Origin of the sequence: Haloplanus rubicundus (genome assembly GCF_003342675.1) — an archaeon.
Classification (GTDB): domain Archaea; phylum Halobacteriota; class Halobacteria; order Halobacteriales; family Haloferacaceae; genus Haloplanus; species Haloplanus rubicundus.
This window is the reverse complement of record NZ_CP031148.1, coordinates 2,271,723-2,380,700: the sequence shown is the minus strand read 5'-3', so window position 1 is coordinate 2,380,700 and position 108,978 is coordinate 2,271,723. Positions and strand designations below refer to the sequence as shown.

Genomic DNA, 108,978 nt, shown 5'->3' with positions numbered 1-108,978 from the left:
GACGGCCGCGGCCATCCCGCTCGGGCGGCCGGGCGGCGGCGCGGGCCGTGGCGGCGGCTCGGACCCTGACGCCGCCCCGACGCCGGGGACCGACGGCGACGGCTCCGGAGGTGCGACCGATGAGTAAGTCGATCACCCAGTCCCGGCCCGACGTGAGCGAGACGCCGCTCCGGGTCGAGGGGCTGACGAAACGCTTCGGCGGCATCACGGCCGTCGACGGCGCGAGCTTCGAGGTCGAACGCGGGACGCTCACGGGGCTGATCGGCCCGAACGGCGCCGGCAAGTCGACGACGTTCAACCTCATTACCGGCATGCTCTCGCCCGACACGGGGACGATCACCTTCGACGGCGACGACATCACCGGGCACGAACCCTACGAAATCGCCAATCGCGGGCTGGTCAGGACTTTCCAGATCGCCCGCGAACTCGGCGAGATGACCGTCCTCGAGAACATGATGCTCGCGCCGAAGGGCCAGCGTGGCGAACATCTCTGGCGGTCGGTCCTCCCCGGCGCCCGCGGGAGCGTCCGAAAGCAGGAAGCCGAACTCCTCGACCGGGTGTGGGAGACGCTTGACTTCTTCGACATCGAACACCTCGCCGAGGAGTACGCGGGCAACCTCTCTGGCGGCCAGCGCAAACTGCTGGAGATGGCACGGGCGCTCCTGACCGACCCCGACATGCTCCTCCTCGACGAACCGTTCGCCGGCGTCAACCCGACGCTGGAGAAACGGCTCCTCGAACACATCCACGAACTCCGCGATCAGGGGTACACCTTCCTCCTGGTCGAACACGACATGGATCTCATCATGAACAACTGCCGGCACGTGATCGTGATGCACCAGGGGCAGATTCTGACCGAAGGGACGCCCGCGGAGATCAAATCGAACGAGGAGGTCATCGAGGCGTATCTGGGAGGCGACGTATGAGCCTCCTGACCGTCCGCGACTTAGACGCCGGCTACGGCGACCTCCAGATCCTGAGCGGCGTCGACATGGACGTCGGCGACGAGGAGTACGTCACCATCGTCGGCCCGAACGGCGCCGGCAAGTCGACCGTGATGAAGTCCGTCTTCGGCCTCACCACCTACATGGGTGGGGAGGTGACCTTCGACGGCCGGGACATCACCGGCCGTCCCCCCGAGGAGATCATCCACGAGGGGATCGGATACGTGCCACAGTCCGACAACGTGTTCGCGTCGCTGTCGGTCCGGGAGAACCTGGAGATGGGTGCGTACATCCTCGACGACCTGCCCGAAGACCGACTCCGGGAGGTGTTCGAGCGGTTCCCGGTCCTCGAGGAGCGCCAGAGCCAGACGGCGGGGACGATGAGCGGCGGGCAACGACAGATGCTCGCCATGGGCCGGGCGCTGATGCTCGACCCCGCGCTCCTCCTGCTGGACGAACCGAGCGCCGGTCTCGCGCCCGACCTCGTCGACGAGATGTTCGACCGGATCGACGAGATCAACGACGCCGGCACGGCGATCCTGATGGTCGAGCAGAACGCGAAGGAGGCGCTCCGGCGCTGTGATCGGGGGTACGTCCTCGCGAACGGCCAGAATCGGTTCGAGGGCGACGGCCGGACGCTCCTCGACGACGAGGAGGTCCGCCAGCAGTTCCTCGGCGGTTAGGCCGACAGCGCCGTCTCGAGCACCGACGTGTACGACGACTCGCCGATGTTGAACGCCACCTGATTCGTCACGGTGCCGCCGAACTCGTCTTGGAACACTTCGGTGAAGCGATTCGAGAGTTGCTGGCCGTAGTCGTTGTTGACGTACAGCGTCGCCGCCGACGTGTTCTCGAGGCGTTCGGACGCGACCTGTGCCATCACGCGGCCCTGCAACTGGTCGGATGGTGCGGTCCGGAAGATGTAGTCGTCGTCGTCGAGGCTCGTGACCGAGAGGGCGGTACTGGACGGCGAACAGCCGACGATCTGGTTGGGGATGAACACCTCCTGTGAGACGGGGACGTTCACGCCGGAGGACGCGGAGCCACAGACGCTCGGCATCCCGGCGTTGACGAGGGCTTCCGCCGCCGTCACGCCCGCCGAGGGCGACGTCTGGGTGTCCTCGACCTGCGCGTTCACCTCCAGATCCAGATCGGAGTTGTTGACCTGCCGCGCCGGCAACTGCGCCGCCTGGATCATCGGGCCGCCGACGGACGCGAGGTCACCCGTCTCCGGCAGGAGGATGCCCACGTCGATGGTGCGGCCCATGCCGCCGGGGCCGCTGTCGGCCATCGCGCCACCACCCGACGGGTTCGCGCCCTCGAAGTTCTGCACCTCGACCTGGCTGGTCCCCTCCTGATCGGCTCCTCGGAACTCCCAGATGGCGTACGCCGCGGACGCCGGATCGCCGGCCTGGTTGAAGTTGGTCGCGCTGGAGGCGCCTTGGTAGTTGATGTCCTCGCCGTTGGCCGCCGCCTCGACGGCGTCGAGGAAGTTCTGGGGGCCGTACTCGGTGCCGCCGGGGTTGGCGATACGACGCATCTGGTCGCGGATGGCCGTCCCGTCGTTCTCGCCCGCCGCCGCGTTCGCGAGAATCTGGAGAGCGACCGAGTCGTACGACTGGGAGGTGAACACCCCTGGTTCCGCGCCGTACTGGTCCTGGAACATCGACGTGAACGCCTCCTGATTCGGCCCGCCTGCGGCGGGCGCCGTCCCGATAACGTTCTCCATGTCGTTGCCGACCTGTCCGGGCATGGCGCCGTCGCGGAGGCCGTCCGGCACGAGGATGTCGTGTTCGCCGCTCGCCATGGAGTAGTAGTCGCGGAACAGCTGGATCCCGCTCTCGGGGTAGCCGATGACGACGAGCATGTCGGGGCCACCGTCGCCGCCACCGCCGCCACCGCCACCGTCGCCACCGCCACCGTCGCCACCGTCGCCGCCACCGCCGATACAGCCCGCTAATCCGACGGCACCGGCCGTTCCGGCCCCGACGAGCAACTCGCGTCGTCCGATATCACGTACCATACAAACACGAATGGCCGCAGAATTGATAAACTCTTCCGCAAAATCGGGGTCCCGTCGGGCGTCAGCACCCTCAGACAGTACGTCGCCGCCGGCTCTCGCCGGACGGTCACGACGGGAGCTGACCCTTACGACGATTCCTGATAGAACCAGTAGCCGTTCGCCCGCATCGCCTTGCCGAGCGCGCGGTGCATCTCGACGAAGTCGCCGAACTCCTCGGCGTCGACGCCCTCGAAGATGTCCCGGAGGGAGACGACCGTCTCGTGGTCGATCCGAACGGGGTCGTCGCCGTACTGGTCGACGAAGGCCGCGACCTCGAGGGGGAAGTCCTGGTCTTCGTCGACTTTCTTGGCGATGACGGCGTGGCCGTACTTGCGGCCGCCCTCGCTGCCCTCCTCGCCGTCCGGGTCGTGTGGCCAATCCATGTCCGACCGTTAGTCGCGTGGCTCAAAGCCGTTACGTTCGAAACCGGAGAACGTCGCCGACAGCCTACAGCGGGGAGAACCGGTGTACCTCTCGGGCGTGCCGGACGAGCGCCTCCGTCGTATCGAAGGTTTCGCCGCAGCCACACCGGTGCGAAGCCGCCGTCATCGACTGGCCTGTCGACATACACGTATGGTTTGTATCCAGATGTATAACGATTATTATTGTTGTGGGCTGACGTGTGTCGCGATAACTGTTGACGTGAAGTTCCGGCAGAGACGAGCGAAGGGCGTCGGGAGACGTCGGTGGGACTCCCGCGAGCGGAGCGAGCGGGAGGTCACCGACTGATCGAGACGAGCGAAGGGCGTCGGGAGACGTCGGTGGGACTCCCGCGAGCGGAGCGAGCGGGAGGTCACCGACTGATCGAGACGAGCGAAGCGAGTCGAGAGAAGTCGGTGGGACTGGAATTCGAATCGCCAGCGGTCGCTTTTCTCTCGCTAGCGCTCGTGAAAACCGGTGGGACTGGGATTCGAACCGGAACCAGACGTGCTCGCTCGCGTCGCTCGCTGCGCGCGACTGGTCGGGCTCGAATCGCCAGTCGTACTCGTCCGTCGCGCCAGAACAGGGCGCGACGGCCATCGGTGGGACTGGGATTCGAACCACGGTCGGACGTGCTCACTCCGTTGCGCGCGCCCTCCCTGATTCGAATCCCAGCGGCCGCTCTCCGCTCACTGGCGTTCGCGGAGAAGCGGTGGGACTGGGATTCGAACCCAGGAAGCCGTGAGGCTACCTGCTTTCAAGGCAGGCGCAATAGGCCGCTCTGCCATCCCACCACGTCCCGACGTTCCGTCGCGGCGGGCTAAGGCCTGTCGGTTCGGCCGACGCTCACTGACTTACGTACCCGCCGTCGATCACCAGCGTCTCGCCGGTCACGAAGGACGCGTCGGCCGAGCAGAGCCACACCGCGGCGTCGCCGATTTCCTCGGGCTCGCCGATGCGACCCATCGGCGTCGCCTCGCTGACGCCCTCGATCATCTCCGGGTTCGCCGTCGACGCCCGTTCGACCATCGGCGTCTCGATCACCCCCGGCGAGATGGCGTTTACCCGCACGCCGTCCCGGCCGTACTCCAGCGCGGCGGTCTTGGTCAACCCGATCACGCCGTGCTTGCTCGCGACGTAGGGGCTGACGCCCTGAAAGCCGACGACGCCCGCGATGGAGGAGGTGTTCACGATGGCGCCGCCGCCGTCCTCGATCATCGCGGGGATCTCGGCCTGCAGTCCCAGAAAGACGCCCTTGAGGTTGATGTCGACGACGCGCTCCCAGTCGTCGTCCGACTGATCGACCAACGAGTCGTTGTGCCCCTCGATACCGGCGTTGTTGAACGCGAAGTCGAGACCGCCGTAGCGCTCGACGGCCGTGGCGACCATCGCCTCGACGTCGTCCCGGTCGCTCACGTCCGTCTCGACGAACGTCGCCTCGCCACCGGCCTCGTGGATCGCGTCGACGGTCTCCTCCCCGCCGGCCGCGTCCACGTCCGCCGCGACGACGCTCGCACCCTCCGCGGCGAATCGCATCGCTGCCGCCCGGCCGATACCGCTGCTCGCACCCGTTACGACCGCCACCGAATCCCGGATTCCGTTCATGGTCGGGGAAAAGTTGTCGGTCGCACTACAAAAAGACGTAGGTCGGTTGAAACTTGTGGCCGGCGGTATCAGTCCCGAACCAGCCGCGGCTCCGCCCCGTCGTAGTCGATCCGAAGGCCGAGTTCGTCGACGACGGTGGCGGTGTGGACGGGGACGATCCGTTCGGCGTCGACCCGTGCGTTCAGGAGGGGGAGCGCGTCGAGCAGATCCGACCCAGTCTCGACGACCGGCTGGACCGGCAGGAAGTCGACGTCGTGGCCCTCGTCGCGGCCCCGCGCGGTCAGCGTCTCCAGCGACGGGTCGGCGAAGGCGTCGGTGAAGTCGATCGGGTCGGTGAAGCCGGCGTAGTAGACGCGCCCCCGGGTCGAGGTGCCGAGGACGACTTCGGAGCGCCGGAGTTTCATCGCCGCGTTGTCGACGATCGGCCGCGTCAGGAAGGGGATGGTCGGTTCCACGACTGCGGCGGAGACGACACCCTCCTCGCGGAGGAGGTGAGTGACGCTGTTGCCGGCGCGGGCGGCCATATTCGAGCCGACTTGCGGTTCGAAGCGAACGTCGCCGAGGTCGTCGAGCGCCGACGCCGCCACCGCCCGCACGGCCGCCTCAGACGCCGTCTCCGTGACGTGTTCGTCGGGCAGGAGGTCGTCCGGACGGTAGTTGACGAGGAGGTCGCCGCCGGAGCGGTCGACGGCGACGAGGACGTCTTTGAGGACCGCGGCGTACCACTCCGCGGCCTCGGCCTCGGTCAGTGGGCTCGTCGCCGCGAGATCGGTCGCGACGAGCCCGTCCCGCGGGGGATCGGCCAGCACGGCGATGGTGGTCATACCTCCGGGTCGTGGCGGCGCGCCCTTGAACGCGCCGGTCCGTGTCTAGTCGTGCGCGCCGCTCCGTCCCTTCGTCTGCCGGTAGTCCCGTCCGAGCACCGACTCGGCGAAGTACTCGACGAAGGCCTCGGTTGCGGCGTCGGTCTGGTCGTCGAGGGCGCGCATCGGGACGAGTTCGAAGCCACGGCCACGGATCGTCGTCGCGTGCTGCTCCGCGGCGTCGAGTTCCGCGGGATCGCGGGTCGTGTGTTCGGTGGCGACGCCCCGGAGCGCTCGCGTCCCGACGGGGACGATGATCTCCGGGTTGATCATGCGCAGGTCGGCGGTGAGGTAGGGATCGCAGGTCGCCACCTCCTCGTCGGTCGGGCCGCGGTCCGGGTGGCGACACCGGGTGAGGTAGGTGAGATACGCCCCCTCGAGTTCGGGGCGGTCGGCGTCGGGCGGCGACGCCGAGAGGTCGAGGGCGCCGAGGATTCGCTGGAGGCGACGGCCGGCGTCGTCGCCGGTGAAGGGGACCCCGGTGCGGTCCGCACCCGGTCCCGGCCGGCCGCCGACGAACAGGAAGTCCGCGGCGACGTCGCCGTAGCCGTGGACGACGTTCGTGCGTGCGTCACAGAGATCCGAACAGTTCCGGCAGTCCTCGTCCATGCCGAACGGATTGTCGGGGGAGTCCTGTGCTGGGTTCACGTGCGCACCTCGCCCGCCGGAGACAAAAGGGGTCGGTCCTACCGGTCCGAGACGCGCCGCCGGTTGACGACGCCGACGTTGTTGGCGACGTCCTCGGTGATGACGCGGAAGGCGTCGGCGGTCGGGTTGTCGTCTTTCAGTACCATCGGCTCCTCGCCGCTCCGGATCTCGGGATCGAGGGGGACGCCGCCGAGGTAGGGGAGGTTGTTCGCCTCCGCGAGTTCGCGGCCGCCCCCGGAGCCGAAGATGTCGTGTTGGCCGCCGCAGTCGGGACAGACGAAGGAACTCATGTTTTCGACGAGGCCGAGGACGTTCGTGTCGTGGCGGCCGAACATCCGGATGCCCTTGCGGGCGTCGTCGACGGCCACCTCCTCCGGCGTCGTGACGATGACGGCACCGGCGAGCGGGAGCGTCTGGAGGATGGTCAACTGCGTATCACCCGTCCCCGGCGGCAGGTCGAGGACGAGGTAGTCGAGTTCGCCCCACTCCACGTCCTCGACGAGTTGGGTGAGGACCTGATGGACCATCGGGCCGCGCCAGATGACGGGGTCGTCCTCGCCGACCATGAACGCCATGCTGATGAGCTTCACTCCGTAGCGTTCGGGCGGAATGATGGTGTCGTCGTCCGTCGCCGTCGGCGGGTCCTGGGAATCGAGCATCCGGGGTACGTTCGGGCCGTACACGTCCGTGTCGAACAGGCCCACCTTCGCGCCGAGTTTCGACAGCCCGGCGGCGAGGTTGACCGCGACCGTCGACTTCCCGACGCCCCCCTTCCCGGAGGCGACGGCGACGACGTTTTTCACGCCCGGTAACACCTCGTCGTCGCGGATGGCGGCGGGCCGCTTGGCCGTGAGTTCGACCTCCAGGCCAGCGTCGGCCAGTACCTCCCGCACGTCCGCGGCGATGGCGCTCTCGGTCGGCGCGTAGGGCGCCCCGAGGGCGAGCGACACCTTCGCCACCCCGTCCTCGATCTCGACACCGTTGACCAGTCCGAGCGACACGATGTCGTCACCGAGATCAGGGTCCTCGACCCGGCCGAGCAACTCCCGTACGTCGGCTTCGTCCATGGCGTAGCGTGGGTGTGAGGATCGGATAAGGGTTTTGTCGTCACCCCCGCCGAACGAAACCGGCGGGGGCCACTCCGGTGTCGGAACGTAACGTCGTATGGTTACGTCGACGGGTTTCGATGACGCCAATTTAAGCGTCTCCGGACGAAGGATCGAATAGAATGCTGGAGGACGATTTCGGTCGTGAGGTGACGGGGGTTCGCGTCTCACTCACCGACCGCTGTAACTTCGACTGTGTTTACTGTCACAACGAGGGACTCGGTGACACGCGTGGGCCGATGGAGGCCCAAGACGACGAGATGTCGGCCGACGACATCGTTCGGTTCCTCGAAGTCGCCGCGGAGTTCGACGTGGACAGCGTGAAGTTCACCGGCGGCGAGCCGATGCTCCGGGACGACCTAGAGGAGATCATCCGCCGGACGCCCGACTCGATGGAGGTGTCGATGACGACCAACGGCACGTACCTCCCCGGCCGCGCGGAGGGACTCGTCGACGCCGGTCTCGAACGCGTCAACGTCTCGCAGGACGCCCTCGACCCCGAGGCGTTCGCGGAGATCACGAAGTCGGGTGCCTACGACAAGGTGATGGAGGGCGTCGAGGCGGCGCTCGACGCGGGACTCGACCCCGTCAAGCTGAACATGGTCGTCTTCGAGCACACCGCGGGCTACGTCGAGGACATGGTGGACCACGTCGCCGAGAACGACGGGCTCCAGCTCCAGCTGATCGAGTACATGCCCGAACTGACGGGGAAGCCGGAGTGGAACATCGATATCCAGCGCGTCCACGACTGGCTGGCCGACATCGCCGACGAGGTGGAGCACCGGGAGATGCACGACCGGAAACGCTACTGGGTGAGCGGGACCGACCCGGACGCCCCGGCCGCGGACCCGTCCAAACGGGGGATGGTCGAAATCGTCGACCCCGTGGAGAACCCCACGTTCTGTGCCAACTGCCACCGGGTCCGGGTCACCCACGAAGGGTATCTGAAGGGCTGTCTCAACCGCAACGACGACCTGCGGTCGATGGGCGAGATGACCAAAGACGAGATTCGCGAGACGTTCAGAGAGACCGTCGCCAACCGCGTCCCCTACTACGGCGAGTACATGGTCAAAAACGACGAGGGCGAGTGGGAGATCAACGACGAGTACATCGGCGCGCCGACGGCGTAACCGCGGTCCGAACGCCCTTCGGAATACGTCCTGCCGCTCAGATCGTGACGACACTGTCGACGAACGGCCAGTAGACGGTCCAGCTGAGGACGACCACCACCACGGCGACGGCCAGCGTGAGCAGCCCCAACCGGAACACGTCGGTCGCGTCGAGCGGACCGCGGTCGTAGGCGACCAGAACCGCGGGGTTGTTGAACGGCAGGAACGTCGCCGCCATCAGGATCGTCGTCAGCCCGAAGGAGACGTACAGCGGCGTCACGCCCGTCGTGGACAGGCCTTCGAGCACGACGGGAAAGAGCACGACGAACGAGGCCGACACCGACGAGAACGTCCCGCGCACCAGCACGGCGACGGCGAAGACGGCCGCCACGACGACGGCGTCGGGCGCTCCGGGGGGAACGACGACGCCGAACGCCTCCACCACCAGGTCGAACGCGCCGACCGTCCGCATCACGTCCAGCAGCGACAGCATGGCTCCGACGAGGAAGACGATGCCCCAGTTGATCGCGCGGACGTCCGACGCGTCGAGGACTCCGACACCCGGCAGCGAAAACAGGACGACGATCAGCACCGCCGGGACGAGCGTCGGAATCCCGACGAACGACCCGACGACCCACATGACGATGGCGCCACCGAGGCCCCCGAGCACGAGTCGCTGGTCACGACCGAGCGCTCGGAGCGTAGGGTCGTCGGCCTCGGAATCGGCGTCGGTCCCCGTCGACGCGCCCGTCGGGACCTCGCCGGACACGTTGTAGTAGAGCGCGCCGAGAACGGTACAGCAGGCGAACAGGAGCACCGTGGGCGGCGCCATGTACAGCGCCCACTCGACCCACGTCAGCGGCCGGACCGAGGCGTTGACGAGTTCCGCCGTCGCGACGGCCATGCTCCCGCCGGTCATGAGCGCGAGCGACGCCACCGGGTTCAGGTGGCCGATCACGTAGTAGGCCAGTCGGCGGAACTGGCTGTCCGCCGGGGCGCCGAACGAGGCGTTGATGCGGTCGATGATGGGCATGAACGTCACGCCGCGAGCCAGCCCGGACGGGAGGACGAACGCGAGCAGCAACACCATCACCGAGAGCCGGCGGACCGAGCGCCGCGGGGTGTCTCGGGCGGCGACCAGTCGGGCGGCCACCCAGTCGTCGAGGTCGACGTTCGCGACGCTCCGGCCGACGAGCAACAGCACGACGAAAAAGAACACGAGCGTCGAGGCGAAGCCGCTCGCGGCGTCGGCGAACGTCGGGACCGTCCCGAGGGCGTGGAGGAGTGCGACACAGAGCACGCTCGAGACGGCGTAGGGGACCGGTTTCGTGATCCAGAGCACCAGCGTCGCCGCGAACACGGCGAGGACGGTCCGGACCGTGCCGTCGACGCCGCCGACCGGCGGGCCGAGGGTGCCACCGACGAGGACGACGGCGGCCACGCCGAGTCCGACGAGTTGCGGGAGATGTTGTCGGCGGCTCACACCGTTCCCGCCCGCCCGGAGGAAGATATCGTTGCCGACTCCGGCCGGGGGCCTTTCGTGATGTTTAAGTATCGCCCCCGGGTTCTCTCGAATGCATGCTGCAGGGGCGCCCGGCCCCGAGTCCGGAAGCGCGATGATTCGGACGCCGAATCATCTGCCAGCAAATCCGAATGGATTTGCGAGGGCGACGATACAGAACGCGAGGGTTGCGGTAGCCAAGCCTGGCCCAAGGCGCAGGGTTGCTAACTCTGTGGCGTCAAGCCTCCGGGGTTCGAATCCCCGCCGCAACGCTCACACCCATACCAATGAGTGCAGAAGAACCACAGGACGGCTCCCCCGAGGACGACGAGGACCTTCGGTACTTCGTCAGAATCGGCCAGACCGACCTCGACGGGACGAAGGCCGTCGAGCGGAGCCTCACCGACATGAACGGCATCGGCAAGCGCACGGCGCGCATCGTCGCCGACGCGGCCGACGTGGATCGAACCGCCACGTTCGGGCGCCTCGACGACGACGAAATCGACCGCGTGATCGAGGTGGTGGAGCACTTCGCCGACGAAGTCCCCGAGTGGATGGTCAACCGGCGAAACGACTTCTACACCGGCGAGAGCGACCACATCGTCGGCTCGAACCTCAGTCAGACGCGCACGCAGGACATCAACCGGATGAAGATGATCGACTCCTACCGTGGCGTCCGACACAAGCGCGGACAGAAGGTGCGCGGCCAGCGGACCAAGTCCACCGGCCGTACCGAGGGCACCATCGGCGTCAACGTCGAGGCCATCAAGGAAGACATGGCCGAGGAAGCCGCCGAGGAGGAGGAAGGATAGATGACAACCGGCAAGAACACCAAGTTCTACGAGACGCCGAACCACCCGTATCAGGGCGAGCGCATCGCCGAGGAGGCCGATCTCCTCGGGCGCTACGGCCTGAAGAACAAAGAAGAGCTCTGGCGTGCCCAGTCCGAACTCCGCGAGATGCGCCGCGAGGCGCGACGACTGCTCGGCGACGCACAGGGTGACGTCGAGGCGGCCGCGGAGGCGGGCGGCGAGTTCGTCGCTCGGCTCCAGCGACTCGGCATCCTCGGCGGCGAGGACGACATCAGCGACGTGCTGTCGCTGGAAGTGACGGACCTGCTCGAACGACGGCTGCAGACGGTCGTCTACCGGAAGGGGCTGGCACACACGCCCCAGCAGGCTCGCCAGTTCGTCTCGCACGGACACGTCACGGTCGACGGCGCGCGCGTCCAGACGCCGTCGAAGAAAGTGGAGGCCGACGAGCAGGCCTCGGTCGCCTTCGACGAGACGAGTCCGCTCGCGGACGACCTCCACCCCGAACGCGCGGAGGCCCAAGAATGAGCGCCGACGAACAAGAGAGCAAGTGGGGCATCGCCCACGTCCACGCGTCGTTCAACAACACCCTCATCACGATCACGGATCAGACGGGGGCGGAGACCATCGCCAAATCGAGCGGCGGGACGGTCGTGAAACAGAACCGCGACGAGGCGTCGCCGTACGCGGCCATGCAGATGGCCGAAGTCGTCGCCGAGGAGGTCCTCGCGGCCGGTATCGAGGGCGTCCACGTTCGCGTGCGCGGTCCCGGCGGGAACGACAACAAGTCCCCCGGCCCGGGCGCGCAGGCGACGATCCGAGCGCTCGCCCGCGCCGGCCTGGAGATCGGTCGTATCGAGGACGTGACGCCGATCCCGCACGACGGCACGCGCGCGCCGAAGAACAGCCGCCTCTAACATCATGGTAGCCGACTTCGACGTCGAGTTCATCGAACGCGACGACCGGAACGCACGGTTCCTGGTCCGTGGAGCGACGCCGGCCTTCGCCAACGGCATCCGCCGGGCGATGATCGCCGACGTGCCGACGTTCTCCATCGACACCGTCCGGTTCGTCGAGAACTCGTCGGTCATGTTCGACGAGATGATCGGCCTCCGCCTGGGGCTGGTGCCGCTTTCGACCCCCCTCGACGACTTCGAGGTGGGCGACGAAGTGACGCTGGCGCTGGACGTGGAGGGCCCGGCGACGGCCTACTCGGGCGACATCGAGACGTCCGACGAGATGGTCCAGCCGGCCGACGACAACATTCCGATCATCGAACTCAAAGAGCAACAGCGGATCGAACTCGAGGCCGACGCCGTGCTGGACCGTGGCCGCGACCACGCCAAACATCAGGGCGGCGTGGCCGTCGGCTACCGACACCTCCAGCGCGTCGAGGTCGTCGACGACGCCGGAGAGTTCGACGAACAGGAGCCGAACATCCTGCGCGGGGTCATCGAGACGGAGGACGGCGAACTCGTTCCGACGAGCGAGTTCGATCACGACCTCACGAACCGATACCCCGGCAAGGAAATCGAGGTACACGACGTCCCCGACGCGTTCGTCTTCCACGTGGAGACGGACGGGTCGTTCAGCGTCGAGGAACTGGTCACGCGCGCCGTCGAATCCATCGGCGACCGCGCGGCGGAACTGGAAACGAAAGCCGCAGTTTAAGACCCCACGATGCCCCGAACCCCACCCACGCCGACGCTCGCCGCGGTCGCAAGCGACGGCGTCGGCTCGGCCCGCGACGACGCGGGGACCGAAAGTGGTTTGAAGGGGCGACGGATACTGCGCAATGCGTGCAGGGATAGCCAAGTCAGGCCAACGGCGCAGCGTTCAGGGCGCTGTCCCATAGGGGTCCGCAGGTTCAAATCCTGCTCCCTGCACTCCCTTCTGGAGGAAGACAATGAGTAAGACGAATCCGAGACTCAATAGTCTCATCGCCGAGTTGAAGGCGGTTTCGCGCGAGTCCGGCGCCGGTGTCTGGCAGGACGTCGCGGACCGCCTGGAGAAGCCACGGCGCACCCACGCGGAGGTCAACCTCGGGCAGATCGAACGATACGCCCGTGAGGACGAGACCGTCGTCGTGCCCGGCAAGGTGCTGGGCAGCGGTGTGCTCGAAAAGGAAGTTACCGTCGCGGCCGTCGACTTCTCGTCGACGGCGCGGACGAAGATCGAACAGGTCGGCGACGCCCAGCAGCTGGCACAGGTCGCCGAGAACAACCCCGAAGGGGCAAACGTCCGGGTGATTCGATGAGTCTCGCCGAATTCGACGCCGACGTGGTGGTCGACGCCCGTGACTGCATCATGGGTCGGGTCGCCAGCGAGGTGGCCCAGCGCGCCCTCGCCGGCGACCGTGTCGCCATCATCAACGCCGAGGACGCGGTCATCACCGGCAACGAGGAATCGACGATGGACACCTACCGCAAGCGCGCGGAACTCGGCTCCGACAGCGGGCCGTACTACCCCAAGCGCCCGGACCGCATCTTCAAGCGGGCCGTCCGCGGGATGGTGCCCTACAAGAGTCCGCGTGGCCGCGAGGCGTTCGAGAACGTCCGCGTCTACGTCGGCAACCCCTTCGACGAGGACGGCGAGGTGCTCGACGGGACGTCGCTGGATCGCCTCTCGAACATCAAATTCGTCTCCCTCGGAGACGTCTCCGAAGAACTGGGTGCGAACGTCACATGGTAACCAACACGAGCGGCAAGAAGAAGACGGCCGTCGCCCGCGCCACGGTGCGCGAGGGTGAGGGTCGCGTGCGCATCAACTCCCAGCCAGTCGAACTGGTCGAACCGGAGCTCTCGAAGCTGAAGATGCTGGAGCCGTTCCGCATCGCCGGCGACGACCTGCGCGACACCGTCGACATCGACGTGACCGTCTCGGGTGGCGGCTTCGCCGGACAGGCAGACGCCGTCCGGACGGCCATCGCCCGCGGGCTGGTGCAGTATCACAACGACGCCGAACTCCGCGACGCGTTCATGGAGTTCGACCGGTCGCTGCTGGTCAACGACGTCCGGCAGTCCGAACCCAAGAAGTGGGGCGGTCCCGGCGCGCGGGCCCGCTACCAGAAGTCCTACCGCTGAGGTGACCCACCCATGATGATCCCAGTCCGGTGTTTCACGTGCGGCAAGGTCATCGGCGAGCACTGGGAGGAGTACCAGGCTCGTCTCGACGCGGGGGAGGACCCCGCGGAGGTGCTCGACGACCTGGGCGTGACCCGGCACTGCTGTCGGCGGATGTTCGTCTCGCACAAGGACCTCGTGGACGTGGTCTCCCCCTACCAATGAGTCAGGGACGCTACAACCGCTACGAGAAGGCGCGTATCCTCGGGGCGCGAGCCCTGCAGGTGTCCTACGGCGCCCCGGTGCTCGTCGAGACGGACCAGAGCGAACCGATCCTCGTCGCGGCCGAGGAGTACGACGCCGGCGTGCTCCCCTTCACCGTGAGGCGGGAGGGCAAATGACGCTGATTCGCTCGGTGAGTCTGCGCCGCGTCCTCGACTCGCGCGGTAATGCGACGGTCGAGGCGGACGTGTTGACCGAGTCGGGCGGCTTCGGCCGCGCGGCCGCACCGAGCGGTGCCTCCACCGGCGAGTACGAGGCGATCGAACTGCCGACGGGCGAGGCCATCGCGGCGGCCCGTCAGCACGCCGTCCCCAGACTGGTCGGCGAAGTCCACGCGGGCAACCAGCGCGAGGTCGACGCCGCCCTCCACGCCGCGGACGGCACCGACGACTTCTCGGCAATCGGTGCCAACAGCGCCGTCGCCATCTCGATGGCGGCCGCCAAGGCCGGCGCCGACGTGCTCGGCGCGCCGCTCTATCAACACCTGGGCGGCACCTTCCGCGGCGACAACTTCCCGATTCCGCTCGGGAACGTCGTCGGCGGCGGCGAACACGCCAAGGAGGCCACCCACATTCAGGAGTTCCTCGCCGCCCCCGTGGGTGCACCGAGCGTCTCGGAGGCCGTCTTCGCCAACGCCGCGGTCCACGACCGGATCGGGGCGTTGCTGGACGAGCGCGGGGTCGCCGCGGGGAAAGGTGACGAGGGCGCGTGGGCGCCCCCCGTCGACGACGCGACGGCGTTCGAACTCGTCGCCGAGGCGACCGACGACGTGGCTGACGACGTGGGCTTCGACATCGGCATCGGCCTCGACGTGGCGGCGTCGGAGCTGTACGACGCCGCCGACGAGGTCTACCGCTACGGCGACGTCGCGCGGACGCCCGCGGAACAGGTCGACTACGTCGCCGACCTCGTTTCCGAGTACGACCTCGCGTACGTCGAGGACCCCGTCGAGGAGAACGACTTCGACGGGTTCGCCGACCTGACGGCTCGGGTCGGCGACCGGACGGTGCTCTGTGGCGACGACCTGTTCGTCACGAACGTCGACCGCCTGCAGCGCGGCATCGACGAGGGGGCGGGCAACGCCATCCTCGTCAAGCCCAACCAGATCGGGACGCTCTCCGACGCCGTGGACGCGGTGGAGCTGGCGACCCGGAACGGTCTGCAGGCCGTCGTCTCCCACCGTTCGGGCGAGACGGAGGACGCGACCATCGCACACCTCGCCGTGGCGACCGACGCTCCGTTCATCAAGACGGGGACGGTCGGCGGCGAGCGAACCGCCAAACTCAACGAACTCATCCGCATCGCGGAGGACGCTGTATGACAGACAACGACAACGAACTCGAAACCCCGGACGGTGACGAGGAGGCGGCGGCCGAGGAGGCCGCGGCCCCCGAAGACGCCGCCCCCGCGGACACTGAGGAACCGACCGCCGAGGCGGCCGACGAGGCGGCCGAGGCCGACGAAGAGGCAGCCGAAGAGGACGCCACCCCGTTCGACGACGACGTGATGCCCGACGACGAGGCGGACCTCCTCATTCCCGTGGAGGACTACCTCGGCGCCGGCGTCCACATCGGTACCCAGCAGAAGACCGAGGACATGGAGCGGTTCATCCACCGCGTCCGTGACGACGGCCTGTACGTGCTGGACGTGAGCCAGACCGACCAGCGCATCCGCACGGCCGCGGACTTCCTCGCGAACTACGCGCCCGAGCAGGTTCTCGTGACCTCCTCGCGCCAGTACGGCCGGTTCCCGGCCGAGAAGTTCGCGGAGGCCATCGGCGCCCGCGCCCGCACCGGGCGCTTCATTCCGGGCACGCTGACGAACCCGGACTACGACGGCTACATCGAGCCGGACGTGGTGGTCGTCACCGACCCCATCGGCGACTCGCAGGCGGTCAAGGAGGCCATCACGGTCGGCATCCCCGTCATCGCCATGTGCGACTCGAACAACCAGCTCAGCAACGTCGACCTCGTCATCCCGACGAACAACAAGGGTCGACGTGCCCTGTCGGTCGTCTACTGGCTGCTGGCCAACGAGACGCTCGACCGCCGCGGCGCCGAACCCGGCTACGCCCTCGACGACTTCGAGGCGGGCATCTAACGCGGCGCACGGAACTTTTCGTCTCGATCCTGACGGCGTAGCGGTGCGTCCGCGCGGAAACGTTTTCCGTCGGCCGGCACTCCACTCGGTATGCACTGCTTCCGGAGCGTCCGAACCGTCACGAGCGCGTCCGGTGACGGCCACGTCGACAGCGGGAGGCAGCGATGAACCTCTTCCGGAGCGTCCGCACCGTCACGAACGCCTCCGGCGACGGCCACGTCGACTGGCAGGCGGTCGCCGAGGCGGCCAAGGCCAGCACGGACGCCGGACGCCTCGACCTGACCGACGCCGAGCGGGCGGGCTACGCGGCCGACGTTCGGGACGCGCGGGACCGCCTCCGCTCGCTCGGCGGCGTCGCGTTCGACCTCCCGAACACGGTCGAGATTCAGAACCGCCACCACTGGATCGACGCCAACGTCGACACCTTCCGGCGCGTGATGGCGCCCGTCGAACGCGAGGCGCCGAACGCGATTTTCCCCGGCATCACCCGCGTCGTCAACACCGGTACCCTCTCCTTCATGCTCGCCTTCCTCGGCCGCAACGTCCTCGGCCAGTACGACCCGCTCCTGCTGGCGGAGGCGGCACCCGGGGACCGGGACCACGCGCTCTATTTCGTCCACCCGAACATCTCGGCCGTGGCCGAGACACTCGACGTGGAGGAGGCCCGCTTCCGCCGGTGGATCGCGTTCCACGAGGTGTCCCACGCCGCCGAGTTCGGCGCGGCCCCGTGGCTCTCCGATCATCTCGAAACCCGCCTCGAACGCGGCGTCGACGCCCTCGCGACGGGCGAGTTGGACCGCGAGGCGTTCGCCGAACTCGACACGGCGATGACGGCGGTAGAGGGGTACGCCGAACTCCTGATGGACCGGGCGTTCGACGACGACTACGCCGACCTGCGGGCGAAACTCGACGCGCGACGGCAGGGTGGCGGTCCCGTCGCCCGACTCGCTCGGCGACTGCTCGGCCTCGGCCTGAAGCGCCGGCAGTACGAACGCGGAGCGGCCTTCTTCCGCACCGTCGCCGACGAGCGGGGGTTAGAGGGGGCGAGCGCCGTGTGGGAGCGCCCGGAGAACCTCCCGACTGACGCGGAACTCGACCACCCCGAGCGGTGGCTGGCGCGGGTCTGATACGGATTACTGTAAGTCGGTACCGGTGATTCGCCGGACCGTCTCGGCGAACCACCGGTAAACAGTTACAATAAACAGTATGACACGCCCGAAGCTCAGGGCTCGGAGTCGTGCTCCTCCCGCGGACCGACGTACGTGATCTCGACGCGACGACGAAGCCGGTACAGCGTAACCAGCCCCGCTATCGAGGACCCGACCACGAGCAGCGTCTCGATCCAGCCGCTCTCGACGACCGGTCCGCGCCACTCGGCGAGATAGACCCGGGAGTACGTCCCGTCATCGGTTCGGATCGGTGTCTGGGGGACGTCCAGTCTGGTGTGGCTGGTCCCGACACCAGTCTCGGCGGCTCGGCCGATGGGTGCCGGAACCGCGTCGGGATCCCGGGACACGTCGGCCAGCGCCTCGGTCGCCGACGCCCGTCTGAGCGACAGCTCGCTCCGGTACAGGGTGCCGCTGGTGGCGACCCCGTCCGGTGCCGTTCCTCGTCGATAGACGGTGCCGTTCGCGACGACGTACGTCCGGGAGCGGTTCGCCAGCGTGACGGGTTCGTAGATCGTGCCGTCGATCTGGACGTAGTCGTATCGGTCGGGACCGACGGCGAACGTGTCCGTCCGCTCGCCGGGGGTGCTGGCGTAGATCCCCGTGAGAACGGTGTGGTTCCGGGTCAGGTGTCGCTCGAAGGCACACGCGCGGGAGGCGGTGCCCGCGCAGACGATCCTGTCACTCGGCGTCGTTCGAGGCGGAGCCTCGGACCCGTTCACGAGGGCCACGCCGCCCCCGTCGACGACGACCCGTGTCCGCTCGTACTGGTAGGTCGGGTCGTCGAGATGGAGGGCGGGAATCCAGACCGGCCCGACGAGCAGGAGGACCGCGACGAGCGCACGGAGCGCGTCGCGTCGACGCGGCGTGAGTGTCGTAGGGGACATTGCCGGACGCTGCCCCTCGGTACCGATAAGGGTTCGGTCGAGTGCGGCCGGCGGGTGGACGGTCGCCCGATGGCGCGAATCAGCGCCGGCGCTTCGCGCGCCACTGCCGCCCGACGTAGCCGAGATACGCCATCAGCGCCCCGCCGGCGAGGAGGCCGACGACGACCGCCACGAGCGCCTGCAGTGGCGTGGCGCCGGCCGCGAGGGCGACCAGTCCGCCCGAACAGCCGACGAGCGCGACGAAGCCGAGTTTGAGGCGCCGCGAGGCGACCGCTCGGTCCTCCTCGGAGAGGCTGGGCCCGACCATCAGTCGACGTATGGCGTGCTGACGTGCATGCCGACGAACAGCCACTCGGCCTCGTCGTCTTCGTCCCCCACCGCACGGCGTTCCATCGTCCCGCTCCACCGCGTGGTGAGGGCGTACTCGTGGTCGACCTCGCGGTCCGTCCACGACATGAACACCGAGTCGGAGAAGTAGGCGTAGCCGTCGCGCTCGGTGACCCGCAGGTCGTCGCTCTCGACCGTCCAGTCCTCGGTCGTCCGGGTCTGCTCGCGCAGGCCCTCGGCGATGGCGTCGTAGCCGACGAGTCGTTCGCCGACGCCGAACTTCACCACGTCCGGGCGCTCCGCGAAGTAGGGGTAGAGCGGCTCGCCCCGCCGGAGCGCCTCGTAGTAGTCGCGGATGGTTGCCGCCGCGTTCATGCGCAACCCGTCGCCCCGATAGGGGTTAACTCTTTCAACGCCGTCGTCAGCGATCGACCTCACCCATGATCGTATCGAGGCTTCCGAGCGACGCGATCAGGTCGGGGACGTACTCGCCTTCGGCCATCTCGGGGAGTGCCTGGAGGTTGGAGAACGACGGCCCACGGATCTTGAAGCGGGCCGGCTTCTCCGTGCCGTCCGCCCGAACGTAGATGCCGAGTTCGCCCTTCGCGGCCTCGACGGCGCGATACACTTCCGTGTCGTCGTCGGGTCGGATCGTCCGCGGGACGTTGCTCTGTATCGTCCGGTCGTCCTCGGGCCAGTCTTCCAGCAGGTCGACGCACTGCTCGATGATCTTCGCCGACTCCTCCATCTCCTGCAGGCGGACGAGCAACCGTGCGTAGTTGTCACAGCCGTCCGCCGTGACGACATCCCAGTCGAGTTCGTCGTAGTACCCGTAGGGGTCGTCCCGGCGGAGGTCGTAGTCGATCCCCGACCCGCGGGCCACGGGACCGGTACAGCCGTACTGTTTGGCCACCTCCGGCGACAGGACGCCCGTATCGACGGTGCGAACCTGCAGGATTTCGTTCGACGTGAGGAGGTCGTGATACTCCTCCAGCCGTTCGGGGAGGTTGTCGAGGAGCGCACGGACTCCCTCGAAGAAGTCCTCACGGGGGTCGGGGAGGTCCCAGACCACCCCGCCGAGACGGAAGTAGTTGAACATCAGACGCTGCCCGGTGAGGTCTTCGAGGATGTTCTGGACCGTCTCGCGGTCGTTGATCGCGTACATGAACGTCGCGGTGAAGTCGCCAACCACGTCGAGGGCGTAGGTCCCGACCGCGAGCAGGTGCGACAGGATTCGCGAGAGTTCCGCGCTCATCGTCCGGACGACCTGCGCGTATTCGGGCACGTCGACGTCCGCGAGATCCTCCGCGACGCGGGCGTACGCCCACTCGTTCAGCAGGCCGGCACCGCCCCAGTCCCAGCGGTCGGGGTAGGGCATGATCTGGTAGCGGTACGTGCCGGACTGTGCCATCTGCTCCTCACAGCGGTGGATGTAGCCGATATCCGGGTCGACGTCGACAACCTGTTCGCCGTCGAGGACGGTTTCGAGGTGGAGAACGCCGTGTGTCGCCGGATGGTGGGGCCCGATGTTGAGAAACATCGTCTCGCCGTGACTGTCGTCGGCGGCGACGGGATTCGCGTTCTCGTCGTAACGGACGACCTGGGGACGATTTTGGTCGTAGTCGAGCGAGAGGGGATGCCCCTGCCACGTCTCGGGGAGGAGGATGCGACGGAGGTCCGGGTGGTCGGCGTATTCGATGCCAACGAGGTCGTAGGCCTCGCGTTCGTGCCAGGCTGCCGTCTCGTAGACGGAGGTGGCGCTCTCCGACGTCGGATCGGCCTTCGGCGCCGGAACGACGACGCTCACCTCGTCGGTCGGGTCGTCGTACCGCCGGAGGTGATAGATCGTCTCGTAGCGGTCCGCGTATTCCTGTGCAGTGACGCAGGCGCAGTGATCGAATCCAGCCTCGTCGCGGAGCGTCGACAGCGCCGCCGCCACCTCGTCGGGACGGACGACGAACGCCGGGGCGTTCAGGTGGTCGTCGCGGTCGGTGGCGTACGGGGAGAGCAGGTCGGCGAGCGAGCGGTCGGTCGTCGATTCGGGTCGCGGCGGCAGTTGCTGTGCGGTCATGGGAGCGAGGGTCAGTGGGGGAGTTCCTCGTCGTCCCCGCGTCCGTAGAGCGTACGGATGCCGACGAACCGCGGGACGCGGGCGGCGTAGCGGTCGTAGGCGTCGCCGAACGCGGCGCGCAGGTGTGGCTCCTCGGCGCGGGGGAGGAGGAGCACCCAGCCGACGTGCGCGGCGGCGAGGGCCGCCACGAGCGCCGAATCGACCGCCAGCGCGAACCCACTCACGCCGACGATCATGCCCACGTACTGCGGGTTGCGGCTGTAGGCGTACGGGCCGTCGGTGTAGAGGTCACCGGTCACGCCCATCGTCTCCGCGGAGTCCATCGCCCGCGCGCTCCGGACGAAGACGGCGGTGCCGAGGAGTGCGGCGACGAGGCCGACGGACGACGCCGGGGCCGGCAGCCCCCACCCGCCGAAATCGAGGACTGCAGTGGCGAAAAGCGCCACGTCGAAGACGCCGACGAGCGTCCAGTGACAGTAGTACGCGGGCGTCCGGTCGCCCGGTGGCCACCACTCGTGGTCGGTCAGGAGCGTCCCGCAGACGATGCCGTAGACGCCCGCGGCGGCGACGAGGCCCGCCCCGAACGCGAGTTGCGTCGGTGTCATACGGGATTGCCTTCTCCGCGAGCGCCCGAGTCCGAACTGCCTCACTCCCGAGGCTTTTATTTAAGCCGTGTCAACGGCGTCCCGATGAAGTACGTGGACCTGCGAATCCACCACGAGGCGGGATCGCTCCACCCGATGCACGCCTTCGAGATGCGCCACGACGAAATCGACGGCGCGGCGCTGCTCCACTGGAACACGGTGTTCGACGAGACGAACACGATGGTGTTCCGGATTCGGGGCGATCCGGACCCGTTCCGGGCGAAACTCGACGCCCGCGAGGCGACGGTGGAATACAGCCTCACCGACGCCGAAGACGGCGTCTTCTACTGCTGTGTCCGTGACCGGGCGACCGACGCGGACCGGAACTACATCGCGGCCTTTGCCCGCGGGACGCTCGTGGTGGTACCGCCGGTCGAGTTTAACCCCGACGGGACGACGGACCTGACGCTCGTCGGGACGCCCGCGGACGTCGACGCTGCCGTCGAGGGGTTGCCCGACGGGCTCCGGGCGACGGTGCGCTCGGTCGGGCCGTACCGGCGACGGGCGGGGCCGACGACGCCTCGACTCACCGACTGCCAGCGTGCGGCCGTCGCGACCGCCGTCGACTGTGGGTACTACGACTCGCCGCGGGGCGGGACGGTCGAAGAGGTGGCCGCCACGCTGGGCGTCGCGCCGGGGACGGCCGCCGAACACCTCCGGAAGGCGGAGGCGACGGTGATGAGTCGTCTAGTAGAGTAGTTCGTCGTCGTTCTCGGCCATGTAGAGCGTGCGGGCGGCGATGTTGACGGCGTGGTCGCCCACACGTTCGAGGTCACGGATGGTGAGCAGGAGGCGGGAGACGTCCTGCATCAGCGATTTCGTCTCGGCGTCGTCCTCCTCGTCGGCGAGGTAGTCGCCCTCGATGAGGTCACGGACGACGACTTCGCTCGCGGCCTCACACATCGCGTCCACCTCGTCGTCGCGTTCGGCGACGGCGTAACACGCGTCCACGTCCTCGTCGGCGTAGGCGTTCATCGCGTCCTCGAGCATCTCGAGAGTCGTCATCCCGATGCGCTGCATGTCGACGTCGGGAAAGAGGTCACGCTCGGCGTCGAGGGTGTAGCCGCCGAGGTTGACCGCCAGGTCGCCGATGCGTTCGAGGTCCGTGATGATCTTGAACGACGCCGCGATGAACCGCAGGTCGCTCGCGACGGGCTGTTGGAGCGCGATCAGATCGACACACTCCCCTTCCAGTTCGAGATACATTTGGTTGATCTCGTCGTCACCCTCGATCACCTCCTGTGCGAGTCGTTCGTCCTTCCGTTCGAGGGCGTCGAGTCCCGTCCGGAGCCGCTCCGCGACCAGCTCGCTCATGTAGAGAACGTCGTCGCGGAGCTCCTCCAGCGACGACTGATAGTCCGTTCGCGCCATACCGTCGTCAGGATACGGTTACCCTAAAGCGTTGCCCCATGTCTACTGTTGACTATAGAGAGATCTATAGTTCCTTGCGAGGAACTCTATAGCCGCTAGCCGAACTTGCCGGTGATGTAGTCCTCGACGCGCTGACTCTCGGGGTTCTCGAAGATTTTCTCGGTGTCGTCGAACTCGACGAGTTCGCCGCCGGTGAGGAAGACGGCCGTCTTGTTGGAGATGCGCGCCGCCTGTTGCATGTTGTGGGTGACGATGACGACGGTGTACTCCTCGGCGAGTTCGGAGATGAGGTCCTCGATCTGTGAGGTGGCGACGGGGTCGAGCGCGGACGCCGGTTCGTCCATCAGGATGACCTCGGGGTCGGGGGCGATGGCGCGGGCGATACAGAGCCGCTGTTGCTGCCCGCCGGAGAGTTCCAACCCGGATTCGTCGAGGCGGTCGTTCACCTCGTCCCACAGCGCCGCCCGTTTCAGCGACTCCTCGACGATTTCGTCGTAGTCGCCCTCCTTGTTCTGGATCTTCAGGCCGTACGCGACGTTGTCGTAGATGCTCTTGGGGAAGGGGTTCGGCGACTGGAACACCATGCCGACCCGGCGGCGGAGCGCGACGGGGTCTACGTCGTCGTCGTAGACGTTCTTCCCGCGCAGGTAGAGGTCACCCTCGACGCGGGCGGCGTCGATGAGGTCGTTCATCCGGTTGATACACCGGAGGAAGGTGGACTTCCCACAGCCCGACGGCCCGATCATGGCCGTCACCTGATTCTCCGGGATTTCGAGGCTGATGTCCCGAAGCGCCTGCTCGTCGTTGTACCAGACGTCGACGTTCTCGGCGCGGACGACGGTGTTCGCCTGCATCGTCGGCCCCGACGACTCCACGCTCCCGCTCACGTCGGTTTCGACGAGCATGTCGTCGGTCGTCGGATCGTCGGTCGATTCCTCGGTCGCGTACTCCTGCTCCGGATTATCTGTCATTGGTGATCACTGGTTGTTCTGGTACTTGTTGCGCAGCACGATGGCGACGGAGTTCATGCTGAGCAGGACGATGAGCAACACGACGACGCCCGCGGGGACGGCCGCCTGGTAGAAGGGTTCGCTGGCGAAGAGGCTCGCCCAGGCGTACACCTGCAGGGGCATCGCGCTCACTTTCGAGGAGAGGGCCGTCGGCAGGGAGAAGAGGACGTTCGGCGCGCCGATCATGATGAGCGGCGCCGTCTCGCCGATGGCGCGGCCGAGCGCCAGGATCGTCCCGGTCAGAATCCCCGGGAAGGCCCGGGGGAGGACGACGTTTTTGATCGTCTGCCACCGCGTCGCGCCCATCCCGTAGGAGGCCTGTCGCATCTCGTTCGGGACGCTCCGGAGCGCCTCGCGGGCGGAGATGATGACGATGGGGAGAATGAGGAGCGCGAGCGTCGCCCCCCCGATCAACACCGTCCCGGTCGGCTGGCCGAGATAGGTGACGAACACGCCGAGGCCGAGCAGCCCGTACACGACGGAGGGGACGCCAGCGAGATTGGAGATGTTCACGTCGATGAAGCGGGTGAAGCGGTTATCCGGCGCGTACTCCTCCAGATACACCGCGGCGCCGACGCCGAGGGGAAAGGAGAGCGCGGCGACGGTGACCATCAGGAGGATGGAGCCGCCGATGGCGGGGTAGAGGCCAGCGTCGGCTGCCGTCCCGCTGTGGGCGCTGGTGAGAAAGCCCCAGTCGAGCCACGACTGCGGCCCGGCGAAGCCGAACGCCTCGACGGCGGCGGCGCCGACGAGCGCCCCGCCGAGGATCGTGGCCGCGAAGGCGAGCCCCGACCGAAGCCCCGGATTCCGGCGCACGGCGCCGACGGCGTAGCCACCCGTCGGCACCACGGCGACGGACAGCAACACCGTCGCTGGCACCGCGCCGACGGCCAGCAGCGGGCCGAGCACTTCACCGGTGCCGACGGCGACGACGCCCGCCAGAATCGCGAGGAGGGTACCCCGGCGTCCCGCCTCCGCGGCGGCGTAGCGGCCGACGACGAGCGCCACCGGCGCGCCCAGCGAGAGGGTGAGCATGATGCCGTCGGTGGGGTAGACGGGGAGGGCCTGTACGAGACCGGGGACGAGCAGCAGCGACCCGACGATGACCCCGCCCGCGCCCGCGAAGCGCGCGAGGAAGGGGAGCCGACGGTCGAACCGCTCGATCACCACGACGCCCGCGAGCGCGATGGCGAGCGCGAGGACGTAGCTGAACCACACCACCGGCGACACGATGTCGACGAAGATCATCGCCGCGCCGCCGGCGAACATCGTGCTGACCGCGAGCAGGCCGACGACGCTCGCGCCGAACCGGAACGAGGCGGCGTCGGCTCGAAGGAGATACCCACCGACGACGAGCGTCGGGACGACGAGCGTCAGGAAGAAGGTGAGATGCCAGCCGGGGTCGGCGGTCAGCGGCTGGATCGCGTCGTTGGCGACGTAGACCAAGAGCACCGCCAGCGCGACGATGCCGAACAGCGTCGCCGCGAGCAGGAGATAGCGGAAGACGGTGCCGACGGTCCGGCTGACGTGGCCGAAGTCCTCGATGACGTTCTCTCTCGTCGCCATCTCAGTACTCCTCCCGGTACCGCTGTGCGACGAGGTCGCTGATGATGTTCATGACGAGCGTGATGACGAAGAGCGTGAGGCCGATGGCGAAGAGGCTGCGGTAGGCGACGCCGCCGCCGGTGATGTCGCCGGTCAGGAGATTCACCATCGCGGCGGTCATCGGGAGCGCGCCCTCCAGATACGCGGCCGGGTTCAGCGGGTTGAGGAGGTTGGCCTGTGACCCCGCGGCGACGGTGACGGCCATCGTCTCGCCGATGGCCCGCGAGAGCGCGAGGATGAAAGAGGAGAAGATGCCGGAGAGGGAAGCGGGAACCACGATGCCGACGGAGACGTCGAACTTCGTCGCGCCCATGCCGTAGCCGGCCTGCCGGAGGGAGTCGGGGACGGCGGACATCGCGTCCTCGCTGATCGAGGCGACCATCGGGATGATCATGATGCCGACGACGATGCTCGCCGAGAGCATGTTGAAGGTGCCGAGACCGGGGATGATGGTCCGAAGCGCGGGCGTGATGTAGACGACGGCGAAGAAGCCGTAGACGACCGTCGGGACGCCGGCGAGCACTTCGAGCGCCGGCTTCAACACCTGCTGGGCGCGTGGGCTCGCGTACTCGCTGAGGTAGATAGCCGTCGCGACGCCGAGCGGGATGGCGACGACGGCCGACCCGATGGTGATGGCGAGCGTCGCCGACACCAGCGGCAGGACGCCGAACTGTTCGTTGTTGATGATCCACTCGGTCCCGGTGAGGAAGTCGACGACCGAGGCGGTCGGTCCCTCGATGCCCATCAGCGGCGCCGTGATGGTGAAGAACTTCGCCGCTTCCGTGGTCAACATCAGAATGATGCTGACGGTGGTGACGATGGACAGCACCGCACACAGGAAGAAAAACGAGCGCGTCAGAAGCTCCTGTGGTGCGTTCTCCGTTCGACGGGTGAGGTCCCGTTGTAGGTCGTCCGTACTCATCTAACGTGGGTCGATTCTTCGCTCGGTGGAAAAAGCTCTTCGTTCGGCGCCGTGAGCCATCGCCGGTGGGTCGCGACACCCCGTCGGCGAACGGCTCCGGACATCGTCTCAGCCCTGGGCGTTCTCGATGGCCGTCTCGAGGGCGTCCATCGCGGCTTGCTGGTCCTCGTCGCTCAGGGGGACGTAGCCGACTTCGTCGGCGACGATGTCCTGACTGCTGGCGTTCTCGATCCAGTAGCGCGCGAACTCGGCGACGTGGTCCTCCGCCAGCGCCTCCTGTTTGGCGTAGGTGAACAGCGGACGGGCGAGGGGCGTGTACTCGCCGGCACGCGCCGTTTCGAGCGAGGGTTCGACACAGCCGCTCCCGTCGTCGATACCGAGCGCTTTCACTCGGTCCTGGTTCTGGGAGTAGTACGCGAAGCCGAGGTAGCCGATGGCGCCCGCGGAGCCCTCGACGCCCTGGATGATCGTGCGGTCCTGCTCGGTGGCGGAGTAGTCCTGGCGGTGGCCCGGTCCCTCCTCGCCGAGAATGGCCTCGATGAAGTAGTCGTAGGTGCCGGAGGCGTCCGTCGGGCCGTAGAGTTCGAGGGGTTGATCCGGCCAGTCGGAGTTTACCTCGCTCCAGGTCTCCGGCGGTTCTTCGGCCGACCAGATCTGCTGGAGTTCCTCGACGGTCATGCAGTCGACCCAGTCGGCCTCGTTGTTGACGACTACCGTCAGCGCGTCCGTCGCGACGGTCATCTCGACCGGCGTGATACCGTTCTCGGAACACGCGTCCTCCTCCGGCGGCTGGATGGGCCGCGACGCGTTGTTGAAGTCGGTACGGCCGGGGCAGAAGTGGTTCGCGAAGCCGCCGCCCGACCCCGTGGACTGGATGTTGATGTTGACCTCGGAGTGCTCCTCCTGGAACCGTTCGGCCATCGCCGTCGCGAGCGGGAACACCGTGGAACTGCCCGCGATGTCGATGGTGCCGGAGAGTTCGCCGTCGCCCCCGTCACCGCCACCGCCGCCCCCGCTCTGGGTACAGCCGGCGAGCCCGACGGCGCCGACCGTCCCGGTCGCCGCGAGGAACTTTCGGCGCGACACGCGTCCACTCGTGGATTCCTCCGTCATCACCCGATGCTGGTCGACTGTGACGTAAGTACCCTTCTATTATAACTATATAGAAGTTGGTACGGCAACGGATAACGTGGAATTCGTGGGTGTTCGGACCGAGTGGCTGCACGAACGAATAGCGAAAAATCGGCTATTGAGCGATAGATAGGACGTATAACTGTCTCTAAGTGCGTCGTTAGATTACTACCCAGTACCGCACCGTCGACGAATCGGGGTCACACCAGACATCGAATCGGCGTGTTCGTCCACGCGTCCCCCGTGCTTCCGGCAAGGGTATATAGATATGAATGGTTTTATCTCGGCGAGTCCGTACTGTCCGCGTATGGTCGAGACCCGAAAGGTGCAGGTGACCGGTGGATCGACGTACACCGTGTCGATCCCGAAAGACTGGGCGACCGACAACGGCGTGTCGGCGGGCAGCGAGGTGGCCTTCTATCCCGAGGGGGACTCCCTCTTTCTGACGCCACGAACCGGCGACGAGCGGACGGAAGGCACGCTCGACATCGGCGAACTCGCCGGGGAGGAACTCATTCGTGCCGTCATGACGATGTACGTCAGCGGATTCGACATCATCGCACTGGAGAGCGCGCGGATCACGACCGATCAGCGCCGCACGATCAGGCAGGCCACCCAGAGCCTCGTCGGCCTCGAAGTGCTCGAGGAGACCCGTGACAGGGTGGTCATCCGGGACCTGCTCGACTCCTCCGAACTCTCGATCAACAACGCCGTCACCCGAATGCGGCTGATCGCCCTCTCGATGCTCGAGGACGCGGTGACGGCGCTGATCGACCTCGACGAGGACCTCGCGCGCGACGTGATCCAGCGGGACGACGACGTGGACCGCCTGTGGATGGTCGTTTCGCGCATCTTCCGGGCGACGCTTCGCAGCCCCCGGGCGGCCGAAGAACTCGGCGTCTCCCGCGAGGTGTGTTTCGACTACCAGTCCGCGGCCCGACAGCTCGAACGCGTCGCCGACCACGCCACGAAGATCGCCCACCTCTCGCTCAACTTCGACGAGCCGCTTCCCGAGGACGTGACCGAGGCACTCGGCGGCCTCCACGCCGACGCCGCGAACGTCATCGACGTCGCGATGGACGCGCTCTTCCTCGACGGAAGCGACGAGGCGACCCGCGAGGCGAACGAGGCCCGCGAGTCGGTGCAGGGCATCGACAGCCACGCCCGCTCCATCGACGAACTCCTCCGCGAACTCGATCCGACGCGGGCGCAACTGCTCGGTCTCGTCGTCGACTCCCTCTCCCGGAGCGCCGACTACGGCGGCAACATCGCCGAGACGGCGCTACAGAAGGCGGCGCCGACGCCGTAAGCGTCGTTAGAAAAGCCCTACTCGTCGACCAGCACCGCGTTGACCTGCCCGCTCTGTCCCGGGCGGGACGTGACGCGGGCGCGCCCCTCGCTCGTCTCGAGGATGGCGCCTTTCGTGATGATGTTCCGGCGGGCGTAGTTGGTGTTCGAGGGGTTGTCGACGACGTTCTCGATGTCGGCTTCGACCGTCTCGCCGTCGACGGCGACGTGGGCGACGTTCGTCGCGAGCGCCCGGGTCTTCGTCTCGTTGCCGCGGGCGTCGACGGTCTGGAATCGGGGTTCGCCGACCGTCGTCTCGGCCGGCTGGCGGCCGAGCTGGTACCGCTTCTTGTTTCGGAAGGGCCGGAGGCGGCCCCCAGTGCGCTTCCGCGTGGAGCGTCCCTGGTCTTTCATACCGCTATCCAGTCCAAGCAACTACTTGAATCGCTCGAAACGGAGAAGTGCGCACACGACAGGATTTAGTGGGCGGCCCGCCGGTCTGTGTGTCATGAGTCTCGAGGCTGCCGTGGCCGCGCCCTTCCGCGACCGGGGGCGCGAACGCCTCGGCGAGGGGGAGTTCGTGGTCGCGCTGTCGCTCGACCGCGACTGGTTCACGCCCGATCAGGCCAAACGCCTCGTCGACGTGGCCGCCGGCCGGGGCCTCCTCTCCCGTGAGGGCGACGATCTCGTCGCCGAGTTCGACCCCGCTGGCGTCGCCGTCCCCGACGGCTTCGTCCCCGACGAGTCCGTCCTCCGCGAGCAGTCCACCTTCGAGCGCGTTCTCTCGGCGCTGACCGACGCCGGCGTCGAGAAACAGACGGCCGTCGCCGCCATCAACGAACGCCAGCGGGAACTCGGCGTCACCATCGAGGCCGCGGCCGTCCTCTACGCCCGCGGCCGTGGCGTCGCCGTCGGCGACGTCGCCGGGCGTGCGCTGGCCGAACTCGAAGACTGATACTGCCGGCTGTAAGTCAATCAAGATGTCCGCCATCCCGGGGTTGCGGACATCTTGAAACAGTTACAGCCAACAGTATGAGTGTTGAAACCCCTCCGAACCCTACCACACCCATGGTCTCCCACGAACTCGACGACGGCGTGCGCATCGCTCAGCTCCTCGCCTCCGATCTCGTCGGCCACGAGGACGGCCTCGCGGACGTGACGGTGACCGACGCCGACCCGGACGTGGAGCCGACGCCGAACGGCGCCCGCGCCTACCGTGTTCGCGCCGCCGACCGGCCGCTCGCGGTCGTCTTCGTCCACCCCGAGCGCGCCCGGATCGTGTTCGAAGCCGGCCCGGAGGCTACCCTCGACGCCGCCCGCGACGCCGGCCTCCGCGTCCGCCCCAAAGCGACCGAGCCACCGCGGACGGTCGTCTTCGTCGAGAACGGCGCCGAGGTGAAGCGGGTCCTGCGTGTCGTCGAGGCGGCGGTGAGTGCTTAACGCGCCGCGAGAATCCGCGGTAGTTCGGCCGCGAGTTCGTCGCGTTCCACGTGGGCGAACGCGTCGGGGTCGCGGGACGGGCCGCCGGGGTAACACACCTGCACCGCGTCGATGCCGGCGGCGACCGCCCCCCCCACGTCGGCGGTCACGTCGTTGCCGACGAACACCGTCTCCGACGCGTCGGTGCCGAGTTCGGCCAGCAGCGACTCGAACGCCGCCGGTTCGGGCTTGCCGGCCGCGAGTTCGCCGGTCACGAGGGCGGCGTCGAACGCGTCGACCCACCCCAGCGCCTCGAGTTTCGAGCGCTGGGCTACCACCGGCCCGTTGGTCAGCAGGCCGAGTCGATAGCGCTCGCGGAGGTCGGCCAACATCCGCTCGACGCCCGGAACCGGTTCGAGCGCGGCGTTCACCCGGTCGCGATACGCCGCCGCCACCGCGGCCGCGTCGACGTTCTCGTCCTCGAACAGCCGCTCGAACACCGGCTCCCGGCTCCGGGCCGTCAGGTTCTCGGCGTGGGCCTGCAGATACGCCTCCCGCGAGCGCTGCGGGGCGTCGACGTCGCGGAGCGCCTCCGCCAGGAGCGTCGCTCGGTCGATCCGCGTGACCGCGAGCGTGTCGTCGAGGTCGAACGCCACCGCGGCCGTGTCCATACCGCCCCTAGTCCACCGACGAGTATGAGGGTGCCGTCTTCCGGCGGGAATCGCCGGCTCCGCCCCGCCGTCGAACGCGACGATATTTGTGCCTCCGGTCGGTTGGTGCCCTATGACACTCGATCCGGTCCACGTCGAGGAAGTCGCCGACCTCGCTGGACTGCTCGGTCGCCGCGTCGACGACGGCGACCACGACGACCTGGCGCGGACGGCGTTCGAGGAGTGGCTCGATCCCCTCCGGGTCGACGGGCGGACGGTCCTCGACCCCCTCGGGGAACGTCGCCTCCGCGCCGTCGCCGTCGACGACGTCGCCCTCGTCGACACCCCCTACCCGACCGTCCACGGCCTCGACTCGGGGACGATCAACCCGACCACGTTCAAGAACGGCCTCGTCCTCGACGTGGCTCACGCCGCGATGGCCGCCGACCCCTCCGATCTGGACCTCCATCGCGCCCGGAGTCTGGTGACGACGGTCCACGCCAACGACCCGACGCTCTCGCTCGGCACCGACTGGGTGCGCCGCGACGAGGGCTACTTCCGACGGAAGATTCTGCACGCCCCGCGCGTGAACCGCTACGCCGAGGGCGTCGTCCACGCCCTCGCGCTCTATCTCGCCGAGAGCTCTCACGCGCTCGAACACGCCGACGTCGTCTCCGACTGCCTGCTCCTCGACGGGCCCCTCTACCCGAAGGAACTCCTCAACTGGCAGGACCGGGACGCCGAACTCGGCGCGCTGACGACGGAGGCCAAACCCCGAGCCATCGTCGAGAACTACGTCCGCCTCGTCGAACGGATGCTGGACCGGGACGTGGCCCTCGGAGGTTTCGTCAAGAACCCCTCCGCGAAGCTGATCACGCGCGCCCTACGCGAGAAGGGCGTCGACGCGCCGTGGGTTGACGACACCGCGTTCTTCACGCGACTGCTCGAACCGAGCGACGACAGCGACGATACGGCAGGCCACCGCCTCACGTTTACCAACTGGTTTCGCTCCCGCGGCGGCTCGGATCGGACCCTCGCGGCCGACGGCGACGCCCTCGGCGTCGAGCGACGGCGCGACCCCGCCGACTACGAGGTCACCTTCTTCGTCGTCTACGACCCCCGCGAGGATCTGTGTTATCGCGTCGAAGCGCCGGCCGGCCTCACCCGCGACGCCGACGCGCGGGACCGCCTCACCCGGCAGATACTGCGGGACGTGGCCGTCTCGCGTGGCCCGCCGACGGTCGTCGAGCGTGCGGACGCGCTGGCACGCATCGGCGTCGACGAGAAGGCGGCGCTCCGACGGAAGTTCGAGGAGCGACTGGATTCGGCGTTCGTCCGCACGTACGACGACGTGCGGTGGGACGTGGAGTTCTGAACGCGGCGGCCTCGGTGTGGCAACGCGTCGCCAGAACGCGGAAGGCGTCGAGCGGCGAACATCGGCGGGCGGTGGCTCGGAAGAGCCGCCGGCGACGGTCGGTCCCGCGGCCCGGCTACTCTATCGGTTCCGCTTTCTCTATCTCGACGGTGACCGTCGACTCCGGGACGCCGACGCGGGCGAACTGGGTTCGGAGGTGCTCTTTCGCCGCCTCGATGGCCTGTTCGCGCGTGTCGAAGCCGCGGGGCATCGGAGACTCGAACGCGATCCGTTTCTCCTCGCCGTCGATCCGCGTGGTCGAGCCGCCGCTTTCGACCTCGTAGAACTCGTCGCAGACCCACACGTAGGCGGCGTCCTCGTCGGGCGCGCCCTGGAACGACGGCGCGCGCTCACCCCGTTCGTAAACCGTCCCGGTGAGCGTCGTGTCGCCGCCCGTACCGCGGATCAGTAGCATATCCCAGATTACGGGCGCCCGACGTAAAAGGCGTCCGTGACGGGCGACGCCGTCACCGGCCGAACGCCGCCGCCAGATCGGCCGCAATCGTCTCCCGTGCGTCCCGTGCCCGCTCCAGGTCCGGGAACGACGCGAATACGTGGACCATCCCCGGATAGTCCGCGTGGGTAACTTCGACGCCCGCCTCGCGCAGTCGGTCGGCGTACGCCGCACCTTCGTCGTGGAGCGGGTCGTAGCCCGCGGTGACGACCGTCGCCGACGGCAGCCCCGAGAGGTCGGGCGCTCGAAGCGGCGACGCGTAGGGGTTCGCGCCGTCCAGTTCGTCGTCGAGGTAGCGCGCCCAGTACCAGCGCATGCTCGCCCGCGAGAGCAGGAAGCCCTCGGCGTTCGCGTGATACGAGTCGGTGTCGAGGTCGTAATCCGTGACCGGATAGAGCAGGACCTGATGGTCGACCTCCGGCCCGTCGCGCTCGCGGGCCAAAAGCGTCACCGCGGCGGCGAGGTTCCCGCCCGCGCTGTCGCCGCCGACCGCGATTCGGTCCGGGTCGCCGCCGACCACCTCCGCGTGTTCGGCCGCCCACGCCGTCGCCGCGTAGGCGTCGCGAACGGGGATCGGGAAGCGGTGTTCCGGCGCGCGCCGGTAGTCCACCGAGACGACGACGCAGTTCGCGGCGTCGGCGAGGAGGCGACACAGGCCGTCGTGGGTGTCGAGGTCGCCGCGCACCCAGCCGCCGCCGTGGAAGTAGACGAGGACGGGACGGTCGTCGGTGCCGAGTGGCGTGTACGCTCGCACGTCGAGGGGCGCCTCCGGCCCGTCGGGGCCGGGAATCGACAGATTGCGCACCGTCAGGTCGTCGTCCGGCGGGTCGTCGCTGACCAGTAGGTCACGGAGCGCTTCCCGGGCGCCGTCGACCGACAGCGCGTGGGTCGGCGGGAGGTCGACCCGGTCGAGTATCTCTCTCGCCTCGGGGTGAAGATCGGGTGTGCGGTCGGTCACGGGGAACCACTTCCGTCGATAGCCGGCGTCATGGCCAAGCGACCGCTCCGCACGTGAATAACTGTGCGGGGTCGATCCCGGGAACGGGACGCCTCTCAGTCCTGACCGCCGCCGTTCTCGCCACTCCCCTCACCTTCCGGCGGCGAATACTGATCGGGGCAGTTCACCTCGTACGTCTTGTCCGCGCCCGCGACGCGGACGTTCGGCCCCGTCGCTTCGACGAGTTCGATCCGCAGTTCGTCGGCACCGTCTTTGGTTCCGACGCCGCTCGGGCCGTATATCTCCAGTTCGACGCTGCTTCCCGGCCCGTACGTGTCCTCGAAGACGAGGGTCGCCGTCGGGTCGTTCGGAGTTAGCTGTTTGGCGGGCGCTCCCTTCGGCGACTCGTCCGCTCTGACGCGGACGTATCCACCGAGCGCCGTGACCCGCAACTTGATGTCGTCGATGTCGGCTGCGAACTGATTGTGGAGGAACGGTTGCCCGTTGCCGACCCCGGCGCTGTTACCGGGGCCACACCGGAGATTTTCGTCGAACCCGAGATACGCCTCCTCCGGCGGAACGACGCTCACGCTCACGCTCCGCTCGGCCGACACCGAACTGTAGCTCCCGACGCCGAGCGCCATGCTGGCCGCTATACAGAGGGCGACCAGCGCGACGATGCGGCGGGTTCGCCGGCTCATCGCTCGACTTCGGGTGGCGGCCCGTCGGTTCCGAGACGCATCCCGCGGGTGTAGTAGGTGTGGATCAGCGCCATCGTGGCGATGGCGATGACGGTGAACACCGCCAGGTCCACGTCGCCCAGCCCCACGAGCAGCGGCAGGTCGAGCGCGTGGCCGAGCATCACGCCCCCGGCGAGCGCCCCGACTCCGAGGTAGTAGAGGCTCCAGGGCACGTCGTGGCCCTCCACGACTTCCAGGTAGAGGTCGACGTCGGCGGCGACGTCGGTGAGTTCCACCTCGCCGTCGCGCTGGTGGAAGATCACCAGATCCAGTTTCTCCATCTTCGGCAGGTGGAACTGCTGCAGCGACGTGTAGACGTTCTTGCGCGCGGCCGACCCCACGGCCTCGACGTCGATGCCGTCCTCCCAGGCGGCGACGTGCTCCGCGAGCGTCCCCAGGGCCGCCCGCGGACCGTTCCGCTGCAGGTAGTGAATGACGAACCGCCGTCGTCGGTTACTCAACACCTCGTATACGTCGTCTCGTGCCAAGCTCATGTCGTTCGAGTCCCCCCCAGCGAACGCGTCCGGGTCGGCCGATTCTGAACACGCCTTCGCACATAAATGACCATCATTATCAAATCGATGACTGGCTTTCAGCCCCGGCCAACGCCCCGATCAACGACCGTTCGAAGGCGGATCAACGCCACCCTGAAACCGGGATACGTGGTCGTTGAACCGGTTCTATCCCCTCGTTGTAGACGGTTCAATCGGCTTACTACAAACGGGGTAGGGGTCCAGGGGTGTGATGTGCTCCGGACGGGGCACGTGGACAACAATGCAACGGCGAAAGTTCATCGCTGGTGTGGGATCGCTGGCCGCTGGCGCGGCGGCCGTGACTGGTACTGGTGCGTTTACGAGTGTGACGGCCGAGCGGACCGTTTCTGTCAACGTCGTTACTGACAGCAACGCGTTCCTCGCACTCAGTGGGACCGACGAACGGGTTAGTCAAGATGCAAACGGCCAGCTGCAGATCGACTTTGCATCGGGTTACAACAACAACAGCACGGGTCTGAATCCGGACGCACGGACCGCGTTCCACGATCTGTTCGAGGTCCAGAACAACGGTCAGAACGATGTTGCCTTCTCCGTCGGCGTGGCGAAGAACCAGGTTGGTATCGACAATCCTCCGGCGGGAACGAGCGCTCCCTCCTCGGGCAGTCTTCCGGATCTGCTTCAGGACTACGCTGGCATCAACGTCGTGTACGCCTACGACGAAACGGATTCGGAAGGGAACGCGAATTCGACCGGCATCGGGAATCCCTCGGCGAACAAGCTCGACGCCGGTGGCCGCGTCTGGCGTACCAGTGGTCAAGAAAAGGTCCTCACGCCCGGACAGACGGCGAGCGTCGACCTCTCGATCGAAACCGGTGACAGCTTCGATCCGAGCACGCTCTCCGAGAGCGACGTGGGACTGTACGCCTTCGCCGTCGAAACCGGCGGCGAACGTGACATCACCGGATCGACTTAAACGTCACTGCTAATCCTCGCCCCCTAATATATGAGACGACGTCGGTTCCTCTTCGGGCTCGGAAGCCTCTCCCTTGCTGCCGGTGCAGTCACTGGTACGGGGGCGTTCACAAGTGCGCGTGCTGAGCGGACCGTCTCTGTCGATGTGGAGGACGACGACGATGCGTACCTCAGCCTCGATCCGTCCTCGGACCTCAGCAGGACGACTACTAGTGGCGGTCAACTCGAGTTCTATATTCCCGGTATCAAAACTCGGGCGGGAATCGGTGACACGCCCGAGGGAAACGGTGTGCAGCCGAACTCCCGATACACGTTCGGGGATCTACTCGTGATCTCCAATCAGGGGTCCGATCCAGTCGAGGTGTTTGGTAGCGGCCGAAACGTTCCGTCTGGATTCGAACGCCTCGGACTGGTCGATAGCGACCGGAACCAGTTGCTCACCTCCGAGGCGGACGCAACCGAACTCTACCCTGGTGAGTCGTTCAACGCAGGCCTCTTCATCGAAACGGGTGACGCCAACGTACAGCAGTATCAACTCGCGTTGCGGATCCGTGCAGATCCGATAACCGAACAAGCGTCTGATGCGCCGCGTGGCCCCTCTGGAATACTGGAGTAGACCGATTCCCACGGGGTGTGTCGCGCCTTCGAAGCACAACGCGTCCAGCCACCTTCGGACGACAGCTCGACGATTGCGGTCGGCTCGGCCACCGGTTTGACTGCGCAGCCTCTGCCCGCTGCGGGCTGCTTCAATCACGTTAATACAAAATACGTGTAGCCGCGTGCCCAACACGAACCCGCGGGTGCGAGTGGTCCCCCACGCACCCAACCGAACCATGTCACGACGCCGAACCGCCCTCGTCGCCCTCACGCTCGCGACGATAGCGCTCGCACTCCCCACCGTCGCAGCACCACTGACGGAACGGGCGACCGACCCCGCCTCCGCCAACGTCACCCTCACCACCGAAAACAGCGCCAACGCCGACTACGTCACCATCACCGACACCGGCACTCTCGCCCTCGATTTCACGACCTCGAACCCCGCCCTCGCTGGCGACGGTCTCAATCCCGAGGCCCGCACGTACGTCGCGGACGCCTTCCGCATCCACTACGACGGCGACGCCGCAGCGACGGTCTGGATCACGAGCGACGCCGCGGGGATCACGTTCCTCGCGGACGGCGCGCCGGTCGACGCCCACGCCGACGCCGTCACGCTGGCGCCGGACGAGTCGGTGGCCGTGGGCGTCGTCGTCGACACCGAAGGCGCCGAACCGCCCGAATCGAGCGAGTTCACCGTCCGCGCGCAGGTGGCCGATCCCGACACCGGCACCGATACGGCGACGCCCAGTCCCGAATCGGGGATCGCCGCGACCGATCCCGACGAACCGGCGACGACCCGAATCACGAGCCCGACCCCGACGAGCCGCGTCCTGACCCTCCGGGACACCACAGCCGGGCGCTCCATCACGCTCGATTTGGACCGCCTGGTCGTCGCCCGCGCCGGCGACGGCGCCCTGACGCTCGACGAACTGTCGGTCGTGAGTGACGGCGGGGACCTCGACCTCGACGTGAGCGTGACGCCGCCCGATTCGGCGGGCGCGCTCCCTGCGGACGCGGGCGTGCGTCCGCTCGGGGCCGTCCGCGTCGTGGAGCGTCGGGGGGCGGTCGAGCGAGCGACGCTCCGGTTCGCCGTCGACCGCGCGTATCTGGAGGCGGCCGGGTACGCCTCCGAGTACCTGACAGTCTACCGATACGATGGGCACGAGTGGTCCGAGCGCGGCGTCGAGGTGGTCGGCCGGACCGACGAGCGGGTGTTCCTCGAAACCGAGACGCCCGGCTTCTCGACGTTCGTCGTCGCCGCGGCGGTGCCCGACCTGCGGGTGACGAGCGCGGACCTCGGGTCGGAATCGATCACGGCCGGCGAGCGAACGACCGTGACGGCCGAGGTGACGAACGCGGGCGACGCGTCCGGGGCACGGACCATCGCCCTGACTCTCGACGGCGACCCGGTCGCGGAGCGGCGGGTCGACCTGAACCCCGGCGAATCGACGACGCTGTCGTTCCGGGTCGATCCGTCGGATGCGGGCACCTACGCGGTTCGGGTCGGGTCGGCCGACGCCGGACGGCTCGTCGTCGAGAGGCCGGAGACGAACACCGGACGCGACGCCGAGGGACCGCCGGGCGGCGCCGCGGCGTCGCCGCCCGCCACCCCGTCGACTGACGACTCGCCGGCCGGGACGCCGGCCGACGCGGAACCGCCGATCGTCGAACCGGCTGGTGGGGCGCCGACCGAGACGCTGTGGCTCGTCGCCCTCGTCGGGGTGGTGGTGGTGCTGGCGCTCGTCCGTCGGTTGCGGGAGTAGCTCCCGCCGAGCGCTACCCTGCCGACCGAGGTTTTTTGCCCCGGCTCGCGTTCGTGTGGATAGATGCCGTCGGCCCGCCGCCTCCTCACACTGGGACTCGAACTCTTCCTCGTCCTCGTGGTCGTCTCGCTCCTCGCCGGCCAGTTTCTCGGCCAGCCCGTCCTCCTCAGCTACGTCGAGACGGGGAGCATGGCGCCGACGATGGAGCCCGGCGATGGCTTCGTCGCCGTGCCGTCGGCGGTCGCTGGGGAGGTCGAGGAAGGCGACGTGATCACGTTCCGCGCCGAGGAGATTCAGGGCGGCGGTCTCACCACCCACCGCGTCGTCGGCGAGACGGAGCGGGGGTACGTAACCAGGGGCGACGCCAACCCCTTCACCGATCAGGACGGCGGCGAACCCCCGGTGAAGGAGGCCCAGATCGTCGCGAAGGCGCTGCAAGTGGGGGGCACCGTCGTCGTAATTCCGAACCTCGGGACGGTCGTCGTGGGCGTCCAGGACGTGATTTCGGGCGCCCAGCGGTGGATCGCGGCCACGCTCGGCACCCGCTCGCTGCTCGGACCGCAGGGGTTGACCTACCTCCTCCTCGCCGGATCGGCGCTCGCGTACGTCCTCGACCTCGTGCTTGGCGACGACCGGAGCAAGGGTCGGGAGCGAAGCCGGAGCCGCGACGACGGCGTCTCGACGCGGCTCGTGATGGTCGCACTCGCCCTGCTGGTCGTCTCCACCGCGACGGCGGCGATGGTCGTCCCTGCGGGCACACAGGAGTTCGGCGTCGTCAGCGCGGAGTTCGACTCGGAGCAGCCGACGACCATCCGGCAAGGTGAGTCGTCGACGGTCCCGTACGCCGTCCCCAACGCCGGGCTAGTGCCGGTCCACGTCTACTTCGACTCCAGCGACGGCGTCGCCGTCGACTCGGAGCACGTCTACGTCGGGAGTCGGGGTGAGGGGCGGGTCGATCTGACGCTCACGGCGCCGCCCGAGACGGGATACTACCGCTACTTCCTCACCGAGTACCGGTATCTCGCCGTCCTCCCGGAGCCCGTCGTCGTCGCACTCTACCGTGTCCACCCGTGGCTCCCCATCGTCGTCATCGACGCGCTGCTCGGGGGGACGATGTATCTCGTCGGGATGGCGGTGGTCGGCACCGGTCGCGTCCGCTCCCACTCTCGGGACGGTCCGTCGACGCTCCGCCGGCTGGCGAACCGGTTCGGCTGACCGTTGTCGCTTGCTCAACGTTTTTAAGTCCCCGCCGGAAACGAACCGGCCATGTCGCTGGGGGGCGATCGAGATTTGTTGGGGGTGCGCGTACGCGCGATCCTCGACGAGTGGTTCTGGGCCGTCGCACTGGTCGCCGTCGTCGTCGCCGGCGCGGGTGGATACGTCGCGTACACCGCCTACGCGGCGCCGGGAACGACCGTCGAGGAACGACAGGTGTCGAGCTGGGAGGGCAACGGCAGCTACACCACGGCGGCGACGGTGACCGAGCCGAACCCGCTCTACGCGACGGGAACCGAACTCTCGGACCGGCCGGCGTACTTCCTGACCGTCAGCCCGCGGCTCGACGGCACCTTCGCCTTCGAGTACGCGGCCAGCGGCGGTGGGAGCGTCGACGTCGCCGTCGAGCAGACGCTCGTCGTCCGGGCGGTCGAGGAGGGTGAGGACGGATCGACCGTCGAGTACTGGCGGATCGAGGAGCCGCTGGGCACGACCGACGCGAGCGGCGTGACGCCCGGCGAGCCGGTCCGGACGACGTTCTCCCGGAACGTCAGTCGGGTCGCCAACCGGGCGGCGAACGTCACCGAGCGGCTCGGCGGGACGCCGGGTTCGACCCGGATCACGGTGATCAACACGGTGGCTCTCGACGGCGAGGTCAACGGCCAGCCGGTCGAGCGGAGCGCGACGTACCGTCTCCCCGTCGGTGTCGACGGATCGACGTACGCGCCCGGCGAGACGGGTGGACAGGCGGTCACCGGCTCGACGACCGAGCGAATCACCCGCGAGCGGACGTACGGCCCGGCGTGGCGGGTCGGCGGTCCGGTCGCGTTGCTGATCGGCGTCGTCGGCCTCGCAGGCCTCACGTACGGTCGATACGACGGTCAGTTGGCCGTCTCGGTGGCCGAACGCGACCGTCTGGACTTCGAGTCGACGCGCGAGGAGTTCGACGACTGGATCACGACCGCCCGGCTCCCGTCGGCCGTCCTCGACCGCCCGCGGGTCGACGTCGACTCGCTTTCGGGGCTGGTCGACACCGCCATCGACGTCGACGCCCGCGTGTTCGAGCGGCCGGACGGAGCGGCCTTCTACGTCCCCCACGAGGGGCTGCTGTACGCGTACACGCCGCCGAGGGGCGAGGCCGTCGTGGCGGACGAGCGGGACGGGGCGTCGACGGGGCGACCCCCCGACGCCGACAGCGAGGGCGACGGCGGCGCCGACGAGTCGTAGCCCGGCGCCGAAAGCGGTTTGAGCCCATCGTCCGTGGTAGCGGACATGTCCGACCTCGGCGACTTCACCGACTTCTCCTCCGACGACACCGACGGCGAGGCCGATCCGGCGTCGTCGGACGCCAACGCCGACCCCGCTGCCGACGACTTCGAACCCTACGATGTGTCGCCCGCCGGCTCCGACCGCGGCCTCGGCTCCATCTCCGTCTCGCAGGGCCTCCGGGTGTCGGAGGACGGCGACGAGACGACGCTCGAAGCCTTCGTCACCAGCGACAACCGCGAGTCGGTGCGGCTGGGGAAGTACCTCCTCGTGCCCTATCCGGACGACGAGACGCTGTTCTGTCGCATCACGGCCCTGGAGTACGCCCAGGAGTTCGAGGCCGACGACGCGACCGAGATTCACGCCCGGCGGGCGATGCGCCGAGACGACTTCGCGGAGCGGGACTACAAGTTCGTCGCGTCGCTCGACCCCGTGGCGGTTCTGTTCTCGGAGGGCGAGGCGCAAGGCGCCTCTGATAACCGGACGAAGTCCGGTGACGGCGAGGACCTGCAACGGCGGATGGTCGACCGGGTGCCCAAGCCGGGCGCGGTGGTGCGCGAGGCGAGCGACGCCGAACAGATCAAGACGGGACTGGCCATCCCGAGCGAGGGCGTCTTCGTCGGCCACCTCTCGGTGGGCGGCGAGACGGTGCGGACCGCGGCGTCGCCGCCGACCATCGACTACCGGCTGAAAGACGACTACGCGGACGGCGACCCCCTCGTCTTCCGGCACACCCTCGTCGCCGGCGGCACGGGGTCGGGGAAGACCCACGCCTCGAAGAACGTCCTCCGGCAGTACCTCGACACCGCGTATCCGATGGACGACGGGCGCGAGGTAGCGACGGCGGTGGTCCAGTTCGACCCGCAGGACGAGTACGCCCAGATGCACGACGACAACCCCGACATGGACGACGATATCGCTCGTCGACTCGACCGGGAGGGGGTCGCCCACGGCGGTCACGACGACACCATCGCGTTCGTCCCCGAAGTCGGGGGGGCGTCGTACGACGGCGCCAACCACCGCGCCGAGCAGGTGTCCTTCACCGTCCCGTTCAGCATGGTCCGGCACCGGCCGTGGCTGGTCGCGGGCGCCCGCCTCAACGACAACCAGTATCAGGCGCTCGACTACCTGCTCGACCGATTCTTCGACGACTACGGCGACGGCGGGACGTACGACGACTTCACGACGTATCTCGACGACCCGGCGCTCCGCGAGGAACTCGACGAGTCGGGGCGGGTCCACGAGGCCACCTTCGACGCCGTGCGCCGGCGAGCGCTCGGGAGCGCCTTTCGCCGGGTCTTCGACCGGGACGCCCGCCCGGTCACCGACCTGATCCACGAACTCGTCCGTCCCGGTGGGCTGACCGTGGTGCCGACGTATCACGTCAACGACTCGCGGGCGACGGAACTGGTCGTCCTCGCCGTCGCCAGCCTGCTGGTCGACGAGAAGCTGTCGAACGACCCCACCTACGACCGCATCGAGGAGACGCCGCTGATCGTGGGGATGGACGAGGCACACAACTTCCTCACCGACGCGGAGAGCGTGCAGGCGCGGAAGGTGATCACGAAGTTCACGGAGGCGGCCAAACAGGGCCGCAAGGAACGACTCGGGCTGTTCCTCATCACGCAGGACCCACAGGACGTAGCGGAGTCGGTGTTCAAGCAGGTAAACACGAAACTCGTCCTCAACCTGGGCGACGAGGACGCGATCAAGAGCGTCAACATCCCGCCGAAGCTGGAGGACAAGGTGCCGTACATGGCGAAAGGGCAGATGGTCGTCTACTCGCCCGACAACTCCGAACCGGTGGAGGTGACGGGGTTGTCGACCTGTGTGACGCGACACGGGGAGTGAGCCGACGGATCGCTAGAGGGAGCCGCCGCTCGACCCGTCGGATCGCTGGGTTCTTGCCCGCGCTCGCGTACCCGAGGGTATGACACTGGAACCGGAGCGCCGGGCGTTTCTGGACCGACTGCTGGAGACGCCGAGTCCGTCGGGCTTCGAGACCCGCGGGCAACGCGTCTGGCTCGACTACGTGAGCGAGTTCGCCGACGACGTGTGGACCGACGACTACGGCAACGCCGTCGCGGTCCACGAGGGCGGCGAGACGGAACTCGCCCTCGCCGGCCACGCCGACGAGGTGGGGTACATCGTCCGCCGGATCGACGACGACGGCTTCGTCCGCATCGGCTCGATCGGCGGCGCGGACCGGACGGTGTCGAAGGGCCAACACGTCACCGTCCACGCCGACGACCCGGTCGCGGGCGTCGTCGGGCAGACGGCGATCCACCTGCGCGAGAAAGGCGAGGAGAGCTACGACGACGTCGAGGAGCAGTACGTCGACGTGGGGGCGGCCGACGGCGAGGAGGCCGAATCGCTGGTCTCCGTCGGCGACCCCGTCACCGTCTCGACCACCGTCGAGGACCTCCACGGCTCGCGGATTTCGGCCCGCGGGATGGACAACCGGATCGGCGTCTGGGCGGCCGCCGAGGGATTGCGCCGAGCGGTCGAGTCCGACGCCGACGCGACGGTGTACGCCGTCTCGACGATTCAGGAGGAGGTGGGCCTGCAGGGCGCGCGGATGGTGGGTGCCGACCTCGCGCCCGACGCCGTCGTTGCCGTCGACGTGACCCACGCCACCGACTCGCCGGGGATTCCGGACAAGCGGCGCGGGCCGGTCGAACTCGGCGAGGGGCCGGTCGTGACCCGCGGGAGCGCCAACCATCCCGTGCTGGTCGAGATGGCGCGCGCCGCGGCCGACGACGTGAGGGTCGACGTGCAGTTGCAGGCGGCGGGGAGTCGGACCGGCACCGACGCCGACGCCTTCTTCGTCGCGGCCGGCGGCACCCCCGCGCTGAACGTCGGCCTGCCGAACCGCTACATGCACACGCCGGTCGAAGTCGTCGACGCGAACGACCTAGACGACCTGGCGACGCTGTTGGGTGCCGTGGCGGTGCGTGCGGGGTCGACGGACTCCTTCGCGGTCGACGTCTGAACCGGATTCCGGGATCGTCAGGCGGTGCGCCGGGACTCACGGACGAACCGTTCGTGACGCACTCCGAACGCCCTGTGACCGCGCGACACACCCGTGAACCGAAAGAAAACCGTTAAAAGTCGGCCGCGGGTTTGGTTCGGTATGGCTGGAACTATCGAAGTGCTCGTTCCCGGCGGCGAGGCCACCCCTGGCCCGCCGCTCGGGCCGGAACTCGGTCCGACGCCGGTCGACGTACAGGCCGTCGTACAGCAGATCAACGACGAGACCGCCGCGTTCGACGGCATGGAAGTACCGATCACCGTCGAGTACGAGGACGACGGCTCCTTCACCATCGAGGTGGGTGTCCCGCCGACGGCCGAACTCATCAAGGACGAGGCCGGCTTCGAGACGGGGAGCGGCGAGCCCCAGGAGACGTTCGTCGCCGACCTGACCGTCGAACAGGTCAAAAAGATCGCCGAGCAGAAGCAGTCGGACCTGCTCGCGTACGACCTGAAAAACGCCGCGAAGGAGGTCGTCGGCACCTGCGTCACCCTCGGCGTCACCATCGAGGGTAACGATCCCCGGCAGTTCAAAGAGCGAATCGACGACGGCGAGTACGACGACGAGTTCGCCGAAGAAGCGGCCGCGTAAGGTCGACCGACCGATCCGCGGGTTTCTTTTCCACGTCCCTGCTACGTCCTCGGTATGAGGGATTCGCTCGCCGTCCCCGAGGACACCATCCGAACGACCGTCGGCGACCTCGCCCTACCGCGGATGGGCGTCGTCGAACAGGTCTGGGAAACCGACCCCATCCCGACCGAGGAGATCGAATCGCGCGCCGCGTCGGCGACGCACGACCTCGACTTCGACCACGTCCCCGACGGCGGCGAGGTGGCCATCGGCGCCGGCAGTCGCGGCATCGCCAACCTCGGACGCATCGTCCGCGGCGTCGTCGCCGGCGTCCGCGAACAAGGGTACGAACCGTTCGTCTTCCCGGCGATGGGGAGTCACGGCGGCGCGACCGCGGAGGGACAACGCGAGAAACTGAACACCCTCGGCGTCAGCGAGGAGACGGTCGGCTGCGAGATTCGTGCGACGATGGAGGTGGAGACGGTGGGCGAGACGCCGGAACGCGGCGTTTCGGTGTACGCCGACGCCAACGCCGTCGCCGCCGACGCCATCGTGATGGTCAACCGGATCAAACCCCACACCGACTTCAGCGGCGAGGTGGAGAGCGGCCTCTCGAAGATGCTCGTCATCGGCATGGGGAAACAGAAGGGAGCGAAGATGGCCCACGACTGGGCGGTCGACTGGAGCCTCCGGAACATGCTCCCCGAAATCGCGAGCCAGTTGCTCGACTCCCTCCCCGTCGCCGGCGGCGTCGCCATCGTCGAGGACGAACACGACGACACGACGCTGCTGGAAGGCGTCCCCGCCTCGGGCTTCCTGAAACGCGAACGGGAGTTGCTGGAGATGGCCTACGATCGGATGCCGACGCTCCCGTTCGACGAACTGGACGTGCTCGTGGTCGATCGGATCGGTAAGGACGTGAGCGGGCAGGGGATGGACACCAACGTCACCGGGCGCCGACACTTCACGATCAACGAACCCGAACCCGAGTCGCCCGAGGTGAAGCGCATCTTCCTCCGCGGGATGACCGAGAAGACGAAGGGGAACGCGATGGGGATGGGACAGGCCGACTTCGTCCACCACGACATCCTCGACGGCATCGACACGTCGAAGGCGCTGATCAACGCCATCACCGCGAGCACCGTTCGCTGTGTCCGCCTGCCTCCCGTCGTCGAGAACGACCGCGCGGGACTGCTCGGCGCCCTCGGGACCGTCGGCCCCGTCGCCGGCGACGAGGCGCGCGTCCTGCGCGTGACGGACACGATGCGCCTACAGCGGGTGTACGCTTCCGCGCCCCTGATCGAGGCGGCGCGTGATCGCGACGACCTGCGGGTGGTCGCCGAACCGGACGAACTCGCCTTCGACGACGACGGGGACTTCGCCGCGCCGTCGCCCGACGGCGGGCACGATAGTAGCGATTGAAAGTCAGTTCACAGCCGATCAGACGCCGCACTGCGATCGGTTGTGCAAACAGCTTCGACCGATACTTTAGAACGCGCGGTGATACTGGGGCGGGACCTCGACGTCGTCGAGGCGGTCCAGTTGCTTGGCCGCGTGCAGCGCGAAGTAGGGATCGCGGAGGTGTTCCCGACCCACGATGGCGAGGTCACCCCGACCGTTTCTGATCAGCGCGTCGGCCTGTTCCGGCGTCGTGATGCCGCCGACGGCGCCGACGGCGATGTCCGACTCCGTCTCCGTCTTGATCCGCCGCGCGTAGCGCTCCTGATACCCCGGGCCGGTCGAGGGGATCCGCTGCTCGGGGTGGATGCCGCCGCCGCTCACGTCCATCAGGTCGACGCCGAGGGGGGCGAGGTCGTCGGCGAGGCGGATCGAGTCCTCGACGGTCCAGGAGTCGCGGTCGGGGAGCCAGTCGGTCGCGGAGATGCGCACGAACAGGGGGTCGTCGTCGGGCCACACCTCGCGGACGGTGCTCGCGATTTCGTGGAGGAGGCGCGTGCGGCCCTCGAAGCCGCCGCCGTAGGCGTCGGTCCGGTGGTTGGTCACCGGCGAGAGGAACTCGTGGAGGAGGTAGCCGTGGGCGGCGTGAATCTCGGCCACCCGAAAGCCGGCCTCGCGGGCGCGGACGGCGGCGTCCCGGAAGGCGTCGATCACGGCCGCGACGTCGTCGGCCGTCATCTCCCGTGTGGGGACCGCCCCGGCGTCGTGGGGGTAAGGCTCGGCGGAGGGGGCGATGGTCTCCCAGCCCTCGTCGCCGGTGATCGGGTCGCCGCCCTCCCACGGGCGTTTCGTCGACGCCTTGCGCCCGGCGTGGGCCAGCTGGATGGCGGGGACGCTCCCCTGGGCACGGATCGAGTCCGTGATGTCGGCGAGGGCGTCGGCGTGGTCGTCGCTCCAGATCCCGAGGTCCTGCGGCGAGATGCGGCCGCGTGGTTCGACGGCCGTCGCCTCGGTCATGACGAGGCCGGCGCCGCCGACGGCCCGACTGACGAGGTGGGTATGGTGCCAGTCCGTCGGGAGGCCGTCGCGAGCCTCACAGGAATACTGACACATCGGCGACACCATGATACGGTTCGGGAGCTCGGTCCCGCGGAGTTCGAGCGGTGTGAACAGATCGGCTGACACACCGCCTGCTTGGATATCGAGGGCGATACGCGTGTCGAAAGCGGAACCGCGGCGGCGGGTCAGTTATTCGGAAAATATCCACAATCGTTCGTGTCGAGACCGACCAGTGCGACGAGTTTATTAGTGAGTATTGTGTATATTGGGCACAACAATGAATTACGACGCACGAACGGCACTCGCGGCGCTGGTGACGCTGTTGCTGGTGTCGGCGGCCGTCGCGACGCCGGCCGCCGCGGCGCGATACAGCGAGCATCAGGAACCCGAACTGCGGACGTCGATCAGTGGGTCGAACGTCCTCGTCCCGGGCGAGACGACGACGCTTCAGGTCGGGATTCAGAACCGCGGCACCGCCGTGACGAACGCGGAAGGTGAGGTCAGCGAACTCGCCTCGGCGTTCCGGACGGCGGGCGTGACCCCCGGCGCGGCGATGGCGACGACGGCCTCGTTCGGATCGGGATCGGCCCCCGTGACCCTCCGGTCGGGCGAGCAACCCGTCGGAACCATCTCGCCCGAGGGACAGGGGACCGCAGCGCTCGAACTCGAAGTCGCCGAGAACGCCACGCCCGGCACCTACCGAATTCCCGTCACGCTCGACTACCAGTACGTACGGGCCGTGAGCGTCGACGGCGACGAGACGTTCGTCACCCGCCGTGACGTCACCCACCGCACGCACGTGACGGTCCGAATCGAACCCACGGTCAGGCTCGGCATCGAGTCCGTCAGCGGCGAGAACCTCCACGCCAAGGAGGACGGGCGCGTCGTGGTGACCGTCCGCAACGACGGCACCGAGACGGCCACCGACGCCGAACTGCTGATCGAGGGGAGCGACCAGTTGACCCCGCGAACGAACGGCCTGTCGCTCGGCACGCTCGCCCCGGGCGAGACGGCGACGGCCGCGTTCCGCGTCGGCGTGGCCGAGACGGAGTCGACGGACACCTACGCCGTCCCCTTCCGACTGCGCTACGAGGACAGCAACGGCGTGGTCCGGGAGTCACAGGTCCGCACCGGACGGGTGACCGTCGCGGACGCGCCGACCTTCGACCTCTCGGCGACGACCACCGACCTCTACGTGGACTCGACGGGCGCCGTGACGCTGTCGGTGACGAACACCGGCGACCGCCCCGTGACGAACGCCCGCGCGCTCCTGGCGCCGATGGAGCCGTTCTCGCCGCTCTCGACGAGCGCCAGCCTCGGCACGCTCGCTCCGGGCGAGACGGCGACGGCGAAGTTCAAACTCGAGGTGGCTGACCGTGCCATCGCACAGGACTACCCCCTCGAGTTCACCGTCGCCTACGAGGACGCCTACCGCGAGACGGTCGAGAGCGACCCGCTGACCGTGCCCGTCACGGTCGGTCCCGAGATGACCGTCGACACGTCGGGGTCGCCGACGGTGGCCGCCGGGTCGACCCAGACGATCGAGGTGACCGTCACCAACACCGGCGAGGGCACGATGACCGACGCCGTCGCCCGGATCAACGCGAACACGCCGTTCGAAACCGACGACGACACGGCCTACGTCGGCGAACTCGGTCCCGGCGAGTCGACGACGGTCACCTTCACCGTGAGCGTCGACGGCGCGGCGACGCCGAAGACCTACTCGCTCGATACGACCGTCAAGTACGACAACAGCTTCGGGCGAACGGTCGTCACCGACGTGGAACCGACCGCCGTCGAAGTGACCGAGAAGCGGGGTGGACTGATCGCCTCCATCCTGCAGTTCCTGGGCCTGTAAATGTCGGATCTCGGCACTCGCGTCAGGGACGGACTGGAGACGCTGGGGCGGACGAGCGCGAGCGATCCCCGACCCGTCGTCGCCGTCGTCCTCGTACTGATCGTCCTCTCGGGGGGCATCGCCGCCACCTCGCTCCAGATGAGCATGGGGATGACCCTCTACATCGACGACGACTCCGAGACGGCGGAGGAGTGGGCGGCCCTGAAAGACGACTTCGAGACGGGCAACAACGTCTTCGTCGTCGTCGAGTCCGACCAACTGTACGACCCCGAGACGATTCGGGCCATCGACCGTCTCGACCGACGCTACACGGCGCTCGACGAGACGAACCGGGTGATCAGCCTCGCGGACCTGGTGCGGGCGGGCAACGACGGCGAGATTCCGGCGACGGAGACGGGCGTCCGCCGCGCGCTGGACCGTGCCACTGCCACCAATCCCGAGATGGCGGGGCTTCGCGCGCAGGTCGTCCCCGAAGCCGGAACGACGATCATCCTCGCCGACTACGGTGACGTCGACACCTTCGACCGGGGGCGGCTGCTCCCCGAACGCGGCTCCGACATCGTCTACCGGCAGGTGCAGGAGGAGACGGCACTGGCGGCGCTCCCCCCCGGTCTGTCGGTGACGATCACCGGCCAACCGGTCTTCGAGAACGCCGCCTTCGGGCTGATGCTCCCCGAGATGATCACGCTGTTCGCGGGCGCGTTCGCGCTCATCTTCGGCGTCGTCTACCTCGTCATGCGCTCGAAAGTCGAGCGCGGCTGGCACGTCTTCCTCCCGCTCGGCACGGCGATGACCGCGCTGATCTACATGATGGGGGCGATGGGCGTCCTCGGCTACAACTTCAACGCCATCATGCTCGGCGTCATGCCCATCGCCCTCGGCTTGGGCATCGACTACGGCCTGCAGATTCAGACGCGCTATCTCGAAGAGCGGGCGAGCGACCGCTCGCCCGTCGAGGCGGCGGGGCTGGCGACGCGGACGACGGGCCGGGCGCTCCTCATCGCGATGGGCACCACCGTCGTCGGCCTCGGATCGCTGCTCGTCTCCCAAGTTCCGCCGGTCCAGCAGTTCGGCGTCACGAGCGCCGTGAGCGTCTTCGCGAGCATGGTCCTCTCGGTGACGCTGCTGCCCGCCCTGCTGGTTCGGTTCGACGCCGGTGCGGGTGCGGACGCGAGCGGGGAGTCGGACGAGGACCGCCTCGAAGCCCTGACCGGACTGTTGACCCGCCGCGTGACCGCGGGGAAGCCGCTGGTGACGCTGCTGATCGCCTTCCTGTTGGTGTCGGGGGGCGCCTACGCCTACCCGCAGGTCGAACCCCGCCAGCAGATGATGGACTTCTGGCCCCAGAACCTCGACGCCAAGGAGGACTTGGAGCGGCTGGAGGACACCGTCGAAGGCTCGAAGGTCATCTACGTCGTCGTCGAAACCGACCAAGCGTACACCCCCGAGACGTTCCGGGAGGTGGCCACCTACCAGCGACTCATGTTGGAGAATCCGAACGTGAACGCGGTGTCGAGTCCAGTGACCGCGGTAGGGATGCAGAACGGCGGGTCGATCCCCGAGACGCAGTACGCTCTCGACGCGAGTCTTCGAGCGGCGCGCGACGACGGACCGACGGCGATCCGTGATCCCTCGGAGCACCCCAGCAAACTCCTGCTCACCTTCTACGTCGACGACGTGGAGGGCGAGCCGGTCCGGACGCTCATCGACGAGTTCGAGGGCAACGCCGACTACACGCTGACGACGGCCGACGAGGTGCGGGTGACGGGCAAGCCCGTCCTCAACCGCAACGTCATCGAGAACGTCACCGCCGGGCTGACGCCGATGACGTTGCTGAGCTTCGCGCTCGGCTTCGCCTTCCTCGCCATCGCCTTCCGGTCGGTGAAGATTTCGGCGGTCCTGATCGCCGCCGTCGCCGGCAGCGCCGCCCTGCTGGTGACCGGCGCGATGTATCTGGTCGGCATCCCGTGGAACCCCCTGACGATCACGATGTCGTCGCTGACGCTCGGCATCGGCATCGACTACGGGGTCCACGTCTTCGAGCGGTTCGAGTACGAGGTGGCCGAACGGGGGCAGTCCCGCCTCGACGCCGCGACGACGGCGGTGGCGAAGCTCTCCCGGCCGGTGATCGGGTCGAGTTTCACCACCATCTTCGGCTTCGGCGTCCTCACCGTCTCGCAGTTCCCGGTGCTCGCGAACTTCGGCGTGACGACCGTCTTCGCCATCGCGCTGTCGCTTATCGCGGCGTTCGGCATCCTGCCGGCGGCGCTGGTGACGGTGCGGTTGATCGAGCGCCACGAGTCGACCCCGACCGCCGACGTGGCGGGGAGCTAATCATGTACGACTCCATCCTGATCCCGACCGACGGCAGCGACGCCGCGAGCACTGCCGCGCGCTACGGGCTGGCGCTCGCCGAGCGATTCGACGCGACCGTTCACGTCCTCTCTATCGTCGACCCCGACCGCTTCGTCACCGACGCGGTGGGCGACGTGGACGATTTGATCCGCCGTCAGGAGAAGCGCCTCCACGAGCGAGCCCGGGCCGACGTCGACCGGGTCGCGGCGGAGAGTCCCGTCCCCGTCGAGACACACGTCGTCGAGGGGCGCCCGTCGGCGGTCCTCGCCTCGGCCATCGACGACTACGACACGGACCTCGTGGCGATGGGGACCCACGGCCGCTCGGGCGTCGACCGCTACCTGTTCGGTAGCCTCGCAGAGCGGACCCTCCGTACCGCCCACGTCCCCGTCCTGACGGTCCGCGAAGTCGAGAGCGACGCGACGGTCGACGAGATCCTGATCGCGACGGACGGGAGCGACGGGGCCGAGCGCGCGAGCGCACACGCCGTCGCCATCGCGGCGGCGAGCGGTGCTCGCCTCCACGTCCTGACCGTCGGCGACGACGACGCCCCCGCTCGATCCCTCGCGGCGCGTGCCCGCGAGGCCGGCGTCGACGCCACCGTCGCCGTTCGGACGGGGCGTCCACACGAGGCGATCCTGGACTACGCCGACGAAGCGGGGGTGGACCTGGTGACGCTCGGAAGTCACGGCCGGACGGGCGTGGAGCGTGTCCTCCTCGGAAGCGTCGCCGAACGCGTCCTGCGGGCGGCGACGACGCCCGTGCTGGTCGTCGGCCCCTAGGCGCTCGGGACGCCCCGCGTCGCCGTGGCCTTGAACGAGGCGACCACTGGCGTCCCGCGGTGGAGGTTCAGTCGCTCGACGCTCTCGGTCGTGACGAGCGCCGACAGTTCGACTTCGCCACCCACGTCGACGGTCACCAGCGCGACCGTTTCGCCGGCGTCGATGGTGAGCACCGTTCCCTGGAGACGGTTGCGGGCGCTGGTGCGGTCCGCGTCGGGCGACCGCGACGGCGACTGGAGCGTGACCGCGTCCGCTCGCAGAGTGAGACGCACCTCGTCGCCGTTCGGCGGGACGAGCGCCCGCACTGTCCCGGCCGCCGTCTCGACGGTCGCGAGTTCCCCCTCCCGCTCGACGACCCGCCCGGCGAGCACCGTCTCGGCCGTCTCGGCGACGCCGCCGAACTCCGCGCGCAGCCGGTCGTAGCGCGACAGAAGGGACCGGGCATCGTCGGTCAACCGACTCCCGCCGCCCCCCGACCCACCGCGTTTGCGTTCGACGAGGTCGCCGAACGCGCCCTCCAACTCGACGATCCGCTGTTGGGCCCGGGAGTAGGACCGACCGAGCGCCGTCGCGGCGGCGTTGATGGACCCGTGGTCGTCGATAGCCCGTAACAGTTCCACGTCGCGCGCGGCGAGTGCCACGTCGCCGTGCCCGATTCGGGCGTCGAACTCCGTCGAGAACTCCATGGACCTGATTGAGAGGCCGATATGAAAGACTTTGCCGCGGCTGTGGGGACGACGCGAAACGTCGAACGATTGCGTTACGAAAACGATACTAATTATTCAATGCGATAATAACCGAAAACTACATTATCGACATTTTCCAACATTGTTTCCATGTCGATACAACGGCGGCAGTTCATCGCGGCACTCGGTGGGGGAGCGCTCGCAGGCATCGCCGGGTGTTCCGGAACCGGTGGCGGGGGACAGAGCGAGGGGGGCAGTAGCGCCGGCGTCGCCGGCGAGACCCTCACGCTGACGACGACGACGAGCACCTACGATACGGGACTGCTCGACGAGATTCACCCCGACTTCGAGGAGATGTACGGCGTGACCGTCGACGCGGTGGCCCAGGGGACCGGCGCGGCGCTGGAATCCGCCCGGAACGGCGACTCCGACGTGGTGATGGTCCACGCCCGCGGGCTGGAAGACGAGTTCATGCGCAACGGTTACGGGATCAACCGCCGCGACCTCATGTTCAACGACTTCGTGATTGTCGGCCCGGAGAGCGATCCGGCCGGCGTTCAGGGTATGAGCTCCGCGACGGAGGCGCTCACGACCATCGCGGAGGCGGAGGCGACGTTCGTCTCCCGCGGCGACAACTCGGGAACCCACACCAAGGAGCTGAACCTCTGGGAGGCGGCCGGGACGGACCCGGGCGGCGACTGGTACCAGGAGACCGGGACCGGCATGGGCGAGGCGCTAAACGTCGCCAACCAGCAGGGCGCCTACACGCTCTCGGACCGCGGAACCTTCATCTCCCAGCGCTCGGAGATCGATCTGGTCATCCTCGTGCAGGGTCCCATCGGGGGCGGGCCGGAGATTCTCGCCAACCCGTACGGCATCATGGCGGTCAACCCCGGCGTTCACGACAACGCCAACTACGACCTCGCGATGGCCTACATCGGCTGGATCACCAGCCCCGGCGCACAGGACGCCATCTCGAACTACCAGATGAACGGCGAGCAGCTGTTCTTCCCGGAAGCGGTCTCGGAGAACCCCGACTTCCAGCAGTACGTTCCGGAAGGCTGGAGTAGCGACTCCTCCGAGTAGTGACCGTGCCACTCGAACCGGTCGCACAGCTGCTTCCGGTCGTCGTCGACTCCCCGTTTCGCGAGGGCTACGTCCGGAGCATCATCTACGTCTCGCTGTACGTCAGCGTCATCGCGGTGACGCTCAGCACGCTGTTCAGCCTCCCGGTCGCCATGGTGATGGGCTTTACCGACTTTCGGGGCAAGCAGTTCGTGAAGTCGGTGATCAACACCGGGATGGGCTTTCCGAGCGTCGTTGTCGGGCTGGTCGTCCTCTTTGCCGTGTCGAATCAGGGACCGTTGGGACCACTCGAACTCATCTTCACCAAGGAAGCGATGATCATGTCACAGTTCGTCCTCGCGACGCCGCCGATCACGGCCATCAGCCTCGCGGCTATCACGGGCGTGAACGAGAACGTCCGCGACGCGGCCCACGTCCTCGGCGGGACGAAACTCGACGTCGCGCTGGTCGTCATCAAGGAGGCCCGCTACGGCATCGCCACGGCGGTCCTCGCCGGCTTCGGCCGCGCCATCAGCGAGGTTGGGTCCGTCCTCATCGTCGGTGGCAACATCGTCAGTTCCAGCGGTATCTCGAGTACGCGGACGCTGACGACGGCCATCCAGCTGGAGGCGCGACAGGGACAGTACGACACGGCGATGGTGCTCGGGGCGGTCCTGCTCGCCATCGTGTTGACGGTCAACGCCATCGTCGTCCGCCTCGGCGACGAGGGGGTGATGCAGTGATGGTCCGGCTCTCGAACGTCTCCCACGCCTTCGGCGACGAGACGGTGGTCGATGGCCTCTCGCTCTCGATCGATCCCGGCGAGGTGGTCGCGATCATCGGCCCGTCGGGGGTCGGCAAGACGACCGTCCTCCGCGTCCTCGCCCTGTTCCTCGAACCGACCGAGGGCGCCGTCACGCTCGACGGGCAAAACGTGTGGTCGCTCTCCGAGGAGACGCGACTGGAACTTCGCCGCCGGATCGGCATGGTGTTTCAGGAGGCGAGCCTGTTCGACGCCACGGTCGAGCGAAACGTCGAGTACGGCCTCCGGGTGCGCCAGCCCTGGGGCGACCGACTCCGCGAGGAACTGTGGTCGGTCCTGGGGTCGAACGGGACGCCCGAGGCGGTCACGGAGGCACTCGAACTCGTGGGGTTGAGCGACAAACTCGGCCAGGAAGCCCGCTCGCTGTCCGGCGGCGAGGCTCAACGTGTTTCCTTCGCACGGGCGCTCGCGTACGACCCCGACTATCTCTTCCTCGACGAACCGACCTCCGACCTCGACCCGCGGAACACGGACCTCATCGAGGACGCGGTCCTCGAAGCCCGTGATCGGGGTATCGGCGTCGGCATCGCCACCCACGACATGCACCAGGCCGAACGCATCGCGGATCGGGTCGCCGTCCTCCTGGGGAACGGCATCGCGGAGTTCGGTCCGGCCGAGCAGGTGTTCGAGAATCCGACCGACGAACGGACTGCGAAGTTCGTCTCCGGCGAACTGGTGTACTGATCGGTCGCAGCGTCCAGTTCCTGCATCACCGTCCCCGTGAGTCGTTCGACCCGAGGAATCCAAAGACATTATGTCCCATAAATAATAACGCCGTTATGCTACCCATGACACAACGAGAGGAGGCGCCAGACTGGCTGCAGACACAGAAGGAACACTGGAAGCAGGTCGTTCGGGGACGCTCGCGGCGCGACGTGCTGAAGGGGCTCGGTGCGGCCGGAATGGCGGGACTCGCGGGTTGTTCCGGCGGTGGCGGTGGCGGTGGCGGAAGCGATCCGACGGCCACCGCGACGGCGACGGAGGAGTCGATGGACTCCGGTGGCGACCCGACGGCGACGGACACGGCGACCAGCACCCCCGCCGAGGTCAGCGGTTCGATGACCATCTTCCACGCCGGCAGCCTCGCGGCGGCGTTCAGCGAGGCCGAACCGACGTTCGAGGAGGAGTACGGTGTCGACGTGAACCGCGAGCCGAAGGGGTCGGTCGCCTCGACCCAGAAGATCACCCAGCAGGGCCGTCGGGCGTCCGTGCTCGGCACCTCCGACTTCCGGCTCATCCGCGACCGGATCGTCCCCGACTACGGCGACTGGTACAGCATCTTCACGACGAACTCGATGTCGATCCAGTACCGCGAGGACTCGCCGGGCGCGGACGAAATTTCGAAGGACAACTGGTGGGAGGTTCTCTCGCGCGACGACGTGACCATCGGTCACTCCGACCCCGCGGTCGACCCCGGTGGCTACCGTGCGGTCATGACCCAGCAACTCGGCGCCGAGGAGTTCGACGGCTCGTCGCTCTACGACCAGTCCACCTACGAGAAGCTCCGCGAGAACTCCACCGTGCCGACGGGAACGGAGACGAAGCTCAAGGGACAGCTGGAGTCCGGCGCTCTCGACTACGCGTTCTACTACCAGTCCATCTCCAGTACGGCCGATATGCCCTACATCGACCTCCAGCCCGAGGTCGACCTCTCGCAGGCGACGAGCAAGTACGCCAAACACTACGCGAAGGCGGAAGTCGAAACCGACAGCGGGACGTTCACCGGCGCGCCCATCGCGTACGGCATGACCGTCCCGAACGTCGCGCCCAACCCCGAGGCGGGCGCCGCGTGGATCGAGTACTTCGCGACCGACGAGGGTCGGTCCGTCCTCGAGGATCTGGGTCTCGTCCCGGTCGAACCCATCGTGGTCCCTCAGAGCGGGCAGGACGCCGTTCCGGACCGCGTGATGGACGTCGCCTCCGCTCAGAGTAACCTCGGCCCGCTCGAACTGTAACGGGGCACTCCGCTCCGACACAGCTATGTTTCTGAATGGGAATAACGATAGCAATGGCTACGAGCACTGAGACACGATTCTCGCTGGACGGGGCCGGACGGGTATCGCTGGCCGTGGCGTTCGTCGCGATACAGGGACTCGCCTTCGCGGGCGCGTACACCATCGGGCGACCGACGTGGTACGCCTTCTTCATGATCGGGAGCACTGCGGTCACGGCGTACGTACTCCGGGGCGACACCTTCGTCGTCGCCACCGCGACGATGGGGAGCATCCTGATGGTCGCGCTCGGGCTCCCGCTGTTCATGTTCGTCGCCCGCCAGCAGCCGTCCATCGTCGTCGAGAAGGCGCTCAGCTCCGACGTGCACCGGATGCTCTATCTCGGTGTCTACGGCCCGCTACTGGCGGCCATCGTCAGCCTGGCGTTCGGCGTGCCGCTCGCGCACCTGTTCTCGGAGGGGTTCGCCGGCCAACAGTTGGTTGAGAGCCTCGTCGACCTGCCGCTGGTCGTCCCCCACAGCGTCGCGGGCATCCTCATCCTCTTCGGCTTCGGACAGGGCGGCGCGTTCCCGAACGTCACCGTCCTCGGGAGCATGATCGGGATGGTCCTCGCGATGACGTTCGTGAGCGCACCCTACGCCGTCAACGCCACGCGCGAGGCGTTCGAATCGATCGACGACCGCCTCGAATACGCCTCGCGGATCCACGGCGCGAGTCGGTGGAACACGTTCCGTCGGGTGACCGCTCCCCTCGCGATTCGGGGGATGGTCACCGGCGGCGTCCTCGCGTGGGCACGCGCCGTCTCCGAGTTCGGCGCCGTCGCCGTCGTCGCCTACTCCGTCTCCTTCTTCTATCCCCCCGCCGGCGGCGAGGTGACGACACAGCACGCGCCCGTGTTCGTCTACGGGACGTACCTGCAGGGCGGACTCGCCGAAAGCGGTGCCGTCGCGTTCATCTTGCTCGGCGTCTCGGCGCTCATCTTCCTGCTCATCCGGTATCTGACGAGCGACAGCGCCACGACTGGAGGGGTCGTATGAGCCTCCGCGCCGACGTGACGGCGACGTTCACCGCCGACGGAGCGGAGTCGTTCCACGTCGACGCCGAAATCGAGGTCGAACGGGGCGAGAGCCTCGTGATCCTCGGTCCCAGCGGGAGCGGAAAGACGCTCTTTCTCGAAACGATTGCTGGCTTTCACTCCCACGATGGCCCGGTCACCCTCGACGGGGAACGGGTAAGCGACACTCCGCCGGAGAAGCGCGACTTCGGGTTCGTCTTCCAGGATTACGCGCTCTTCCCGCACATGACCGTCCGGGAGAACGTCGACTTCGGGAGCCGCTATCACGACGACACCCGCGACGGCGGCGAGTTGCTGGCGGAGCTCGGCGTCGACGACCTGACCGACCGCTACCCGCCGACCCTCTCCGGGGGCGAACAACAGCGCGTCGCGTTGGCGCGGGCGCTCGCGGTCCGTCCCGAGGTGATGCTGCTCGACGAACCGCTCGCGGCGCTGGACGTGCCGACCCGACAGTCGCTCCGTGACGACCTCGCGGACGTACTGGCGGACGCGACGGCGGTGTACGTGACCCACAACCGGACCACCGCCCGCGCCCTCGCCGACCGTATCGCCGTGATGAACGACGGGCAGGTCGTCCAGAGCGGCACGCCCGAGGAGATTTTCCACCGCCCGAACTCGCCAATGGTCGCCCGATTCACGGGGTCGAACGTGATCGACCTCGACGACGCACCCTCGATCCGCTCGGCGCTCGACGTGTCGGGCGACGACGTGGTGGCCCTCCGTCCCGAGGCAGTCGAGTTCGGTTCCGAGGGCGACGTGCGCGCCACGGTCGAACGCGTCGTCCGCGAGGACGCCAGTCACCGCGTGACGTTCGCCGTCGACGATGTCGACATCGACGCGTTCGCGGAAGACGCCCCGGCCGTTGGCGACGAGGTGTGGCTGACGCTGTCCGACGACGGGGTTCACGTCTGTCGGCCGACCGCGACGTCCGCTCCCTGAGTGGGGACTCGTCCCACGAAACGCCCGTCTTCGGCGGCGTCGCCGCCGATGCTTCGACGGACTTAAGTCCAACTTCCTCCACCTTCCGATGAGACAGGCCCACGCCTGTTTCACTGACCCGTAGGAGCATTTAGCGTACTACGGAGGTGAAAGATGGCAGATACAATAGAGGAAGCAGTCAATCGCGCACTCGACGAGGCCCCGCCGCGGAACTTCCGCGAGACGGTCGACCTCGCCGTGAATCTGCGCGACCTAGATCTCAACGACCCGTCGAATCGCGTCGACGAGAGCGTCGTCCTGCCGGCCGGTACCGGCCAGGAGACGCAGATCGTCGTCTTTGCAACCGGTGAGACCGCACTCCGTGCCGAGGAGGTGGCGGACGACGTCCTCAGCCCCGACGAACTCGAAGACCTCGGGGACGACGACGACGCCGCCAAGGACCTCGCCGACGAAACCGACTTCTTCGTCGCCGAGGCGTCGATGATGCAGGATATCGGTCGCTATCTCGGGACCGTCCTCGGGCCGCGCGGCAAGATGCCGACGCCGCTCCAGCCCGACGACGACGTCGTCGAGACGGTCAACCGAATGAAGAACACGGTCCAACTCCGGAGCCGCGACCGACGCACGTTCCATACGCGCGTCGGCGCGCAGGACATGGACGCCGAGGAGATCGCGGACAACATCGACGTGATCGTCCGTCGTCTCGAAGCCGCCCTCGAGAAGGGGCCGCTCAACATCGACTCCATCTACGTCAAGACCACCATGGGACCGTCCGTGGAGGTAGAGGCATGAGCGAGAGCGAAGCGGTCCGCAAGACCGAGACGATCCCGCAGTGGAAACAGGCGGAGGTCGACGAACTCGTCGAGTTCATCGAGTCCTACGCCAGCGTCGGCATCGTCGGCGTCGCCGGCATTCCGAGCCGACAGCTCCAGAACATGCGCCGTGACCTCCACGGCAGCGCCGAGGTGCGGATGAGCCGCAACACGCTCACCCGCCGCGCGCTGGAGGACGTCGACGACGGCCTCGAACAGCTCACGGAGTTCGTCTCCGGACAGGTCGCGCTCATCGGGACCAACGACAACCCGTTCGGACTCTACCAGCAGCTCGAGGCGTCGAAGACGCCCGCACCGATCAACGCGGGCGAAATCGCCCCCAACGACATCGTGATCCCCGAGGGCGACACCGGCATCGACCCCGGTCCGTTCGTGGGCGAACTCCAGCAGGTGGGCGCGGAAGCCCGCATCATGGACGGGTCGATCAGGGTCACCGCCGATTCGACGGTGCTCGAAACCGGCGAGGAGGTCAGCGACGAACTCGCGAACGTCCTCGGCGAACTCGGCATCGAGCCGAAGGAAGTCGGCCTCGACCTGCGCTCGGTGTACTCCGAGGGCGTCCTGTTCGAGCCCGACGAACTCGCCATCGACGTCGACGAGTACCGCGCCGACGTCGAGTCGGCCGCGGCGGCCGCGCGCAACCTCTCGGTCAACGCGGCGTACCCGACGGCCCGCACGGCGGGCACCCTGCTGGCCAAGGCGGCTGGCGAGGCCAAATCGGTCGGTCTCTTCGCCGCCATCGAGGACCCCGAACTCGTGCCGGACCTCGTGGCCAAGGCCGACGGTCAGGTCCGCGCGCTCGCGGCCCTGATCGACGACGACGAGGCGCTTCCGGAGGAACTGCGCGGCGTGGAAGCGCCCGCAGCGGCCGAGGAGACGGACGACGAATCGAGCGACGAAGACGAAGACACTCAGACGGACACCGACGAGGATACCGACGCCGACGACGCCGACGACGACGACGAAGACGACGGCGGCGACGGCGCCGAAGGCCTCGGCGCGATGTTCGGCTAATTCAGAACAATGGAATACGTTTACGCAGCACTCATCCTGAACGAGACCGGCGAAGAGATCAACGAAGACAACGTGACCGCGGTCCTCGAAGCCGCCGGCGTCGACGTGGAGCAGTCCCGCGTCAAGGCGCTGGTCGCCGCCCTCGAGGACGTCGACATCGAGGAGGCCATCGACACGGCCGCCGCCGCGCCCGCCGCGGGCGGCGCCGCTGGCGGTGCGGCCGGTGGCGACGACGACGACGACGAGGGCGACGAGGCCGCCGACGAGGCCGAGGAAGAGGAAGCCGCCGACGAAGAAGAGGACGAGGACGAAGAGGCCAGCGGCGAGGGTCTCGGCGAACTCTTCGGCTGATCGGCCCACCGCACTCTGTGCGATCCACTTTTTTGACGACACGATCCGCGTAGCGACGCGTAGGTTCAAAAGCGAGGGGGCGGCCACTCCCGCGGGATGCTCCCCGTGCCGGCCGCCACGCCCACCGTCGGGACGACGGCGCTCGCCTACGCGCTCCTCGGCGTCGCTCTCGGCACCTGTAGCGGGCTGACGCCCGGCCTCCACGCCAACAACTTCGCCCTCCTACTGGCGTCGGTCGTCCCGTCGTTGCCGGGACCGACCGTCGCCCTCGGCGCCGCGATGCTCGCCGCGGGCGTCGTCCACACCTTCCTCGACGTGGTGCCGGCGCTCACGCTCGGCGTGCCCGACCCGGCGACGGCGGCGGTCACGCTGCCGGGGCACCGTCTCGTCCTCGACGGCCGCGGCCGGGAGGCCCTCCGACTGTCGGCGCTCGGCAGCGGCCTCGCCGTCGTCGTCGCCCTCCTCGTCGCGGTTCCCGTCACCCGCGCCGTCGAGGCGTTCTACCCGACGCTCCGTCGTCACCTTCCCGTCCTCTTGGCCGCGGTGGGCGCCTTCCTCGTCGCCACCGAACCGACGTGGCGACGACGGCTCGCCGCCGTCGCGACCATCGGCGTCGCCGCGGGATTGGGGTGGCTCGTCCTCGATCTGGAGCCGACGGGACCGGTCGCGGCGGGCGGCGTCCTCGCGCCGCTGTTTGCCGGCCTGTTCGGCGCGCCGGTGTTGATCGAGGCGCTCTCGGGCGAGGGCGTCCCGCCACAGGCCGACCCGACGGTGACCCTCGATCCGCGGACGGTGCTCGGAACCGCGAGCGCCGGGGCGGGCGCGGGGGCGCTCGTCGGCTACCTCCCCGGCGTCTCCGCCGCCGTCGGGACGGTGCTCGTCCTCCCGGCCGTCCCGGGAAAGTCGGGCGCCCGGGGCTTTCTCGTCGCCTCCAGCGGCGCCAACACGGCCAACACCGTCTTCGCCCTCTTTGCCCTCCTCGCGCTCGGCACGCCCCGAACCGGCGTGATGGTCGCGATGGATCGGGCCGACACCGTCGCGTCGGCGGGCGTCCTCCTCGGAACGGTCTGTCTCGCGGCGGCCGCCGGGTTCGCGCTCGTCGTCTCGGTCGGCGACGCGTACCTCCGGACGGTCGGCCGCCTCGACTACGCGCGTGTGTGTCTCGCCACGGGCGGCTTGCTCGTCGTCCTCGCCTATCTGTTCGCGGGGAGTCTCGGTCTCGCCATCTTCGCGCTCGCGGCCGTCGTCGGCCTCCTCCCGCCCGTCCTCGGCGTGCGCCGCGTCCACCTGATGGCCGTACTCGTTCCCGCCATCGTGCTGGCGTGACGCCTGCCGCGATTCCCGGTCGGCGGGAACCGTAGGAAGTGCCGTATTCTCAGAGAGCTAACTAGTAGACGGTGAACAGCGATGAGTACACAGACACCCTCACCGGCCGACCGGAAGCGCGAGTCCGCCCTATCGGCGATTCCACCCCTCGACCGATCAGAGACCGACGGCGAGCTCCGGGTCACCCACGGGTTCCGCGGGGTCACCCCGGAACAGGCGATCCGGTATCTGGAGGCGCTCGGCGGCGAGCAGGTGGACGACCGAACCATCGAGGGACCCGGCTGGACGGCCACGCTGTCGACGACGGTCGTCCCGGTCGGCCCCTCGTACCGACTCACGGAGGTGCGGGTCGCGTGGGCCGGCGAGCCGGCGGCGGTGGAGGCAGTCGTCCTGCGGTTCAGGCTGAAGGCGTTTCGGGCGCCGGGGTAATGCACCGGCCGCCGACCTGACCCGAAAGACAACGATTAAAACCCGCGGGCGGGTTCGTACGGGTATGAGCCAGACGGAAGGAAAACAGGAGCGCCAGTGTGTCTCCTGTGGGATCAACATCTCCGGGATGAGCGCCGCCGCGTTCAAATGTCCGGACTGCGGCCAACAGATCTACCGCTGTGCGAAGTGCCGCAAGCAGAGCAACCTCTACGAGTGTCCCGACTGCGGGTTCCGGGGGCCGTAACGATGGGGAAGGTCGCCGCCAAGATGAAGGTCATGCCGCAGAGCCCGGACATCGACCTCGACGACCTGCAGGACCGACTCGAGGCGTCGCTCCCCGAGGGCGCGAAGATCAACGGCTTCGAACGCGACGAAGTCGCCTTCGGCCTCGTGGCGCTCCTGCCGACGGTCATCGTCCCCGACGACGCGGGCGGGACGGAAGCCGTCGAGGAGTCGTTCTCCGGCGTCGACGGCGTCGAGAGCGTCGCCGTCGAGAACGTCGGCCGCATCTAACAACGCACCATTTATAACCACCACGGGAGTAATCACGCACATAATGCCGAGTTCGAACGGACCGCTGAAGGGGACGCGCGGCAAGCTCTCGAACGACCCCCGAGAGCGCGGCGCCTCCCCGCCCCAGCGCGCGATTCAGGAGTACGAGACCGGTCAGAAAGTTCACCTCAAGATCGACCCCAGCGTCTCCGAGGGTCGGTTCCATCCCCGCTTCAACGGCCACACCGGCACCGTCGTCGGGACGCAGGGCCGCGCGTTCAAAGTGGAGATCAACGACGGCGGCAAGGACAAGACGCTCATCGCGCGCCCGGCACACCTCACGGCCCAGCAGTAGCGCCCGATGACCATATTCAAAGAGAAGCTCGACGAGGAGTACGTCACCGTCTCCGAGGTCAAGGAACTCCTCGCCGAGGTCGAAGCCGAGCGGGCCGCCGACGTGGACCGCGAGATGCGCTACGAGCTCGCCCGCGCCATCGAGCACGTCAACACGTTCGCCGTCCTCGACGGCGACGAATCTCGCGAACTCGCCGAGGCACTGCTCGAGCTCGAACAGGTCGACGAAGAGGCCGCGTTCAAAATCGCCGACCTGCTCCCGCAGGATCGTGACGAGCTCCGGTCGGTGTTCGCTCACGGCCGCTACTCGCTCGACGGCGACGAACTCGACGAGATTCTGAACGTCGTCGCGAAGTACGCCTGAACGCACCTCGCGCTCGTTTACTCGGTGTTCGTTCCGTCGTCGAGTTCCGACAGCGCTTTCTCGAAGGTCTCCGTGGTCATCGATCCGAAGGTTTCCGACGACTTGGCGTCCAGCTCTGCCGCCCGCGCCTGTAACTGCGCGTATTCGGCGCTCGCGTTCAGTTCGTTCTCGGTCTTTTCGGCTTCGAGCACCGCCAACTTCTCCGCGACGGCGAACCGCTCACGAACCTGCTCGTCGTACTCCGAGAGGGTGAGCAGTTCGTCGACGGTGGCGCGGAGTTCGTCGTCGCTCACCGGCTTGGTGAGATACGTATCGAAGTCCATGTCGGCGATATCGAAGTCGGGATCCACGGCCGTCACCATCGCCACCCGAACGTCCAACCCGCGGTTTCTGATCTCGTCGAGTACGTCTTGGCCGGAGAGTCCCGGCATTCGACGGTCGAGCAGGACGATGTCGGCGTCGTCGACCTTTTCGAGTGCCTCCTCGCCGCTGTACGCCTTCAGTACGGTGTACTCGCCACCGGTGAACGCGAGCGCGTAGACGTCGACGACGTCCCGTTCGTCGTCGACGAGGAGCACGGTCGGCTGCGCTGTTGCCATCGTCACCCCGTCGGTGGCGTGGTGTGTTAAACCGTGCGGCTCCACCCGACGGCGGCACCCCCACGACGGAGTCGTCGTCTCCCCACAGACGACCCGATACGTCGGGTTCACATCATCAGCGCCCCATCCTTCGATTCTACGCAATCAAAAAGAATATTACCGGCTCACTATATGATCATACTACCTCATGATTTCCGGTGAGTCGTGTCGGTCGCAGGGAGGCTCTCCCCTATCCGTTCGTCCCTGCGAGGGTTCGTAATGTATGATCTTGGCCCCCCGCTCGATGTCGAGGTCGAACCGGGGTCGAACCTGCTTCTCTCCGGCCCCGCGCTCACCGGAAAGAAACAGCTCGCCTTCGATATCCTCGCCGCGGGCGTTCGAAACGACGAGGGGGCAATCGTCGTCAGCAACACCGACGGCGCCAAACGGGTGTTCGAGACGCTCGGCGAGCGGTTCGAGTACGTCGACCGCCCCGTCGCCGTCGTCGACTGCGTCACCCGACAGCAGGGCGTCAGCGAGGCCCGCGACGAGGCACAGGTGCGATACACTTCCTCGCCGGTCGACATGACCGGCGTCGGGATCAAGTTCTCCGAACTGCTGGAGGAGTTCTACGAACGACAGGACATCGAGCGCAACCGCGTGTTTCTGGACTCGCTGTCGACGCTCCTGATGTATTCGGATCTCCAGACGGTCTTTCGCTTCCTGCACGTCTTCACTGGGCGGGTCCAGAGCGTCGACGGCCTCGGCCTCTACGCCATCGACTCCACCGCCCACGACGACAAGACGATGAACACCCTCAAACAGCTGTTCGACGGCGTCGTCGAGACCCACGAGGACGGCGAGCCGACCGCGAACCTCCCCGATATCTGAGACGGACCGTCTCGGTGATCCCCGAGCGTGCCATTCATTCCGCCGGACCGAGTACGCCCCCCATGACCGACGCCACCGAAGCCGACATCCGAACTCTGCTCGACGCCGAAACCATCGCGGTCGTCGGCTGTTCGGCCACGCCCGGGAAGGCCGCCCACGACGTGCCCGCGTACCTCCAGCGGCAGGGCTACGAAATCGTCCCGGTCAACCCACACCGCGACGAGGTGCTCGGTCGCGAGGCGGCCGACAGCCTCGCCGACGTGTCGGAACGCGTCGACTTGGTGGACGTGTTCCGCCCGAGCGAGGAAGTGAGCGGCATCGTCGACGCGGTGATCGAGCGGGTCGAACGGCGGGGCGACGTGGAGGGGCTCTGGCTCCAGTTAGGCATCCGCGACGACGACGCGGTCGCGCGTGCCCGAGACGCCGGGCTCACCGTCGTTCAGGATCGGTGCCTCAAGGTCGAACACGGCCGACTGCGCGACTAGGCGTCACCGGTCGTCGACTCGCTATCGCTGGCCTCCGACTCGGCGTCGACGACGTGAACCTCCGCGGTGATGGCGTCGACGTCGATCCCCTCCCGTTCGGCGAGGGCTTCGACGATGGCCCGCTGTTCGGCCAGTTCGTGATCCATCTCGTCGACCCGCGATTTCGTCTCCTCGACGGTTTCCCGCGTCTCGGTGACCTGTTCGCGGAGCTGGTTCAGGCGGGCGTACACGTCCTCGGCCATGTCGGCGATCTGCTGAAGCTTCTTCGCCGTACTTCCAAGTCCCATACCTGTGCCTTCACCGCCGGCCTTGAGTGTGTTTCGGGGCCGGGGAGTCACGCCCCCAGTTCGATCCGCGGCACCGCCCGCCGGAGCAGGACGTAGGCGGCGACGCCGAGGGCGACGTAGCCCGCGACGAGCAGCGGATAGGTCGCGCCGACGCTGTCGACGGCGAGGCGGGCCACGGTGTTGACCGGACTGTACGGGAGCAGCGTCGACCCTCCGAACGCGACCAGCACGCCGACGGCGTAGAGGAACTGCGCCGCGCGCCGATCAGGGGAGAGGAGGGCGATGGTCGCGCCCAGGGTCACCACCAGCAGGGCGAGCGCGGCGACGACGGCGAGGAGCGCGAGCGGGTGGCGGACGGTCGTCCCGTTGAAATCGAGGAGGGCGAGCCAGAGGCCGGCCTGAGCGGGTGCGAGCGCCGCCGACGCCCACACCTTACCGTCCACGATATCGACGGTCGAGACGGGTGCGACCCGGAGGAGTTCGAGCGTCCCCCGATCCACCTCCTCGGTCACCGAGTCGACGACCATCGACCCGCTGATGAAGACGGGGAGAAAGCAGAGGAGGGGCAACAGGACGGTGTAGCTGAACCCGTAGTAGGGCGTCGACCCGGCTCGGGGTGGGAGGTCGAGCGGCGTCGACGACAGGAACGACGCCCTGTCGTCGCGTTCCGTCCGCTCGAACGTCGAGAGGGCGTCCCGCAGTTGAACGACGATCACCGTCGTCCGGACCGACCCGTCGGGCACCGTGGCGGTCACGAACACCCGCCCCGCCCGCCGGTCGGCGAGGAGGACGGCGTCTACCTCCCCGTTCCGGAACGCCGTCCGCGCCGCGGCCTGCGAGTCGTAGGCGGTGCCCGCCATCGACGGCTGTTCGTCGACCACGCGAAGCAGGTCGTCGGCCGCGTCGCCGGTGACGCCGACCGTCGTCTCGTAGCCCTCGACGCTCCCCGGATCGTACAGGGAGACGAGACCGACGACGAGAAACGAGGAGAAGGCGGCGATGAACAGTTGAATCAGGAGGGCGAGGACGATGGTCTTCTCCGACCGCAGCGTCGCCAGTTCCCGCCGCGCGATGGTCAGGCGCGGGTCACCCAAGGACACTCACCACCGCGAGGTTGTAGGCCGCGTGGACGGCGACGGCCGGAACCAGCGCCGCCAGATAGGTCGACCGATTCCGCGTCGCCCCGAGCGCCGCGATGCTCGTCGTCGTCGCGTGGAGGGCGAGTGGGGCGAGCAGGAGGAGCAAGCCGAGCGCCGGCGTCGCCGCGATACCCGCCGAGGAGAACGCCGCCCGCCCGAGCGTCAGGTTCGGGAGGCCGACGAACTGGACGATGGCCGTGAGCTTCTCGCCGACGAAGAAGCCGAGTCCCGAGAGCGCGCCGAGGACGAGCGCAGTCCGCCACCCTCGCTGCCCCGCGAACGGCCCCCGGAACCCGGCGTAGACGTGGACGCTTTTCGCCACCTCCTCCACGGCGGCGACGGCGACGAGGAGCAGCGGCACCGACACCTCCACCGGCAGGACGAACAGGACGGCGATGGCGAGGAGTTCGGCGATGAAGACGAAGGGGATGGAGAGCGAGCTCAGGACGGCCACCGACCGCAGCCCGGTGATCCGGCTGTTGAGCGCGTCGAGGAACTTCAGCGGGACGGGCCGTTGGGTGAACATGTCCTCCTCGCGGTAGACGCCGATACCGAGCAGAAAGCAGACCGCGGAGCCGACGTAGAAGGGCCCGGTCGAGAAGACGTACTCGGCGGCCGTCACGCCCGTCCCCTGCAGGTCGTGGACGACGAGCGTCAGCGGCGAGATGAGCGCGATGGGCGTGACGTTCGTGAAGATGGCGGGGACGAAGGCGTAGGAGGTGAGAAAGACGGAGATGGAGACGGTGACGAAGGTGAGCTCCTTGAACGACCGGGCGAACATACCGCCGACGAAGGTGGCGGCGAGATACAGCGTCGCGATGGGGGCGACGGCGGCGACGCTCACCGGCCCGCCGCCGATGGCGAGGGCGACGACCGCCGTGATCCCGACGAGGGTGGCGAGGTAGGGCAGCGTCTTCCCGGCGACGATGGCCGTCGGTGAGACGGGGGCGACCAGCAGGAGTTCGCCCCGTCGGTTGATCCGTTCGTTCAGGACGGTGCTCCCGTAGGGCTGGATGACGAAGTTCATGGGGATGAAAAAGACGAACGCGAGGACGAGCGCGCCGAAGGGGAAGGGCGGGGAGATGTCGGCCGGCGACCCGGAGGTGCCACCGCCGAGGAGGCCACCAGCGACGCCGCCGAAGCTGGGGACGCCGAGGGGACCGTCGCCGGTCGATCCGCTCGCGGCGGCGCCGAAGCCGTCGTTGCCCCCACCGTCGCTGCCCCCGCTCCCGGTGCCGGCGCCGCCGTCGTCGCTCCCGTCACTCGTCCCGGAGTTGACGCCGCCGTCGCCGTCGCCGTCGCTGGCGCGGCCGCCGCTCCCGCCCCCACCCCCGCTCGCGACGACACCGTCTGGACCCCGCTCGACGTACTGCAGGGTCACGACGACCGGAAACGCGGCCGACTCGTTTGGCTCTTCGCGCATCCGTTGGAGGTTCCGGCTCCGGACGGCGGAGCGGAACGTCGACAGCGCCGCACGCGCCTTCTTCGAGTCGGCGACGTAGACGCGGCCGTCGCTGACGACGACTTCGACCTCCCGACCCAGTCGGCCGATATCGGGTGGTTGCGCCGCCAGCGCGGGGCTCTCCCGAACGACCTCGTGGTAGGGGCTGTCGTCGTCGACGCCGACCCGATACACGTCGCGGTCGAGGGCGACGCCGCCGGTGGCTATGGCCGCCCCGCCGACGGCGCCCGCGAGGAGGAGAGCCACGAAGCCGAGGACCGCCGTCTGCCGGTCGACGACGCCGACGCTCCGTCGTGTCTCCCAGCGCGCGATGCGGGCAACGGCGCGGAGGCCCTCCCGGAGTCGGTCGAGACGGCCGCTCACGCTCCACCCCGTGGGTCGGGGTCGGCGTCCGCCGCCAAGTCGAGGAAGATGTCTTCGAGGCTCGGTTCGCGGGTGCGGATGTCCACCACCTCGCCGCCCGCCGCGGCGGCGCGTTCGCGCACGTCCTCCACCGCCGCCATGTCGTCGACGGTCACGACGTGGCGGTCCCCCTCCTGTGCCGCGCCGTCGACGGCGACGGACGTGAACACGCGGTACTCGGTGGTGCCGTACTCGTCACGGATTTCGGGGACGGTGCCGCGGGCGACGATTTCGCCCCGGTTCATGATGGCGACGCGGTCACAGACGCTCTCGACGTGATAGAGGTTGTGTGCGCTGAAGAGGACGGTCTTGCCCGCGTCGCGGAGTTCGCGGACGAACTCCAGGACGTAGTTGGTCGTCAGCGGATCGAGGCCGCTCGCGGGTTCGTCGTAGATCAGCACGTCGGGGTCGTTCACCAGCGACCGCGCGATGGCGACCTTGCGTTTCATGCCCTTCGATACGTCGCCGAGGCGGCGATCACGGTGGTCGAGTTCGAGGCGGTCGAGCGTCCGCTCGATGCGTTCGCTCGCCTCGCCCTCCGGCACGTCGTAGAGGTCGGCGAAGAAGTCGAGATACGACCGGGCGGTCATGTCCTCGTAGAGCGGTGACTCCTCGGGGAGGAAGCCGAGCGAGTGCCGCATCTCCGGATTGCCGGCGTCGACGCCGGCGACGGTGGCCGTCCCCACGCTCGGGTCGACGAGGCCGGCGATCATCTTCAGCGTCGTCGTCTTGCCCGCGCCGTTCGGGCCGACGATCCCGAAGATTTCGCCGCGGTCCACGTCGAACGTGCTGCCGACGACGGCGGGGAAGTCGCCGTAGGTCTTGCGGAGGCCTTCGACCTCGATCATCTGGTCGGAGCGACGGATGGGGAGGGGTTAAACGCACGGCCCGCAGAATCACTCGTGATAGGGAGTTAGGGCCCCTCGACGACGTCGATCCGGTCGCGGAGCCACGCGGCCGCCGCGGCGACGGCGTCGGGGTCGGTGCCGGTCAGCTTGATTCGGTTGCGCGTCTCCGTACTGGGGTAGCTGCCGACGGTCACGTCGAACCGGTCGCGGACGCCGGCGACCGCCTCGACCATCGACCCCTCGGGCTGAGGGGTGTAGAGCGTCGTCGAGACGGCGTCGCCGCCGAACTCGCCGGCCACGAGGTCGAACAGCGCCCGCACCTCCGCGGGGACGCCGGGGAAGGCGTAGACGGTGTCGAGGACGCAGCCGGGACAGAGGCCTTCGGGGTTCACGAGCGGTCGGCTCCCCTCGGGCAACGCCGCCCACGCGTCCACGTCGATGTCGAGGTCGTGGGCCTCCACGAGGTCCGGATTCCGGTCGCGGTAGGCGGCGACCGTCTCGATCACGTCCTCGCGGACCGCGGGGTGGACGACCAGCTCACGGGAGAAGGCGTCCGCGATGGCGTCCGCGGTCACGTCGTCGTGGGTGCCGCCGAGGCCGCCGGTGACGATTACGGCGTCGAAGGTTTCGCGCCACGTCTCGACCGTCTCGCGGATGGCCGCGCGGTCGTCGGGGAGGGTGAGGATGCGGGCGACCGTCGCGCCCGCGTCGGTGAGTCGTGACGCCAGCCACGTCGCGTTCGCGTTCGCCGTATCGCCCGACAGTACCTCGTCGCCGACGGTGAGGATGGCGACTTCCATCGACGGGTACGAGGTGGTGCGTGTAGAAAAGGGGCCGGTATCGAGCGGTACGCGCACCGCGGCCGCCCCGGATCGGTCACTCGTCTTCGAGTGCGTCGTAGATGTCGGCGTGGCGGCGTCCGTCGAGTGCCCCCATCTCCAGTGCTATTTCGCGGCGTTCCTCGTCGCTCTCGGCGGACTGATACCGCTCGTACAGGCGGCGAACCTCTTTGTCGACCGACGAGGCATCGGTACTGGACGCCATTCTTGTTTTGCGCTTACTCGTCGCGTCCGTTTATCAGTTCCGCCGAGTGCAACTCCGAAAGTAGACGACTGCCGTCTCGATGTCCACCTCGGCTTCGTCGGTCGCGAAGCGGCGAAGTAACGTACGGATCTCGTCGCCGTAGTCAAACGTGTATCCGTTCAGCATGTAGAAGACGACTACCGTCCGGAGTGCCGTTCGCTTGTTTCCGTCGACGAACGGATGATCGGCGACGAGCAGTCGCATCAGATGCACCGCTTTTTCGTGGGTCGATTCGGGGACTTCACCGAAGAACCCCTCTGAAACGTACTGCAACGCTGATTCGACTGCAGCTTCCGACCGGACGCCCGGTTCCGTAGCGTCACCTTCCGCGACGACCTGTTCGTGGAGGTCGAGGACGAGTCGGACGGACGGGTAGGTGACGGCGTCGGTCAATCCGTTACTCGTACTCGTAGAAGCCCTTCCCCGTCTTCCGACCCAGATCGCCTGCGTCGACCTTCCGCTTGAGTAGGTACGGCGGCTTGTAGCGGTCGCCGAGTTCCTCCGCGAGCGTCTGGCTGGCGTCGAGACAGACGTCGAGACCGATGTGGTCGGCGAGTTCGAGCGGCCCCATCGGGACGTTCGTGCCGAGTTTGAGCCCCGAGTCCATGTCGGCCTTGTCGGCGACGCCCTCGTCGTAGGCGCGAATGCCCTCGTTGATCCACGGCATCAGCACTCGGTTGACGACGAAGCCGGGTTTGTCGTCGGACTCCCACGTCGTCTTGCCGAAGTCCTCGGCGAGGGCGTGCGAGCACTCGACGGCCGCGTCGGTCGTCTTCTCGCCCACGACGAGTTCGAGTCCCTCCATGATCGGCGCGGGGTTCATGAAGTGCAGGCCGACGACGAGTTCCGGCCGGTCGGTGGCCGACGCGATGGTCGTGATCGAGAGCGTGGAGGTGTTGGTCGCGAGGATCACGTCGTCGTCGACGGCCGCGTCGAGGTCCGCGAAGATGTCCTGTTTGATCTCCATGTTCTCGACCGCGGCCTCGATGACGTAGTCGCAGTCGGCGAGGTCCGCGAGATCGGTCGTGCCGGTGATTCGGGAGACGGCGGCGTCGGCCTCCTCGCGGGAGAGCTGTTCTTTCTCGACGAACCGCGAGAGGCTGTCGTCGATGCGGTCGAAGCCGTCGGCGACGAGGGAGTCCTCGATGTCGCGCATCACCACGTCGTAGCCGGCGGTGGCGGCCACCTGTGCGATTCCGCTGCCCATCGTGCCGGCGCCGACGACCCCGACGGTGTCGATCTGATCGAATCCTCGCATGGTCGTCCCTGTGCGGCCGTGGGTTGTAAGGGTAGCGACCGCACCGAACGAGTGATACTCCGGCGGACGTTTAATTCGGCCATGGTCACCGACTTCGACGGCTTCGATCACGCGTCGCACATGCGGGCGGCCCTCGATCTGGCCCGCGAGGCCGCCGCCCGTGGCGACGAGCCGTTCGGCTCCGTCCTCGTCCGCGACGACGCCGTCGTCATGCGCGAGTCGAACCGGATCAACACCGAAGACGACATCCGCCGCCACCCGGAGCTCCACCTCGCGTACCGCGCGTGCCGGGAGTACGACCCGACCGAGCGTGCCGAGATGGTCATGTACACCAGCACCGAACCCTGTCCGATGTGTGCCGGCGGGATGCGGACGGCCGGCTTCGGACGGGTCGTCTACAGCGTGAGCGGCGCGGAGGTAACTGAGTTCACGGGCGGCGAGCCGAACGTTCGCTCCGCGGAGATTCTGGACGGCGTGACGGCGGTGATCGGCCCCGTCCTGAACGATGCGGGGCGAGCGGTCCACCACGAATTCGACTGGTGACGGAGGCGAGGGCTCGACCGTCCCGAGCCGTCGCCGTTCACGCCTCGTCCATCCACCCCGGCCGCTCGACCGCCGTCTCGCCGACTGCCGCGTGGCCGTAGTGGTACGTGACCGTCCCACCGGTGTAGGTCACGGTCGTCTCGACGTCGAAGACGCGGCCGTCGCGGCCGACGACGACCCGTCCGGACGCGCCGGTGGCTGTCCCGTACGTGTTCGAGACGGTGCTGTCGGGGACGCCGGTCACGTTGTAGACGAGCGCCGTCGTCCCCGACCGCTCGACGCTACCGGTTCGCTCCAGCGTGTAGAGCAGGAGATGCGAGTAGAGGACCGACCGATCTATCGACCGGGCGGCCCGCGAGAACGTCGTTCCCGACCGGTCGGCGACCGTTTCGTTCTCGACGCTCCACTGGGTGAGGGTGCCGTCGGCGAAGAAGGCCTCGCGATGGGTGTCCGAGCCGTCGAGGTCGGCGTACAGCCGCTCGGACGCCGTGTCGACCCGCATGGCGAGCGTGGTGTTCGCCCCGCGGTCGTTCGTCGACTCGCGTATCCGCGACCGGTAGGTCACCGTCACCGACGGGCCGGCGAGGGTCGCTCGATAGTGGGCGGCGAGCGCCGCGTCGGGGTCGTCGATCCCCGCCGCCGACCAGCCGTCGGGATACCGCGCGCGGTCGGCGTCGGTCGGCGTCCCCGTTGCGGTCGGTGCCGCCGTTTCGGTCGGCGTCGGCGTCCCCGTTGCGGTCGATGCCGCCGTTTCGGTCGGCGTCTGCGTCCCGGAACCGCCCGGCCCGAGCGCGGCACACCCCGCGACGAGGAGGAGGAGGGCGACGGCCGCGATACGTAGTTCCGTCCGAGCCATGGTCGTGCGTCCGTCTTCGGTCGTCATCAGCCTCCCGTTTTTCGTAGCGGCGAGTCGGTGCGACGACTCACCACCGCCGACCACACGCTTTATGTGGTATTTCGCCGGTAGGTCTACACACATGATTCCCGGTGCTGACGACGCGATCACCCGTGACGGCAAGGCGCTGATACTCGCGTACGACCACGGGCTCGAACACGGCCCGGTCGACTTCGAGCCGGTGCCGGCGACGACCGACCCGTCGACGGTGTTCGACGTGGGAACCCACGACGCGGTGACCGCCGTGGCGGTCCAGAAGGGCGTCGCCGAGGCGTACTACCCCTCCTACGAGGACGACGTGACCCTGCTGGCGAAGCTCAACGGCACGAGCAACCTCTGGATGGGCGAACCCGACTCCGCGGTCAACTGGTCGGTCGACTACGCGGCCGAAGTCGGCGCGGACGCCATCGGCTTCACGTTCTACGGCGGCTCCAACCACGAAGTCGAGATGGCCGAGGAGTTCCGGCGGGCACAGGAGAAAGCCCGCGAACACGATATGGGCGTCGTGATGTGGTCCTACCCACGTGGGCAGGGACTCAAAGACGACACCAGCCCGGACACCATCGCCTACGCCTCCCGTCTCGGCCTCGAACTCGGCGCCGACATCGCGAAGGTGAAGTATCCCGGCTCCCCGGACGCGATGAACTGGGCCGTCCAGAGCGCGGGCGACATGAAGGTGGTCATGAGCGGCGGGTCGAAGACCAGCGACGAGGCGTTCCTCTCGACGGTGCGCGAGGCGATGGACGCCGGCGCCTCGGGGCTGGCGGTCGGGCGCAACGTCTTCCAGCGCGAGAACCCCGAAGCCATCCTCGACGGCCTCGAAGCCGTCATCTTCGACGACGCGTCGGTCGACGAGGCACTGGCTGCGAGCGCGGGCCTCGAAGCGAGCGACTGATGACGGACACCGTCGCGGCGATTCGCGAGGCCGTCGCCGCCGCCGCCCCCGAGATTCGGTCGGGGCTTCCCGGCCGTCGGGAGACGGCGGGCACCGAGAACCCCTCCGGCGAGCGACGACTGGCGGCCGACGAGTACGCCGACGAGTTGCTCGAGGAGCGCCTCGGACGCATCGACGGCGTCGGTGCCTACGCCAGCGAGGAACGCGAGGGCGTCGTCGACACGGGCGAGGGCTGCGCCGTCGCCGTCGACCCCCTCGACGGCTCGTCGAACCTGCAGCCGAACAACGTCATGGGGACCATCGTCGGCGTCTACGACGCCGAACTCCCCGCGAGCGGGCACGACCTGGTCGCCGCGGGCTACGTCCTCTACGGCCCCATCACCACGATGGCGTTCGCCCGCGAGGGAACCGTCACGGAGTACCTGATCGACGACGGCGAGTCGACGGTCCTGAACGCGGACGTGACCCTCCCAGCGGACCCGACGGTGTACGGCTTCGGCGGGCGCGTCCCGGACTGGCCCGCCGACGTCGCCGGCTACGTCGAGGAGATCGAGTCGGAACTCAAACTCCGCTACGGCGGCGCGATGATCGGCGACGTGAACCAAGTGCTCACCTACGGCGGCGTGTTCGCCTACCCCGCCCTGCAGTCGGCGCCCGAGGGCAAACTCCGCCTCCAGTTCGAGTGTAACCCCGTCGGCTACGTGATCGAGTGCGCCGGCGGCCGGAGTTCGGACGGCACGGGATCGGTGCTCGACGTCGATCCCACTAGCCTCCACCAGCGGACGCCGGTGTATCTCGGCAACGAGGCGCTGATCGACCGGCTGGAAGCCGCGCTCGACTGAGACGCATTATTGTCACTGTTCACCGGTGGGTCGCTAGGACAGTCCGGCGACCCACCGGTACCGACTCACAATAACCCGTACGAGACGGAGCGGCGGGGCGGTGAGTCGTCACGGCGCTCGCCGAGTTCAACGACCCATATCGGCCCGATAAACGACTCGTTTACCCGCCGTACGCGCCGTATACTCACGGGGATAGCCGCCAACCGTTCGTCCATGTCGACCGATACGGCTAGGCCCCAATCGACGGAGACGACGTGGCCCACCCTCGGCGGGACTCGCCTCGACGCCCTCGCGACGGGGACGACGACCCACGCCTCGGTGCTCTGGATCGTCGCAATGACGGCCCTCGTCGCCGACGGCGCCCTCACCGTCTACGGCATCCGTCTCGGCCTGACCGAGGTCAACCCCGTCGCGGCCGGCCTCATCGCCGACGTGGGGATCGTCCCCGCCCTCGCCATCCTGAAGGGTGGCGCCGTCGCCGTCGCCGTCATTGGGTGGGTCGTGATGCCCGCGGACTACCGCGGCCTCGTCCCCGCCGGCCTCGCGCTCCCCTGGGCCGTTGCCTCCGTCGTGAACGTCGTCGCCGTCGGCCTCGCCCTGTAGTTTCTTGTCTCGGGCACCCCTCCGCCCACCATGGTCCGCCGAACCGTCCTGTTCTCGCCGGGCGACCGCCCCGAGATGTGTCGCAAGGCACCGACGACCGGCGCGGATACGGTCGTCTTCGACCTCGAAGACGCCGTGGCACCCGCTCGAAAAGCCGACGCACGGGCAGCCGTCGCCGACCTGCTCTCGGATCCCGACTTCGACCCCGCCGCCGAGGTCGAAGTGGCGGTCCGGATCGCCGACGCCGCGACCGACCTCGATGCACTCGCCGGTGCCGAGCGTCTCGACGCGGTGATGGTGCCGAAAGCCGACGCGGAGGCCGTTCCACGCGCCGCCGACGCCCTCGACGCCCGCGACCTGTCCGTCCCGATCCTCGCCCTGATCGAGACGGCGACCGGCGTCCTCGATGCCCGCGAGGTGGCGGCACACACGGCCGTCGACGCCTGCTGTTTCGGTGCGGAGGACCTCGCGGCCGACCTCGGCGCCACCCGAACTGCCGGGGGGACGGAAGTGCTCTACGCCCGAGAACGCGTCGTACTGACGGCGCGGGCGGCGGGCATCGACGCCGTGGACACCGTGTTTACGGATCTCGACGACCACGAGGGCCTCCGGGAGGAGACCCGGTTCGCGGCGACGCTCGGCTACGACGGGAAGATGGCTGTCCACCCCGATCAGATCGGGGTCGTCCACGACGCCCTCGCGCCCGACCCCGAGGCGGTGGTGTGGGCGAAACGGGTGCTCGCGGCGCGGGACGAGGCCGACCGAGAGGAACGGGGCGTCTTCGAGGTGGACGGCGAGATGATCGACGCGCCGCTGATCGCGCGGGCGGAACGCATCCTGGCGCGAGTCCCGGACGACGGCTGAGGGCGACCGGTGTCGAAAAGTCTGTATCCCTCTGGGGCGAACCCGTTTTGAAATGGCGGACATCAACCCGTTCGAGAGCCTCCAGGAACAGATCGACGACGCGGCCGCCTACGCCGACGTGGACGGCGACGTGATCGAGCGGCTCAAACACCCCGAGCGCGTGTTGTCGACGACGCTCTCGGTCGACATGGACGACGGCTCGGTCGAGCAGTTTCGGGCCTACCGCTCACAGTTCAACGGCGACCGCGGGCCGTACAAGGGTGGCATCCGCTATCACCCGAACGTCACCCGCGACGAAGTGAAGGCGCTCTCCGGGTGGATGGTGTACAAGTGTGCGGTGGTCGATATCCCCTACGGCGGCGCGAAAGGTGGCATCGCGTTCGACCCCCGGAACTACTCCGAGAGCGAACTCGAACGGATCACGCGCTCGTTCGCCGTCGAACTCCGACCGCTCGTCGGCGAGGATCGCGACATCCCCGCGCCCGACGTGAACACGGGTCAGCGGGAGATGAACTGGATCAAGGACACCTACGAGACGCTCGAACGGACGACCGAACCCGGCGTCGTCACGGGGAAGGCACCGACCTCGGGCGGGAGCGCCGGCCGCGTCGAGGCGACCGGCCGCTCCGTGATGCTCACCGCCCGCGAGGCGTTCGACTACCTCGGTCGCGGCATCGAGGGCGCGACGGTCGCCGTCCAGGGCTTCGGCAACGCCGGGTCGGTCGCGGCGCGGCTGTTGGCCGAGCAGGGTGCGACGGTCGTCGTGGTCAGCGACTCGGGCGGCGCCGTCTACGCCGCCGACGGCCTCGACGTGACGGCCGTGAAAGACCACAAACGCGAGACGGGGTCGGTCACCGGCTACGAGGGCGCCGACGAGGAATGGAGCAACGAGGAACTCCTGACGGCCGACGTGGATCTGCTGGTGCCCGCGGCGCTGGAGAACGCGGTCACCGCGGACATCGCGCGCGACGTGCGGGCCGACGTGATCGTCGAGGCGGCCAACGGCCCGCTGACGCCCAACGCCGACGACGTGCTCACCGACCGCGACGTCTACGTCTTCCCGGACATCCTCGCCAACGCTGGCGGGGTCACCGTCTCGTACTTCGAGTGGGTGCAGAACCGCCAGCGCTTCTCGTGGACCGAGGAGCGCGTCAACGACGAACTCGAACGGATCGTCACCGAGGCGTTCGACCGCCTCGTCGAGACGTTCGAGGCGTACGACGTGCCGAACTTCCGGACGGCGGCCTACGTCGTCGCCATCGAACGGGTGGCGAGGGCGTTCGACGACGCGGGCGGGAACTGGCCCTAATCGGTCCCGAGGGATTCAAGACGCCACGGGTGGCTCACACACGTAATGTTGCAGGACCACCTCATCAGTGCGGCCCACCTCTCACGGGACGACATCGAGGCGGTGCTCGACCACGCGGCGGCGGTCGACGCCGACCCCGAGTTCGTCCGTGACCGCCACGACGGGCGCGTCCTCGCGCTGTGTTTCTTCGAACCGAGTACGCGGACGAAGATGAGTTTCGAGTCGGCGATGAAACGCCTGGGCGGCGAGACGATCGATATGGGATCGGTCGAATCATCGTCGGTCAAGAAAGGCGAGAGCCTCGCGGACACGGTGCGGGTGATCGAGGGCTACGCGGACGCGATGGTCCTCCGCCACCCCAGCGAGGGGTCCGCGAAACTCGCCTCCGAGTTCGTGGACGTGCCCCTCGTCAACGCCGGCGACGGCGCCGGGCAGCATCCGAGTCAGACGCTACTCGATCTCTACACCATCCGCGAGAACGCGGGGTTGGACGACATCACGGTCGGCATCATGGGCGATCTGAAGTACGGCCGGACGGTCCACTCGCTGGCCCACGCGCTCACCAACTTCGACGTGCGCCAACACTTCATCAGCCCGGAGAGCCTGCGCCTGCCCCGGAACGTTCGCTACGACCTGCACGAGGCGGGAGCGCAGGTGCGCGAACACACGGATCTGGACGCGGTGCTTCCCGACCTCGACGTGCTCTACGTCACCCGCATCCAGCGGGAACGCTTCCCGGAGGAGCGGGAGTACCGCGAAGTCGCCGGCGAGTACCGCATCGACAACGCGACCCTCGCGGGCGCAGCCGACGACCTGACCGTGATGCATCCGCTCCCGCGCGTCGACGAAATCGCGCCCGAGGTGGACGAGACGACGCGCGCGAAGTACTTCGAGCAGGCCCACAACGGCGTCCCGGTTCGGATGGCCCTGCTCGACCGACTGCTCGGAGGCGAGCAATGACCGACAAGGAACTCCGCGTCAGCAAGATTCGCGACGGTACCGTCATCGACCACGTCACCGCCGGCCAGGCGCTCAACGTCCTCGCCATCCTCGGCATCGACGGCAGCGGGGGCGAGAGCGTCAGCATCGGGATGAACGTCCCCAGCGACAAGGTGGGATACAAGGACGTGGTGAAGGTGGAGGGGCGCGAACTCAGCCAGTCCGAGGTGGACGTCCTCTCCCTCATCGCCCCGGAGGCGACGATCAACATCATCCGCGACTTCGACGTGGTCGAGAAGAATCGCGTGGAGCAGACGGACACCGTCCGGGGCATCCTCGTCTGCCCCAACCACAACTGCATCACGAACGCCGACGAACCCGTCCGAACGGAGTTCGAGGTGCTCGGAGACGGCGTCAGGTGTGCGTACTGTGACACCATCATCCGCGAGGGCGACGTGGCCGAACACATCGACGCCCGCGGATCGGGCGAAACCGCTTTGTGACCGGTGGACCAACGAAGGGGTATGTCAGGGAAGACGAAGTTCATCCTGGTGCTCGCACTGATCGCAATCGGCTACGTCGTCATGTCCGGCGACAAGGAACCGGTCGAAGTCGACGTCGAGGAGTAACCGAGTCCCGTCCGCGGGGCGCGGTCGCCCTCCGAATCCCGATTCTTTCGCCATCGTAACGCGGCGAGCCACGCCCCTGCCCGACGCAGCCGAACCACTTACACCCACACGCGCCTACCGACGGGTATGTACGGCGTCGTCACGCGCAACGCCGAGGAACTGGAGTGGTCGGCGTTCGACGTCGGCTTCTACGAGGTGAAAGACGTGACCGGCCGGGCCGCCGCGCCGCTCTCGACGGGCGTCAACATGGTGTCCGCGTTCGGCGACAACGCCGCCGTCGGCGACGACCCGAGCCTCGCCGCCGTCGACGCCGAGGGCCGCCCCGCGACGCGGGAGCGCCCCTACTTCGACTGGTCGTACGTCTGTCCGACCCACGAGCGGTATCGCGAGGGACTCTTGGAGATCGTCGACGACTGCGTCGCCGAACGGGCGGCCCTCCGCCTCGACGACGTGGGCTTCCCCCGCGACGGCTACTGTCGCTGCGAGCGCTGTGACCGCCGCTTCGCCGAGAGCGAGTTCGCGGACCGCGAGGACTGGCGCGCGTCGGTCGTCACCGACTTCGTGCGCGACGTGCGCGACCGGGTGCCCGGCGACCTGTATCTGACCGTCTACCCCGACCCCTACCCCGGCCACCTCCGGACGCGGAGCGGCGTCGATATCGAGGCGCTCGCCCCGATGGTCGAGGAGTTCGTCGTCCCCATCTACGACACCGAGTACGGAACGACCTACTGGCTGGAGACCATCGCCAAGGGGTTCGAGAGCCGGTTGGCCGATGCCGACGTTCGACTGGGGATCGAACTTTACGCCGTCGAGGTGGACATCGACGCCCTCGTCCATGCGACCGAAGTCGCGGCGGCGTACGCCGACGGCGTCTACTTCGGCTACGACGCGAGCAACGCCGCGGCGACGATCCGACGGCTCCAGGCCGATCGGCAGGAGGGCGCCTCTCACGGTGCGGACGGAGGGGACTAGAGCGGCCCGTACGACAGCGCCCAGATGACGACGAAGCCGGCCGAGAACACGAGGACGGCGAACAGCGCGAGCACGTAGAGCATCCGCCCAGTCGACATAGCGGTGCTAGGGGGGCGATTCGTATAGCTCCGACGGTCGTCCGATCTGCGTAGGGATCAGCCGCCTTGTTGAATCGTCAACTGGTGACCCGTCTCGGGAGTCGTGGCGAATACAGGGCGCGTATTCGTCACGGGCAGCCCCGAAAGCGGAGTCGACTCACTCCATCCGGCCACGTACAGCTCTCTCAGTTCAATCGAGCGTGACGCTAACTCCGGTCTCGTGTCCGACGTTGTCGGTGACCGGACACCGCTCTTCGACGGCCGACAGCCACGCGTCGAGGTCTGCGTCGCCCTCCGTCTCGACCGAGAGGGAGACGTCCAGTCCTTGCAGCCCCGGACGGTCCTCGGACTCTTTGCCCAGATACGTCGCGTAGTTCACGTCCCCCTCGACCGTCGCCTCGAGTGATACGATGTCGATATCCATGTCGCGGGCGACCATCGTTCCGGTCGAGTTGAGACAGCCCAGGACGGAACCGAGGAGATACTCGACGGGATTCACGTCGTGTCCGACGACGAACTCCCCGTCCTCGGTCGTCACTCGGGACCGGTGCGGACTGACACGCGACGCGCTGACTTCGTAGTGGGTTCGTTTGGAATCTCCCATACGAGTGTGTCTCCGTTGAATGCAGTATAGTTTGGGACCGACCAGTCTCCACTTCGAGGACGGCAAGGTCGTCGGGACGGGAACGATGGCGGGATGCCCACTCCGTTCCAGCAGGTCGGAGCGGTGTAGCAACCGAACTGCCGAACGAACCCTCTCTATTCAGCAAGACGTCGCTCTCAAAACAGGCCGTCGAAGGCGTCGCCCGCGACGCCCGGTCCTTCGGGGACGGCGACCGTTCCCGACTCGACGGGCGCCGGATCGGGGACCAGATCGGCTTCGAGGGCGCCCGCCGTCGCCAGTCCACAGGGGCGCACGTCCGGAATCGCGCCTGCGACGTGGACCGCCGCCGTCCGGGCGGGCGCGGCGTCGACGGTGGTGGTGACCACGGGGTCGACGCCAGCCGCGAGCGCCAGCTCGGCGACGGCGTAGGCCTGCGCGGGACCGCCGAGCGCCATCGGCTTCAGGACCAGTACGTCCGCGGCGCCGGCGTCCAGTACGTCACGCGCGGGGGTCGTCGCCAGCGTTTCGTCGAGGGCGACGCCGACGCCCCGTCCCCGGAGCGCGGCGTGTCCGTCGAGGTCGTCGGGGGCGAGCGGCTGTTCGAGATACGAGAGATCGAGCGTCGCGAGCGCGGCGACGGCCTCGCGGGCCGTCTCGCGGTCCCACGCGGCGTTGGCGTCGGCGCGAAGGGCCACGTCGTCGCCGACGGCCGCCCGGACCGCCCGCAGACGCGTCACGTCACGGTCCAAGTCGCCGGCGCCGACTTTCACCTTCAGACACGAGAACCCGGCGTCGACGGCGTCGATGGCGGCAGTAACCGTCTCCTCGGGCGATCCGTCGCCGATCGTGGCGTTCACCGGCACCGTCGCCACCGGCTCGTCGGCGAGCAGCGCCGCGAGCGGGCGTCCCTCGCGTCGTCCCCGCGCGTCGAGGACGGCGGACTCGACGGCGTGGCGGGCCGCGGGCGCGTCGGTCAGCGGGTCGGTCAGCGTCGTGGGCGCGTCGGTCAGCGGGTCGTACTGGTCGGCGTCGACGGCCCCGCGGAGCGCTTCGTCCCCCCCGTCGACCACCGCGTCGAGTGCCGCCCGACAGTCCGCGAGCGACTCGGTCCACCCCGGGAGCGGCGTCGCCTCGCCGACGCCGTAGGTCCCGGCGTCCAGCCGGAGCAGGTCGCCCTCGCGTCGGCGTATCGTCCCCGCCGCGGTGCCGAGCGGCCGGGTGAGGGTCAGCGAGAAGTCGCGGCGGTTCATCGGTTCACAGCCCGACGGCGAGACCCACGGCGAAGCAGAGGGCGTGGGCCGCGAGCAGTTTACCGGTCCGTTCGAGCGCGGGGTTGAGCGCCTCGCCGTCGGTCCGCGTACAGACCGTCCGCGAGACGGTGACGGCGAGGGGGAGCGTCAGGAGGGGAAGCAGGACGGCGACCGAGGCGGGGCCGGCGAGCCACAGGCCGACGGGGACGAGGTACGCCAGCGCGAGGAGCGCGACGTACTGGACGCGGCTCCAGCGGTAGCCGATGCGGACGGCGAGGGTTCGCTTGCCCGCCTCGGCGTCGGTCTCCAGATCGCGGACGTTGTTCACGACGAGGATGTTCGTCGAGATGGCGGCGACGGGGAGGCTGGCGACGAGTGCGATGGGCGGGAGCGTTCCCGTCGGAACCGCGAGGGGGACGGGGCCGGCGAGGACGGCCGCGGCCTGCACGTAGTAGGTGCCCGCCACCGCGACGACGCCGAAAAACAGGAAGACGAAGGCGTCGCCGAGGCCGTGGTAGCCGAGAGGGTAGGGACCGCCCGTGTAGGCGAGGCCCGCGGCGACGGAGAGCAGGCCGATCACGAGGATGGGGAGGCCGCCGACGTACACCAGCGTCGTGCCGACGAGGATGGCTGCGGCGAAGGTGAGGTAGGTGGCCCGTTTCACCGACTCGGCGGCGATGAGGCCGGACTGCGTGACGCGGGTGAACCCCTCCCGGTCCTCCGTATCGGCGCCCTTCACGGCGTCGTAGTAGTCGTTGGCGAAGTTGGTGCCGATCTGAATGAGGGCGGCGCCGACGAAGGCCGCGAGCGCGGCGAACGGCTCGGCGACGCCCCGGCCGACGGCGAGGCCGGTGCCGACGGCGACGGGGGCGGCCGCGGCCGGGAGCGTCTGTGGCCGCGCGGCCATCAGCCACGCCTTCGAGCGACTGACCTCCGTACTCATTACCTACCGGTGGGGGTTCCACGGCGTAAAGCCCCGCGATTCTCCGGTTGCGGCTGGCCCGTTCGCGCACCCGATCGGACGGGGGACGTCGACGTGTTACGAACGCGGCGGCGTCACCACACGAACGCGAACAGGAGCCGGAAGGTCAGGTAGGCGCCGACCGTCGAGAGCAGGGGCACCACGTTCTGCATCAGGACGACTCGCCCCGTCGTCTCGGGGTTGAACAGGTTCGCGGCGCTGGGAACCGATTTGGGGTCCTCCTCCCCGATGTCGGGTGCCTTCTCACCGGGTTCGTCGGCGGTCAGCGCGCCGACGGAGACGTTCGGTTTCTTCTCGCCGCGCACGCCCTCGGAGACGGTGATGGAGCGGGTGGCCCGCCCCCAGCCGAGGCCGACGATGGACATGGTCGCGATGATGACGAAGGAGGCGGGGATGCCGATGGCGGAGAGGCCGATGACGATGGCCGAGGAGATGACGGCGACGACGATGGCCGCGGTGAGCGGCAGGTCGGTGATGTCGTTGCCGAGGGTGTCGAGCGTCCGGCGGGCGATGGTGAGGGCGCCGATGGTGACGGCGCCACAGCCCAGCAGGATCAGGAGATTCAGGTCGACGCCAGCGCCGTACAGCGGCGCGATGGCGTTGGCGATGTTCGAGGTACCCGAGGAGAAGGCCATCAGACAGCCGATGCTGATGACGACGATCGATCCGACGGCCTCGCGGCGGGTCGTGTTCGGGCCGAGTTCCGGCGTCGGCACCGCTCCCGACTGGTCGAGGGTCAGCAACGAGCCGTCGGTCTGCTCGATGGCGACCCAGCTGTTGATCGTCGGGTAGAAGTACCGGCCGACGACGCCGGCGACCCAGAAGCCGACGAGGGGGGCGACGATCCACCAGACGGCGATTTCGCCCATGACCACCCAGTTGAGTTCGCCCGCAGCGACGCCGAGGCCGGCGATGGCGCCAACGGCCGTCATCGACGTGGACGCCGGGACGCCGGCGTAGTTGCCGACGAAGAGCGCGCCGCCGATGAAAAAGAGGACGACGATGCTGGTCTCGATGGTGAACACGCCGGGGTCGGTCACCAGCTCGCGGCCGAGCGTGTTGACCACGCGCCGGCCGATGGTCCACGCGCCGACGAAAAAGAACACGGACATGAGCGCGCCGGCGAAGAGTTTGGAGACGACGCCCGCACCGACCGCGGGGCCGAAGGCCGGACCGGTGTTCGAGCCGCCGATGTTGAACCCGACGAACAGCGCGACGGCGAAGCCGACGAGCAGGAGCCCCCCGATCATACGTGGCCGTCGTGTACCGTCTGCCGGTCGGTCGTCGATGCGCCGCTCATCGCTTCGCCTCGTCCTCGTCCTCGTCTTTGTCCGTCGTCAACTCGCGTTGCATCTCGTCGAGTTCGTCGCTGCGGGGTCGTCGGTCGACGCGTTGGTTCACTTCCTCCAACTGCTCGATGATGTCGTTCATCTCGTCGGTGATGGTCCGCTCGACGTTCTCGGTGACTTCCTCCGTCACCGTCTGTTCGACCTTTTCCGTGACCTCCTCGGTGACTTCCTCGGCCACCGTCTGCTCGACGCTTTCGGTGACCTCCTCGGTCACCTCTTCGGTAATCGTCTCCTCGACCTTCTCGGTCACCTCGCGGGTCATCCACTCGGGATCGAACCGCGCCATCTTCCAGACGACGTGAATCGCGTAGGAAACCATCGCCCCGATACCGAACGCCACCCCGACGCCAGTTCCCACGACGAGAATGAGGGCGACGGAGAGCAGGATGACCATGCCGTAGGCCAGGTCCACCAGAAAGTCAACACGATTCGGATTCATCGATCACCACGTACGTTGAGTTGAGTCCCCGGACATATACTACCTCCTGTTCGGTCGTCCGACGGAGGTGGGACGCCCCCGTCACGAACCGGTCAGTAGTGCCACGGCACGTCCGAGAAGTCCGGCTCCCGGCCGTCGAGGAAGGCGTCCCGTCCCTCGCTCGCCTCGTCGGTCATGTACGCCAACCGGGTCGCCTCACCAGAGAACACCTGCTGACCGACCAGTCCGTCGTCCGCGAGGTTGAACGCGTACTTCAGCATCCGCATCGCCGTCGGGCTCTTGCCCGTCATCGTCTCGGCCCAGTCGAGGGCGACGCGCTCCAACTCCTCGTGAGGCACCGCCTCGTTCACCATGCCCATCTCTGCCGCCTCCGTGGCGTCGTACGTCTTCCCGAGGAAGAAGATTTCGCGGGCTTTCTTCTGCCCGACCTGCCGGGCCAAGTAGGCGGAGCCGAACCCGCCGTCGAAGGAGGCCACGTCGGGGTCGGTCTGGAGGAACTTCGCGTGCTCCTCGCTCGCGAGCGTCAGATCGCAGATGACGTGGAGGGAGTGGCCGCCGCCGACGGCCCACCCGGGGACGACGGCGACGACGGGTTTCGGCATGAACCGGATGAGCCGCTGGACTTCGAGGATGTGGAGGCGGCCGACGGTCGGCGTCTCCGTGTCGAGTTCGGTGTCCCCGGTGTCGGCGCCGTCGGGGGCGTCCCCCTCGTCGTCCTCGCGGTACTCGTACCCCGACTCGCCGCGGATGGCCTGATCGCCACCCGCGGAAAAGGCCCAGCCACCGTCCTTCGGCGACGGGCCGTTGCCGGTCAGGAGCACACAGCCCACGTCGGCCTGCTGGCGGGCGTGATCCAGCGCCGCGTAGAGTTCGTCGACGGTCTTGGGGCGGAAGGCGTTGCGCACCTCGGGGCGGTCGATGGCGACGCGAACGGCGGGCACGTCGTCCGCGCGGTGGTAGGTCACGTCGTCGAAGGCGTCGGTGACGGCCGTCCACCGGTCGGGGTCGAAGAGGTCGGAAACCATATCGGCTTCGGGGGCGGCGCGCGCAAAAAGATGCAGGTCACACCCGATCCAACCACCGCGCGACGGGCCCGACCGGGCTGGTGAGCCACGCGACGAGGGCCACCGTCGCCGCGACGAGCACCCCGAGCAGGATGGAGCCCGCGATGACCACCGCGTACGCGAGGACGACGAGGACGACGGCGCCGGTCACCAGCCGTCGCTCGCGCGTCATGTCGTCGAGCGGGTTGCCCGGCGAAACGCGGGCGACGAGCCACGCGACGAGATACAGGACGGCGGCGAGGAACACGCCGAAGAGGACGTTGCCGCTCACCTCGAACGCGTAGAGGACGACGAGGAGGGCGACGATGGCGACGGGGAGTCTCCACGTCGGATCGCTGGAGGGCATCGACGACGACTGCTCGCCACGGCCGCATAAAACCTGTTCACTCGGTCAGTTCGGCGACCGTCTCCTCGACCAGCCGTTCACGCGTGCGCTGGCTCGCCTCGCCGTCCGTCCGCACGTCGATCACGTCCGTCCCGTCGCTCGCGACCGAGTCGGCGTAGGCCTCGCGGAACGACTCGCGGTCGTCGACGGCGGTGTAGTCGAGGTCGTAGAGCTCACCCGTCGGCTCGAAGTCGAGACCGTGGGGCGTCCGGAACGACTCGGTGAAGGGGGGATCGAACGACTCGATGGGGAGGCGATGGAAGATGCCGCCGCCGTCGTTCTGTATCAGGACGATGGTCGCCTCGACGCCACAGCGGAGCGCCGAGAGCAGGCCGTTGCCGTCGTGGTAGTACGCGAGGTCACCGATCACGAGCGTCAGGTGGTCGGTGGTCGCGCTCCCGGCGCCGAGGGCGGTGGAGACGACGCCGTCGATGCCCGACGCGCCGCGGTTGCCGATGACGGTGTAGCCGGCGTCGCTGGGCGCCACGAATCGGTCGGCGTCGCGGACGGGGTTCGAGTTCGAGACGACGAGCGTCGACGGTTCGGGCGCGAGGTCGGCCACGTCGGCGAGGATCGCCCCTTCGAAGTAGCCGCCCGCGCCGTCATCGGCTTGCAGCCGATTGCTCGTGGAGCGTGGCTCCACGCCGTCGCCGGTCGCGTCGGCGACCACCTCGCGGTGGGTTCGGTCCGCGGCCGCCCAGCGGTCGCGCCAGTCCGCGTCGCCGGCGCCGCGAACGACTTCCGCGAGGCGGGCGGCGAGGCGGGACGGGTCGGCGACGACGAGATCCGACGCGGTGAACTCCGCCTCCCGCCACGCGCCGGCGGGGTCGACGACGAACTCCCGCGCGTCGGTCCGCGCGAGGTACTTCCGGAGGCGCTTGGAGGTGGGTGAGGCGCCGATCCGAAGGATCGCTTCCGGCGCGGGCCAGTCGTCGGTCACGCGCGGGTCGAGGTAGCCGTCGTAGCCGCCGACGGTGGTCGTCACGCGGGTGTGGCCGCCGAAGCGCAGGCCGGAGAGCGGGTCGGCGACGATGGGGAAGCCGGTGGCGTGAGCGAGGGCGGTGACCGCCTGCGGATCGACGCCCGGCGGGTCGGCGGGGCCGGCGACGATCAGCCCGCGGTCCACGGTGAGCGCCTCGGCCAGTCGCTGGAGGTCGGCGCGGTCGAGCCGTGGCACGCCGGCCGTCGTCGTCACGAACGGACGGTCGCCGTCGCGGCCGGCGGCGGCGAGGGGGTCGAGGTCCGCGGGCACGTCGCCCGGCACGGGCGTCGGCTCCAGGGGCTTGCGGAACGGACAGTTGAGGTGGACCGGACCGGACGGGGTGCCCGTCGCCGCCGCGAGCGCGCGGGCCACGTCCGTCCGGAGCGAGCGGAGTTTCCGCTCGTCGGCTTCGGGTTCGGGCAGGTCCTTGTACCAGCGGGTGGCGTCGCCGTACAACTTCTCCTGGTCGACGGTCTGGTTGGCGCCGCTGTCGCGGAGTTCGGGCGGGCGGTCGGCGGTGAGCAGGAGGAGGGGGACGCGCCCGCGGTCCGCCTCGATCACCGCGGGGTGGTAGTTCGCGGCCGCGGTGCCGGAGGTACAGATCAGGGGGGTCACCTCGCCGGTACGGCGGGCACGGCCGAGCGCGAAGTAGGCGGCCGAGCGCTCGTCGAGGACGGAGAAGACGTGCAGGTCGTCGTGTTCCGAAACGGCGGTGACGAGCGGCGTCGAGCGACTGCCGGGGGAGACGACGACGCTCTCGACGCCGCTGCGCGCGAGTTCGTCGGCTATCGCCCGCCCCCAGAGGACGTTGCGATTCGGCGCACTCATGCTCGTTCGAGTTCGTCGAGGATCGGCCGATACTTCAGCTGTACCTCGTCCCACTCGCGGTCGGGGTCTGAGTCGGCGACGACGCCAACGCCGGCAAAGAGCGTCGTCTCGGCGCCGCGCGCGAGCGCCGAGCGGATGGCGACGGCGAAGGTGCCGTTGCCGGCGGCGTCGATCCAGCCGACGGGTGCGGCGTACCAGCCCCGGTCGAACGGCTCCGTCTCGCGGATGGTGGCGAGCGCGCGTTCGGGTGGGAGGCCGCCGACGGCGGGCGTCGGATGCAGCGCCTCCACCAGGTCGAGGACGTGCGTGTCGCTGTCGAGCGTCGCGGTGATGGGGGTGAAGAGATGTTGGACGGTCGCCAGCCGTCGGACCCGCCGCTGGCCCGCGGAAATCGACGACGCGAAGGGGGCGAGCTGTTCGCGGATGGTCTCCGCGACGAGTTCGTGTTCGTGCAGGTTCTTCTCGTCCCCGAGCAACTCTTCGGCGAGCCAATCGTCCTCGGCGGGCGTGTCGCCGCGGCCGGTCGTGCCCGCGAGCGCGTCGGTCGTGACCGTGCGGCCGTGTCGGCTGACCAGCCGTTCGGGCGTCGCGCCGAAGAAGGCCGGCCGGTCGGCGGACGCGTCGGCCGTCGGCTCCACGAGGAATCGGTAGCAGTCCGGGTAGGTCTCGCCGAGACGAGCGAGGACGTCGGGCACCGAGAGCGGGCGGTCGAGCGTCACCTCGAGCGCCTGCGCGAGGACGACCTTCCGCAGGTCGCCGGCGTGGATGCGCGAGACGGCGGCGTCGACGGAGTCACACCACGCCTCGCGCGGGGTCGTTCGCGTCCGCGAGACGATTTCCGGCGGCGGCGTCGGGTCGGGGTCGTCGAGCGCCTCGAACCGGTCGCGCTCCGCGTCGAGGCGGTCCTCGACGGCTTCGGGGGCCGCGTCCGGGCCGGCGGCGTTGACGGTCAGCCACGTTCCGCGGTCGGTGTCGGTCACCTGCACCCGCGGCAGGACGAACCGCGCTCCGGGGAAGCCGGCCCAGGTGTCGTCGTCGGTCCCCTCGTCGTGGAAGGCGAAGCCGCCGAACAGCCGAGGGCAGGCGGCCTCGGTGCCGGCGTGCACGTCGCCCGAGCGCAGGACCCGGCCGATGCCCTCCTTGATCGCGGCGAATCGATCCCGACCGTCGGCGCTGAGGGTCGCCGCGGCACCGCCGGCGACGACCGTCGCCTCGTCGGGAGCGGTCCAGAACGTGCGGGGAGCGGGCATGGCGTCGAGCGCGGCACGGAGGGACGGGACCGACGCCCGAACCGACCGACTGACGAGACGCGGACCTGCCTCGTCGCTTCGCGGGATACCCATTACACGCCATGAGGGCGCCGCACTCTTTTACCTAACTATTAGGGGCCACCGGATCGATCGGCGGTTCCCGTCGGAGAACGCCACCACGAACGGCGGTCGTGACGGCCGAAGATTTAGCCGCTGTATCGCTCCTCGCGCCAGGGGTTCGCGCTCACGGAGTAGCCTCGGCGCTCCCAGAACCCGCGTTCCGGCTCGGTCAGGAACTCCACCCCAGTCACCCACTTCGCCCCCTTGTAGGCGTACTTGTTGGGCGTGACGACCCGGACGGGGCCGCCGTGGTCACGGGCGAGTGGCTCGCCGTCGAACTCGTAGGCGAAGAGGGTCCCCGGCCGCAGACAGTCCTCGAGGGGCACGTTCGTCGTGTAGTCGTCCGCGGCGGCGAACATGACCTGTACCGCGTCCGGGTCGACGCCGACGTGGTCGGCGAGGGTGCGGAAGGGGACGCCGGTGAACGCACAGTCGAACTTGCTCCAGCCGGTCACGCAGTGGAAGTCTTGCTTCTGTGTCTCGACGCCCAGCTCCCTGAACTCGTCCCAGTCCAACGTGACTGGATTCTCCACCGCGCCGCTCACCGAGAGCGTCCACTCGTCGCGGTCCACCCGCGGAACCGATCCCTTCGAAAGCACCGGAAACGAGTCCGTTCGGTGCTGTCCCGGCGGCAGACGCTCGTCGCCGAACTCGCGGTAGACGTCCGTGACGTCCCTGTCCATACCCGTGGTGAACGTTCGACCGTCCTATGGTTGTCGGTCGACTACACGATTCCCCAACTCCAGTTCGTCCTCGCCGGGATTTTACTCGCTTGATCAAAGGGACAGTTGTCGAACTCCGAATCCCGCCCGCAGAATTTAAATACGCCCCTTCCAAACCGTCGGACGTTCAAATGCCCAACGTGGAAATAACGGTCCCGGAACATCTGGAGATGCAGATCGCCCAACTGATCGAACAGGGGGAGTTCGTCAACCGGGAGGAGGCGATTCAGGAACTGCTCTCGACGGGACTGCGCGCCTACAAGACGAGTGGGCCGATCGAGGAGGAGGAACCGGGGTTCGAGGACGAGGGGATGATGGGACACGAGGACGAGTACGTCTTCTGATAGGGGGTCATCGTAACTGTCCAGAGAGTCTCGCCGGACCGTCCCGGCGAGAATCGCTGCTGACTTCCGAAAGTCCCTACGAACGCGGGGGTGTTGGAGCGCTCGATACGTCACCCGGCCGTCACCATGCGAGACCACCGCAATAATCCTTAACCGGGCAACCGCCGTAGACGGGCGTATGCACAAGGAGGAACTCCTCGAACTCCACGAGCAGATGGTGACGATCATGAACTACTTCCGGAGCCAGGAGACGGTCGACGAGAGTATCTTCGAGCCGTACGAATCCCTGAGCGTCGACCCCTCGCACGTCCACAAGTCGAAAAGCGAGCACAAACACGCGGTGTTCGTCCTCGGAAACGCGCTCGCGACGGCGATGAGCGAAGACGAGTTCTCGGACGCCGGTCGGGTCGGCAAGCGGATGGCCGAACTCGCGGAGGACGCCGAGAACAAACTCTGAGCGGGGCGGAGTCGTCCGGCAGCCGACACACGGTAGCGACCGCGCTCCCCCGCCGTCGCCCGTCGGATTCATTACCGGCGGCCTGTGAACGGAAGGCATGCTCGGTCTCCCGGATGCGGCGACGCTCTTTCGGCTGGCGCTTCTCTCGTCGGTTCTCGTCGCGCTCGTGGCTATTGCCCTCCTCGACCGTCCACGCGGCCGCTGGGGGCGGGTCCTCCGGGCACGGTTCGTCCTCGGCGTGCCGTGGGGGACGCTCGTCTCCGTCGTGTTGATTCTCGCCGTCTACCTACTCGTCCAGGGTGGCTGGGGACACTGGTACCGCCCCGTCACCATCCCCTTCCGCGCGTGGTCGTACTTCTATCCGCTGGGGATGGCGACGGCGGCCTTTTCCCACTCCGGCGCCGGCCACCTGATCGGCAACCTCGTCGGGACGCTCGTGCTCGCCCCCATCGCCGAGTACGCGTGGGGGCACTACCCGCGGAAACGTGGCGTCCAGACGTTCACGTCGCCGCTGACGAACCCGTACGTGCGAGCGCTCGTCGTCTTCCCGGCGGCCGTCGTCGGCGTCGGTCTCTTCACCGCGCTGTTCGCCATCGGTCCCGTCATCGGCTTCTCGGGCGTCGTCTTCGCGTTCGCGGGCTTTGCCCTGGTTCGGTATCCGATCACGACGGTGGTCGCGGTCACCGCCGGCAACGGCCTCCGGACGCTCTACGGCGCGCTCCAACAGCCGACGCTGTCGGCGAGCGCCGGCCCCTCGTACTCCTCGCCGTGGTGGGCCGACATCGCCATCCAGGGCCACGCTATCGGCCTCCTCACGGGCCTGCTTCTCGGCGTCTGGCTGGCCCGTACCCGCGGTGACGACCGTCCGTCGGCCGCGCGGGTCGCCGTGGGCGTCGCCCTGTTCGGCGTCGCCCAGTCGCTGTGGGCGGTCTACTGGTACCGCGGCGGCGAGACGTACGTCCTCTATCGCGCCGCCGGGGTCGCGCTCGTCGTCGCGCTGGCGACGCTCGTGGCGGCGACGGTGGCGACGTCGGATCGCCCGCTCCTGCCGACCCCCGACGACCCGAAGGCGGTGAGGGCTGTTCCCCGCTGGCAGGTCGGCGCGACGGTGCTCTTGCTCTGTACGGCCGCGCTCGCCGGCCCCGCCGTCCCGGTCAACCTGACGACGACTTCGAGCGGTGACCTCCCCGGCGGGAGCGACCCGATCGAGGTGCGCGGCTACGAGGTGACCTACGCCGAGGACGTGCCCAACGGGATGGTGTCGGTGATCGACGTGGAGGCGTTCGGCGAGACGACGCAGGTCAACACCTCGGGGGTGATCGTCCGGAACCGCGAGCGCGGCATCTGGATGACCGCCGTCTCGAAGGGTCGACTCGACTTCGACGGGGAGAGGGGCGTACTCGTCGGCGGCGTCGGCTGGCGCGAGACGGTCCGGGTCCAGCGCCGCGGCTGGAACGCCATCGGCGGCGGCACCGTCTACAAAGTGTTCCTCGCCTACGGCGACCGGAACGTGACCGCGTACACCTCGCCGCCCGTGCGCGCCGACCCCGTAGTCGCCGGCCGGAACGTCACCGTCGAAGCCGCACCCGAGGGGTTCCGACTCAACGTCTCGCTGGGGAACCGCTCCGCCACCGGTCCCGTGCCCGCGGTCAACGAGACGGCGTCTATCGGCGGATTGGAGTTCGCCAACGTCGAGGGACGGGTCTACGCCATCAACGGCGCGACGCGGGTGCGAGTCGCGCGACAGGAGACCTACGAGTGACGCGACCGGGTGGCGCCGTCAGCGGCCAGTGTTCGGCGGTTCGAAGGCTTCGGAGAGCCACTGTCCGGCAGCCAGCAGACCGACGGCCCCCGCGAGCAGCCAAAGCATGAACGGCGTGACGCCCAGCGGGTCCCGGAGCGCGAACACGCTCGCGAACAGGAGGGCGCCGTGACAGAGCCGGAGTAGCCGGCCGCGCGCGCCCGTCGTCCGCTCGCGGAGCTCGCCGAGTGAGTACAGCCACAGCGGGAAGACGACGCCGAGGACGATGCGCCACTCGATGTCGAAAGTCGCCGCCAGCGACGCCGTCACTCCGCCTGCGTAGATTGCGAACGCCGCCGGAAGGGGCCAGCGGGCCTCACTCGCCGGCGTCGCGGTCGACGACCGTTCCCGGCGGACGCTGTGGAGTGCGACCAGCGAGAGGAGGGGCCACGCCGCGGCGAAAGCCGGCTCCGCCGGACCGGCAACCCGGTAGGCCGCCGCGTTGGCGAACCAGCCGACCGTCAGCCCCGTCGCGGCGAGCAGTAGCCCCGGCGGACGGGGGGCGTCGACCCGATACGGTCCGGATTCCCGTTCGACGGCCGCGACCCACCGGAGCGCGCGGATCCAGTACCAGATGGCGTACCCGCTGGCGACCGGAACGGCGACGATCCGACCGACGGCGGCGACGAGCGCGACCGCTTCCGCGAGCGGGTCGTGGATTGACGCCGGATCGAGACTCGCCGCGAGGCCGCGGAGGGCGTTCACGAGCGGCCACGGCCGCGTTCCGATCCGAAGCCAGAGGAGGGCGACGAACACCGCGAGCAGGGTACCGACGACGATCATCAGGACGGCCGCGGTGCCACGGACGCTCCGTGTCGCCGCGGTCAGGCGGTCGTAAACCCTCGATTCGAGGTCGGGGGCGGATCGATCGATGACGCCCATTCGGCGGCCGGCCTGCAACACGAGGCCGACGACGACCAGCAGTTCGAGGAGGGGAAAGAGGCTCCCGAGCGTCGCGGCCGCGACGCCGAAGAGGATGCACGGGCCGAGATGTGTCGCGGCCGCCGCGACGACCGCGAGGAGGCGCACGACGGTGCCGAGCCACGCCGACTGCGCCTCTAGCCGTCGCAGATACCGACGCTGTTCCGTGGCGGCGTCCTCGCTTCGGACCCGAACGAGCGCGAACGCATCCCCACGGGGATCGGCGACCGGCACGGACTGGGTGAGTCGGAAGTACGCCGCGAAGGTCGCGATACCGACGAGAGTCGCCGCGAGCAGGTAGCCACCGACGAGTGCGTAGGGGACGGTCAGCCGCCCGAAAGCCGACAGCGCCAGCGACGCGGGGAGCGCGAACGCCAGCGAGACGGCCGCGACGAGGATTCGAAACCCCGGGTCGTCGCGGCGGTCGGTCGCCGCCGGAAACACGTCGGGCGTGAACACGTAGAAGGTGACAAAGAAGAACCCCGCATCGACGACGGTCCCGAGCGTCGTCGACGTGACGCCGAGGGTGACGGCCACCGAGAGGCCGACGGACAGCACTTCCCCCGTCACGCCGCGGACGAGTTCCACCGCCGCGTACACCGCGAGCAGTCCCCTCGCGACCCGGTCTCGAAGTGCCATCGGTGACGGGCAGGTCCCGATCGGCGTCACTCACCGGTCGACAATAAACCTACGACCACACGATCCGGAAGACCTCGGTGTCGATCTCCCGCCGGTCGGCGGCGTGGTGGTCGAACTGCCGGTCGAGGTCGAACTCCGCGGCGAAGGCGTGTGTCACCTCGCCGCCGTTGTCGGCGGCGAAGGCCTCGACGAACTCCCGGCTCCCGGCGTTGTGGACGGAGTAGGACACGTCCGCCACGTCGGCGGCGGTGGCGAGAAAGGCGCGGTCGGCGTGTTCGTTGCCGTCCTGGGCGCCGAAGGGCGGGTTCATCACGACCGTCGTGGGGCCGTCGGGACACAGGGGGGCCTGCGTCGCGTCGGCCTGTATCCAGTGAATTTCCGTTCGGGTGCCCACCCGTCGCCGGTTCTCGCGGGCGATTTCGAGGGCGTCGCGGTCGATTTCGACACCGACCGCCTGCTTCGGCCCGCGCAGCGCCGCGCCAAGCGTGAACATCCCCGTCCCCGCGCCCAGGTCGACGACGGTCCGTCCCTCCACGTCACCGTTCAGGTCGGCGATGTGGACGACGTGCGCCGCCAACTCCGGCGGCGTCGGATACTGTTCGAGAGCGGCCTGCGGGTTCTCGAAGCCGGCGACCACCGCCAACTGCCCGGCGAGTCCGGCCTTGGTCGCCGTCATCGCGCCACCGCCTGCCCCCACCCCGTCCGTCCGTCCGTCGTCACGTTCGCGCGGAACCCTGTGGGTGTCATCCTCGTCACGGGATATTCTCTGGTTATACTAAAGTCTTTGTGAATGCGTAGTAGTAATTAATTTGCCACCGTAGTCACCGTCTCGCACACTCTATCCCCGTCACGAGGCACAGTCCCAGACGCCACGTCCCGCGTCGCGCGCCTCCCGTTCCAGCGCCGTGTAGCGGTCGCGTTCCCGGAACGACGAGTCGTAGAGCCGAGCGTGGCCGCGTTCGAGGAGGGCGGCGTTGAACGACGCTCCGTCGACGACGACGTACGCGAGGAGGCGGTCGTAGCCGCCGCGCCGTCCGGCCGCGGCGTCGAACTGGAGGGTCACGCGGCGGTCGGCGAGTCGGTCGACGGCGAACGTGCTCGCCCGCTCCCCGTGGCGGCGCAGACACGACCGCCCCGCCTCGGTGTCGGGCACTCCCTCGAACTCCGCGGGGTCGTTCTCGACGTGGACCTCCGGCGTGTCGACGCCGAGGAGTCGCACCGTGTCCGTCGAGCCGTCGGGGAAGCGCACGTCAATCGTGTCGCCGTCGACGACGTCGGTCACGCGGACGGTCGTTTCGGACCCCGGCGTCGGCGTCGCCGTCGACGGCGCGGTGTCCACCTCGACCCCGAGACAGCCGGCGCTCACGGCGAGAACACAGCACAGGACGAGGGCGGCGTCGCGTCGGCGCACGACGTGAGACTCGGGCGACCGAAACTTAACCTTACATCTCGGCCAGCGTCTCGATACCCAGCAGGCCGAGACCGTTCTCGAACACCTGCGCCGTGGCGTCGGTGAGGACGAGTCGCTCCTCGGCCGCCGTCTCGGCGTCGAGCACCCGATTCTTGTGGTAGAAGGAGTTGAAGACGTGCGCGAGTTCGAGGAGGTAGTGGGCGAGCGGCGCGGCGTCGTAGCGCTCCTCACACCGGTCGAGAACGAGCGGGTAGCGACCGAGGTGGTAGATCAGGTCGTAGTCCGTGTCGTTGAACGCCGTCGGGTCCACGTCGTCGACGGCCGGGACGCCCTCGGCGGCGTCGAGGATGCTGTACGCACGGGTCGTCGCGTACTGGACGTACGGGCCCGTGTCGCCCTCCAGCGAGACCGCCTCGTCGATGTCGAAGGTGATGTCCTTGCCTCGGTTCGCGCCGACCATGCCGTACTTGACCGTCGCGAGGGCAATCTTCCGAGCGATGGCGTCGATTTCGTCCTCGGCGACGTTGCGGCCCTTCTCACGGACGATGTCGCGGGCGCGCTCCTGAGCGGCGTCGAGCACCTCCCGCACCGTGACGATCTGTCCGCCCCGGGTCGACATGCTCCCCTCTGGCAGGCTGATCATCCCGTAGTCGATGTGTTCGAGGTGGATGTCGACGTAGCCCATCTTCCGCGCCGCGACGAACAGCTGCTGGAAGTAGCGGTTCTGCTCGCTCGCGACGACGTACACCGACTGGTCGGCGTCGAACTCCCGAATCCGGTATTCGATGGTCGCCAGGTCGCGGGTGCCGTAGACCGTCGAGCCGTCCGACTTGACGATGTAGAAGGCGTCGAAGTCGGCCTCCTCGACGCTTCCGGCCTCCGCCAGCATCTCGCGGGCGCGGTCGAGCGACGGATCCACGTCGGCTCGGTCCGGGTCGCCGGCGTCGTCGTAGTCGTCGTCGTAGATGGGGATGAAGACGGAGTCGTCGGGACCGCGCATCGCCACGTCGTTCTCGAGGGCCTTCTCGATGACCACGTCGTTCCACCCCTCGCGGGCGTAGAAGCTCTCCCCCAACCAGAGGTCGAAATCGACGCCGAGTTCGGCGTAGATGGCTTCGAAGCGCTCGATGCTCGCCTCGCGGAACCCCTCCCAGAGGTCGACCGCCTCCGCGTCGCCCTCCTCGAGACGTGCGAACCACGCCTTGCCGTCGTCGGTGTGGTACGCCCGCTCCGCGGCGATGGCGTCCTCGAACTCCTCGGTCAGCGCACCGAAGTCGGCCACGTCCTCGAGCATCCCGTCCCGCTGCTCGAACTGCTGATAGAGTTCGAGCAGGTGGGCGATGGGGTCGTCCTCGAAGGCCGCCTCGTCGCCGAACTCGACGTACTCGTGGAGGAGGTTTCCGAACTGCGTCCCCCAGTCGCCGAGGTGGTTGTCGCGGGTCACGTCGTGACCCCGCTCCTCCAAGACGTTCATGAGCGCGTCGCTGAGGATGGTGTTCCGGAGGTGGCCGACGTGGAGGGGTTTGGCGATGTTGGGCGAGGAGACGTCCGCGACGATTCGGTCGGGATCGGCCCGCTCGCGGGCGCCGTACGTCGCCCCCTCGGCGTCGATTTCGCCGAGCGTCAGCCGGGCCATCGCCGTCGCGTCGAGGTGGTAGTTGATGTGGCCGTTCTCGACGGTGACGCGCGCGACGCCCTCCGGGAGACCGTGGTCGCGGTGGGCGTCGGCGATCGTGTGGGCGACTTCCATCGGGTTCTCGCCGGCAGCAGCGCCGATAGCGAACGAGATGGCGGACGAGAACTCGCCTTTCTCCTCGTCGTCGAAGGCCTCCAGTTCGATATCCGACGGCGCCACGTCGCGGTCGTAGCCCGCCTCGCCGACGGCGACGCGGAGGCCATCGACGAGCCCGCGTCTCGTAGATGAGAGCATCGTTGCTCCGTTCTCGCCCCTACGCCCGCATAAACCTCACTACATCGCCACCGGGCTACGTCTGCCGTCGTGGCGGGTGTTCTGCCGCGTATTCGTCGAGCAACTCCCGAGCGCGCCACAGGTGGTGTGCCCGCTCCTCGTGTGTCCGTTCGGCGATGCGTCGGAGCTTGTACCGCAGGCGACAGAGGCTCCCCGGATCGAGCGGATACTCCTCGTGACGCGTCCGGGCCCAGAAACTCGCCGCGAGCCGATCCAGTCGCTCCTCTTCGCCCGTGTCCGGTGGGGCCTCGATCGCCTTCAGAAGCTGTCTGTTCACCTCGCGGAGCGTGCGCATGGTGACCGCTCTTTGGTGGCCGATGCAGAAATAGGTTGAGTTGATCGCTTCGCTGTTGCTCGGTGTCATTGTGTCGATGGAACGTCCCGACGGCGTCCCACGCGAGCAGCGAGGGACCTCCGGTCCCTCGGGCAGCCGGCGCGAAGCGCCAGCGACGAAGTGAGCGTCCCGACGGCGTCCCACGCGAGCGCTAGCGAGCGTGGGGCTCGTCGGGACCGAACGAAGGAGTGACCTGACGAAGTCAGGTCACGACTGAAGTGAGCGTCCCGACGGCGATTTGAACTCACTCACTTCGCTTCGCTCGTTCGCTGCTCAAATCGCCGTGTCTCCGTTCTGGCGACACGGACGCCTCGCTGTCGCTCGGCGTTATTGTGTCGCCAGAACGTCCCGACGGCGATTTGAACGCCGGTCCCTGGCTCCGGAAGCCAAGAGGATAGTCCACTACCCTATCGGGACTCGCGTTCCGGGGTTTGCCGGAGCGACGTATATACCTATTGATCGTCGCCGGGGCGTTCGGGTGACTCCACGGTGCTCCTCGGTCCACTGGCGGATCGCTCGTCCCGTTAGGGAAGTCTTACCGCCGCTTAGTCGGGGATTAACACCAATAACGAACCAGTAACTAATTCGGTCGGACGAGTGGGTGTGACCGATCACGGGGCTGACACCACGTCCCGGACCGCCCATGGACGACGACGACACACTCGACATCACGAGACGGACGGCCCTCGCCGCGCTGGGCAGCGTCGGTATCGCGTCGGCGGGCGCGGGACTCGGGACGAGCGCGTTCTTCAGCGACGCGGAGACGTTCGCGAACAATCAACTCACCGCGGGGACCCTCGATATGACCGTCGGCTGGACCGAAACGTACTCCGACTGGTCGGCCGACGAGGGGGACGGCGTCTCGGTTCGCATGTACGACGGAGCGGAGCGGATCGGTGACGCGACCGACCTCCAAGAGGGCGAAACCGGCCTCCCGGCCGACGACGCGTGGTTGATCGCCGTCGACGACCCGACCCAGTTCATGGCCAACGCACGGGAGGAAGGCGTCGCCATGGCGGAGTCCCCGTGCGACGGCCTGAACGTGCCCGAGGGGCTGGCGAATCAGGGCGACGACCGCCCAGTCGTCGACATCGAGGACGTGAAACCCGGCGACTTCGGGATGGTCTCCTTCGAGTTCGCCCTCTGTGACAACCCCGGCTACGTCTGGCTGAACGCCGGCGCGAGCGCCAGCAGTGAGAACGGCGTCACCGAACCGGAGCGTGACGACCCGACAGAGGACGCGGCGACGGTGGAGTTGCTGGACGGGACGCTAGCGCTCCTCTGGGTCGACGACGGGGACGGGACGCTTGCGGCGACCGAGCCGACGGTGCTGGTCGATTCGCTCCGCAACGTCCTCGCGACGCTCGGGACGGGCGTCGGCGTCGACCTCGCCGGCAACCTCGCGGCCGAGGCGGGCGGCGGCACCGGCCGAAACTGCTTCTCGGGGACCGACGGGGGCGACACCGCGACCACCCACTCCGTCGCCTTCGCGTGGGCTGTCCCCCCGGGAACCGCGAACGCCCTCCAGAGCGACGGCGTCACGTTCGATCTGGGCTTTTACACCGAGCAGTGCCGGCGCAACGACGGCGTGGGACTGACGACGGGGCTTCTCGGGCACTACCCGCTCGACGGCACCGCCGACGACGCGAGCGGCAACGACTACGACGGGACAGTCGTCGGGGACGTGGCCTTCGTTCCCGGCCCCAGCGGGAAGGCGGCGACGTTCGACGTGCCCGGCAGGGACGGCTACGTCGCTATCCCCGACTTCCCGACCGATCCGGTCGGGACCGGCCTGACGATCACCGCGTGGATCAGGACGGTCGATCCCGCCGAAGTCGGACAGCGAATCTTCGCCGCCGACGAGAACGACGCGGGGGGCTACGCCCTGTCGCTCGGCGACCCGGGACCCGGCGCGGTGCGGTTCTACAGCCGTGCCAAGGACACGATCAGCCTCGATACGCCCACCGGCGTCGTCGACGCCGACACCTGGCACCACGTCGCCGGTGTCTACGACGACGCGGCCGAGACGCGGCGACTCTACGTCGACGGGCGTCTCGAAGCGACGCTCCCGTCCGACACCGGCCCGTGGGGGACCGACGCCGGCCCCACGACCATCGGTGGCGAAACCGACGCGAGCGACGAGTCGGACCGTCGGTTCCGTGGCCGGATTCACGACGTGCACGTCTACGCCCGTCCTCTCGCGGCGAGCGAGGTCGGTGCGCTGTACGACGAGGGGTGACCCCGTCCTGCGGGACGACTTCGTATGATATAATCCCCTGCCCGCCGAACCGTGACGACTGTCGTCATGCCCTCCACCGACGAGAGCACGCGCCGCCGGTTTCTGGCACTGGCCGGCACCGGCGCCGCGGCGCTCGCTGGCTGTGCGACTCGAACCGATACTTCGCCGTCGCGGACCGCGACGGCGACGGAGACGCCGACCGACACCTCCGCCCCCGCAGACACCGACCCGCCCGCCGACGCCATCGAGCGGGCTGCGGTCCCCGTGGAACTGACCGCCGATTCCCCCGGTCTCGACACCGTCGCCGCCCAGCTCGCCGGGTCCGATCTGATCGGCATCGGCGAGAACTCCCACGGTGTTGCCGCGTTCAAGACGGTACCGCAACTCCTCGTCCGCCGACTCGTCGAGACTCACGACTATCGCCTGCTCGCCATGGAAGGGACGCTCGGCGACTTCGCCCCCGTCGACGACTACGTTGCCGGCGGCGACACCTCACTCGACGACGCGATGGCCGCACTCGACTTCTACTTCTGGCGGACCGAGGGCGTTCGGCGCCTCTTCGCGTGGCTCCGCGAGTTCAACGACGGCCGGCCCGACGCCGAGCGGGTGACCGTCCGCGGCTACGACACCCAGTTTCACGACGCGAACGCGACGGCGATTCGGGACTATATCGACCGGGTCGATCCGGCGTACCTGTCCACGGTCGAGGCCGACCTCGACCCGCTCACGGAACCGCGCTACGAACGGGCCGATCCCGCGTACATGACCCCGTCACAGGAGTCGCTCGTCGAGTCGCTCCGCGAGCGACTCCGGTCGAGGCGATCCGAATACGTCGAGCGAAGCTCCGAATCGGCGTGGCGACTCGCCCGCCGGCACGTCTGGACCCTCGAACGCGCCCTCCAGTTCCAGAAACACCTGCATGCGGAGGCGTACGCGGCTGGAAAGCGCGTCCGTGACGCCGCCATGGCGGCGAACGTCTCGTGGTTGCGCGACTGGACCGGCTCGGACCGCGTCGTCGTCCTCGGCAACGCGAATCACACGATGCGAACGGACGGCGACGGCCCGAAGCGGATGGGACAGCATCTGACCGACGAGTTCGGTGACGACTACTACTCACTCGGGCTGCTGTTCGGCACCGGCACGTTCGCCGCCCCGACGAACCACGATCGGATGGCGTTCGAGACGTACGCCCTCGACGGGCCGGTCGAGGGGACGCTCGAAGCGACCCTCGCCGAGGTCGATCACCCCCGATTCTTCCTCGATTTCGAGACTGCTCGGGCGGACGCGTCGCTCGGGACGTGGCTCGACGGCCTCTCGTCGGTCCAGTTCTCGGTGCCGCGGGCCGCCGAGCGAGGCGCCGTCCCGCTGCCGGCGTCCCCCGGCGTCGTCTACGACGGGGTGGTGTTCGTCCGGCGGGTGTCGCCGGCAGCGTTCGTGGGCGACGGGTGAGTCGGGAGCGGACGGCGCTTCACGCTGGCGCTCGGATTCGTGTGGGTCGAATCGCCGGTCACCGTTTTCAACCTCGCTTCATTCGGCCAGAAAGCGGGCGTGACGGGAGTCCCGCGAGCGAACGCAGTGAGCGAGGGGGACTCAGCCACGCGCGTCGAACGAAGTGAGTGAGGCGGGCGTGGCGGTATTCGAACGGCGGCCCCCAGCTCCGGAACAAAGGGGTAGTCCCCGACCCTCTCGTAACCCGCAAGCGGCTGGCTTTATCGGCGGGTATACCTACTGATAGCGGACGCCGGTCACGCCTCCGGGCAGGTGAACACGACGTTGCTGATGGCGTGCGAGACGACCTTCCCACGGGGATTGGCCAACTCGATGCCCGAGACGCAGACCACGCCGTCGGTGTCAGCGGGCGTCACGGTGTCGCTCTCGGTGTCGCGACCGGCCTTCACCACGTAGCTGAGTTCGCAGAGCGTCGTCTCGAAGCAGGCTTCCTGCGGTTCGCCGTCCTCGTCACAGGTAACCGAGACGAGTCTGAGACCGTCGACTTCGGGGACGACCCGGTCGTCCGCGTCGTAGACGACGAACTCGCCCGCGCAGTCGCCCTCGGCGTCGTCGGTCTCGACCCACTCGTACTTGAGCGGGAAGGCTGCAGGGCACGGGGCACAGCACAGGTCATCCAGGATGGCCACTAAGTCGTCGACGAGCCGCTGGACGTTGGCTACGTCGACGTCGATGGCGAACTCCGGCCCGCTGGCAATCCGGTCGGCCATGTACGTCGGGAGGTCGGTGTACTGAGTGATCGCACCGCTCGTCATCGCCTCGGTGTCGCTGTCACCGACGTAAACCGTCGCGATGAGGGTGTCGCCGTCGCCGACGGACGGGCTCTTGACCGACGCCGCGACGAGCGCCGTTTCGGCCATCTCCCCCTCCGAGACGGTGGCGGACGCCGTGTCGGCGTTGTCGTACGTACCGTTGCCGCTCGCGGCGGACCAGTCCGAACTGGCGTCACGAGGCGCGGTGTACCCGCCCACCGAGTAGGTGGTGTTCGTGTAGTTCGGGCCGCCATCGGTGAACAGGACGACGAGTTTCACCGCGTCGCTCCGCGCCGCGGAATCGCCGTACACCGCCTGATCGGCGAGGTCGATGACGCCAGCCATCGGCGTGTTCCCCCGAGGCGAACTGACGCTAACCGTGAGCCCGTTCGGGTTCTGGAGGTCGTTCTTGTTCCGGACCCCGTTGTTTCCGAACTCGACCGTCCCGACCAGCACGCTCCCGTCCGTCGGGAGTTCGTCGATGAAGGCGTTGATCCCTGCTTCGAGGTTGGCTACTTCGGAGCCACTCAGCGACCCCGAGGTGTCGATGGCACAGACGACGTCGAGTGTGCCACAGGTGTCGAGTATCCCGTCGGTCGCGAGCGCGCGGGTCGAGAACGCCGGGACGCCGACGAAGCCCACGACGGACGTGAGTGCCGCGCCCCGGAGGATGGTTCGCCGGTTGATGCTGCTCGTATATCGGTCTGTTTCGGTGGACATAGTTCGATCACGGTGTAGCGCACTCGTTGTTCGCGGCTCGGCGAACGGGTATGCGGCACGCTTACCACAAACCGCCACGCGAGGGGCACGGTTAGGTATGATATCGCGTCTCCATGGGTCAGAAACTGGTAGTTCGATCCTGCCAACGAAATCCGAGCGTAATCCGGCTTTATTCAGGACGTAGGGTTGGATCGCCGGTGGACGGAAGGCGGGCGTGGCGGGAGTCCCGCGAGCGAACGCAGTGAGCGAGGGGGACTCAGCCACGCCCGTCGAGTGAACAACGTGAACGAGACGGGCGTGGCGGGAGACAGGGCGTGTGCCGGAAAAATTGGCCATTCAAGTCGGTGCGCGTGGTCGGGGTCGATAGTCATGCGGTTCGCCACCGAGCGAACCATGAATTTGGAACCAATCGAACCCGAGAAGGCAGTCGAACTGTACCTCGCAGAGAGAGAAACCCAGTACGCAGACGCGACGGTCCGCTCGCATCGGTCGCGACTCGGCCACCTAGTCCGCTGGTGCGAGGAGAACGACATCGACAACCTGAACCACCTTACCGGTCGGCGGCTTCACGAATACCGCATCTGGCGACGGAACGAGGGCGACCTCTCCGTGGCGAGCGAGAAGACCCAGATGGACACCGTGCGCGTCTTCACTCGGTGGCTGGCGTCCATCGATGGTGTGCCGCCCGAACTGCATCAGAAAGTCCAGTCACCGAGTGTCTCGGCGGAGCAGAACACTCGTCACGTCATGCTCGAAAGTGAGGACGCCGAGGCGATGCTCGACCATCTGGAGAAATACGAGTACGCGTCCCGTCGGCATGTCACGCTCTCGCTTCTCTGGCACACGATGATGCGTCGTGGCGGTGCGCGATCCCTCGATGTCGAGGATTACCAGCGGGAGGAGCAGTGTTTGTCGGTCGTCAGTCGCCCGGAGACAGGGACCCGAATCAAGAATGGCAAGAACGGCGAGCGGCTGATTGCGCTTTCGGACCGTATGTGTGTACTCCTCGACGACTGGATTCAGAACAAGCGTCCGGATGTGACCGATGAGCACGGGCGCGAACCGCTGCTGGCGACTGCACAGGGACGCGTTTCGAAGGCCACGATTGCACGGGCTTGCTATCGATACACGCAGCCGTGCAGGTACGACGAACCGTGCCCGCACGACCGCGATCCAGAAACGTGTGATGCCGTTCAGCACGGGCACGCATCGAAGTGTCCGTCGAGCGTCAGCCCCCACGCGATTCGGCGCGGGAGTATCACCTACTCCCTGAATCAAGACGTGCCCGAGACCGCCGTGGGTGACAGGGCGAACGTCAGTCAAGAGGTCCTCGACCAGCACTACGACAGGCGCACCGACCGCGAAAAGATGGAACTCCGCCGGCAGTATCTCGACGACCTCTAAGTTCGTCTTCGCCTGAATTATTATTTTGCTCGTCGGTCAGTCGCTGCGTGTTGCGGAGCAGGAGTCACGTATACCTAGTGCCGCCCCCTTGCACGTCGTCGAGAACTTGCTGGCGCTGGCGCATTTTGTCTTCCTCGGACCGGACGTCGTAGTGCTGGTCGATAATCGCCGGCGAGACGTTACACCGCTCGCTCACGGTCTCGACTGGAACGCCGGCACGGAGGAGTTGCGTAATGTACCCTCGCCGAATCGGGTGGGGTGTGACGCTCGACGGGCACTGTGCGACTCTGTCGCGGTCGGTGGCCGCTTCACACTCGTCCGGGTCACGGTCGTGTGGACACTCAGTATCACGGACACAGGGCCGTGACCACCGGTAGATGTACGTTCGGATCGTCGAGCGGGCGACGCGACCGTGTGACGTCGCGAGGAGCGGCTCCCGCCCGTACTCGTCTTCCACGTCCGGCCGTTGGTGCTGCAAATAGTCCTCGATAATCTTGCAGGCTTCCGCCGAGACGGCGATTCGCCGCTCTCCCCGGGATTTGTTCTTGATTGGAGTATCTGCCTCCGGTCGGTGCCGAACGTCGAAGTGGGGCGTCTCAGCGTCCGGATGGAAGTCTCTGATGTCGAGCGCTCGCGCACCACCGAGTCGCATCCCCGTCTCGGCAAGGGTGAGCCAGCAGACGTGGTCGACGGTGCCGTACTCGTACTGCTCTAAGTACGTCAGTATCTCTCGGGCCCGCTCCGCGTGGAGCACAGTATCGCGAGCGCTCTCGCCGGCTTCGAGATCCGGTGAGTCGACCTTGCGATAGAGGTTGGGAGTCACTGCACCGATGCTCTCACACCAGCGGATGAACACGCGAAGTGTGTCCATCTGGGTCTTTTCGCTGACGGTCTTCAAATCCTGCCGACGCCACACGCGAAATTCGTGGAGATCGCGGGCAGTGAGGTCGTTGAGATTGTCGATACCGTTTTCCTCACACCAGTCAATCAAGAATCCGAGCCGCGACCGATGAGAGGTGACTGTCGCTTGCTGGCAGCCTCGGATCTTGTCGTTTAGATAGAGTTCGAGCGCGTGTTCGGGCGTGGTCGGTTCGAGTGGGTCGGTGGTTTGCTCCAGCAGGTCTGCGAGGCGGTCTTCGAGATCTGCCTCCTCCGCGATATCGGGGACCTCGTTACTCATGGCTACCCCGAGAGGGCTCCCGTTTTGTTGGCCACACTGTCAGGAGATTCACTACACGTCGTGGCAGGAGATTCGTCGGGCGATCCCTTACACGGGACCACCTCGATCGTCGGACGATGTCGGCGGCTAGCGGACGAGGTGCGGACGTTGCTGAGGATGAAGACCTCATATCTGAGCGTTAATTCCGACACCTAAATACGGTCCAATTAATTGGGATTGGTGGAATTGGCGAGATTGGTGACGAGGGTAGAATAATTGGCAAATCCTGTTTCGAAACACTGTCGCCTCCAGTTGGACCGGTGGCTCGGGCCTCTGATGTTTGTATTCACACACCCGAGACACGAGGCTACTCGCTGCCTCATTCGCTAACTCAGTAATGGCTCGCGCTGTTAGGCCTCCCAGGACCACGGCTCTGTTAGTAGAAGTGATCGCAGCTGCCCGGCGATTGGTAATCCCGGAACTCGGAGGTTAGCAATCCCGGGATTGCTGATGATGGCGAACCCGGCATTGCCGATATAACGGGTGCCGCAGAACGGGTCATATGCACCCGTGTTTGATTGGCCTGCACCGTGAGTGCGGACTGTGAACAACATACAGCGAGGTATACTTGGTGTTCAGGTCACTCTCGTCGGCTTGCTTCTCGGAACGTTGTTCGGAGAAGTGTCTCCGTTCGATATCGTCGCATTCGTTCTCGGGATTGTTGGTACGATTCTCGTCTTGATTGCCGTATTTGATATCTGAGCCGGGGTCTAACGAAGATTGAGATAACCAACTAACGGACACGTAGACTCATCCGAACAGCTGTCTCTCCAGCTTGGGGAGGAACGCAGATCCGTGTGGAGAGTTCTATGACGCTGTAAGACTGGGTTGTTACGAACCGTACGAATTACGAATGGGTTGGGGCGGATTGTACGACGTTTTTCTTGTATTCTTCAGTAAGCAAGTAGCCCACACAATCACAGGTCCACCCCAACGATTATATCACCAATCCACCAATTAGCTCTTAGCGAATCGCATGACAGCGACGACCCCCGTTCACAAATGGAACGATCGCGCTCGCGGTCTGAGCGCCGGGTTTATAAGAACCCCGACGCCGTCCTGTGACTCCGCACCGTTCGATTCCGGAACGGGCGTGGCGGGATTCGAACCCGCGATCGAGAGGTTAGGAACCTCTCGCCCTATCCGCTAGGCCACACGCCCTGCCGGCCGTAGACGGGATGTCGGTAAAAAGGTCGGTATCCCCGGATCGCAGATTTCGACGGGTACACCAGAGTTTATTCCCCGGCGGGAATATAACGAACGATTATGGGCAAGCGACTGACGGAGCCTGACCGACGCCGACTACTCGCACTGATCGGAAGTGGACTCACCGCCGGACTGGCCGGCTGTGGTGGTGGGGGCGGTGGCGGTGACGGAGGCGACGGGGGTGGTGGCGGAGCAACGGCCACGGCAACCGCGACGGCGACGGCTACTTCGACGGGTGGGGACGACACCGTTCCCGCAGCGTACGAGACGGCGACGAGCCTCGGTGGGACGCAACGCAACCCCGACTCCCTCTCCGCGAAGTCGGCGGTGAACTACCAGGAGGAGCCCCAGGACGGCCAGCAGTGTTCGAACTGCCAGTTCTACATCGAGGACAAGAACGGCGACGGGATGGGGGCGTGTGCCATCGTCGCCGGCAACATCGCGCCCGAGGCCTACTGCGTGAGCTACGCGGAGTATTCGGGTTAGACGGCCACACCACACCAAGTAAATACGCCCCCGGTCAACGATTCGTCGATGAACGCCGGGGAGACGCGGACGTGGCAGTTCGTGGCGGCCGCCTGCTCGATCCTTCTGGTCGCCACGGCGGTCGGTGCCTTCGCCGTCGACCTCGGAGCGGCGCGCCCCGATCCGGTCCCGTACGCCGACACGGTCAAGCTCGGCGCGACCGCGGAGACTGAACAGACCGCCGAAGCCGAGGGCGCCACGATCCCTCGCGTCGAAATCTTCTACTCCCAGTACCGGTACGTGGTCGGCTACACGGGGGTCGCGGCGGCGATTTCGGCGCTCGACGAACCCGGACGCGAACGACAGTTCGGCTACCCGCTCGCCGTCTACGCCTCCGATTACGCGGGCCGGTCACCGCGGTGTACGGACGGCACGCTCACCAGCGCCACCAAGCCCGACTGGGTGTCGGTGACGGAGGCGCAGTTCGTCGTCGGGAGTCGCGCGACGCTGGCCGGCGAGTCCGTCGTCGTCCCGTTCTCCGAGGCCGCCGACGCGCGGGCCTTCGCCGACGCGTGTGGCGGGCGGGTCGTCGACTGGGAGGCTCTCCGTCGGGACCCGCCAGCCGTGCCGAGTGCGGCGGGCGTGGAGTCGTCCATCGACGACCGGCGGGCGCGCGCTGATCGCCAGGTCGCGGCCGCGGCGTCGCTTCTCGACCGCGAGGTGTCGGTGGTGGTCGGCCGCGACGCACCGACGATTCGGGCGGCCGTGGCCGCCGCGCCGCCGAACACGACCGTCGTCGTACCGCCGGGGACGTACGCCGAACGCGTCACGGTCGAGAAGCCCCTCACCATTCGCGGCCGGGCGGCGACGGTCGACGGCGAGGGCGAGGGAACGGTGATCGACGTCCGCGCGGACGACGTGGCGGTGACCGGGCTGACGATCCGCGGCGTGGGCAACGCGACCCGCGCCGAGAACGCGT

Annotated in this window: 119 protein-coding genes and 5 tRNA genes (2 of these 124 running past the window's edge); 69 read left to right on the top strand and 55 right to left on the bottom strand. The window is 68.0% G+C overall.

The window, feature by feature from the left end:
• The 3 genes in view from DU484_RS13270 to DU484_RS13260 are tightly spaced (each overlapping or abutting the next) and all read left to right on the top strand, a layout consistent with a single transcriptional unit that may run on beyond the window.
• Window positions 1-127: the 3' end of a branched-chain amino acid ABC transporter permease gene (locus DU484_RS13270; protein WP_114606173.1), read on the top strand. 1,280 nt of this gene lie to the left of the window's left edge; only the last 127 of its 1,407 coding nucleotides appear in the window; the start codon falls outside the window, past its left edge; the stop codon is at window positions 125-127.
• Entirely contained in the window at window positions 120-926 is an 807-nt protein-coding gene (locus DU484_RS13265) for an ABC transporter ATP-binding protein (RefSeq protein WP_114606172.1), read from the top strand. The genes DU484_RS13270 and DU484_RS13265 overlap by 8 nt, the downstream gene beginning before the upstream one ends.
• Window positions 923-1,627: an ABC transporter ATP-binding protein gene (locus tag DU484_RS13260; protein ID WP_114606171.1), complete on the top strand. Its 705-nt coding sequence runs from the start codon at window positions 923-925 to the stop codon at window positions 1,625-1,627. Before DU484_RS13265 ends, DU484_RS13260 begins: the two co-directional genes overlap by 4 nt.
• On the opposite strand, the gene DU484_RS13255 is transcribed toward DU484_RS13260, so the two are convergent.
• The 7 genes from DU484_RS13255 to DU484_RS13225 form a co-directional block, all read right to left on the bottom strand.
• Window positions 1,624-2,967: an ABC transporter substrate-binding protein gene (locus DU484_RS13255; protein WP_114606170.1), complete on the bottom strand. Its 1,344-nt coding sequence runs from the start codon at window positions 2,965-2,967 to the stop codon at window positions 1,624-1,626. The two genes, DU484_RS13260 and DU484_RS13255, sit on opposite strands and share 4 nt — an antisense overlap.
• A gap of 125 nt (window positions 2,968-3,092) precedes the next feature.
• Window positions 3,093-3,389, bottom strand: a complete 297-nt coding sequence (locus DU484_RS13250) for a DUF5785 family protein (RefSeq protein WP_114606169.1) — start codon at window positions 3,387-3,389, stop codon at window positions 3,093-3,095.
• A 747-nt stretch (window positions 3,390-4,136) separates the two neighbouring features.
• Window positions 4,137-4,220: transfer RNA gene (locus tag DU484_RS13245), tRNA-Ser, on the bottom strand.
• 52 nt (window positions 4,221-4,272) lie between these two features.
• Entirely contained in the window at window positions 4,273-5,031 is a 759-nt protein-coding gene (locus DU484_RS13240) for an SDR family oxidoreductase (protein ID WP_114586458.1), read from the bottom strand.
• A 68-nt stretch (window positions 5,032-5,099) separates the two neighbouring features.
• On the bottom strand, window positions 5,100-5,855 hold the full coding sequence (locus DU484_RS13235) for a hypothetical protein (protein ID WP_114606168.1): 756 nt from the start codon (window positions 5,853-5,855) through the stop codon (window positions 5,100-5,102).
• A 45-nt stretch (window positions 5,856-5,900) separates the two neighbouring features.
• Entirely contained in the window at window positions 5,901-6,503 is a 603-nt protein-coding gene (locus DU484_RS13230) for a uracil-DNA glycosylase (protein ID WP_114587270.1), read from the bottom strand.
• Between the two features lie 77 nt (window positions 6,504-6,580).
• Window positions 6,581-7,609, bottom strand: coding sequence for an Mrp/NBP35 family ATP-binding protein (locus DU484_RS13225; RefSeq protein WP_114606167.1), 1,029 nt, complete (start codon window positions 7,607-7,609; stop codon window positions 6,581-6,583).
• Between the two features lie 161 nt (window positions 7,610-7,770).
• On the opposite strand from DU484_RS13225, the gene moaA reads away from it, so the two are divergent.
• Window positions 7,771-8,778 carry a GTP 3',8-cyclase MoaA gene (gene moaA / locus DU484_RS13220; protein ID WP_114606166.1) on the top strand — a complete coding sequence of 336 codons (1,008 nt, stop codon included), beginning with the start codon at window positions 7,771-7,773 and terminating at the stop codon, window positions 8,776-8,778.
• Window positions 8,779-8,815: 37 nt separating this feature from the next.
• Here moaA and DU484_RS13215 read toward each other — a convergent pair whose 3' ends face one another.
• Window positions 8,816-10,240, bottom strand: a complete 1,425-nt coding sequence (locus tag DU484_RS13215; RefSeq protein ID WP_222844849.1) for an SLC13 family permease — start codon at window positions 10,238-10,240, stop codon at window positions 8,816-8,818.
• Window positions 10,241-10,445: 205 nt separating this feature from the next.
• On the opposite strand from DU484_RS13215, the gene DU484_RS13210 reads away from it, so the two are divergent.
• The 14 genes from DU484_RS13210 (at window position 10,446) to DU484_RS13145 (ending at window position 17,641) form a co-directional block, all read left to right on the top strand.
• Window positions 10,446-10,530: transfer RNA gene (locus DU484_RS13210), tRNA-Ser, on the top strand.
• A 15-nt stretch (window positions 10,531-10,545) separates the two neighbouring features.
• Entirely contained in the window at window positions 10,546-11,070 is a 525-nt protein-coding gene (locus DU484_RS13205; protein ID WP_114586453.1) for a 30S ribosomal protein S13, read from the top strand.
• Window positions 11,071-11,598 carry a 30S ribosomal protein S4 gene (locus tag DU484_RS13200; RefSeq protein WP_114586452.1) on the top strand — a complete coding sequence of 176 codons (528 nt, stop codon included), beginning with the start codon at window positions 11,071-11,073 and terminating at the stop codon, window positions 11,596-11,598.
• Window positions 11,595-11,987, top strand: coding sequence for a 30S ribosomal protein S11 (locus DU484_RS13195; protein ID WP_114586451.1), 393 nt, complete (start codon window positions 11,595-11,597; stop codon window positions 11,985-11,987). The genes DU484_RS13200 and DU484_RS13195 overlap by 4 nt, the downstream gene beginning before the upstream one ends.
• 4 nt (window positions 11,988-11,991) lie before the next feature.
• Window positions 11,992-12,741, top strand: coding sequence for a DNA-directed RNA polymerase subunit D (locus DU484_RS13190; RefSeq protein ID WP_114606164.1), 750 nt, complete (start codon window positions 11,992-11,994; stop codon window positions 12,739-12,741).
• 130 nt (window positions 12,742-12,871) lie between these two features.
• A tRNA-Leu gene (locus DU484_RS13185) sits at window positions 12,872-12,956 on the top strand.
• A gap of 20 nt (window positions 12,957-12,976) precedes the next feature.
• Entirely contained in the window at window positions 12,977-13,327 is a 351-nt protein-coding gene (locus DU484_RS13180; RefSeq protein ID WP_114586449.1) for a 50S ribosomal protein L18e, read from the top strand.
• Complete coding sequence (locus DU484_RS13175) at window positions 13,324-13,761, top strand: 50S ribosomal protein L13 (RefSeq protein ID WP_114586448.1); 438 nt, start codon at window positions 13,324-13,326, stop codon at window positions 13,759-13,761. The genes DU484_RS13180 and DU484_RS13175 overlap by 4 nt, the downstream gene beginning before the upstream one ends.
• The gene (locus DU484_RS13170) at window positions 13,755-14,153 is read left to right on the top strand and encodes a 30S ribosomal protein S9 (protein ID WP_114586447.1); all 399 of its coding nucleotides are present in this window, start codon (window positions 13,755-13,757) and stop codon (window positions 14,151-14,153) included. Before DU484_RS13175 ends, DU484_RS13170 begins: the two co-directional genes overlap by 7 nt.
• 12 nt (window positions 14,154-14,165) lie before the next feature.
• On the top strand, window positions 14,166-14,357 hold the full coding sequence (locus DU484_RS13165; RefSeq protein WP_114606163.1) for a DNA-directed RNA polymerase subunit N: 192 nt from the start codon (window positions 14,166-14,168) through the stop codon (window positions 14,355-14,357).
• A complete protein-coding gene (locus DU484_RS13160; RefSeq protein ID WP_092630716.1) occupies window positions 14,354-14,533 on the top strand; it encodes a DNA-directed RNA polymerase subunit K in 180 nt (59 codons plus the stop codon). Before DU484_RS13165 ends, DU484_RS13160 begins: the two co-directional genes overlap by 4 nt.
• Complete coding sequence (gene eno, locus DU484_RS13155) at window positions 14,530-15,735, top strand: phosphopyruvate hydratase (RefSeq protein WP_114606162.1); 1,206 nt, start codon at window positions 14,530-14,532, stop codon at window positions 15,733-15,735. The genes DU484_RS13160 and eno overlap by 4 nt, the downstream gene beginning before the upstream one ends.
• Window positions 15,732-16,514, top strand: coding sequence for a 30S ribosomal protein S2 (gene rpsB / locus DU484_RS13150; RefSeq protein WP_114606161.1), 783 nt, complete (start codon window positions 15,732-15,734; stop codon window positions 16,512-16,514). The genes eno and rpsB overlap by 4 nt, the downstream gene beginning before the upstream one ends.
• A gap of 164 nt (window positions 16,515-16,678) precedes the next feature.
• Window positions 16,679-17,641, top strand: a complete 963-nt coding sequence (locus DU484_RS13145; protein ID WP_114606160.1) for a zinc-dependent metalloprotease — start codon at window positions 16,679-16,681, stop codon at window positions 17,639-17,641.
• A gap of 95 nt (window positions 17,642-17,736) precedes the next feature.
• On the opposite strand, the gene DU484_RS13140 is transcribed toward DU484_RS13145, so the two are convergent.
• The 5 genes from DU484_RS13140 to DU484_RS13120 all read right to left on the bottom strand — a co-directional run bounded on the left by DU484_RS13140 (window position 17,737) and on the right by DU484_RS13120 (window position 21,570).
• The gene (locus DU484_RS13140) at window positions 17,737-18,567 is read right to left on the bottom strand and encodes a hypothetical protein (RefSeq protein ID WP_114586442.1); all 831 of its coding nucleotides are present in this window, start codon (window positions 18,565-18,567) and stop codon (window positions 17,737-17,739) included.
• Window positions 18,568-18,646: 79 nt separating this feature from the next.
• Window positions 18,647-18,874, bottom strand: coding sequence for a hypothetical protein (locus DU484_RS13135; RefSeq protein ID WP_114606159.1), 228 nt, complete (start codon window positions 18,872-18,874; stop codon window positions 18,647-18,649).
• Window positions 18,874-19,269 (bottom strand): nuclear transport factor 2 family protein, encoded by a 396-nt coding sequence (locus DU484_RS13130; protein WP_114606158.1) that lies wholly within the window; start codon window positions 19,267-19,269, stop codon window positions 18,874-18,876. The genes DU484_RS13135 and DU484_RS13130 overlap by 1 nt, the downstream gene beginning before the upstream one ends.
• Window positions 19,270-19,315: 46 nt before the next feature.
• Window positions 19,316-20,965 carry an NADH-quinone oxidoreductase subunit D gene (locus DU484_RS13125; protein WP_114606157.1) on the bottom strand — a complete coding sequence of 550 codons (1,650 nt, stop codon included), beginning with the start codon at window positions 20,963-20,965 and terminating at the stop codon, window positions 19,316-19,318.
• 11 nt (window positions 20,966-20,976) lie between these two features.
• A complete protein-coding gene (locus DU484_RS13120; RefSeq protein ID WP_114606156.1) occupies window positions 20,977-21,570 on the bottom strand; it encodes a methyltransferase family protein in 594 nt (197 codons plus the stop codon).
• Window positions 21,571-21,654: 84 nt separating this feature from the next.
• On the opposite strand from DU484_RS13120, the gene DU484_RS13115 reads away from it, so the two are divergent.
• Window positions 21,655-22,308 (top strand): helix-turn-helix domain-containing protein, encoded by a 654-nt coding sequence (locus DU484_RS13115; RefSeq protein WP_114606155.1) that lies wholly within the window; start codon window positions 21,655-21,657, stop codon window positions 22,306-22,308.
• Here the strand turns inward: DU484_RS13115 and phoU are convergent.
• From phoU to DU484_RS13090, 5 genes are all read right to left on the bottom strand, one after another.
• A complete protein-coding gene (gene phoU / locus DU484_RS13110) occupies window positions 22,297-22,980 on the bottom strand; it encodes a phosphate signaling complex protein PhoU (RefSeq protein ID WP_114606154.1) in 684 nt (227 codons plus the stop codon). The genes DU484_RS13115 and phoU overlap by 12 nt on opposite strands.
• Window positions 22,981-23,075: 95 nt before the next feature.
• Window positions 23,076-23,951 (bottom strand): phosphate ABC transporter ATP-binding protein PstB, encoded by an 876-nt coding sequence (gene pstB, locus DU484_RS13105; RefSeq protein ID WP_114586435.1) that lies wholly within the window; start codon window positions 23,949-23,951, stop codon window positions 23,076-23,078.
• Window positions 23,952-23,957: 6 nt separating this feature from the next.
• Window positions 23,958-25,556: a phosphate ABC transporter permease PstA gene (gene pstA / locus DU484_RS13100; RefSeq protein ID WP_114606153.1), complete on the bottom strand. Its 1,599-nt coding sequence runs from the start codon at window positions 25,554-25,556 to the stop codon at window positions 23,958-23,960.
• A 1-nt stretch (window position 25,557) separates the two neighbouring features.
• Window positions 25,558-26,517, bottom strand: a complete 960-nt coding sequence (gene pstC / locus DU484_RS13095) for a phosphate ABC transporter permease subunit PstC (protein ID WP_114586433.1) — start codon at window positions 26,515-26,517, stop codon at window positions 25,558-25,560.
• Between the two features lie 108 nt (window positions 26,518-26,625).
• Window positions 26,626-27,630 (bottom strand): PstS family phosphate ABC transporter substrate-binding protein, encoded by a 1,005-nt coding sequence (locus tag DU484_RS13090; protein ID WP_114586432.1) that lies wholly within the window; start codon window positions 27,628-27,630, stop codon window positions 26,626-26,628.
• Window positions 27,631-27,955: 325 nt separating this feature from the next.
• On the opposite strand from DU484_RS13090, the gene DU484_RS13085 reads away from it, so the two are divergent.
• Window positions 27,956-28,957: a phosphate uptake regulator PhoU gene (locus DU484_RS13085; protein WP_114586431.1), complete on the top strand. Its 1,002-nt coding sequence runs from the start codon at window positions 27,956-27,958 to the stop codon at window positions 28,955-28,957.
• Between the two features lie 17 nt (window positions 28,958-28,974).
• Here DU484_RS13085 and DU484_RS13080 read toward each other — a convergent pair whose 3' ends face one another.
• Window positions 28,975-29,349, bottom strand: a complete 375-nt coding sequence (locus DU484_RS13080; protein WP_114586430.1) for a 30S ribosomal protein S8e — start codon at window positions 29,347-29,349, stop codon at window positions 28,975-28,977.
• A gap of 94 nt (window positions 29,350-29,443) precedes the next feature.
• Here DU484_RS13080 and DU484_RS13075 point away from each other — a divergent pair, with 94 nt between their 5' ends.
• Window positions 29,444-29,890, top strand: coding sequence for a DUF2240 family protein (locus DU484_RS13075; protein WP_114606152.1), 447 nt, complete (start codon window positions 29,444-29,446; stop codon window positions 29,888-29,890).
• 113 nt (window positions 29,891-30,003) lie between these two features.
• Complete coding sequence (locus DU484_RS13070) at window positions 30,004-30,375, top strand: hypothetical protein (RefSeq protein ID WP_114586428.1); 372 nt, start codon at window positions 30,004-30,006, stop codon at window positions 30,373-30,375.
• Here DU484_RS13070 and DU484_RS13065 read toward each other — a convergent pair.
• Window positions 30,372-31,025: an HAD family hydrolase gene (locus DU484_RS13065; RefSeq protein WP_114586427.1), complete on the bottom strand. Its 654-nt coding sequence runs from the start codon at window positions 31,023-31,025 to the stop codon at window positions 30,372-30,374. The genes DU484_RS13070 and DU484_RS13065 overlap by 4 nt on opposite strands.
• 112 nt (window positions 31,026-31,137) lie before the next feature.
• Between DU484_RS13065 and DU484_RS13060 the strand changes: the two genes are divergently transcribed.
• Window positions 31,138-32,379 (top strand): DNA double-strand break repair nuclease NurA, encoded by a 1,242-nt coding sequence (locus tag DU484_RS13060; RefSeq protein ID WP_114586426.1) that lies wholly within the window; start codon window positions 31,138-31,140, stop codon window positions 32,377-32,379.
• Between the two features lie 115 nt (window positions 32,380-32,494).
• On the opposite strand, the gene DU484_RS13055 is transcribed toward DU484_RS13060, so the two are convergent.
• The 4 genes from DU484_RS13055 to DU484_RS13040 form a co-directional block, all read right to left on the bottom strand.
• A complete protein-coding gene (locus DU484_RS13055) occupies window positions 32,495-32,833 on the bottom strand; it encodes a DUF7113 family protein (protein ID WP_114586425.1) in 339 nt (112 codons plus the stop codon).
• 52 nt (window positions 32,834-32,885) lie between these two features.
• The gene (locus tag DU484_RS13050; protein WP_114606151.1) at window positions 32,886-33,830 is read right to left on the bottom strand and encodes an alpha/beta hydrolase; all 945 of its coding nucleotides are present in this window, start codon (window positions 33,828-33,830) and stop codon (window positions 32,886-32,888) included.
• 95 nt (window positions 33,831-33,925) lie between these two features.
• Window positions 33,926-34,510 (bottom strand): hypothetical protein, encoded by a 585-nt coding sequence (locus DU484_RS13045; RefSeq protein WP_114586423.1) that lies wholly within the window; start codon window positions 34,508-34,510, stop codon window positions 33,926-33,928.
• Window positions 34,507-35,043 (bottom strand): DUF7344 domain-containing protein, encoded by a 537-nt coding sequence (locus DU484_RS13040; RefSeq protein ID WP_114606150.1) that lies wholly within the window; start codon window positions 35,041-35,043, stop codon window positions 34,507-34,509. Before DU484_RS13040 ends, DU484_RS13045 begins: the two co-directional genes overlap by 4 nt.
• Window positions 35,044-35,323: 280 nt before the next feature.
• Here DU484_RS13040 and DU484_RS13035 point away from each other — a divergent pair, with 280 nt between their 5' ends.
• The 9 genes from DU484_RS13035 to DU484_RS12995 all read left to right on the top strand — a co-directional run bounded on the left by DU484_RS13035 (window position 35,324) and on the right by DU484_RS12995 (window position 45,879).
• Window positions 35,324-36,016 (top strand): hypothetical protein, encoded by a 693-nt coding sequence (locus tag DU484_RS13035; protein WP_157969352.1) that lies wholly within the window; start codon window positions 35,324-35,326, stop codon window positions 36,014-36,016.
• Between the two features lie 144 nt (window positions 36,017-36,160).
• Entirely contained in the window at window positions 36,161-36,631 is a 471-nt protein-coding gene (locus DU484_RS13030) for a hypothetical protein (RefSeq protein ID WP_114586420.1), read from the top strand.
• 217 nt (window positions 36,632-36,848) lie between these two features.
• Complete coding sequence (locus DU484_RS13025; RefSeq protein WP_157969571.1) at window positions 36,849-38,375, top strand: CARDB domain-containing protein; 1,527 nt, start codon at window positions 36,849-36,851, stop codon at window positions 38,373-38,375.
• A 63-nt stretch (window positions 38,376-38,438) separates the two neighbouring features.
• Window positions 38,439-39,590: a signal peptidase I gene (locus DU484_RS13020; RefSeq protein WP_114606147.1), complete on the top strand. Its 1,152-nt coding sequence runs from the start codon at window positions 38,439-38,441 to the stop codon at window positions 39,588-39,590.
• 51 nt (window positions 39,591-39,641) lie between these two features.
• Window positions 39,642-40,817 (top strand): DUF5305 domain-containing protein, encoded by a 1,176-nt coding sequence (locus DU484_RS13015; RefSeq protein WP_114586417.1) that lies wholly within the window; start codon window positions 39,642-39,644, stop codon window positions 40,815-40,817.
• Between the two features lie 45 nt (window positions 40,818-40,862).
• On the top strand, window positions 40,863-42,707 hold the full coding sequence (locus DU484_RS13010) for an ATP-binding protein (RefSeq protein ID WP_114606146.1): 1,845 nt from the start codon (window positions 40,863-40,865) through the stop codon (window positions 42,705-42,707).
• Between the two features lie 85 nt (window positions 42,708-42,792).
• Window positions 42,793-43,848: a M20/M25/M40 family metallo-hydrolase gene (locus DU484_RS13005; RefSeq protein ID WP_114606795.1), complete on the top strand. Its 1,056-nt coding sequence runs from the start codon at window positions 42,793-42,795 to the stop codon at window positions 43,846-43,848.
• A 141-nt stretch (window positions 43,849-43,989) separates the two neighbouring features.
• Entirely contained in the window at window positions 43,990-44,478 is a 489-nt protein-coding gene (locus tag DU484_RS13000) for a 50S ribosomal protein L11 (RefSeq protein WP_114586415.1), read from the top strand.
• Between the two features lie 54 nt (window positions 44,479-44,532).
• Window positions 44,533-45,879, top strand: coding sequence for a lactate racemase domain-containing protein (locus tag DU484_RS12995; RefSeq protein WP_114606145.1), 1,347 nt, complete (start codon window positions 44,533-44,535; stop codon window positions 45,877-45,879).
• A 66-nt stretch (window positions 45,880-45,945) separates the two neighbouring features.
• Here DU484_RS12995 and DU484_RS12990 read toward each other — a convergent pair whose 3' ends face one another.
• Window positions 45,946-47,040, bottom strand: a complete 1,095-nt coding sequence (locus tag DU484_RS12990) for an NADH:flavin oxidoreductase/NADH oxidase (RefSeq protein WP_114606144.1) — start codon at window positions 47,038-47,040, stop codon at window positions 45,946-45,948.
• 151 nt (window positions 47,041-47,191) lie between these two features.
• On the opposite strand from DU484_RS12990, the gene DU484_RS12985 reads away from it, so the two are divergent.
• Genes DU484_RS12985 through DU484_RS12975 form a run of 3 tightly spaced genes read left to right on the top strand, consistent with a single transcriptional unit; the run spans window position 47,192 to window position 51,909 of the window.
• Window positions 47,192-48,772 (top strand): COG1361 S-layer family protein, encoded by a 1,581-nt coding sequence (locus tag DU484_RS12985; RefSeq protein WP_114606143.1) that lies wholly within the window; start codon window positions 47,192-47,194, stop codon window positions 48,770-48,772.
• Entirely contained in the window at window positions 48,773-51,106 is a 2,334-nt protein-coding gene (locus DU484_RS12980; RefSeq protein ID WP_114606142.1) for an efflux RND transporter permease subunit, read from the top strand.
• A gap of 2 nt (window positions 51,107-51,108) precedes the next feature.
• Complete coding sequence (locus DU484_RS12975) at window positions 51,109-51,909, top strand: universal stress protein (RefSeq protein WP_114606141.1); 801 nt, start codon at window positions 51,109-51,111, stop codon at window positions 51,907-51,909.
• On the opposite strand, the gene DU484_RS12970 is transcribed toward DU484_RS12975, so the two are convergent.
• Complete coding sequence (locus DU484_RS12970; RefSeq protein WP_114606140.1) at window positions 51,906-52,595, bottom strand: TOBE domain-containing protein; 690 nt, start codon at window positions 52,593-52,595, stop codon at window positions 51,906-51,908. The two genes, DU484_RS12975 and DU484_RS12970, sit on opposite strands and share 4 nt — an antisense overlap.
• A gap of 150 nt (window positions 52,596-52,745) precedes the next feature.
• Here DU484_RS12970 and DU484_RS12965 point away from each other — a divergent pair, with 150 nt between their 5' ends.
• The 15 genes from DU484_RS12965 to DU484_RS12895 all read left to right on the top strand — a co-directional run bounded on the left by DU484_RS12965 (window position 52,746) and on the right by DU484_RS12895 (window position 63,612).
• Window positions 52,746-53,681: a substrate-binding domain-containing protein gene (locus tag DU484_RS12965; protein WP_114606139.1), complete on the top strand. Its 936-nt coding sequence runs from the start codon at window positions 52,746-52,748 to the stop codon at window positions 53,679-53,681.
• Window positions 53,682-53,686: 5 nt separating this feature from the next.
• Window positions 53,687-54,403, top strand: coding sequence for an ABC transporter permease (locus DU484_RS12960; RefSeq protein ID WP_114606794.1), 717 nt, complete (start codon window positions 53,687-53,689; stop codon window positions 54,401-54,403).
• Entirely contained in the window at window positions 54,403-55,167 is a 765-nt protein-coding gene (locus tag DU484_RS12955; RefSeq protein WP_114606138.1) for an amino acid ABC transporter ATP-binding protein, read from the top strand. Before DU484_RS12960 ends, DU484_RS12955 begins: the two co-directional genes overlap by 1 nt.
• 104 nt (window positions 55,168-55,271) lie before the next feature.
• Complete coding sequence (locus tag DU484_RS12950) at window positions 55,272-56,438, top strand: extracellular solute-binding protein (RefSeq protein WP_222844848.1); 1,167 nt, start codon at window positions 55,272-55,274, stop codon at window positions 56,436-56,438.
• Between the two features lie 53 nt (window positions 56,439-56,491).
• A complete protein-coding gene (locus DU484_RS12945) occupies window positions 56,492-57,472 on the top strand; it encodes an ABC transporter permease (protein WP_114606137.1) in 981 nt (326 codons plus the stop codon).
• On the top strand, window positions 57,469-58,449 hold the full coding sequence (locus tag DU484_RS12940) for an ABC transporter ATP-binding protein (RefSeq protein WP_114606136.1): 981 nt from the start codon (window positions 57,469-57,471) through the stop codon (window positions 58,447-58,449). Before DU484_RS12945 ends, DU484_RS12940 begins: the two co-directional genes overlap by 4 nt.
• 153 nt (window positions 58,450-58,602) lie before the next feature.
• Entirely contained in the window at window positions 58,603-59,241 is a 639-nt protein-coding gene (locus tag DU484_RS12935) for a 50S ribosomal protein L1 (protein ID WP_114606135.1), read from the top strand.
• Complete coding sequence (locus DU484_RS12930) at window positions 59,238-60,296, top strand: 50S ribosomal protein L10 (RefSeq protein ID WP_114606134.1); 1,059 nt, start codon at window positions 59,238-59,240, stop codon at window positions 60,294-60,296. Before DU484_RS12935 ends, DU484_RS12930 begins: the two co-directional genes overlap by 4 nt.
• 9 nt (window positions 60,297-60,305) lie before the next feature.
• The gene (gene rpl12p / locus DU484_RS12925) at window positions 60,306-60,647 is read left to right on the top strand and encodes a 50S ribosomal protein P1 (protein WP_114586403.1); all 342 of its coding nucleotides are present in this window, start codon (window positions 60,306-60,308) and stop codon (window positions 60,645-60,647) included.
• Window positions 60,648-60,743: 96 nt separating this feature from the next.
• Window positions 60,744-61,973: a tripartite tricarboxylate transporter permease gene (locus DU484_RS12920; protein ID WP_114606133.1), complete on the top strand. Its 1,230-nt coding sequence runs from the start codon at window positions 60,744-60,746 to the stop codon at window positions 61,971-61,973.
• An 81-nt stretch (window positions 61,974-62,054) separates the two neighbouring features.
• Window positions 62,055-62,402 carry a hypothetical protein gene (locus DU484_RS12915; RefSeq protein ID WP_222844847.1) on the top strand — a complete coding sequence of 116 codons (348 nt, stop codon included), beginning with the start codon at window positions 62,055-62,057 and terminating at the stop codon, window positions 62,400-62,402.
• A 64-nt stretch (window positions 62,403-62,466) separates the two neighbouring features.
• Window positions 62,467-62,646 (top strand): HVO_2753 family zinc finger protein, encoded by a 180-nt coding sequence (locus DU484_RS12910; RefSeq protein WP_049936424.1) that lies wholly within the window; start codon window positions 62,467-62,469, stop codon window positions 62,644-62,646.
• 2 nt (window positions 62,647-62,648) lie between these two features.
• The gene (locus DU484_RS12905; protein WP_114586401.1) at window positions 62,649-62,915 is read left to right on the top strand and encodes an elongation factor 1-beta; all 267 of its coding nucleotides are present in this window, start codon (window positions 62,649-62,651) and stop codon (window positions 62,913-62,915) included.
• A 43-nt stretch (window positions 62,916-62,958) separates the two neighbouring features.
• Window positions 62,959-63,249: a 50S ribosomal protein L21e gene (locus tag DU484_RS12900; RefSeq protein WP_114606132.1), complete on the top strand. Its 291-nt coding sequence runs from the start codon at window positions 62,959-62,961 to the stop codon at window positions 63,247-63,249.
• A gap of 6 nt (window positions 63,250-63,255) precedes the next feature.
• A complete protein-coding gene (locus tag DU484_RS12895; RefSeq protein WP_114606131.1) occupies window positions 63,256-63,612 on the top strand; it encodes an RNA polymerase Rpb4 family protein in 357 nt (118 codons plus the stop codon).
• Window positions 63,613-63,629: 17 nt separating this feature from the next.
• Here DU484_RS12895 and DU484_RS12890 read toward each other — a convergent pair whose 3' ends face one another.
• The gene (locus DU484_RS12890) at window positions 63,630-64,211 is read right to left on the bottom strand and encodes a response regulator (protein WP_114606130.1); all 582 of its coding nucleotides are present in this window, start codon (window positions 64,209-64,211) and stop codon (window positions 63,630-63,632) included.
• Window positions 64,212-64,469: 258 nt separating this feature from the next.
• On the opposite strand from DU484_RS12890, the gene DU484_RS12885 reads away from it, so the two are divergent.
• Both DU484_RS12885 and DU484_RS12880 read left to right on the top strand, forming a co-directional pair.
• Entirely contained in the window at window positions 64,470-65,081 is a 612-nt protein-coding gene (locus DU484_RS12885; RefSeq protein ID WP_114586397.1) for an RAD55 family ATPase, read from the top strand.
• A 62-nt stretch (window positions 65,082-65,143) separates the two neighbouring features.
• The gene (locus tag DU484_RS12880; RefSeq protein ID WP_114586396.1) at window positions 65,144-65,566 is read left to right on the top strand and encodes a CoA-binding protein; all 423 of its coding nucleotides are present in this window, start codon (window positions 65,144-65,146) and stop codon (window positions 65,564-65,566) included.
• Here the strand turns inward: DU484_RS12880 and DU484_RS12875 are convergent.
• The 8 genes from DU484_RS12875 to DU484_RS12845 all read right to left on the bottom strand — a co-directional run bounded on the left by DU484_RS12875 (window position 65,563) and on the right by DU484_RS12845 (window position 72,045).
• On the bottom strand, window positions 65,563-65,853 hold the full coding sequence (locus DU484_RS12875) for a DUF5798 family protein (RefSeq protein ID WP_114586395.1): 291 nt from the start codon (window positions 65,851-65,853) through the stop codon (window positions 65,563-65,565). The two genes, DU484_RS12880 and DU484_RS12875, sit on opposite strands and share 4 nt — an antisense overlap.
• Before the next feature lie 47 nt (window positions 65,854-65,900).
• On the bottom strand, window positions 65,901-66,947 hold the full coding sequence (locus DU484_RS12870; RefSeq protein WP_114606791.1) for an ABC transporter permease: 1,047 nt from the start codon (window positions 66,945-66,947) through the stop codon (window positions 65,901-65,903).
• Window positions 66,940-68,817, bottom strand: coding sequence for an ABC transporter permease family protein (locus DU484_RS12865; protein ID WP_114606129.1), 1,878 nt, complete (start codon window positions 68,815-68,817; stop codon window positions 66,940-66,942). The genes DU484_RS12870 and DU484_RS12865 overlap by 8 nt, the downstream gene beginning before the upstream one ends.
• On the bottom strand, window positions 68,814-69,704 hold the full coding sequence (locus DU484_RS12860; RefSeq protein WP_114606128.1) for an ABC transporter ATP-binding protein: 891 nt from the start codon (window positions 69,702-69,704) through the stop codon (window positions 68,814-68,816). Before DU484_RS12860 ends, DU484_RS12865 begins: the two co-directional genes overlap by 4 nt.
• 65 nt (window positions 69,705-69,769) lie before the next feature.
• Window positions 69,770-70,504 (bottom strand): competence/damage-inducible protein A, encoded by a 735-nt coding sequence (locus tag DU484_RS12855; RefSeq protein ID WP_114606127.1) that lies wholly within the window; start codon window positions 70,502-70,504, stop codon window positions 69,770-69,772.
• Window positions 70,505-70,580: 76 nt separating this feature from the next.
• Complete coding sequence (locus tag DU484_RS20030) at window positions 70,581-70,748, bottom strand: hypothetical protein (protein WP_187347703.1); 168 nt, start codon at window positions 70,746-70,748, stop codon at window positions 70,581-70,583.
• 33 nt (window positions 70,749-70,781) lie between these two features.
• Window positions 70,782-71,180: a type II toxin-antitoxin system death-on-curing family toxin gene (locus DU484_RS12850; RefSeq protein WP_114586390.1), complete on the bottom strand. Its 399-nt coding sequence runs from the start codon at window positions 71,178-71,180 to the stop codon at window positions 70,782-70,784.
• 4 nt (window positions 71,181-71,184) lie between these two features.
• Window positions 71,185-72,045 carry a 3-hydroxyacyl-CoA dehydrogenase family protein gene (locus tag DU484_RS12845; RefSeq protein ID WP_114606126.1) on the bottom strand — a complete coding sequence of 287 codons (861 nt, stop codon included), beginning with the start codon at window positions 72,043-72,045 and terminating at the stop codon, window positions 71,185-71,187.
• Between the two features lie 81 nt (window positions 72,046-72,126).
• Between DU484_RS12845 and DU484_RS12840 the strand changes: the two genes are divergently transcribed.
• On the top strand, window positions 72,127-72,588 hold the full coding sequence (locus DU484_RS12840; protein WP_114606125.1) for a nucleoside deaminase: 462 nt from the start codon (window positions 72,127-72,129) through the stop codon (window positions 72,586-72,588).
• A gap of 37 nt (window positions 72,589-72,625) precedes the next feature.
• Here the strand turns inward: DU484_RS12840 and DU484_RS12835 are convergent, their stop codons facing one another.
• Window positions 72,626-73,444, bottom strand: coding sequence for a hypothetical protein (locus DU484_RS12835; RefSeq protein ID WP_157969350.1), 819 nt, complete (start codon window positions 73,442-73,444; stop codon window positions 72,626-72,628).
• Window positions 73,445-73,565: 121 nt separating this feature from the next.
• On the opposite strand from DU484_RS12835, the gene DU484_RS12830 reads away from it, so the two are divergent.
• The 8 genes from DU484_RS12830 (at window position 73,566) to DU484_RS12795 (ending at window position 80,536) form a co-directional block, all read left to right on the top strand.
• Window positions 73,566-74,378, top strand: a complete 813-nt coding sequence (locus tag DU484_RS12830; RefSeq protein ID WP_114586387.1) for a class I fructose-bisphosphate aldolase — start codon at window positions 73,566-73,568, stop codon at window positions 74,376-74,378.
• The gene (locus DU484_RS12825) at window positions 74,378-75,220 is read left to right on the top strand and encodes a class 1 fructose-bisphosphatase (protein WP_114606124.1); all 843 of its coding nucleotides are present in this window, start codon (window positions 74,378-74,380) and stop codon (window positions 75,218-75,220) included. Before DU484_RS12830 ends, DU484_RS12825 begins: the two co-directional genes overlap by 1 nt.
• 213 nt (window positions 75,221-75,433) lie before the next feature.
• Window positions 75,434-75,823: a DUF5658 family protein gene (locus DU484_RS12820; RefSeq protein ID WP_114606123.1), complete on the top strand. Its 390-nt coding sequence runs from the start codon at window positions 75,434-75,436 to the stop codon at window positions 75,821-75,823.
• 30 nt (window positions 75,824-75,853) lie between these two features.
• Entirely contained in the window at window positions 75,854-76,687 is an 834-nt protein-coding gene (locus DU484_RS12815; RefSeq protein WP_114586384.1) for an HpcH/HpaI aldolase/citrate lyase family protein, read from the top strand.
• Between the two features lie 52 nt (window positions 76,688-76,739).
• The gene (locus DU484_RS12810; RefSeq protein WP_114606122.1) at window positions 76,740-77,996 is read left to right on the top strand and encodes a Glu/Leu/Phe/Val family dehydrogenase; all 1,257 of its coding nucleotides are present in this window, start codon (window positions 76,740-76,742) and stop codon (window positions 77,994-77,996) included.
• 45 nt (window positions 77,997-78,041) lie between these two features.
• Window positions 78,042-78,956: an aspartate carbamoyltransferase gene (gene pyrB / locus DU484_RS12805; protein ID WP_114586382.1), complete on the top strand. Its 915-nt coding sequence runs from the start codon at window positions 78,042-78,044 to the stop codon at window positions 78,954-78,956.
• Complete coding sequence (pyrI, locus tag DU484_RS12800; protein ID WP_114606121.1) at window positions 78,953-79,438, top strand: aspartate carbamoyltransferase regulatory subunit; 486 nt, start codon at window positions 78,953-78,955, stop codon at window positions 79,436-79,438. Before pyrB ends, pyrI begins: the two co-directional genes overlap by 4 nt.
• A gap of 252 nt (window positions 79,439-79,690) precedes the next feature.
• Entirely contained in the window at window positions 79,691-80,536 is an 846-nt protein-coding gene (locus tag DU484_RS12795; RefSeq protein ID WP_114586380.1) for a hypothetical protein, read from the top strand.
• Between the two features lie 288 nt (window positions 80,537-80,824).
• Here the strand turns inward: DU484_RS12795 and DU484_RS12790 are convergent, their stop codons facing one another.
• The 10 genes from DU484_RS12790 to DU484_RS12745 form a co-directional block, all read right to left on the bottom strand.
• The gene (locus DU484_RS12790) at window positions 80,825-81,238 is read right to left on the bottom strand and encodes an OsmC family protein (protein WP_114586379.1); all 414 of its coding nucleotides are present in this window, start codon (window positions 81,236-81,238) and stop codon (window positions 80,825-80,827) included.
• Window positions 81,239-81,414: 176 nt separating this feature from the next.
• Window positions 81,415-82,488: a mandelate racemase/muconate lactonizing enzyme family protein gene (locus DU484_RS12785; protein WP_114586378.1), complete on the bottom strand. Its 1,074-nt coding sequence runs from the start codon at window positions 82,486-82,488 to the stop codon at window positions 81,415-81,417.
• 4 nt (window positions 82,489-82,492) lie between these two features.
• Entirely contained in the window at window positions 82,493-83,431 is a 939-nt protein-coding gene (locus tag DU484_RS12780) for a 1,4-dihydroxy-2-naphthoate polyprenyltransferase (RefSeq protein WP_114606120.1), read from the bottom strand.
• A 113-nt stretch (window positions 83,432-83,544) separates the two neighbouring features.
• Window positions 83,545-84,720 carry an inorganic phosphate transporter gene (locus DU484_RS12775; protein ID WP_114606119.1) on the bottom strand — a complete coding sequence of 392 codons (1,176 nt, stop codon included), beginning with the start codon at window positions 84,718-84,720 and terminating at the stop codon, window positions 83,545-83,547.
• Between the two features lie 46 nt (window positions 84,721-84,766).
• The gene (locus DU484_RS12770; protein ID WP_114586375.1) at window positions 84,767-85,258 is read right to left on the bottom strand and encodes a hypothetical protein; all 492 of its coding nucleotides are present in this window, start codon (window positions 85,256-85,258) and stop codon (window positions 84,767-84,769) included.
• A gap of 92 nt (window positions 85,259-85,350) precedes the next feature.
• Window positions 85,351-86,283 (bottom strand): 1,4-dihydroxy-2-naphthoyl-CoA synthase, encoded by a 933-nt coding sequence (locus DU484_RS12765; protein ID WP_114606118.1) that lies wholly within the window; start codon window positions 86,281-86,283, stop codon window positions 85,351-85,353.
• A gap of 37 nt (window positions 86,284-86,320) precedes the next feature.
• The gene (locus DU484_RS12760; protein ID WP_114586373.1) at window positions 86,321-86,668 is read right to left on the bottom strand and encodes a hypothetical protein; all 348 of its coding nucleotides are present in this window, start codon (window positions 86,666-86,668) and stop codon (window positions 86,321-86,323) included.
• 37 nt (window positions 86,669-86,705) lie between these two features.
• A complete protein-coding gene (gene menD / locus DU484_RS12755; protein WP_114606117.1) occupies window positions 86,706-88,517 on the bottom strand; it encodes a 2-succinyl-5-enolpyruvyl-6-hydroxy-3-cyclohexene-1-carboxylic-acid synthase in 1,812 nt (603 codons plus the stop codon).
• Window positions 88,514-89,860, bottom strand: a complete 1,347-nt coding sequence (locus DU484_RS12750) for an isochorismate synthase (protein ID WP_114586371.1) — start codon at window positions 89,858-89,860, stop codon at window positions 88,514-88,516. Before DU484_RS12750 ends, menD begins: the two co-directional genes overlap by 4 nt.
• Before the next feature lie 113 nt (window positions 89,861-89,973).
• Window positions 89,974-90,570 (bottom strand): sulfite oxidase-like oxidoreductase, encoded by a 597-nt coding sequence (locus tag DU484_RS12745; RefSeq protein ID WP_114606116.1) that lies wholly within the window; start codon window positions 90,568-90,570, stop codon window positions 89,974-89,976.
• Window positions 90,571-90,740: 170 nt separating this feature from the next.
• Between DU484_RS12745 and DU484_RS12740 the strand changes: the two genes are divergently transcribed.
• The 3 genes from DU484_RS12740 to DU484_RS12730 all read left to right on the top strand — a co-directional run bounded on the left by DU484_RS12740 (window position 90,741) and on the right by DU484_RS12730 (window position 93,172).
• On the top strand, window positions 90,741-90,953 hold the full coding sequence (locus DU484_RS12740) for a ribbon-helix-helix domain-containing protein (RefSeq protein WP_049936177.1): 213 nt from the start codon (window positions 90,741-90,743) through the stop codon (window positions 90,951-90,953).
• A 178-nt stretch (window positions 90,954-91,131) separates the two neighbouring features.
• Window positions 91,132-91,410 carry a UPF0058 family protein gene (locus DU484_RS12735; protein WP_114586369.1) on the top strand — a complete coding sequence of 93 codons (279 nt, stop codon included), beginning with the start codon at window positions 91,132-91,134 and terminating at the stop codon, window positions 91,408-91,410.
• Window positions 91,411-91,507: 97 nt separating this feature from the next.
• Window positions 91,508-93,172: a rhomboid family intramembrane serine protease gene (locus DU484_RS12730; protein WP_114606115.1), complete on the top strand. Its 1,665-nt coding sequence runs from the start codon at window positions 91,508-91,510 to the stop codon at window positions 93,170-93,172.
• Between the two features lie 18 nt (window positions 93,173-93,190).
• On the opposite strand, the gene DU484_RS12725 is transcribed toward DU484_RS12730, so the two are convergent.
• The 6 genes from DU484_RS12725 to DU484_RS12700 form a co-directional block, all read right to left on the bottom strand.
• The gene (locus tag DU484_RS12725) at window positions 93,191-94,771 is read right to left on the bottom strand and encodes a hypothetical protein (RefSeq protein ID WP_157969570.1); all 1,581 of its coding nucleotides are present in this window, start codon (window positions 94,769-94,771) and stop codon (window positions 93,191-93,193) included.
• 49 nt (window positions 94,772-94,820) lie between these two features.
• On the bottom strand, window positions 94,821-95,447 hold the full coding sequence (locus tag DU484_RS12720; protein ID WP_114586366.1) for an METTL5 family protein: 627 nt from the start codon (window positions 95,445-95,447) through the stop codon (window positions 94,821-94,823).
• A 171-nt stretch (window positions 95,448-95,618) separates the two neighbouring features.
• Entirely contained in the window at window positions 95,619-96,182 is a 564-nt protein-coding gene (locus DU484_RS12715) for a thermonuclease family protein (protein ID WP_114606113.1), read from the bottom strand.
• A gap of 31 nt (window positions 96,183-96,213) precedes the next feature.
• Window positions 96,214-98,112, bottom strand: a complete 1,899-nt coding sequence (locus DU484_RS12710; RefSeq protein ID WP_114606112.1) for an arginine--tRNA ligase — start codon at window positions 98,110-98,112, stop codon at window positions 96,214-96,216.
• Between the two features lie 55 nt (window positions 98,113-98,167).
• Window positions 98,168-98,446, bottom strand: coding sequence for a DUF7553 family protein (locus DU484_RS12705; protein ID WP_114606111.1), 279 nt, complete (start codon window positions 98,444-98,446; stop codon window positions 98,168-98,170).
• A 383-nt stretch (window positions 98,447-98,829) separates the two neighbouring features.
• Window positions 98,830-98,902 (bottom strand) — tRNA-Arg (locus DU484_RS12700).
• A gap of 226 nt (window positions 98,903-99,128) precedes the next feature.
• Between DU484_RS12700 and DU484_RS12695 the strand changes: the two genes are divergently transcribed.
• Both DU484_RS12695 and DU484_RS12690 read left to right on the top strand, forming a co-directional pair.
• On the top strand, window positions 99,129-100,724 hold the full coding sequence (locus tag DU484_RS12695) for a LamG domain-containing protein (RefSeq protein WP_114606110.1): 1,596 nt from the start codon (window positions 99,129-99,131) through the stop codon (window positions 100,722-100,724).
• Between the two features lie 66 nt (window positions 100,725-100,790).
• Window positions 100,791-102,173 carry an erythromycin esterase family protein gene (locus DU484_RS12690; RefSeq protein WP_114606109.1) on the top strand — a complete coding sequence of 461 codons (1,383 nt, stop codon included), beginning with the start codon at window positions 100,791-100,793 and terminating at the stop codon, window positions 102,171-102,173.
• 296 nt (window positions 102,174-102,469) lie between these two features.
• Here DU484_RS12690 and DU484_RS12685 read toward each other — a convergent pair whose 3' ends face one another.
• Window positions 102,470-103,705: a vWA domain-containing protein gene (locus DU484_RS12685; RefSeq protein ID WP_157969569.1), complete on the bottom strand. Its 1,236-nt coding sequence runs from the start codon at window positions 103,703-103,705 to the stop codon at window positions 102,470-102,472.
• A 393-nt stretch (window positions 103,706-104,098) separates the two neighbouring features.
• Here DU484_RS12685 and DU484_RS12680 point away from each other — a divergent pair, with 393 nt between their 5' ends.
• Entirely contained in the window at window positions 104,099-105,109 is a 1,011-nt protein-coding gene (locus DU484_RS12680; RefSeq protein WP_114606790.1) for a tyrosine-type recombinase/integrase, read from the top strand.
• A 64-nt stretch (window positions 105,110-105,173) separates the two neighbouring features.
• On the opposite strand, the gene DU484_RS12675 is transcribed toward DU484_RS12680, so the two are convergent.
• Together DU484_RS12675 and DU484_RS12670 are read right to left on the bottom strand one after the other, a co-directional pair.
• The gene (locus DU484_RS12675) at window positions 105,174-106,289 is read right to left on the bottom strand and encodes a tyrosine-type recombinase/integrase (protein WP_114606107.1); all 1,116 of its coding nucleotides are present in this window, start codon (window positions 106,287-106,289) and stop codon (window positions 105,174-105,176) included.
• 1,127 nt (window positions 106,290-107,416) lie between these two features.
• Window positions 107,417-107,489 (bottom strand) — tRNA-Arg (locus DU484_RS12670).
• Between the two features lie 105 nt (window positions 107,490-107,594).
• On the opposite strand from DU484_RS12670, the gene DU484_RS12665 reads away from it, so the two are divergent.
• Window positions 107,595-108,020 carry a high-potential iron-sulfur protein gene (locus tag DU484_RS12665; RefSeq protein ID WP_114606106.1) on the top strand — a complete coding sequence of 142 codons (426 nt, stop codon included), beginning with the start codon at window positions 107,595-107,597 and terminating at the stop codon, window positions 108,018-108,020.
• 48 nt (window positions 108,021-108,068) lie between these two features.
• A protein-coding gene (locus DU484_RS12660) for a NosD domain-containing protein (protein WP_114606105.1) crosses the window boundary here: on the top strand, window positions 108,069-108,978 show its beginning. The gene runs 1,016 nt beyond the window's last position; the window shows 910 of its 1,926 coding nt (coding positions 1-910); the start codon lies at window positions 108,069-108,071; its stop codon lies beyond the right edge, outside the window.

What these genes read in the sequence shown, in the direction of transcription:
- DU484_RS13010 (WP_114606146.1), top strand. Translation starts at nt 40,863, where the DNA reads ATGTCCGACCTCGGCGACTTCACCGACTTCTCCTCCGACGACACCGAC.
- DU484_RS12955 (WP_114606138.1), top strand. Translation starts at nt 54,403, where the DNA reads ATGGTCCGGCTCTCGAACGTCTCCCACGCCTTCGGCGACGAGACGGTG.
- DU484_RS13070 (WP_114586428.1), top strand. Translation starts at nt 30,004, where the DNA reads ATGGTCTCCCACGAACTCGACGACGGCGTGCGCATCGCTCAGCTCCTC.
- DU484_RS13140 (WP_114586442.1), bottom strand. Translation starts at nt 18,567, where the DNA reads ATGTCCCCTACGACACTCACGCCGCGTCGACGCGACGCGCTCCGTGCG.
- DU484_RS13040 (WP_114606150.1), bottom strand. Translation starts at nt 35,043, where the DNA reads ATGAGCTTGGCACGAGACGACGTATACGAGGTGTTGAGTAACCGACGA.
- DU484_RS12745 (WP_114606116.1), bottom strand. Translation starts at nt 90,570, where the DNA reads ATGGACAGGGACGTCACGGACGTCTACCGCGAGTTCGGCGACGAGCGT.
- DU484_RS13180 (WP_114586449.1), top strand. Translation starts at nt 12,977, where the DNA reads ATGAGTAAGACGAATCCGAGACTCAATAGTCTCATCGCCGAGTTGAAG.
- DU484_RS12975 (WP_114606141.1), top strand. Translation starts at nt 51,109, where the DNA reads ATGTACGACTCCATCCTGATCCCGACCGACGGCAGCGACGCCGCGAGC.
- DU484_RS13080 (WP_114586430.1), bottom strand. Translation starts at nt 29,349, where the DNA reads ATGAAAGACCAGGGACGCTCCACGCGGAAGCGCACTGGGGGCCGCCTC.
- DU484_RS13055 (WP_114586425.1), bottom strand. Translation starts at nt 32,833, where the DNA reads ATGCTACTGATCCGCGGTACGGGCGGCGACACGACGCTCACCGGGACG.
- DU484_RS13235 (WP_114606168.1), bottom strand. Translation starts at nt 5,855, where the DNA reads ATGACCACCATCGCCGTGCTGGCCGATCCCCCGCGGGACGGGCTCGTC.
- DU484_RS12680 (WP_114606790.1), top strand. Translation starts at nt 104,099, where the DNA reads ATGAATTTGGAACCAATCGAACCCGAGAAGGCAGTCGAACTGTACCTC.
- DU484_RS12845 (WP_114606126.1), bottom strand. Translation starts at nt 72,045, where the DNA reads ATGCGAGGATTCGATCAGATCGACACCGTCGGGGTCGTCGGCGCCGGC.
- rpl12p (WP_114586403.1), top strand. Translation starts at nt 60,306, where the DNA reads ATGGAATACGTTTACGCAGCACTCATCCTGAACGAGACCGGCGAAGAG.
- DU484_RS12980 (WP_114606142.1), top strand. Translation starts at nt 48,773, where the DNA reads ATGTCGGATCTCGGCACTCGCGTCAGGGACGGACTGGAGACGCTGGGG.
- DU484_RS13115 (WP_114606155.1), top strand. Translation starts at nt 21,655, where the DNA reads ATGAAGTACGTGGACCTGCGAATCCACCACGAGGCGGGATCGCTCCAC.
- DU484_RS13130 (WP_114606158.1), bottom strand. Translation starts at nt 19,269, where the DNA reads ATGAACGCGGCGGCAACCATCCGCGACTACTACGAGGCGCTCCGGCGG.
- DU484_RS12890 (WP_114606130.1), bottom strand. Translation starts at nt 64,211, where the DNA reads ATGGCAACAGCGCAGCCGACCGTGCTCCTCGTCGACGACGAACGGGAC.
- pstA (WP_114606153.1), bottom strand. Translation starts at nt 25,556, where the DNA reads ATGGCGACGAGAGAGAACGTCATCGAGGACTTCGGCCACGTCAGCCGG.
- DU484_RS13145 (WP_114606160.1), top strand. Translation starts at nt 16,679, where the DNA reads ATGAACCTCTTCCGGAGCGTCCGCACCGTCACGAACGCCTCCGGCGAC.
- DU484_RS12935 (WP_114606135.1), top strand. Translation starts at nt 58,603, where the DNA reads ATGGCAGATACAATAGAGGAAGCAGTCAATCGCGCACTCGACGAGGCC.
- DU484_RS13075 (WP_114606152.1), top strand. Translation starts at nt 29,444, where the DNA reads ATGAGTCTCGAGGCTGCCGTGGCCGCGCCCTTCCGCGACCGGGGGCGC.
- DU484_RS12735 (WP_114586369.1), top strand. Translation starts at nt 91,132, where the DNA reads ATGCACAAGGAGGAACTCCTCGAACTCCACGAGCAGATGGTGACGATC.
- DU484_RS12780 (WP_114606120.1), bottom strand. Translation starts at nt 83,431, where the DNA reads ATGAGTACGGAGGTCAGTCGCTCGAAGGCGTGGCTGATGGCCGCGCGG.
- DU484_RS12675 (WP_114606107.1), bottom strand. Translation starts at nt 106,289, where the DNA reads ATGAGTAACGAGGTCCCCGATATCGCGGAGGAGGCAGATCTCGAAGAC.
- DU484_RS13065 (WP_114586427.1), bottom strand. Translation starts at nt 31,025, where the DNA reads ATGGACACGGCCGCGGTGGCGTTCGACCTCGACGACACGCTCGCGGTC.
- DU484_RS13125 (WP_114606157.1), bottom strand. Translation starts at nt 20,965, where the DNA reads ATGACCGCACAGCAACTGCCGCCGCGACCCGAATCGACGACCGACCGC.
- DU484_RS12885 (WP_114586397.1), top strand. Translation starts at nt 64,470, where the DNA reads ATGTATGATCTTGGCCCCCCGCTCGATGTCGAGGTCGAACCGGGGTCG.
- DU484_RS13085 (WP_114586431.1), top strand. Translation starts at nt 27,956, where the DNA reads ATGGTCGAGACCCGAAAGGTGCAGGTGACCGGTGGATCGACGTACACC.
- DU484_RS12895 (WP_114606131.1), top strand. Translation starts at nt 63,256, where the DNA reads ATGACCATATTCAAAGAGAAGCTCGACGAGGAGTACGTCACCGTCTCC.
- DU484_RS13090 (WP_114586432.1), bottom strand. Translation starts at nt 27,630, where the DNA reads ATGACGGAGGAATCCACGAGTGGACGCGTGTCGCGCCGAAAGTTCCTC.
- DU484_RS12760 (WP_114586373.1), bottom strand. Translation starts at nt 86,668, where the DNA reads ATGCCCTCCAGCGATCCGACGTGGAGACTCCCCGTCGCCATCGTCGCC.
- DU484_RS12995 (WP_114606145.1), top strand. Translation starts at nt 44,533, where the DNA reads ATGAGGGATTCGCTCGCCGTCCCCGAGGACACCATCCGAACGACCGTC.
- DU484_RS12810 (WP_114606122.1), top strand. Translation starts at nt 76,740, where the DNA reads ATGGCGGACATCAACCCGTTCGAGAGCCTCCAGGAACAGATCGACGAC.
- DU484_RS12875 (WP_114586395.1), bottom strand. Translation starts at nt 65,853, where the DNA reads ATGGGACTTGGAAGTACGGCGAAGAAGCTTCAGCAGATCGCCGACATG.
- DU484_RS13190 (WP_114606164.1), top strand. Translation starts at nt 11,992, where the DNA reads ATGGTAGCCGACTTCGACGTCGAGTTCATCGAACGCGACGACCGGAAC.
- pyrI (WP_114606121.1), top strand. Translation starts at nt 78,953, where the DNA reads ATGACCGACAAGGAACTCCGCGTCAGCAAGATTCGCGACGGTACCGTC.
- DU484_RS12775 (WP_114606119.1), bottom strand. Translation starts at nt 84,720, where the DNA reads ATGATCGGGGGGCTCCTGCTCGTCGGCTTCGCCGTCGCGCTGTTCGTC.
- DU484_RS12840 (WP_114606125.1), top strand. Translation starts at nt 72,127, where the DNA reads ATGGTCACCGACTTCGACGGCTTCGATCACGCGTCGCACATGCGGGCG.
- DU484_RS13205 (WP_114586453.1), top strand. Translation starts at nt 10,546, where the DNA reads ATGAGTGCAGAAGAACCACAGGACGGCTCCCCCGAGGACGACGAGGAC.
- DU484_RS12740 (WP_049936177.1), top strand. Translation starts at nt 90,741, where the DNA reads ATGCCCAACGTGGAAATAACGGTCCCGGAACATCTGGAGATGCAGATC.
- DU484_RS13045 (WP_114586423.1), bottom strand. Translation starts at nt 34,510, where the DNA reads ATGAGCCGGCGAACCCGCCGCATCGTCGCGCTGGTCGCCCTCTGTATA.
- DU484_RS12725 (WP_157969570.1), bottom strand. Translation starts at nt 94,771, where the DNA reads ATGGCACTTCGAGACCGGGTCGCGAGGGGACTGCTCGCGGTGTACGCG.
- DU484_RS12690 (WP_114606109.1), top strand. Translation starts at nt 100,791, where the DNA reads ATGCCCTCCACCGACGAGAGCACGCGCCGCCGGTTTCTGGCACTGGCC.
- DU484_RS13160 (WP_092630716.1), top strand. Translation starts at nt 14,354, where the DNA reads ATGAGTCAGGGACGCTACAACCGCTACGAGAAGGCGCGTATCCTCGGG.
- DU484_RS13255 (WP_114606170.1), bottom strand. Translation starts at nt 2,967, where the DNA reads ATGGTACGTGATATCGGACGACGCGAGTTGCTCGTCGGGGCCGGAACG.
- DU484_RS12910 (WP_049936424.1), top strand. Translation starts at nt 62,467, where the DNA reads ATGAGCCAGACGGAAGGAAAACAGGAGCGCCAGTGTGTCTCCTGTGGG.
- DU484_RS12750 (WP_114586371.1), bottom strand. Translation starts at nt 89,860, where the DNA reads ATGGGTATCCCGCGAAGCGACGAGGCAGGTCCGCGTCTCGTCAGTCGG.
- DU484_RS12920 (WP_114606133.1), top strand. Translation starts at nt 60,744, where the DNA reads ATGCTCCCCGTGCCGGCCGCCACGCCCACCGTCGGGACGACGGCGCTC.
- pstC (WP_114586433.1), bottom strand. Translation starts at nt 26,517, where the DNA reads ATGAGTACGGACGACCTACAACGGGACCTCACCCGTCGAACGGAGAAC.
- menD (WP_114606117.1), bottom strand. Translation starts at nt 88,517, where the DNA reads ATGAGTGCGCCGAATCGCAACGTCCTCTGGGGGCGGGCGATAGCCGAC.
- DU484_RS13175 (WP_114586448.1), top strand. Translation starts at nt 13,324, where the DNA reads ATGAGTCTCGCCGAATTCGACGCCGACGTGGTGGTCGACGCCCGTGAC.
- DU484_RS12815 (WP_114586384.1), top strand. Translation starts at nt 75,854, where the DNA reads ATGGTCCGCCGAACCGTCCTGTTCTCGCCGGGCGACCGCCCCGAGATG.
- DU484_RS13135 (WP_114606159.1), bottom strand. Translation starts at nt 18,874, where the DNA reads ATGGTCGGGCCCAGCCTCTCCGAGGAGGACCGAGCGGTCGCCTCGCGG.
- DU484_RS12685 (WP_157969569.1), bottom strand. Translation starts at nt 103,705, where the DNA reads ATGTCCACCGAAACAGACCGATATACGAGCAGCATCAACCGGCGAACC.
- DU484_RS12965 (WP_114606139.1), top strand. Translation starts at nt 52,746, where the DNA reads ATGTCGATACAACGGCGGCAGTTCATCGCGGCACTCGGTGGGGGAGCG.
- DU484_RS13025 (WP_157969571.1), top strand. Translation starts at nt 36,849, where the DNA reads ATGTCACGACGCCGAACCGCCCTCGTCGCCCTCACGCTCGCGACGATA.
- DU484_RS12730 (WP_114606115.1), top strand. Translation starts at nt 91,508, where the DNA reads ATGCTCGGTCTCCCGGATGCGGCGACGCTCTTTCGGCTGGCGCTTCTC.
- DU484_RS13120 (WP_114606156.1), bottom strand. Translation starts at nt 21,570, where the DNA reads ATGACACCGACGCAACTCGCGTTCGGGGCGGGCCTCGTCGCCGCCGCG.
- DU484_RS12765 (WP_114606118.1), bottom strand. Translation starts at nt 86,283, where the DNA reads ATGGTTTCCGACCTCTTCGACCCCGACCGGTGGACGGCCGTCACCGAC.
- DU484_RS13225 (WP_114606167.1), bottom strand. Translation starts at nt 7,609, where the DNA reads ATGGACGAAGCCGACGTACGGGAGTTGCTCGGCCGGGTCGAGGACCCT.
- DU484_RS13015 (WP_114586417.1), top strand. Translation starts at nt 39,642, where the DNA reads ATGTCGCTGGGGGGCGATCGAGATTTGTTGGGGGTGCGCGTACGCGCG.
- rpsB (WP_114606161.1), top strand. Translation starts at nt 15,732, where the DNA reads ATGACAGACAACGACAACGAACTCGAAACCCCGGACGGTGACGAGGAG.
- DU484_RS12820 (WP_114606123.1), top strand. Translation starts at nt 75,434, where the DNA reads ATGTCGACCGATACGGCTAGGCCCCAATCGACGGAGACGACGTGGCCC.
- DU484_RS12970 (WP_114606140.1), bottom strand. Translation starts at nt 52,595, where the DNA reads ATGGAGTTCTCGACGGAGTTCGACGCCCGAATCGGGCACGGCGACGTG.
- DU484_RS12705 (WP_114606111.1), bottom strand. Translation starts at nt 98,446, where the DNA reads ATGCGCACGCTCCGCGAGGTGAACAGACAGCTTCTGAAGGCGATCGAG.
- DU484_RS12985 (WP_114606143.1), top strand. Translation starts at nt 47,192, where the DNA reads ATGAATTACGACGCACGAACGGCACTCGCGGCGCTGGTGACGCTGTTG.
- DU484_RS13000 (WP_114586415.1), top strand. Translation starts at nt 43,990, where the DNA reads ATGGCTGGAACTATCGAAGTGCTCGTTCCCGGCGGCGAGGCCACCCCT.
- DU484_RS12930 (WP_114606134.1), top strand. Translation starts at nt 59,238, where the DNA reads ATGAGCGAGAGCGAAGCGGTCCGCAAGACCGAGACGATCCCGCAGTGG.
- DU484_RS12940 (WP_114606136.1), top strand. Translation starts at nt 57,469, where the DNA reads ATGAGCCTCCGCGCCGACGTGACGGCGACGTTCACCGCCGACGGAGCG.
- DU484_RS12860 (WP_114606128.1), bottom strand. Translation starts at nt 69,704, where the DNA reads ATGATCGAGGTCGAAGGCCTCCGCAAGACCTACGGCGACTTCCCCGCC.
- DU484_RS12720 (WP_114586366.1), bottom strand. Translation starts at nt 95,447, where the DNA reads ATGACGGCGACCAAGGCCGGACTCGCCGGGCAGTTGGCGGTGGTCGCC.
- DU484_RS13195 (WP_114586451.1), top strand. Translation starts at nt 11,595, where the DNA reads ATGAGCGCCGACGAACAAGAGAGCAAGTGGGGCATCGCCCACGTCCAC.
- moaA (WP_114606166.1), top strand. Translation starts at nt 7,771, where the DNA reads ATGCTGGAGGACGATTTCGGTCGTGAGGTGACGGGGGTTCGCGTCTCA.
- DU484_RS12950 (WP_222844848.1), top strand. Translation starts at nt 55,272, where the DNA reads ATGACACAACGAGAGGAGGCGCCAGACTGGCTGCAGACACAGAAGGAA.
- eno (WP_114606162.1), top strand. Translation starts at nt 14,530, where the DNA reads ATGACGCTGATTCGCTCGGTGAGTCTGCGCCGCGTCCTCGACTCGCGC.
- DU484_RS12835 (WP_157969350.1), bottom strand. Translation starts at nt 73,444, where the DNA reads ATGGCTCGGACGGAACTACGTATCGCGGCCGTCGCCCTCCTCCTCCTC.
- DU484_RS13240 (WP_114586458.1), bottom strand. Translation starts at nt 5,031, where the DNA reads ATGAACGGAATCCGGGATTCGGTGGCGGTCGTAACGGGTGCGAGCAGC.
- DU484_RS13165 (WP_114606163.1), top strand. Translation starts at nt 14,166, where the DNA reads ATGATGATCCCAGTCCGGTGTTTCACGTGCGGCAAGGTCATCGGCGAG.
- DU484_RS13260 (WP_114606171.1), top strand. Translation starts at nt 923, where the DNA reads ATGAGCCTCCTGACCGTCCGCGACTTAGACGCCGGCTACGGCGACCTC.
- DU484_RS12880 (WP_114586396.1), top strand. Translation starts at nt 65,144, where the DNA reads ATGACCGACGCCACCGAAGCCGACATCCGAACTCTGCTCGACGCCGAA.
- pstB (WP_114586435.1), bottom strand. Translation starts at nt 23,951, where the DNA reads ATGACAGATAATCCGGAGCAGGAGTACGCGACCGAGGAATCGACCGAC.
- DU484_RS13060 (WP_114586426.1), top strand. Translation starts at nt 31,138, where the DNA reads ATGACACTCGATCCGGTCCACGTCGAGGAAGTCGCCGACCTCGCTGGA.
- DU484_RS12900 (WP_114606132.1), top strand. Translation starts at nt 62,959, where the DNA reads ATGCCGAGTTCGAACGGACCGCTGAAGGGGACGCGCGGCAAGCTCTCG.
- DU484_RS12825 (WP_114606124.1), top strand. Translation starts at nt 74,378, where the DNA reads ATGACGGACACCGTCGCGGCGATTCGCGAGGCCGTCGCCGCCGCCGCC.
- pyrB (WP_114586382.1), top strand. Translation starts at nt 78,042, where the DNA reads ATGTTGCAGGACCACCTCATCAGTGCGGCCCACCTCTCACGGGACGAC.
- DU484_RS13200 (WP_114586452.1), top strand. Translation starts at nt 11,071, where the DNA reads ATGACAACCGGCAAGAACACCAAGTTCTACGAGACGCCGAACCACCCG.
- DU484_RS12915 (WP_222844847.1), top strand. Translation starts at nt 62,055, where the DNA reads ATGAGTACACAGACACCCTCACCGGCCGACCGGAAGCGCGAGTCCGCC.
- DU484_RS13170 (WP_114586447.1), top strand. Translation starts at nt 13,755, where the DNA reads ATGGTAACCAACACGAGCGGCAAGAAGAAGACGGCCGTCGCCCGCGCC.
- DU484_RS13035 (WP_157969352.1), top strand. Translation starts at nt 35,324, where the DNA reads ATGCAACGGCGAAAGTTCATCGCTGGTGTGGGATCGCTGGCCGCTGGC.
- DU484_RS12905 (WP_114586401.1), top strand. Translation starts at nt 62,649, where the DNA reads ATGGGGAAGGTCGCCGCCAAGATGAAGGTCATGCCGCAGAGCCCGGAC.
- DU484_RS12855 (WP_114606127.1), bottom strand. Translation starts at nt 70,504, where the DNA reads ATGGAAGTCGCCATCCTCACCGTCGGCGACGAGGTACTGTCGGGCGAT.
- DU484_RS12785 (WP_114586378.1), bottom strand. Translation starts at nt 82,488, where the DNA reads ATGAACCGCCGCGACTTCTCGCTGACCCTCACCCGGCCGCTCGGCACC.
- DU484_RS12695 (WP_114606110.1), top strand. Translation starts at nt 99,129, where the DNA reads ATGGACGACGACGACACACTCGACATCACGAGACGGACGGCCCTCGCC.
- DU484_RS12795 (WP_114586380.1), top strand. Translation starts at nt 79,691, where the DNA reads ATGTACGGCGTCGTCACGCGCAACGCCGAGGAACTGGAGTGGTCGGCG.
- DU484_RS13250 (WP_114606169.1), bottom strand. Translation starts at nt 3,389, where the DNA reads ATGGATTGGCCACACGACCCGGACGGCGAGGAGGGCAGCGAGGGCGGC.
- phoU (WP_114606154.1), bottom strand. Translation starts at nt 22,980, where the DNA reads ATGGCGCGAACGGACTATCAGTCGTCGCTGGAGGAGCTCCGCGACGAC.
- DU484_RS13020 (WP_114606147.1), top strand. Translation starts at nt 38,439, where the DNA reads ATGCCGTCGGCCCGCCGCCTCCTCACACTGGGACTCGAACTCTTCCTC.
- DU484_RS12790 (WP_114586379.1), bottom strand. Translation starts at nt 81,238, where the DNA reads ATGGGAGATTCCAAACGAACCCACTACGAAGTCAGCGCGTCGCGTGTC.
- DU484_RS12770 (WP_114586375.1), bottom strand. Translation starts at nt 85,258, where the DNA reads ATGAATCCGAATCGTGTTGACTTTCTGGTGGACCTGGCCTACGGCATG.
- DU484_RS20030 (WP_187347703.1), bottom strand. Translation starts at nt 70,748, where the DNA reads ATGGCGTCCAGTACCGATGCCTCGTCGGTCGACAAAGAGGTTCGCCGC.
- DU484_RS12710 (WP_114606112.1), bottom strand. Translation starts at nt 98,112, where the DNA reads ATGCTCTCATCTACGAGACGCGGGCTCGTCGATGGCCTCCGCGTCGCC.
- DU484_RS12665 (WP_114606106.1), top strand. Translation starts at nt 107,595, where the DNA reads ATGGGCAAGCGACTGACGGAGCCTGACCGACGCCGACTACTCGCACTG.
- DU484_RS13265 (WP_114606172.1), top strand. Translation starts at nt 120, where the DNA reads ATGAGTAAGTCGATCACCCAGTCCCGGCCCGACGTGAGCGAGACGCCG.
- DU484_RS12830 (WP_114586387.1), top strand. Translation starts at nt 73,566, where the DNA reads ATGATTCCCGGTGCTGACGACGCGATCACCCGTGACGGCAAGGCGCTG.
- DU484_RS12945 (WP_114606137.1), top strand. Translation starts at nt 56,492, where the DNA reads ATGGCTACGAGCACTGAGACACGATTCTCGCTGGACGGGGCCGGACGG.
- DU484_RS13230 (WP_114587270.1), bottom strand. Translation starts at nt 6,503, where the DNA reads ATGGACGAGGACTGCCGGAACTGTTCGGATCTCTGTGACGCACGCACG.